The organism is Candidatus Hadarchaeales archaeon (assembly GCA_038823825.1).
Classification (GTDB): Archaea; Hadarchaeota; Hadarchaeia; order Hadarchaeales; family Hadarchaeaceae; genus JAVZGN01.
Genome location: JAWBCC010000002.1, coordinates 1 through 115,343, shown reverse-complemented (window position 1 = coordinate 115,343; position 115,343 = coordinate 1). Strand labels below are relative to the sequence as shown.

General features: G+C 46.7%; 111 protein-coding genes, 7 tRNA genes and 1 other RNA gene (1 of these 119 running past the window's edge). 70 read left to right on the top strand and 49 right to left on the bottom strand.

Annotation, left to right across the window (positions count from 1 at the left end):
* Positions 1 to 1,026 carry the 3' end of an AAA family ATPase gene (locus QXF64_03070; protein ID MEM1689469.1) on the top strand. Its footprint begins 1,380 nt before the window's first position, so 1,026 of the gene's 2,406 nt are visible here — the last part of the coding sequence; its start codon lies off the left edge, out of view; its stop codon occupies positions 1,024 to 1,026.
* Entirely contained in the window at positions 992 to 1,492 is a 501-nt protein-coding gene (locus QXF64_03065; GenBank protein ID MEM1689468.1) for a hypothetical protein, read from the top strand. The genes QXF64_03070 and QXF64_03065 overlap by 35 nt, the downstream gene beginning before the upstream one ends.
* On the opposite strand, the gene QXF64_03060 is transcribed toward QXF64_03065, so the two are convergent.
* Positions 1,482 to 3,644 (bottom strand): ATP-dependent DNA helicase, encoded by a 2,163-nt coding sequence (locus QXF64_03060; GenBank protein ID MEM1689467.1) that lies wholly within the window; start codon positions 3,642 to 3,644, stop codon positions 1,482 to 1,484. The two genes, QXF64_03065 and QXF64_03060, sit on opposite strands and share 11 nt — an antisense overlap.
* Before the next feature lie 112 nt (positions 3,645 to 3,756).
* Here QXF64_03060 and QXF64_03055 point away from each other — a divergent pair, with 112 nt between their 5' ends.
* The 4 genes from QXF64_03055 to QXF64_03040 all read left to right on the top strand — a co-directional run bounded on the left by QXF64_03055 (position 3,757) and on the right by QXF64_03040 (position 12,696).
* Positions 3,757 to 5,325, top strand: a complete 1,569-nt coding sequence (locus QXF64_03055) for a tRNA uridine(34) 5-carboxymethylaminomethyl modification radical SAM/GNAT enzyme Elp3 (GenBank protein MEM1689466.1) — start codon at positions 3,757 to 3,759, stop codon at positions 5,323 to 5,325.
* A 97-nt stretch (positions 5,326 to 5,422) separates the two neighbouring features.
* The gene (locus tag QXF64_03050) at positions 5,423 to 10,249 is read left to right on the top strand and encodes an alpha amylase N-terminal ig-like domain-containing protein (protein ID MEM1689465.1); all 4,827 of its coding nucleotides are present in this window, start codon (positions 5,423 to 5,425) and stop codon (positions 10,247 to 10,249) included.
* Positions 10,246 to 11,901: a PGF-pre-PGF domain-containing protein gene (locus tag QXF64_03045; GenBank protein MEM1689464.1), complete on the top strand. Its 1,656-nt coding sequence runs from the start codon at positions 10,246 to 10,248 to the stop codon at positions 11,899 to 11,901. The genes QXF64_03050 and QXF64_03045 overlap by 4 nt, the downstream gene beginning before the upstream one ends.
* A 45-nt stretch (positions 11,902 to 11,946) precedes the next feature.
* Positions 11,947 to 12,696, top strand: a complete 750-nt coding sequence (locus QXF64_03040; protein ID MEM1689463.1) for an ATP/GTP-binding protein — start codon at positions 11,947 to 11,949, stop codon at positions 12,694 to 12,696.
* Here the strand turns inward: QXF64_03040 and QXF64_03035 are convergent.
* Entirely contained in the window at positions 12,689 to 13,159 is a 471-nt protein-coding gene (locus tag QXF64_03035; GenBank protein ID MEM1689462.1) for an Lrp/AsnC family transcriptional regulator, read from the bottom strand. The genes QXF64_03040 and QXF64_03035 overlap by 8 nt on opposite strands.
* Before the next feature lie 69 nt (positions 13,160 to 13,228).
* Positions 13,229 to 14,275 (bottom strand): L-threonylcarbamoyladenylate synthase, encoded by a 1,047-nt coding sequence (locus QXF64_03030; protein MEM1689461.1) that lies wholly within the window; start codon positions 14,273 to 14,275, stop codon positions 13,229 to 13,231.
* A gap of 36 nt (positions 14,276 to 14,311) precedes the next feature.
* Here QXF64_03030 and QXF64_03025 point away from each other — a divergent pair, with 36 nt between their 5' ends.
* Entirely contained in the window at positions 14,312 to 15,193 is an 882-nt protein-coding gene (locus QXF64_03025; protein MEM1689460.1) for a dihydropteroate synthase, read from the top strand.
* Between the two features lie 11 nt (positions 15,194 to 15,204).
* Here QXF64_03025 and porB read toward each other — a convergent pair whose 3' ends face one another.
* Genes porB through QXF64_03005 form a run of 4 tightly spaced genes read right to left on the bottom strand, consistent with a single transcriptional unit; the run spans position 15,205 to position 18,045 of the window.
* A complete protein-coding gene (gene porB, locus QXF64_03020; protein MEM1689459.1) occupies positions 15,205 to 16,077 on the bottom strand; it encodes a pyruvate synthase subunit PorB in 873 nt (290 codons plus the stop codon).
* The gene (gene porA / locus QXF64_03015; GenBank protein ID MEM1689458.1) at positions 16,074 to 17,261 is read right to left on the bottom strand and encodes a pyruvate synthase subunit PorA; all 1,188 of its coding nucleotides are present in this window, start codon (positions 17,259 to 17,261) and stop codon (positions 16,074 to 16,076) included. Before porA ends, porB begins: the two co-directional genes overlap by 4 nt.
* On the bottom strand, positions 17,258 to 17,515 hold the full coding sequence (porD, locus tag QXF64_03010; GenBank protein ID MEM1689457.1) for a pyruvate synthase subunit PorD: 258 nt from the start codon (positions 17,513 to 17,515) through the stop codon (positions 17,258 to 17,260). Before porD ends, porA begins: the two co-directional genes overlap by 4 nt.
* Positions 17,512 to 18,045 carry a pyruvate ferredoxin oxidoreductase subunit gamma gene (locus tag QXF64_03005; GenBank protein MEM1689456.1) on the bottom strand — a complete coding sequence of 178 codons (534 nt, stop codon included), beginning with the start codon at positions 18,043 to 18,045 and terminating at the stop codon, positions 17,512 to 17,514. The genes porD and QXF64_03005 overlap by 4 nt, the downstream gene beginning before the upstream one ends.
* Before the next feature lie 55 nt (positions 18,046 to 18,100).
* Here QXF64_03005 and cofE point away from each other — a divergent pair, with 55 nt between their 5' ends.
* On the top strand, positions 18,101 to 18,865 hold the full coding sequence (cofE, locus tag QXF64_03000; GenBank protein ID MEM1689455.1) for a coenzyme F420-0:L-glutamate ligase: 765 nt from the start codon (positions 18,101 to 18,103) through the stop codon (positions 18,863 to 18,865).
* On the opposite strand, the gene QXF64_02995 is transcribed toward cofE, so the two are convergent.
* The 4 genes from QXF64_02995 to QXF64_02980 are packed head-to-tail and all read right to left on the bottom strand — an operon-like array spanning position 18,855 to position 21,270.
* Positions 18,855 to 19,097: a Uxx-star family glutaredoxin-like (seleno)protein gene (locus QXF64_02995; protein MEM1689454.1), complete on the bottom strand. Its 243-nt coding sequence runs from the start codon at positions 19,095 to 19,097 to the stop codon at positions 18,855 to 18,857. The two genes, cofE and QXF64_02995, sit on opposite strands and share 11 nt — an antisense overlap.
* A gap of 34 nt (positions 19,098 to 19,131) precedes the next feature.
* Entirely contained in the window at positions 19,132 to 19,422 is a 291-nt protein-coding gene (locus tag QXF64_02990) for a HypC/HybG/HupF family hydrogenase formation chaperone (GenBank protein ID MEM1689453.1), read from the bottom strand.
* 1 nt (position 19,423) lies between these two features.
* Positions 19,424 to 20,542, bottom strand: a complete 1,119-nt coding sequence (hypD, locus tag QXF64_02985; GenBank protein MEM1689452.1) for a hydrogenase formation protein HypD — start codon at positions 20,540 to 20,542, stop codon at positions 19,424 to 19,426.
* Complete coding sequence (locus tag QXF64_02980) at positions 20,488 to 21,270, bottom strand: helix-turn-helix domain-containing protein (protein ID MEM1689451.1); 783 nt, start codon at positions 21,268 to 21,270, stop codon at positions 20,488 to 20,490. The genes hypD and QXF64_02980 overlap by 55 nt, the downstream gene beginning before the upstream one ends.
* Before the next feature lie 59 nt (positions 21,271 to 21,329).
* Between QXF64_02980 and QXF64_02975 the strand changes: the two genes are divergently transcribed.
* From QXF64_02975 to QXF64_02965, 3 genes are all read left to right on the top strand, one after another.
* Complete coding sequence (locus tag QXF64_02975) at positions 21,330 to 22,922, top strand: radical SAM protein (GenBank protein MEM1689450.1); 1,593 nt, start codon at positions 21,330 to 21,332, stop codon at positions 22,920 to 22,922.
* Positions 22,923 to 22,932: 10 nt separating this feature from the next.
* Positions 22,933 to 23,008, top strand: a tRNA-Cys gene (locus QXF64_02970).
* A gap of 70 nt (positions 23,009 to 23,078) precedes the next feature.
* Positions 23,079 to 24,062 (top strand): hypothetical protein, encoded by a 984-nt coding sequence (locus QXF64_02965; protein MEM1689449.1) that lies wholly within the window; start codon positions 23,079 to 23,081, stop codon positions 24,060 to 24,062.
* Here the strand turns inward: QXF64_02965 and QXF64_02960 are convergent.
* The 6 genes from QXF64_02960 to QXF64_02935 form a co-directional block, all read right to left on the bottom strand.
* Positions 24,049 to 24,921, bottom strand: a complete 873-nt coding sequence (locus tag QXF64_02960) for a site-specific DNA-methyltransferase (GenBank protein ID MEM1689448.1) — start codon at positions 24,919 to 24,921, stop codon at positions 24,049 to 24,051. The genes QXF64_02965 and QXF64_02960 overlap by 14 nt on opposite strands.
* A 25-nt stretch (positions 24,922 to 24,946) precedes the next feature.
* Entirely contained in the window at positions 24,947 to 25,102 is a 156-nt protein-coding gene (locus tag QXF64_02955) for a hypothetical protein (protein MEM1689447.1), read from the bottom strand.
* A 22-nt stretch (positions 25,103 to 25,124) separates the two neighbouring features.
* Complete coding sequence (locus QXF64_02950; GenBank protein ID MEM1689446.1) at positions 25,125 to 25,352, bottom strand: hypothetical protein; 228 nt, start codon at positions 25,350 to 25,352, stop codon at positions 25,125 to 25,127.
* A 119-nt stretch (positions 25,353 to 25,471) separates the two neighbouring features.
* Entirely contained in the window at positions 25,472 to 25,999 is a 528-nt protein-coding gene (locus QXF64_02945; GenBank protein MEM1689445.1) for an acetate uptake transporter, read from the bottom strand.
* Between the two features lie 56 nt (positions 26,000 to 26,055).
* Positions 26,056 to 27,018, bottom strand: a complete 963-nt coding sequence (locus QXF64_02940; GenBank protein ID MEM1689444.1) for a tyrosine--tRNA ligase — start codon at positions 27,016 to 27,018, stop codon at positions 26,056 to 26,058.
* Between the two features lie 28 nt (positions 27,019 to 27,046).
* Positions 27,047 to 27,400 (bottom strand): hypothetical protein, encoded by a 354-nt coding sequence (locus QXF64_02935; protein ID MEM1689443.1) that lies wholly within the window; start codon positions 27,398 to 27,400, stop codon positions 27,047 to 27,049.
* A 198-nt stretch (positions 27,401 to 27,598) separates the two neighbouring features.
* Between QXF64_02935 and QXF64_02930 the strand changes: the two genes are divergently transcribed.
* Positions 27,599 to 28,399, top strand: coding sequence for a hypothetical protein (locus QXF64_02930; GenBank protein ID MEM1689442.1), 801 nt, complete (start codon positions 27,599 to 27,601; stop codon positions 28,397 to 28,399).
* Here the strand turns inward: QXF64_02930 and QXF64_02925 are convergent.
* Complete coding sequence (locus QXF64_02925; GenBank protein MEM1689441.1) at positions 28,368 to 29,246, bottom strand: radical SAM protein; 879 nt, start codon at positions 29,244 to 29,246, stop codon at positions 28,368 to 28,370. The genes QXF64_02930 and QXF64_02925 overlap by 32 nt on opposite strands.
* Before the next feature lie 89 nt (positions 29,247 to 29,335).
* Here QXF64_02925 and QXF64_02920 point away from each other — a divergent pair, with 89 nt between their 5' ends.
* The 12 genes from QXF64_02920 (at position 29,336) to QXF64_02865 (ending at position 43,517) form a co-directional block, all read left to right on the top strand.
* Positions 29,336 to 29,482 carry a hypothetical protein gene (locus tag QXF64_02920; GenBank protein MEM1689440.1) on the top strand — a complete coding sequence of 49 codons (147 nt, stop codon included), beginning with the start codon at positions 29,336 to 29,338 and terminating at the stop codon, positions 29,480 to 29,482.
* Between the two features lie 29 nt (positions 29,483 to 29,511).
* On the top strand, positions 29,512 to 30,018 hold the full coding sequence (locus QXF64_02915; GenBank protein ID MEM1689439.1) for an ACT domain-containing protein: 507 nt from the start codon (positions 29,512 to 29,514) through the stop codon (positions 30,016 to 30,018).
* Complete coding sequence (locus QXF64_02910) at positions 30,015 to 31,025, top strand: homoserine dehydrogenase (GenBank protein MEM1689438.1); 1,011 nt, start codon at positions 30,015 to 30,017, stop codon at positions 31,023 to 31,025. The genes QXF64_02915 and QXF64_02910 overlap by 4 nt, the downstream gene beginning before the upstream one ends.
* A 46-nt stretch (positions 31,026 to 31,071) precedes the next feature.
* Positions 31,072 to 32,286, top strand: coding sequence for a threonine synthase (thrC, locus tag QXF64_02905; GenBank protein MEM1689437.1), 1,215 nt, complete (start codon positions 31,072 to 31,074; stop codon positions 32,284 to 32,286).
* Complete coding sequence (glyA, locus tag QXF64_02900) at positions 32,283 to 33,581, top strand: serine hydroxymethyltransferase (protein MEM1689436.1); 1,299 nt, start codon at positions 32,283 to 32,285, stop codon at positions 33,579 to 33,581. Before thrC ends, glyA begins: the two co-directional genes overlap by 4 nt.
* Positions 33,582 to 33,944: 363 nt before the next feature.
* The gene (locus QXF64_02895) at positions 33,945 to 35,948 is read left to right on the top strand and encodes a minichromosome maintenance protein MCM (GenBank protein ID MEM1689435.1); all 2,004 of its coding nucleotides are present in this window, start codon (positions 33,945 to 33,947) and stop codon (positions 35,946 to 35,948) included.
* Positions 35,949 to 36,452 (top strand): hypothetical protein, encoded by a 504-nt coding sequence (locus QXF64_02890; protein MEM1689434.1) that lies wholly within the window; start codon positions 35,949 to 35,951, stop codon positions 36,450 to 36,452. It begins immediately after the preceding gene.
* The gene (locus QXF64_02885; GenBank protein ID MEM1689433.1) at positions 36,430 to 37,686 is read left to right on the top strand and encodes an ORC1-type DNA replication protein; all 1,257 of its coding nucleotides are present in this window, start codon (positions 36,430 to 36,432) and stop codon (positions 37,684 to 37,686) included. Before QXF64_02890 ends, QXF64_02885 begins: the two co-directional genes overlap by 23 nt.
* Positions 37,687 to 37,696: 10 nt before the next feature.
* Positions 37,697 to 39,238, top strand: a complete 1,542-nt coding sequence (locus QXF64_02880; protein MEM1689432.1) for a DNA-directed DNA polymerase II small subunit — start codon at positions 37,697 to 37,699, stop codon at positions 39,236 to 39,238.
* Entirely contained in the window at positions 39,235 to 40,011 is a 777-nt protein-coding gene (locus QXF64_02875; protein ID MEM1689431.1) for an HAD-IIA family hydrolase, read from the top strand. Before QXF64_02880 ends, QXF64_02875 begins: the two co-directional genes overlap by 4 nt.
* Positions 39,992 to 43,396 carry a DNA polymerase II large subunit gene (locus QXF64_02870; protein ID MEM1689430.1) on the top strand — a complete coding sequence of 1,135 codons (3,405 nt, stop codon included), beginning with the start codon at positions 39,992 to 39,994 and terminating at the stop codon, positions 43,394 to 43,396. Before QXF64_02875 ends, QXF64_02870 begins: the two co-directional genes overlap by 20 nt.
* A gap of 35 nt (positions 43,397 to 43,431) precedes the next feature.
* Positions 43,432 to 43,517 (top strand) — tRNA-Ser (locus QXF64_02865).
* On the opposite strand, the gene QXF64_02860 is transcribed toward QXF64_02865, so the two are convergent.
* Complete coding sequence (locus QXF64_02860; protein MEM1689429.1) at positions 43,499 to 44,035, bottom strand: archaemetzincin family Zn-dependent metalloprotease; 537 nt, start codon at positions 44,033 to 44,035, stop codon at positions 43,499 to 43,501. The genes QXF64_02865 and QXF64_02860 overlap by 19 nt on opposite strands.
* A 65-nt stretch (positions 44,036 to 44,100) precedes the next feature.
* On the opposite strand from QXF64_02860, the gene QXF64_02855 reads away from it, so the two are divergent.
* The 14 genes from QXF64_02855 to QXF64_02790 all read left to right on the top strand — a co-directional run bounded on the left by QXF64_02855 (position 44,101) and on the right by QXF64_02790 (position 56,900).
* On the top strand, positions 44,101 to 45,291 hold the full coding sequence (locus QXF64_02855; protein ID MEM1689428.1) for an ORC1-type DNA replication protein: 1,191 nt from the start codon (positions 44,101 to 44,103) through the stop codon (positions 45,289 to 45,291).
* Positions 45,292 to 45,357: 66 nt separating this feature from the next.
* Positions 45,358 to 45,435: transfer RNA gene (locus tag QXF64_02850), tRNA-Pro, on the top strand.
* Between the two features lie 64 nt (positions 45,436 to 45,499).
* Positions 45,500 to 46,573, top strand: a complete 1,074-nt coding sequence (locus QXF64_02845; protein MEM1689427.1) for a hypothetical protein — start codon at positions 45,500 to 45,502, stop codon at positions 46,571 to 46,573.
* A 43-nt stretch (positions 46,574 to 46,616) separates the two neighbouring features.
* A complete protein-coding gene (eno, locus tag QXF64_02840) occupies positions 46,617 to 47,873 on the top strand; it encodes a phosphopyruvate hydratase (protein ID MEM1689426.1) in 1,257 nt (418 codons plus the stop codon).
* Positions 47,874 to 47,917: 44 nt separating this feature from the next.
* Positions 47,918 to 48,538: a 30S ribosomal protein S2 gene (gene rpsB / locus QXF64_02835; GenBank protein ID MEM1689425.1), complete on the top strand. Its 621-nt coding sequence runs from the start codon at positions 47,918 to 47,920 to the stop codon at positions 48,536 to 48,538.
* Positions 48,535 to 49,374, top strand: coding sequence for an AmmeMemoRadiSam system protein B (gene amrB / locus QXF64_02830; protein MEM1689424.1), 840 nt, complete (start codon positions 48,535 to 48,537; stop codon positions 49,372 to 49,374). Before rpsB ends, amrB begins: the two co-directional genes overlap by 4 nt.
* Positions 49,375 to 49,378: 4 nt before the next feature.
* On the top strand, positions 49,379 to 50,158 hold the full coding sequence (locus QXF64_02825) for an isopentenyl phosphate kinase (GenBank protein ID MEM1689423.1): 780 nt from the start codon (positions 49,379 to 49,381) through the stop codon (positions 50,156 to 50,158).
* Positions 50,155 to 51,207: a type 2 isopentenyl-diphosphate Delta-isomerase gene (gene fni / locus QXF64_02820; GenBank protein MEM1689422.1), complete on the top strand. Its 1,053-nt coding sequence runs from the start codon at positions 50,155 to 50,157 to the stop codon at positions 51,205 to 51,207. The genes QXF64_02825 and fni overlap by 4 nt, the downstream gene beginning before the upstream one ends.
* On the top strand, positions 51,204 to 52,514 hold the full coding sequence (locus QXF64_02815) for an MBL fold metallo-hydrolase RNA specificity domain-containing protein (protein ID MEM1689421.1): 1,311 nt from the start codon (positions 51,204 to 51,206) through the stop codon (positions 52,512 to 52,514). Before fni ends, QXF64_02815 begins: the two co-directional genes overlap by 4 nt.
* Before the next feature lies 1 nt (position 52,515).
* Complete coding sequence (locus QXF64_02810; GenBank protein ID MEM1689420.1) at positions 52,516 to 53,514, top strand: polyprenyl synthetase family protein; 999 nt, start codon at positions 52,516 to 52,518, stop codon at positions 53,512 to 53,514.
* 47 nt (positions 53,515 to 53,561) lie between these two features.
* On the top strand, positions 53,562 to 55,250 hold the full coding sequence (locus QXF64_02805) for a glutamate--tRNA ligase (protein ID MEM1689419.1): 1,689 nt from the start codon (positions 53,562 to 53,564) through the stop codon (positions 55,248 to 55,250).
* Between the two features lie 5 nt (positions 55,251 to 55,255).
* A complete protein-coding gene (locus tag QXF64_02800) occupies positions 55,256 to 55,699 on the top strand; it encodes an Lrp/AsnC family transcriptional regulator (protein ID MEM1689418.1) in 444 nt (147 codons plus the stop codon).
* A 5-nt stretch (positions 55,700 to 55,704) separates the two neighbouring features.
* Positions 55,705 to 55,944 (top strand): hypothetical protein, encoded by a 240-nt coding sequence (locus QXF64_02795; GenBank protein ID MEM1689417.1) that lies wholly within the window; start codon positions 55,705 to 55,707, stop codon positions 55,942 to 55,944.
* A 20-nt stretch (positions 55,945 to 55,964) separates the two neighbouring features.
* Entirely contained in the window at positions 55,965 to 56,900 is a 936-nt protein-coding gene (locus QXF64_02790; GenBank protein MEM1689416.1) for a ribose 1,5-bisphosphate isomerase, read from the top strand.
* Position 56,901: 1 nt separating this feature from the next.
* Here the strand turns inward: QXF64_02790 and QXF64_02785 are convergent, their stop codons facing one another.
* Both QXF64_02785 and QXF64_02780 read right to left on the bottom strand, forming a co-directional pair.
* Entirely contained in the window at positions 56,902 to 57,204 is a 303-nt protein-coding gene (locus tag QXF64_02785) for a hypothetical protein (GenBank protein ID MEM1689415.1), read from the bottom strand.
* A complete protein-coding gene (locus QXF64_02780) occupies positions 57,197 to 58,165 on the bottom strand; it encodes a deoxyhypusine synthase (protein ID MEM1689414.1) in 969 nt (322 codons plus the stop codon). Before QXF64_02780 ends, QXF64_02785 begins: the two co-directional genes overlap by 8 nt.
* Before the next feature lie 32 nt (positions 58,166 to 58,197).
* Here QXF64_02780 and QXF64_02775 point away from each other — a divergent pair, with 32 nt between their 5' ends.
* On the top strand, positions 58,198 to 58,764 hold the full coding sequence (locus QXF64_02775; protein ID MEM1689413.1) for an HD family hydrolase: 567 nt from the start codon (positions 58,198 to 58,200) through the stop codon (positions 58,762 to 58,764).
* Here the strand turns inward: QXF64_02775 and acs are convergent.
* The 4 genes from acs to QXF64_02755 are packed head-to-tail and all read right to left on the bottom strand — an operon-like array spanning position 58,742 to position 62,048.
* Positions 58,742 to 60,733 carry an acetate--CoA ligase gene (gene acs / locus QXF64_02770; GenBank protein ID MEM1689412.1) on the bottom strand — a complete coding sequence of 664 codons (1,992 nt, stop codon included), beginning with the start codon at positions 60,731 to 60,733 and terminating at the stop codon, positions 58,742 to 58,744. The two genes, QXF64_02775 and acs, sit on opposite strands and share 23 nt — an antisense overlap.
* A 40-nt stretch (positions 60,734 to 60,773) precedes the next feature.
* A complete protein-coding gene (locus tag QXF64_02765) occupies positions 60,774 to 61,076 on the bottom strand; it encodes a hypothetical protein (GenBank protein MEM1689411.1) in 303 nt (100 codons plus the stop codon).
* Complete coding sequence (gene nth / locus QXF64_02760; GenBank protein ID MEM1689410.1) at positions 61,073 to 61,711, bottom strand: endonuclease III; 639 nt, start codon at positions 61,709 to 61,711, stop codon at positions 61,073 to 61,075. The genes QXF64_02765 and nth overlap by 4 nt, the downstream gene beginning before the upstream one ends.
* On the bottom strand, positions 61,689 to 62,048 hold the full coding sequence (locus tag QXF64_02755; protein ID MEM1689409.1) for an SWIM zinc finger family protein: 360 nt from the start codon (positions 62,046 to 62,048) through the stop codon (positions 61,689 to 61,691). Before QXF64_02755 ends, nth begins: the two co-directional genes overlap by 23 nt.
* A 41-nt stretch (positions 62,049 to 62,089) precedes the next feature.
* Here QXF64_02755 and rsmA point away from each other — a divergent pair, with 41 nt between their 5' ends.
* Positions 62,090 to 62,890: a 16S rRNA (adenine(1518)-N(6)/adenine(1519)-N(6))-dimethyltransferase RsmA gene (rsmA, locus tag QXF64_02750; GenBank protein ID MEM1689408.1), complete on the top strand. Its 801-nt coding sequence runs from the start codon at positions 62,090 to 62,092 to the stop codon at positions 62,888 to 62,890.
* Here rsmA and QXF64_02745 read toward each other — a convergent pair.
* Positions 62,877 to 65,066, bottom strand: a complete 2,190-nt coding sequence (locus tag QXF64_02745; protein ID MEM1689407.1) for an elongation factor EF-2 — start codon at positions 65,064 to 65,066, stop codon at positions 62,877 to 62,879. The two genes, rsmA and QXF64_02745, sit on opposite strands and share 14 nt — an antisense overlap.
* A 42-nt stretch (positions 65,067 to 65,108) precedes the next feature.
* Complete coding sequence (locus tag QXF64_02740; protein ID MEM1689406.1) at positions 65,109 to 66,320, bottom strand: DUF1512 domain-containing protein; 1,212 nt, start codon at positions 66,318 to 66,320, stop codon at positions 65,109 to 65,111.
* Positions 66,321 to 66,362: 42 nt separating this feature from the next.
* Here QXF64_02740 and QXF64_02735 point away from each other — a divergent pair.
* Positions 66,363 to 66,450: transfer RNA gene (locus QXF64_02735), tRNA-Leu, on the top strand.
* A 114-nt stretch (positions 66,451 to 66,564) separates the two neighbouring features.
* Here QXF64_02735 and QXF64_02730 read toward each other — a convergent pair.
* Together QXF64_02730 and QXF64_02725 are read right to left on the bottom strand one after the other, a co-directional pair.
* On the bottom strand, positions 66,565 to 67,257 hold the full coding sequence (locus QXF64_02730; protein ID MEM1689405.1) for an HAD family hydrolase: 693 nt from the start codon (positions 67,255 to 67,257) through the stop codon (positions 66,565 to 66,567).
* A complete protein-coding gene (locus QXF64_02725) occupies positions 67,247 to 68,170 on the bottom strand; it encodes an ATP-binding protein (protein ID MEM1689404.1) in 924 nt (307 codons plus the stop codon). The genes QXF64_02730 and QXF64_02725 overlap by 11 nt, the downstream gene beginning before the upstream one ends.
* Positions 68,171 to 68,226: 56 nt before the next feature.
* Between QXF64_02725 and purC the strand changes: the two genes are divergently transcribed.
* Positions 68,227 to 69,312, top strand: coding sequence for a phosphoribosylaminoimidazolesuccinocarboxamide synthase (purC, locus tag QXF64_02720; GenBank protein ID MEM1689403.1), 1,086 nt, complete (start codon positions 68,227 to 68,229; stop codon positions 69,310 to 69,312).
* Positions 69,313 to 69,385: 73 nt separating this feature from the next.
* The gene (locus QXF64_02715) at positions 69,386 to 69,769 is read left to right on the top strand and encodes a hypothetical protein (GenBank protein MEM1689402.1); all 384 of its coding nucleotides are present in this window, start codon (positions 69,386 to 69,388) and stop codon (positions 69,767 to 69,769) included.
* On the opposite strand, the gene proC is transcribed toward QXF64_02715, so the two are convergent.
* The 3 genes from proC to QXF64_02700 are packed head-to-tail and all read right to left on the bottom strand — an operon-like array spanning position 69,766 to position 71,571.
* Complete coding sequence (proC, locus tag QXF64_02710; protein MEM1689401.1) at positions 69,766 to 70,554, bottom strand: pyrroline-5-carboxylate reductase; 789 nt, start codon at positions 70,552 to 70,554, stop codon at positions 69,766 to 69,768. The genes QXF64_02715 and proC overlap by 4 nt on opposite strands.
* Before the next feature lie 44 nt (positions 70,555 to 70,598).
* Complete coding sequence (locus tag QXF64_02705) at positions 70,599 to 70,820, bottom strand: hypothetical protein (protein ID MEM1689400.1); 222 nt, start codon at positions 70,818 to 70,820, stop codon at positions 70,599 to 70,601.
* Positions 70,804 to 71,571, bottom strand: coding sequence for a hypothetical protein (locus QXF64_02700; GenBank protein MEM1689399.1), 768 nt, complete (start codon positions 71,569 to 71,571; stop codon positions 70,804 to 70,806). The genes QXF64_02705 and QXF64_02700 overlap by 17 nt, the downstream gene beginning before the upstream one ends.
* 23 nt (positions 71,572 to 71,594) lie before the next feature.
* Here QXF64_02700 and QXF64_02695 point away from each other — a divergent pair, with 23 nt between their 5' ends.
* The 4 genes from QXF64_02695 (at position 71,595) to rgy (QXF64_02680) (ending at position 76,267) form a co-directional block, all read left to right on the top strand.
* On the top strand, positions 71,595 to 72,386 hold the full coding sequence (locus QXF64_02695) for a radical SAM protein (protein MEM1689398.1): 792 nt from the start codon (positions 71,595 to 71,597) through the stop codon (positions 72,384 to 72,386).
* 42 nt (positions 72,387 to 72,428) lie between these two features.
* Positions 72,429 to 72,502, top strand: a tRNA-Thr gene (locus QXF64_02690).
* Positions 72,503 to 72,663: 161 nt separating this feature from the next.
* The gene (rgy, locus tag QXF64_02685; protein MEM1689397.1) at positions 72,664 to 74,610 is read left to right on the top strand and encodes a reverse gyrase; all 1,947 of its coding nucleotides are present in this window, start codon (positions 72,664 to 72,666) and stop codon (positions 74,608 to 74,610) included.
* Entirely contained in the window at positions 74,567 to 76,267 is a 1,701-nt protein-coding gene (gene rgy, locus QXF64_02680; protein ID MEM1689396.1) for a reverse gyrase, read from the top strand. Before rgy (QXF64_02685) ends, rgy (QXF64_02680) begins: the two co-directional genes overlap by 44 nt.
* 76 nt (positions 76,268 to 76,343) lie before the next feature.
* On the opposite strand, the gene QXF64_02675 is transcribed toward rgy (QXF64_02680), so the two are convergent.
* Together QXF64_02675 and QXF64_02670 are read right to left on the bottom strand one after the other, a co-directional pair.
* On the bottom strand, positions 76,344 to 77,711 hold the full coding sequence (locus QXF64_02675; protein ID MEM1689395.1) for an MBL fold metallo-hydrolase: 1,368 nt from the start codon (positions 77,709 to 77,711) through the stop codon (positions 76,344 to 76,346).
* Positions 77,712 to 77,749: 38 nt separating this feature from the next.
* The gene (locus QXF64_02670; GenBank protein ID MEM1689394.1) at positions 77,750 to 78,601 is read right to left on the bottom strand and encodes a DMT family transporter; all 852 of its coding nucleotides are present in this window, start codon (positions 78,599 to 78,601) and stop codon (positions 77,750 to 77,752) included.
* 69 nt (positions 78,602 to 78,670) lie between these two features.
* Here QXF64_02670 and QXF64_02665 point away from each other — a divergent pair, with 69 nt between their 5' ends.
* Together QXF64_02665 and QXF64_02660 are read left to right on the top strand one after the other, a co-directional pair.
* Positions 78,671 to 78,940: a hypothetical protein gene (locus QXF64_02665; GenBank protein MEM1689393.1), complete on the top strand. Its 270-nt coding sequence runs from the start codon at positions 78,671 to 78,673 to the stop codon at positions 78,938 to 78,940.
* Positions 78,941 to 78,981: 41 nt separating this feature from the next.
* Positions 78,982 to 79,689 (top strand): ERCC4 domain-containing protein, encoded by a 708-nt coding sequence (locus QXF64_02660; GenBank protein MEM1689392.1) that lies wholly within the window; start codon positions 78,982 to 78,984, stop codon positions 79,687 to 79,689.
* Here QXF64_02660 and QXF64_02655 read toward each other — a convergent pair.
* Positions 79,652 to 80,824: a pyridoxal phosphate-dependent aminotransferase gene (locus QXF64_02655; protein MEM1689391.1), complete on the bottom strand. Its 1,173-nt coding sequence runs from the start codon at positions 80,822 to 80,824 to the stop codon at positions 79,652 to 79,654. The genes QXF64_02660 and QXF64_02655 overlap by 38 nt on opposite strands.
* A gap of 43 nt (positions 80,825 to 80,867) precedes the next feature.
* On the opposite strand from QXF64_02655, the gene lysS reads away from it, so the two are divergent.
* Positions 80,868 to 82,433: a lysine--tRNA ligase gene (gene lysS, locus QXF64_02650; protein ID MEM1689390.1), complete on the top strand. Its 1,566-nt coding sequence runs from the start codon at positions 80,868 to 80,870 to the stop codon at positions 82,431 to 82,433.
* On the opposite strand, the gene QXF64_02645 is transcribed toward lysS, so the two are convergent.
* Entirely contained in the window at positions 82,413 to 83,117 is a 705-nt protein-coding gene (locus QXF64_02645) for a nucleotidyltransferase domain-containing protein (protein MEM1689389.1), read from the bottom strand. The two genes, lysS and QXF64_02645, sit on opposite strands and share 21 nt — an antisense overlap.
* A gap of 54 nt (positions 83,118 to 83,171) precedes the next feature.
* Between QXF64_02645 and QXF64_02640 the strand changes: the two genes are divergently transcribed.
* From QXF64_02640 to QXF64_02595, 10 genes are all read left to right on the top strand, one after another.
* Positions 83,172 to 84,356: a site-2 protease family protein gene (locus QXF64_02640; GenBank protein ID MEM1689388.1), complete on the top strand. Its 1,185-nt coding sequence runs from the start codon at positions 83,172 to 83,174 to the stop codon at positions 84,354 to 84,356.
* Positions 84,353 to 84,553 (top strand): MoaD/ThiS family protein, encoded by a 201-nt coding sequence (locus QXF64_02635; GenBank protein MEM1689387.1) that lies wholly within the window; start codon positions 84,353 to 84,355, stop codon positions 84,551 to 84,553. The genes QXF64_02640 and QXF64_02635 overlap by 4 nt, the downstream gene beginning before the upstream one ends.
* Entirely contained in the window at positions 84,504 to 85,472 is a 969-nt protein-coding gene (locus QXF64_02630; GenBank protein ID MEM1689386.1) for a TIGR00269 family protein, read from the top strand. The genes QXF64_02635 and QXF64_02630 overlap by 50 nt, the downstream gene beginning before the upstream one ends.
* 34 nt (positions 85,473 to 85,506) lie before the next feature.
* Positions 85,507 to 85,818: signal recognition particle sRNA (gene ffs / locus QXF64_02625), an RNA gene on the top strand.
* Positions 85,819 to 85,864: 46 nt separating this feature from the next.
* Positions 85,865 to 85,953 (top strand) — tRNA-Ser (locus QXF64_02620).
* A 39-nt stretch (positions 85,954 to 85,992) separates the two neighbouring features.
* Positions 85,993 to 87,147: a hypothetical protein gene (locus QXF64_02615; protein ID MEM1689385.1), complete on the top strand. Its 1,155-nt coding sequence runs from the start codon at positions 85,993 to 85,995 to the stop codon at positions 87,145 to 87,147.
* 41 nt (positions 87,148 to 87,188) lie between these two features.
* Positions 87,189 to 87,758 carry a magnesium transporter gene (locus QXF64_02610; GenBank protein MEM1689384.1) on the top strand — a complete coding sequence of 190 codons (570 nt, stop codon included), beginning with the start codon at positions 87,189 to 87,191 and terminating at the stop codon, positions 87,756 to 87,758.
* Positions 87,752 to 88,303, top strand: a complete 552-nt coding sequence (locus QXF64_02605; GenBank protein ID MEM1689383.1) for a magnesium transporter — start codon at positions 87,752 to 87,754, stop codon at positions 88,301 to 88,303. The genes QXF64_02610 and QXF64_02605 overlap by 7 nt, the downstream gene beginning before the upstream one ends.
* Positions 88,304 to 88,341: 38 nt before the next feature.
* A tRNA-Val gene (locus tag QXF64_02600) sits at positions 88,342 to 88,414 on the top strand.
* Between the two features lie 59 nt (positions 88,415 to 88,473).
* Positions 88,474 to 89,793: an MFS transporter gene (locus QXF64_02595; protein ID MEM1689382.1), complete on the top strand. Its 1,320-nt coding sequence runs from the start codon at positions 88,474 to 88,476 to the stop codon at positions 89,791 to 89,793.
* On the opposite strand, the gene QXF64_02590 is transcribed toward QXF64_02595, so the two are convergent.
* Genes QXF64_02590 through QXF64_02575 form a run of 4 tightly spaced genes read right to left on the bottom strand, consistent with a single transcriptional unit; the run spans position 89,746 to position 91,729 of the window.
* Complete coding sequence (locus tag QXF64_02590; GenBank protein MEM1689381.1) at positions 89,746 to 90,303, bottom strand: TIGR00295 family protein; 558 nt, start codon at positions 90,301 to 90,303, stop codon at positions 89,746 to 89,748. The genes QXF64_02595 and QXF64_02590 overlap by 48 nt on opposite strands.
* Positions 90,304 to 90,327: 24 nt before the next feature.
* A complete protein-coding gene (gene tfe, locus QXF64_02585; GenBank protein MEM1689380.1) occupies positions 90,328 to 90,879 on the bottom strand; it encodes a transcription factor E in 552 nt (183 codons plus the stop codon).
* Between the two features lie 22 nt (positions 90,880 to 90,901).
* On the bottom strand, positions 90,902 to 91,468 hold the full coding sequence (locus tag QXF64_02580) for a hypothetical protein (GenBank protein ID MEM1689379.1): 567 nt from the start codon (positions 91,466 to 91,468) through the stop codon (positions 90,902 to 90,904).
* A gap of 42 nt (positions 91,469 to 91,510) precedes the next feature.
* Positions 91,511 to 91,729: a hypothetical protein gene (locus QXF64_02575; GenBank protein MEM1689378.1), complete on the bottom strand. Its 219-nt coding sequence runs from the start codon at positions 91,727 to 91,729 to the stop codon at positions 91,511 to 91,513.
* Between the two features lie 285 nt (positions 91,730 to 92,014).
* On the opposite strand from QXF64_02575, the gene QXF64_02570 reads away from it, so the two are divergent.
* From QXF64_02570 to QXF64_02555, 4 genes are all read left to right on the top strand, one after another.
* Positions 92,015 to 92,710 carry a hypothetical protein gene (locus tag QXF64_02570; GenBank protein MEM1689377.1) on the top strand — a complete coding sequence of 232 codons (696 nt, stop codon included), beginning with the start codon at positions 92,015 to 92,017 and terminating at the stop codon, positions 92,708 to 92,710.
* A 152-nt stretch (positions 92,711 to 92,862) separates the two neighbouring features.
* Positions 92,863 to 93,381: a gamma-glutamylcyclotransferase family protein gene (locus QXF64_02565; protein ID MEM1689376.1), complete on the top strand. Its 519-nt coding sequence runs from the start codon at positions 92,863 to 92,865 to the stop codon at positions 93,379 to 93,381.
* Entirely contained in the window at positions 93,378 to 93,773 is a 396-nt protein-coding gene (locus tag QXF64_02560) for a gamma-glutamylcyclotransferase family protein (protein MEM1689375.1), read from the top strand. The genes QXF64_02565 and QXF64_02560 overlap by 4 nt, the downstream gene beginning before the upstream one ends.
* Positions 93,774 to 93,901: 128 nt before the next feature.
* Positions 93,902 to 94,528 carry a PIG-L deacetylase family protein gene (locus tag QXF64_02555; protein MEM1689374.1) on the top strand — a complete coding sequence of 209 codons (627 nt, stop codon included), beginning with the start codon at positions 93,902 to 93,904 and terminating at the stop codon, positions 94,526 to 94,528.
* Here QXF64_02555 and QXF64_02550 read toward each other — a convergent pair.
* The 8 genes from QXF64_02550 to QXF64_02515 are packed head-to-tail and all read right to left on the bottom strand — an operon-like array spanning position 94,514 to position 107,823.
* Positions 94,514 to 95,050, bottom strand: coding sequence for an exosortase/archaeosortase family protein (locus QXF64_02550; protein MEM1689373.1), 537 nt, complete (start codon positions 95,048 to 95,050; stop codon positions 94,514 to 94,516). The genes QXF64_02555 and QXF64_02550 overlap by 15 nt on opposite strands.
* The gene (locus tag QXF64_02545; protein MEM1689372.1) at positions 95,050 to 96,411 is read right to left on the bottom strand and encodes a glycosyltransferase; all 1,362 of its coding nucleotides are present in this window, start codon (positions 96,409 to 96,411) and stop codon (positions 95,050 to 95,052) included. Before QXF64_02545 ends, QXF64_02550 begins: the two co-directional genes overlap by 1 nt.
* A complete protein-coding gene (locus QXF64_02540) occupies positions 96,408 to 96,917 on the bottom strand; it encodes an ATP-grasp domain-containing protein (GenBank protein MEM1689371.1) in 510 nt (169 codons plus the stop codon). Before QXF64_02540 ends, QXF64_02545 begins: the two co-directional genes overlap by 4 nt.
* Positions 96,914 to 97,414, bottom strand: a complete 501-nt coding sequence (locus QXF64_02535) for a hypothetical protein (GenBank protein MEM1689370.1) — start codon at positions 97,412 to 97,414, stop codon at positions 96,914 to 96,916. The genes QXF64_02540 and QXF64_02535 overlap by 4 nt, the downstream gene beginning before the upstream one ends.
* 23 nt (positions 97,415 to 97,437) lie before the next feature.
* Entirely contained in the window at positions 97,438 to 98,130 is a 693-nt protein-coding gene (locus QXF64_02530; GenBank protein ID MEM1689369.1) for an HAD-IA family hydrolase, read from the bottom strand.
* Positions 98,120 to 99,298: a UDP-N-acetylglucosamine 2-epimerase (non-hydrolyzing) gene (wecB, locus tag QXF64_02525; protein MEM1689368.1), complete on the bottom strand. Its 1,179-nt coding sequence runs from the start codon at positions 99,296 to 99,298 to the stop codon at positions 98,120 to 98,122. Before wecB ends, QXF64_02530 begins: the two co-directional genes overlap by 11 nt.
* Positions 99,299 to 99,326: 28 nt before the next feature.
* Positions 99,327 to 100,013: a hypothetical protein gene (locus QXF64_02520; GenBank protein MEM1689367.1), complete on the bottom strand. Its 687-nt coding sequence runs from the start codon at positions 100,011 to 100,013 to the stop codon at positions 99,327 to 99,329.
* A gap of 46 nt (positions 100,014 to 100,059) precedes the next feature.
* Positions 100,060 to 107,823 carry a helicase HerA-like domain-containing protein gene (locus QXF64_02515; protein ID MEM1689366.1) on the bottom strand — a complete coding sequence of 2,588 codons (7,764 nt, stop codon included), beginning with the start codon at positions 107,821 to 107,823 and terminating at the stop codon, positions 100,060 to 100,062.
* Between the two features lie 101 nt (positions 107,824 to 107,924).
* On the opposite strand from QXF64_02515, the gene QXF64_02510 reads away from it, so the two are divergent.
* The 5 genes from QXF64_02510 to QXF64_02490 all read left to right on the top strand — a co-directional run bounded on the left by QXF64_02510 (position 107,925) and on the right by QXF64_02490 (position 112,478).
* The gene (locus QXF64_02510) at positions 107,925 to 108,488 is read left to right on the top strand and encodes a hypothetical protein (GenBank protein MEM1689365.1); all 564 of its coding nucleotides are present in this window, start codon (positions 107,925 to 107,927) and stop codon (positions 108,486 to 108,488) included.
* A 10-nt stretch (positions 108,489 to 108,498) separates the two neighbouring features.
* Positions 108,499 to 109,728, top strand: a complete 1,230-nt coding sequence (locus QXF64_02505; GenBank protein MEM1689364.1) for a DNRLRE domain-containing protein — start codon at positions 108,499 to 108,501, stop codon at positions 109,726 to 109,728.
* A 91-nt stretch (positions 109,729 to 109,819) separates the two neighbouring features.
* Positions 109,820 to 111,463, top strand: a complete 1,644-nt coding sequence (locus tag QXF64_02500; protein MEM1689363.1) for a hypothetical protein — start codon at positions 109,820 to 109,822, stop codon at positions 111,461 to 111,463.
* On the top strand, positions 111,460 to 112,185 hold the full coding sequence (locus QXF64_02495; protein ID MEM1689362.1) for a MinD/ParA family protein: 726 nt from the start codon (positions 111,460 to 111,462) through the stop codon (positions 112,183 to 112,185). The genes QXF64_02500 and QXF64_02495 overlap by 4 nt, the downstream gene beginning before the upstream one ends.
* Complete coding sequence (locus QXF64_02490) at positions 112,170 to 112,478, top strand: hypothetical protein (protein ID MEM1689361.1); 309 nt, start codon at positions 112,170 to 112,172, stop codon at positions 112,476 to 112,478. The genes QXF64_02495 and QXF64_02490 overlap by 16 nt, the downstream gene beginning before the upstream one ends.
* Here QXF64_02490 and QXF64_02485 read toward each other — a convergent pair.
* Complete coding sequence (locus QXF64_02485) at positions 112,453 to 113,079, bottom strand: hypothetical protein (GenBank protein MEM1689360.1); 627 nt, start codon at positions 113,077 to 113,079, stop codon at positions 112,453 to 112,455. The two genes, QXF64_02490 and QXF64_02485, sit on opposite strands and share 26 nt — an antisense overlap.
* Before the next feature lie 91 nt (positions 113,080 to 113,170).
* Between QXF64_02485 and QXF64_02480 the strand changes: the two genes are divergently transcribed.
* Positions 113,171 to 115,343, top strand: a 2,173-nt coding sequence (locus QXF64_02480; protein MEM1689359.1) for a DUF2341 domain-containing protein, incomplete at its 3' end; no start/stop codon positions are given.

Genomic DNA, 115,343 nt, shown 5'->3' with positions numbered 1-115,343 from the left:
CGTGAAACCGCAGATCTGGAATTGAAAGAAAAAGAGCTTGCTGAGATGAGGGAAAAGCTCTCTGAAATTCAGGTGGAAATTCCGAATATAGAAAGGGAACTGTCGTCAATCGAAGAAGAAATTCAGATGCTTGAAAACGAAAAGAAAAACATCGAGAAAGAAATCAACAGAATCCTAGAAGTGTTGAAAACTAGAAGAGATATGAAAGAGCTAGAGAAGCTGATCGAAGAATACGTAAATCGATCTAAAGCACTTGAAGAGCAGCTGACGAAGTTAAAGCTAGAGTTTGATGAGAAAAAGCTTTCCGAGCTTGAGGAAAAAAGCAGAGATCTCCATCAATGCTTGGGTGGAGTTCAGCAGGATGTGAAAAATGCAGAGAAAGAGATCGATCGACTGCAGAGGGAAATCCAAGAAATCGAAGAGAAAAGGAAAACAATCAAAGAGTGGGAGAAGGAGGCTGAGGTGAGGCTGGCTCTATCCGGTGCCTTGAAAGCTCTACAGCAGGTTGTGATGAGGGTACAAACGGAGATGAGGCAGGAATTTTTGAACGAGGTGAACGAGATAATGAACAGCCTGTGGGCGGATCTCTACCCATATGGAGATTACACTGGGATCAGGTTGCTTTCAGAGGAGAACGACTACGTTTTGCAGTTGAGAAGAAGGGGAGGGGAGTGGATAAACGTCGATGGGGTTGCAAGTGGCGGTGAGAGAACTGTCGCATGTCTGGCGCTTAGAGTTGCCTTAGCCATTCTCTTTGCCCCGAATCTCAAGTGGATTGTCTTCGATGAACCTACACACAACCTTGACGAAAGATCCGTGCAGGAGCTCGCTAGAGTTATGAGGGAGAGATTGCCCGGAATCGTCAGGCAGATAATACTGATAACGCATGATCCCATGTTCGAAGCGGCGGTGAGTGGGACTCTCTACAGGTTTTCAAGAGATAAAGAAAGAGACGGACCGACCGTCTGTGAACAGGTTTCGGTTGAGCATTATGGCTTCCCAGCTGATATGCCTGCGCGGAGATGAAAAAGAAGTGGGACGTGGACTTTACCGGTCAGTCCTCAGAGTTGGAGACTACGTTCTAAAAATTCACAGCTGTGAAGGTGATGCAAAAGAGCTGGCCAGGAAAATCGTTGAAAAAAATCTGGAGCTAAGGAAAAAGCTCGATTTTCTGCCGGAGTTTTACGGAGCGGTTGTTACGGGTTTGAGGTCTGGAAACAGCTTGAAAATGGTTGTTGTCTCGTTTCACGAGTATGTGGAGCCAGTCAAAATTACGCGGGTGTCCATCACAAGAATCGCACAACTCGTTGAGAGAGCGGCGAGAGCTGGGTTCGTCCTAGACATGAAGCTGTCCAATTTCGGGGAAAAAGACGGAAAAATTTACTACCTCGATGAGGGTGGGATCGGAAAAGGACCCATACCACCGGATGTCGAAGAGGAGTGGAGAAAATTCCTGAAGAACCTGATAAATCGAATGAAGATCAAGAAGTGAGTGTCTCGACCTGACGTTTTATGCTTCTTGCGATTTCCTTGCCTATGTAGGGGAGACTAGCCAATTCCGCTTCCGAAGCCTTCGCTATGTCTTTCAAAGTTTTGAAACCTCCACTGAAAAGGCTTCTCGCTCTGACCCTTCCTATTCCCTCAAGCTGGACGAGTTCAAGGAGTTCTTCTTTCACACCATACCTTATTCTCTCGGTGAGTTTGCGAAGGGGGTTTAGAGCTGGCTTCACTTTAAAGAGTTTGGCGATCTGATGGGAGGAGTAAAGGAGCCACTCGGCCGTCTCCGCCATTCTCCTTATGTCTCCTGCTCCAACACCAAACTTTTCATGAATGTCATCTTCCCTTTCTTCTTCAACCCAAGCCTTGAGCATCAGAGCCGTTTTTAGACTGGCGAGGAACTGCTCGAAGAGGATGGGATCTTCCTCCTCAACCGGAACCAGAAATTCCGATCTGTGGGAGGAGTATTCCAGCTCGAGCCACTCATAGTCCTTCTCACCGAGATAGAGAGGGGGCATGTCGGGGGTGCTCGAAATAAGATGAAGCAAAGCAACATCGGAAGGTGGGGTTGTCGAGACAAGTTTGAGACCATCGCGGATTATGACTGCTGAGAGCGGGTCTATGTAAAGAGCGGATGTAAGTTCTCCGAAGGGAGTTGGAGTGAGTACGTCTCCTCTCACCGTTATCAGCTCGTTTTTCTCGAGAAAGTCTAACACTCTTTCAACAACGGATTCTACTCTCTCCACCCCAAACTGAAAGGCGAAGAAAGTTTTGCGCATAAAATCCCTCATCGAATCCCAGTTCGTTGCGTAGCCTGCCGCGATGGAAGCTAGAACATGAGTGCGGAGGGCTGGTTCTGTAGCCAGTTTTGAGGTTACCCTTTCCGGCGGAGCTTTTATGAAATCTTCCAAGAGGACTTCGGCTTCAGCTTCGGAGTGAGTTATAAGGATGGCTTCACCGAATTTGTCGTACTGTGGTCTTCCGGCTCTCCCGCAGAACTGGTGGAATTCCATCACAGGAATCGGGACTAAACCATAAGGTTCCACATATCTTCGATAGTCTCGGACGATGACCCTTCTGGCTGGGAGGTTGACTCCTGCCGCCAAAGTTGGTGTCGCGCAAATGATTTTTATCAAATTTGATTTGAAACCTCTCTCCACAGCCCTGCGCTGGAGGTGGTGGAGACCGGCATGATGAAAGGCGGACCCATCCCTGACGCAAGAAGCGAGAAGACGGCAGGTTTTCGTCGTTTCCCCGAGAGCCCCTTCGATCTCCTTGGCTATCTCGCGTAATTTCTGCTTTTCTTCCTGGGAGAGATAAAGACGGGAAATTGGGGATAAAATCTCGGCGACCGTCTGTGAAGATTTTCTAGTGTTCACGAAGATGAGCAACTGTCCCTTTTCTTGAAGAACATCATGTGAGAGGGTCTCCAAATCGCTACCTTGAACCTTTATCTTTCTTCTTTCTCCGTCCTCGAAGATTATTTCGCCGTCGAGATAAACTCCTTTTTTAAGCGGGACCGGTCTCCAGTCGCTCAAGACGAGCTCCGCTCCAATCCACTCGGCAATTTCGTCCGAGTTTCTTATCGTGGCGCTGAGGGCTAGGATCTGGAGCCTAGGATTAACCTGCCTGAGTCTCGTGGCCAAGATCTCCAAGGTCGGGCCGCGTTCCGGGTCGTTTAGGAGATGTATCTCGTCAAGAACTACGACGGTAACGATGTCGGCAAGCCACTTCGCCCTGTGCCTAAGTAGAGAATCAACCTTCTCTGAAGTGGCGACGAGGATGTCATACATCGCGAGCTTTGGGTCAGCCGTGTCAAAATCTCCAGTGCTTATCCCGACGCGTATTCCGAGCTGCTCATACCTCTGCTTAAACTCTTCATATTTTTCGCTTGCGAGTGCGCGGAGGGGAACGACGTAGAGGCACTTTCCCTTTTCCTTCAGGATTGACTTGAGCATGCAGAGTTCGGCGACGAGGGTCTTCCCGGCTGCAGTCGGAACCGAGAGAACCAGACTTTTTCCATCAAGGACTCCCGCTTCTATCGCCTCCTTCTGTGGTGGGAAGAGTTTTCTTATCCCAGCTGCTCCGAGGATTTCCACTATTTTCTCGGGAAGGTTGTACTTTTTACAGACGTCTTGGATTTCCATTCTAATGAAAATTTAAGGAGTGAAAGGATAAGGGTTTTTTCTCGACCGTTTGCCCTAGGACACGCTGAGTTTTGGACTCGGGTTTAATATCATCCTGAAGCAGAATTCTTGAATGATGAGTGCCGACCTCTGCAGACGAATCTTGGAGGAAATCCCAAAGCTCGGCAGGATGAGTCGAAAGGATGTAGCCAAGCTCAAGTTGAAGATTTGTGGTGAGCTTGGGGTCTCTCGTATACCAAAGAATTCGGAAATCCTAGCTGTTGCCACTCCGGAGGAAAGAGAAAGACTTGTCCGCCTTCTTAAGCTCAAACCCGTAAGATCTGCATCTGGAGTAACCGTCATCACCGTCATGCCCAAGCCGCTCCCATGCCCCAAACCCGAACCGTGCATATATTGTCCTGGAGGTCCAGAGGCTGGGGTCAACCAAAGCTACACGGGAAGGGAACCGGCCTCAATGAGAGCTGTACAGCACGGCTTTGATCCCTATTCTCAAGTCAAAAATCGAATTGAGCAACTTAGAGCAATCGGGCATGAAGTCGACAAGGTTGAGCTGATAGTCTTCGGCGGTACTCTGACCGCATACCCGCGAGATTATCTAGAATGGTTCGTCAAAGAATGTCTGAGGGCGATCACGGGGGAAAACTGCGAAACGCTTGAGAAGGCAAAGCTTTCTGCCGAGATCTCAAAAATCAGGATTAGCGACATCGCGTTTGAGACGAGACCGGACTGGTGTAAAGAGCCCCATGTGGATCTCATGCTTGATCTCGGAGCAACAAGGGTGGAGCTTGGTGTTCAGACAATTTACGAAGACGTTTATGAGATCATCAACCGCGGGCATGCCGTTGAGGACGTGATCGAGGCCACGAGGATAGCGAAAGATGCGGGAATGGCGGTTGTCTACCACATGATGCCTGGACTCCCTGGTTCCAACCCGGATCGGGATCTGGAGATGTTCAGAGAAATCTTTAGAAATCCGGATTTCAGGCCCGACGCTCTCAAGATTTATCCCTGTCTAGTTCTCAGAGGGACTAAACTCTACGAACTCTGGAAGCGTGGAGAATTCAAACCTATGACGACGGAGGAGGCAGTTGAACTTCTCGCGAAAATCAAGCAGGAAATACCGGCATGGGTTCGCATCCAGAGAATCCAGAGGGATATTCCGGCAGATCTCATCGAAGCCGGGGTTAGAGCCGGGAATCTCAGACAGATCGTTAAACGAAGACTTGAGGTTGAGGGAAAGAAATGCAAGTGTATAAGGTGCAGGGAGGTTGGGCATGCGGGAGTGGAGCCTGAGAATCTTGAGCTCTTCATCGAGAGGTATGAGGCTTCGGGCGGGGAGGAGGTTTTTCTCTCGATAGAGGACAGAGAAAAGGATGTTCTTCTGGCAATTCTGAGGCTCCGTGTTCCATCGGAGCATGCACATAGGCCCGAACTGAAAAACGCAACTATTGTCAGAGAGCTCCATGTGTACGGAGAGCTTGTCCCTGTTGGGTTGAGCGCTGAAGAGGGGGAGTGGCAGCACAGAGGTCTTGGGAAGACCCTACTGAAGGAGGCTGAAAGAATTTCGGAAGAGGAGTATGGTGCTCGGAAAATTGCTGTACTGGCCGGGATTGGCACGAGGGAGTACTACCGTAGATTGGGATTCAGAAAAGATAACGTGTACATGTCTAAGGAACTGTGAAAAGAAACCAACATCTTGGGATTTATAAATCGACCTCAATATCCGGTTTTACCGAAGATTTTATATAGGGGTCGTTACTAAAGGTTTTTGGAGCTCCGTGAAGGAAAGATACACTTCCCGTTGGATAGTATATGCTATTTTCCTTTCGCTTGCCGGAGTGATTACAGTATCTCTTTTAATTTCTTCTGTGGGAGCGAATCCAACGCAGCCATACGTACGTGGGTCGTTTAACAGCTGGGATCTGTCCGATCCGATGTCATACGTTTATAGTTGGAGTGAACGTCAGGTCTGGGAAAGAGTGAGAGGGTTAAGCGGACCAGGCACTATCGAATTTAAGATATTTGTTGATGATTGGTGGGATCAATGGTGGGGAGAGGCATCCACCAACTATGGGTATCCTCGAAGTGTAACCCTCCAAACTCCAGGAAGCAACATAGGTGGCGATGTTCCAGTCACAGGTGATTACGTTTTTCAATTCTGGTTTGGAGGATCTCCTTGGTCCGCCGGTGCTGTCTATAAGAGACTCGCCTACAACGTTCCGGGGACATTCAACAACTGGGATCTCTGGGAAGATATGACCCTCCTCGGTTCAGACCCATGGAATGACAACTGGGAGAGTGGGATTTACACAGTTACGGGACCGAGGGTTGAAAACTTCAAGATAGTGATGGGAAACACTTGGTATGTTTATCATTGGGGATGGGAATTTGAAGGAACACCTCAGCCGATGCCGCATTATGGAGTCGCTTATAGAGGAGCCTTTGATGAAGCACCGAAGAACATAAAGGTAGAGTTCCCGGCGAACAGGACGGAGAACATAAAAATCAGAGTTCAGTTCATCTCGAGCGGTGATGATGCTGGAAAGGTGAGATATTGGGTTATGGATCTTACTCCTCCGGATGCACCCTCGCTCGTTTCCCCCGAGAACAATGCATTGTTCTATGTGACACCTGTGACCCTTTCATGGAGCTCCGTTGACGATCACAGCCGTCCAGTTAAATATAAAGTTTATCTGACGCGTGACCCAACCTTCTCAAATGTTGAGTACACATCTGATTGGATAACTTCAACCTCCTGGCAGACTCCAACCCTCCCAACCGGAACATGGTACTGGAAGGTTGGAGCTCAAGATGCGTATGGAAACTACGGTGAAAACTCGACAGTGAGATCTTTTGATGTTGCGCCTTGGTGGAATGAGAACTGGCCGTATAGAAGAAAAATCACGATAAGCGGAAACCATGAGGAGAACTTCCAGATAAAGGTCATCATCCCGTCGGACATCCCGAAGGGAATGTATCCGAGCATAAGGTTCCTTGAGAGTGCAGACGGTGGAGTTCTGCCTTACTGGATTGAGAACGACGGAAGCACAAAGACAAACGTGGCTTGGGTTAGAAGACTTGAGAACTCTGACTCAGAGATTTGGATGTACTATGGGAATCCATGGGTGACAAGTGCTGAAAATGCAGAAAACGTTTTTCTATTCTTCACAGATATCGGACCGAGGAATTATAACTGGAACGAGGGAGATACGAACGTTTCCCGTGACATAACATGGTGCGAATACCAGATCAGGATAAGGGGAGGAAAGATAGAAAACAAACCAGGCATGTGGTTTGCACAGATGCCTACAACTATTGAGTTCAAGATGTGGAATCAGGAAAGCTACAGAGGGGGTCTTGTTCTAACCGGGCCGGGCTTCGAGAAGGAGATAGCGTGCATATTCGACGGTCCTAGATTCTGGGTTGACGGAACAGAATACACCGGAATTCCTTCAAGATGGTATATAGCCAAAGTTGACCTGTATGATACAAACAAATTAAGAACTACGTTCTACTGGGGAAGCGATAACGGAAGTTACAGGGAAGTGGTCTGGGTATCTCCTGAAAAAACCGGAGACTGGTATTACTCTGGAGGTGGTGATACCACTTATGTGGACAAGCTGAACCTTCAAGTTTGGGACCAACAAAAGGTTTACTGGTTTGACTGGCTCTTCATAAGGAAATATGCAGCAACAGAACCAACAACAAGTGTCGGACCTGAGGAAACTTATTTAACAAACTGGTTCCTACCGCAGTACGCATACAGAAGAAAGATTGAGATAAGCGGACCCTTCCCGGACAACTTCCAGATAAGGATACCAATTCCGTCGGATATCCCGCAGAGCATGTATCCAAGCATAAGATTCCTTGAGAATGAGACGAGCGGTCCCCTACCTTTCTGGATCGAGAAGAACGAGGCGAACTACATGAGTGCGGTTCCGACGGCATGGGTTAAAAAGTTCAGCTCAGCAGACAATGCTATCTACATGTATTATGGGTGCACTGGGGCTTTGAGTGCCGAAAGCGGTGAAGACACGTTCATATTCTTCACAGACTTCGGAGGGGGAGATGGGGGATGGGACAACGGAGACTGGACAAAGTGGGGCTTTTCCACAGAGGGTGTTAACGTCTATGCAACCACGATTTGTTTGGAAGATTATGGGGATGCTCGAAGAGATGTTGACCACGGACCCGAACAAGGAATCCCAACAACGGAGAGAAACACGCAGAGGATAATCGAATTCAGAATAAAGAATGCATCGACATGGAGAGGAGGAGTCAGGATAACCGGAACATGGGGGGATTCAGAAACTGCAATGATATTCTGGGATGGAAGTAAGGTAAGATTCTTTGCCGATGGAGTTTGGGGTGCAGATGTTCCACGGGAAGCCGATGTGTATTACATAGGACAAATAATAATGTATGGTACAGACAAACTGAACGTGAACTTCTACCGTGGAAGAGACGATTCCATGTACAGAGAGCTCATAGAAAACGTTAGAGATTGGACAAAGGGGAATTGGTCAACAGGAGCTGACAAGTACAAGCTCAGCGTCTGGGATGGTGGAGGAACTTCATCCTATTACTACGATTGGTTCTTCGTGAGGAAGTACAACCACCTTGGCGCTCTAGATCCGACAGTGAACTTTGTGACCTTTGAATCACGCATGCCCACAAAGCCAATTCTGCAGTCACCCGCAAACGGATCGGTGACATCGGACAACACACCAACATTCACATGGCAGGATTGTGAAAACGAAGATAACTACAGGTTGCTTGTAGACGACGATCAGAACTTTGGATCTCCAGCCATAGACGTCATCCTGCCTGCAAACACGACCTCTTATACGCCAACAACTGAACTACCGGACGGTGTCTATTACTGGAAGGTTATAGCGATAAACGCAGCCGGAGAAAATGAGTCCGATATCTGGAGCTTTGAAATTGATACAATTCCGCCAACAATCGACGGCGACATCTGGTGGGCTGGCGTCTTCTTCGACTCCTACGATTCATACTATTTCTCACCAGTTGGTGAACCCATAACCACCTACCCGGAGAACGTGACAGGCAACATGCTTCCGCTTGGGTCGTCTGTTACCATCAGAATAAGGACGTTCCGCAACGACGTGGAGAATGTAAAGATAAGAATTTGGACTGGTGAAGAGGTAATCGTGAATATGGAGAAGGAAAGCTCCGATGAAAACTATGATTATTGGAAAGCCACGATCAGTGGACCTGACTCTGAAAGCAAGTGGTGGTTCAGATTTGTCTTGCAGGATATGGACGATATTGGCTACTACCAAGATGATTGGCCAAGAGTGGGAGGATGGGGTGCAATGTCAGATGAGCCTACAGGAAACGACTATCTAATCTGGTTTAGAACTAAACCAACGGCCTCAATCGATGGAGATATCTGGTGGGACGGCGTTTTCTTCGACTCGAGAAATTCGTTCTATAAGTATCCTGTTGGCACGCCACGCGATAATTTTGGAGAAAGCAACGCAGGAACTGATCAGATCAGGCTTAGAATCCGAACTTGGGAGAATGACATCGAAAACGCCCAGGTCAGAGTTTGGAAGTCCAAAGCATCCCAAGAAGTAATCTTCAACATGACGAAGGCCATCACTGAGAATGGCTTCGACTGGTGGGAGGTCACCCTGCCGGCCCCGATGGAAGAAGACAATTGGTGGTACCGATTCATCCTGAAAGACGGAAGTAAGATTGATTACTACGAAGACCATGAGGAAAGAGATGCAGGAATCGGACGGATGTATGAGGACTCGCTTGACCGCAGCTGGTTGATAGCTTACCAGCCAATTCCGAACGTCGCACCTGAAATTCTTGCCGTCTTCACACCGACCGACGTCAGCCCAGACGTGGCGTTCGATGTCAAAGTTACTGTCAGAGATTTAAACAAGCTAAACAACGTGAATGAAGTTTGGCTTGTCCTCTACAGCTCATCCGTCTCAAAGGATGCTTCCGATAGCGTGCGCGACCATTACACGTTCAAGTGGGTTAGAGGTACAGGTTTCACGGAGGTCGGTCCGGGTCCAGGTAACGCACACCTCATCGTAGCCGGATGCTCCGCCGGGAATGACGATTTAACTGAAGACAACTGGACATTCAGAGTAAAGCTCGGTAAGGTTGCCGAGCCAGTCAGCTGGAACGTGTGGGCGAAGGCTGTGGACGCGGGTAATTTGGAAGGCGAAAACACATTTACAGACAAATTCACGGTAAGCGTTTATATAGAACTCAGCTTGGATGACACCTCCCTGACATTCAGCGGCCAGCAAGGACAGACTGTTGGAGCATCTGAGAACCCCACGGTCGCAACGGTTACATCAAACAAAGACTTCTACATCGACGTAAAGGGCGCGGGAGATTGGTCGGGTCCAGGGACCCTGCAACTGAGCAATACAAAGGCAGACAAGAATGGAGAGGAGCCCTATGATCTGAGTATCTCAACCTCTTGGCAGTCACTCTGGTCGAATGTTGGATGGGGTGAGGGGGTACAAAGAAACATCTACTGGTTCCTCGTCATCCCAAGCGATACGACTCCCGGGAACTATTCGAATACGTTCTACGTGAGGGTGAGCGTATGAGAAGAGAAATGATATCTCTGGCGGTTTCAACACTTCTTCTGCTTTCGATAGTGGGAAGCGTCGGAGCTCCAGAACAGCAGCTTTCCGGGTCCGCCACAGTAACTTCTGCCGCTGATTTTTACATCGTGATCAGTCCTAGTGCAACGAGTGTCAACAGAGGAGAAAACGTGAAGGTGACGGTTTACGTCTACGCGATAGGAGGCTTCAGCGGAACAGTTACTCTGTCGGCGCCTGACGCTCCTTCTAGAATAGAAGTTTCTTTCGTTCCACAAAGCGGAACGCCGGACTTCTCGTCAACGTTTGAACTCAGAGTTACACCATTCCAGCCGGCGGGTGTTTACAACATAACCGTCCGCGGGGTCTCAGGAGCGCTCACGAGGGAAAACACTTTGACTCTCACCGTTAATCAGGAAAACAATGTGGAATCCTTCTCGGAACACACAATTTCAAACATACCCCCGGGTGGAAGTGCTACAATCTTCCCCACTGGAGTTAGAATTGAAAACGTAACTATATATATGCAAGAGGGACAGGGAGCAACAAATGTGGGGATAAAAGTCGCAGATCTGATGGAAAGAAATAGCTGGCTACCACCACTACCAGTCAAGGAGTACAAGTATGTTTACATAGACAAAGAAAACATTGATCACATTGACCGCGTGGAAATAACCTTCACGGTCGAAAAGTCTTGGTTACAGACAAATAATCTGACTCCATACTCGATAATTCTGTTCAGGTGGGAGACAAACAAGTGGGTGCCAAGACCGACAACGCTAATTGGAGACACAGGAACCGCCTACAGGTACAGAGCAATCTGGCCGGGACTGTCTAATGGAGGAATTGGTGGAGACAACAACCCGCCCTCAGTACCTGTCTTAACGTCTCCTGAAAATGGAAAGACAGTGACGAGCCCGGTGACGCTCGACTGGCAGGACTCTATTGATAACGAGGGTTACGTCCAGAGATATCACGTACAGGTGGATAACGATCCCGACTTTTCAAGTCCAGAGGTTGATGAGAATACTCCAGACAATACCTCATCTTATCAGGTTGTACTAACACCCGGAACGTACTACTGGCGTGTGAGGGCTCAAGACAATGCTGGTAACTGGAGCGATTGGTCTGCTTCAAGATACTTCGTCGTCACCGTTGCTCCGCCTGGCGCATATGATATAGAGCATGCACAGTTGATGGCGACCATCGGAGTCATTATTGACATAGTGATTGAAGGAGACATCGACTGGGGAACAGTAAGCGTCAACGCGCATAATGTCACACCGCCAGCTCCTGTCGACAACTATTGGATCAGAATTCTTGAAACGACAACGGTATCAGTCGACCTGTACGCAAAGGCTGAGAACGATGCGGTTCCCGAGAATATTCCAGGAATGTATCTAGCCAAATCCGGAGGAGACAATAACATCGAGAACATCCAGTTCTGGAAGTTGCCTATCGGAGAAAGTGGAAATGAAAACTTCCTAGTTGCAAGAACTGTGCTTGAGAAGATCCCGTGGCTTGTTAATCTCAGAAAGCCACCGGTGGGTATTAGCTACGACGAATACAACGTCTTCCCAGCTCTCAGCACAGCTCCCGACCAGCTCGGAGGAATTTACTACGGTCGGTTGACCATTAAAGCCGTAGAAAGCTCCTGAAATAAACCAAAACTAAAAATACAATAAAAACCGTTTGTTGAATGAATGGTTCCACTTAACATTGTCATTCTAGGAACAGCCGGATCTGGAAAAACCACACTGACATCGGGTTTCGGAAAATGGATAAAGAAAAACATTGGCAAGTCGGTTTCGTTTATAAATCTCGATCCCGGCTGCGAAAGTCTCCCATTTAGTCCGGATTTTGACATCCGTGAGTGGTTCACGATAGAAAAGCTCATGAGAGAAGAAGGACTCGGACCAAACGGCGCAATGGTAAGAGTATCGGAATTGCTCGAGGAAAACGCTGAAAATTTCTCTAAAAGAGTGAGGGAATTCTCCGCCGATATCAGGCTAATAGATACACCAGGTCAAATGGAAATTTTTCTATTCCATGGCGGAGCTGAGTTCATAAAACATCTGGATGGAGTAACAGTCGCAGTTTTCCTCCTGGACGCCAAAACTATGCGAACTTCAACAGACATAGTCTTCGCGCGTCTCTTGGAACTCTCGATCGGTCTCGAGCTCGGAGTAAAAACTATTGGAGTGATAAACAAAATTGATCAAGCAAAAAAGGAAATGGAGGCACTTCTAGCGGATGCCCAGCTCCTGCAGAAAAATCTCGAGAGAGAAATCGGAGGCGTTGAAGTCGACCTCGCCCTGCGACTTTACAAAATTCTAATGGAATTCTTACCTCCAGCCAGATTCCCGAGAATATGCGCAAAGACTTGCGAGGGATTCCAAGAACTCTACGACATCATTTACGAGACCTTCTGCGCATGTGGTGATCTCACTTAGACCCACACTGAAGAACCCTTATGAAGGGCTCCTCGGGCTCTTCCTTCACCACGCCACGAACGATAAACGTCTCCGTCTCCTCGATTCCTCCCAGCCTGTGAATCTTTTGAATGACGCCGGAGAGCTCGTCCTCATTTCGAACAAGCACTTCTAGCACGCTGCTGTATCTCCCAAAGAGCCTGTAAAATCTCCCGACCTCTTTCATTTTCTTTACTTCGTCTTCCAGTCTTTTTCGCAGAACGGGATCTGGTTTCTCTTTAATAAAAACGTAGGCCCTAGTCGAAAGTCCCAAATCGGCGGAGTTCAATCTTATCGTAAAGCGAATCTTGCCTTTAAGATGTCTCAGCTTTGCCGCAACCGTTTGCCTTGAAATCCCTGTAGCCCGAGCGATTTCGACTATTGACCTACTACTATCCTTAAGCAGCTCGAGCAAAATTTTCCTCTCAGTGTCCGATCTTTGCATATTTCTCTAACATTTTGTCTAAATTTTTACCTTAAAAGTTTAACTTTTGTTAAACAGCGAAAAGAATTTTTACACTCTGATCACCCTGTGGCCCGCAGCCTTTACCAATCTGTTCATAACAGCCAGCCCGATTCCTTTCGGCTCTATACCCTCAATCACGGCGAAACGAACCCCCTCGGCATCCAGCTCACGCAAAACCCTGAAAATATTTTTCGCGATTTCCCTGACGTTTTTCCTAGACCCAACAACCTTCACAACGTCCACCTGCAAGTCTGCCATTTCGTCCGTCACCACGGCACCGACCTTCAGACCCTTCATTTTTTTCTCGAGCAGAATTTCCTCCATTTTTCTGCGTACGAGTTCTGGGCGTCCCTCGATAACGACGAGTTCCGCTTCGGGAGCATAATGTCTATATTTCATCCCTGGGGACTTTGCAACAAGGACCTCCTCAGACTCTCCGACAACCACTGGGTGAAGGGAGACCTTTCCGATGAGAGCTTCTAATTCTTCCACTGACACCGGTCCCGGTCTGAGAAGAGTAGGTGGAGAAGTCGTCAAATCGAGAACCGTGGATTCAACTCCGTGGATTATCTCTCCGCCATCAAGAATCATATCTATCTTCCCACCAAGGTCTTGAAAAACATGTGAAGCGGATGTGGGACTTGGCTTTCCGGCCAGATTTGCGCTAGGTGCGGCGATGGGAACTTCAGAAGCCTCAATAAGAGCTCTAGCAACAGGATGGCTCGGCATCCTGATGGCTACGGTCCACAAACCACCTGTCGTCACGTCCGGAACTATCTCCGACCTCGGAAGCACGATCGTAAGTGGTCCTGGCCAGAACGAAGACACAAGCTTGTTTGCGATTTCTGGGACTTCTGACGCTAAAAGATAAAGGTCGTCGAGGCGCGAAATGTGAACGATCAGCGGATTGTCCGCAGGTCTCTGTTTAACCTCAAAGACCTTTCTAACAGCATTCTCGTCAAGAGCGTTCGCTCCCAGCCCATACACAGTTTCGGTCGGAAAAGCGACAATTCCCCCTCTCCTTATAATTTCGGCCGCCCTCTCGATTACCTCTTTCTCCGGTCTCAGAGGATTCACTTTCAAAACCTCTGTCATCAATATTATTTCAGCCACAAAAGTAGAATAACTTTGATGAAAAACAGGGCAAGACTTGGGAGAATAAAGATAGGTGACGGTCTGCCAGTCGCGGTGATTGGCATAATCAACCTTAGCCACGAATCTTTCTATCAAGGTTCCGTTGCACGTTCCGTCGAAGACGCTCTGAAAGTTGGGGAGAAAATGGTCGAAGAAGGCGCCTGCATCCTCGACGTCGGAGCCAGGGCAACGGGACCCGGAGCAATTCAGATATCTATAGACGAAGAACGAAAGAGATTGATACCCACTGTCAGAAAGCTTGCGGGAGAGTTGGACGTTCCAATATCCGTGGACACACAATTCTCCGAAGTTGCTGAAGAGGCGGTTGAAGCCGGAGCGGAGATAATAAACGACATAAGCGGGTTAAAAAGAGACAAGGAAGTCGCCGAAGTTGCCGCAAAATACGATTGCTCGCTCATTCTGATGGCCGCAAAAAGGAACCCGGGAGATACGACTACAATCGAAGAGATAAAATCCGCTTGGAAAGAGAGCCTGAAAATTTGCCGACTGAGTGGAGTTAGACTTTCCAACGTTGCCCTCGACCCCGCGATAGGCGCTTGGCCCGCTAGACTTGAGAAGCTTGGAAAAGCCTTCAAAAAACAGAGAGGATTCGCGAAGACGGATCTGATAGATCTCGAAATCATAGCAAGACTTAAAGAACTGAAAAAAATTGGGCGTCCGATCTGCGTTGGAATTTCGAGAAAATCCTTCATCGGAAGAATCCTTGGACTTGACGATCCAGCTGAAAGGCTAGCCGGTTCACTTGGAGCTACAATCATGGCTATAATCAACGGAGCATCGGCTGTGAGAACTCACGACCCTAAGGAAACTTCACAAGCAATAAGGGTGTGTGAAGCTATACTAAAAGCTTCCAGTTGAGTTGAAAAACATCAATCTATTCCAAACTTCTTGCACTGCTCATCGACCATTCGCTGGATTTCTATTATTTCCTTATCGCTCAGATGTCTGAACCTTCCCTGTGCCATTAGATAATCTCTCACAGGAATACGTTTAGGCGGTTTGAATGTCACATTCACTTTTCCTTTTTCGATTTCGTAAAGAATCCAAACTCCGCTCAAAACCGCCATTTTGCAAACCTCCACGCTCTTGTTCTCAGGAATTCTCCAGCCTGGAACACAACTCGCGTGGATATGTATGTAAGAGGTTCCCTCAATTCCCATGGCCTTTCTCACTTTCTTTATCAGATCTAGAGGATAGGCAATCGAAGCCGTCGCAACATATGGGATACCGTGAGCGGCCATGATCGCTGGCATATCCTTCTTCGGTCTGTCTTCCCCTCTGATAACCTTTCCAACCGGCGTTGTTGTCGTCCAAGCCCCAAAAGGCGTACACCCGCTCCTTTGTATCCCCGTGTTCTCATAGGCCTCGTTGTCATAACATATGTAGATAATATTCTCGTTTCTCTCCGCCGCTCCGGAGAGGGCTTGAATACCTATATCTGCCGTTCCCCCATCTCCCGCAATCGCCACAACCTTCACGTCCGTTCTCCCCCTCACCTTTAACGCCCTCGCTATTCCGGAAGCAACAGCCGCAGCATTCTCAAAAGCAACGTGTATCCAAGGGACCTTCCAAGATGTTTCCGGATATGGAGAAGTTACAACCTCCATACAGCCGGTGGAGGCAACAACTATGGTGTTCTTTCCTAGAGCTTTCATGGCATGCCTGAGGGCAAGAATGCTTCCGCAGCCGGCGCAGGCCCTGTGGCCTCTCGCTATCAGCTCTTCCTCAGGAAACGCCTTCATATTTCCTCCCCCTCCAAAAGCTCCTTCCTCAGACCTAGCCAGACAGTTTCTTTCACAGACTTTCTTTTTGACGCGACATCCTCGATCATATCAAAAACTTTGACAATATCTTCGGAAGTCACATCCCTATTTGCCAGACCACAGATGACATTGACCGCAGGTAACCTTACCTCATTCAAAGAAAGAGAAGCCAAAACATCTAGGAAGAGAGCTCCGAAACTTCCAAGGGAAATGTCTTTCTCCATCACACCGATCGCTTTAACGTTTGAAAGTGCCTCCGCTAGCTCGTCTGATGGAAATGGTCTAAACGATCTGAGCTTCAGGACACCGACTTTTTTACCCTTCTTTCTCAAATCATCAACCACATCTTTAACCGCTCCAGCAAGTGACCCCATCGTGACAATAACAAAATCCGCATCATCACACCGGTAAGCCTCCAAAAGTCCATATCTTCTCCCAAATCTCCGTCCGAAATCCTCTCCAACATCTGTAATCACTTTTTTTGAACTTAAGAGGGCTTGATCTAACATGTACCTAAACTCCATGTAGTACGGAGGAGTTCCCACGGCTCCCAAGGTGACTGGCTTCCCGGGATCTAGCATAAACGGATAAGAATATGGTGGAAGAAAATCGTCGACCTCCTTCTGCTCTGGGATGTCTACTGGTTCCACCGTATGGGAAAGAATGTAACCATCATAACAGACCATCACGGGGAGAAGAGTTTGCTCGGCTATCTTGAAAGCCTGAATAACAGAGTCGAGAATCTCCTGATTGTTCTCGCAGTAGAGCTGTATCCATCCCGAATCTCTAACCGCCATTGTATCCTGCCAATCACACCAAATGCTAAGCGGAGCGGAAAGAGATCTGTTTGCGTTCGCCATCACTATTGGGAGGCGCAGACCTGAGGCGACAAATAGCATCTCGCTCATGAGCATTAACCCTTGAGAAGACGTTGCAGTGAAGGTCCTAGCCCCAGCCGCGGCAGCGCCAATGCAAGCGCTCATCGCACTGTGCTCAGACTCTACCTTCATGAACTCGGCCTGAAGCTCCCCATTCGCCACATACTCTGAGAGTTTTTCCACAACAACCGTCTGCGGTGTGATCGGGTATGCCGAAATCACCTGCACTCTTGCGAGCTTCGCCCCAAGAGCTGCGGCTTCGTTGCCAGTTAAAACTTCTTTCATTTCTCTTCCTCCACCATTTCAATGGCTTTGAAGGGACACTCGTTTGCGCAAATCCCACAGCCTTTACAATATCTGTAATCTATCTGGTAAGGCTCTTTCGGGGATATAGCCATATCCGGGCAAAACATCCAGCATATCCCACAACGCTTACACTTCTCATCCTTGATAACTGGTCTAAATGACCTCCAGCCTCCTGTTTCATTTTTCTCCGAATTCCCAGGTTCGGTTATGACCGCGCCGGGTTCGAGCTTCAAACAACCTTCACCTCCTCATAGGCAATTCTCAGCGCATTCATATTCCCGACTGCTCCTTTTCCTTCAAAATATTTGTTTACGACTTTGATGAGCGAATCTAGACTGACGACGTTCGTGATTTTTGCAAACGCACCGAGCATTGCCGTGTTCACTATTGGACGCCCAATCGCCTCTATGGCGATTTTAGTTGCGTCAACGATTGCCACGTTCTTTCCAGCGAGCTTTCCCGGAAGACCTTTGGAGTTTATAACTATCCAGCCATTCTCTTTGAGACCCTCACAAACGTCGACCACACCAAGGAGAGACGCGTCTAGAATAACGACGTGATCGGGTGAATAAACTTGGCTGCGTAACCTAATCGGATTTTCCGAGATCCGAGCGAAAGCGCAAACCGGGGCTCCCCTCCGCTCCGCTCCAAATGTCGGGAAAGCCTGACAAAATTTTCCTTCTAAAAATGCGGCTTCGGCGAGAAGCCTAGCGGCCGTTACGGCTCCCTGACCACCGCGTCCATGAAAGGTGACTTCTATCATTCAGTTTTTCTCAATCAGGAAGGTTATTATAACTTTCGAAAACGTTCAGAATCTGATGGCGGGCGACGTTATAGAGATCATAGGACTGCGGCTTCCGGTAATAAAACCAGGTGACGATCTCGTTGAGGAGATTCTTAAAGCTTCTAAAAAATCTGGAGGCATCAGAAATGAAGACATACTCGTCGTGAGTTCTAAGGTCGTTGCGGTGGCAGAAGGGAGGATAATCAGACTCAGAGATGTTCGACCTTCTCCTCGCGCAAAGAGTCTTGCAAAACGAGCTAAAATTTCTGCTCCACTGGCCGAGATGGTGATCAGAGAAGCAGACGAAATCCTCGGAATAGGAGGGGGCGCAGTCCTCACCCTCAAGGGTGGTCTTCTCTGTGCAAACGCCGGGATCGACCTCTCTAACGCTCCGCCGGGCTTTGCCGTCCTTCTCCCCTCCAATCCGAACAAAGCTGCAAACGAAATCATGAAAAAAATAAAAGAACGCTCTGGTAAGAGGGTTGGGGTCGTGATCTCGGACAGCACTGTTAGACCCTTAAGGCTAGGAACGATCGGACAGGCAATCGGTTATGCGGGTTTTGAACCGGTTATCGACTGCAGAGGCTCTCCTGACCTCTTCGGCAGGCCCATGCGAATCACCTTAATTTCTCTAGCCGACCTTCTTGCCTCCGCCGCCGAGCTCATCATGGGGGAAACTTCGGGAAGAAAACCCGTGGTGATAATCAGGGGATTAAAAGTGAAATTCGCCGAAAAACCGAAGTTATCCCCAATCGTCGAAAAGAATAAAGATCTTTACTCCTCAATCTTCAGGTTTTGATTCCGAGTGCCCTGTTTATTGCCTCTCTGTCAAAGCCAACTATTATCTGCCCATCTATGTCGATAACAGGGACTCCCATCTGCCCGGATTTCTCTATCATCTCGATTGCTGCCTCTCTGTCTTCGGCGACATTGACCTCTTCAAACTCAACGCCCAGTTTTTTCAGATAATTTTTTGCCATTTGGCAGTATGGACATGTCGGAGTTGTATAAATTTTCACCCTTGGCTTCATCTGACAAAATTTAATTCATTATTTAAATAAGCTTCTATTTCTGGAGAATTTTCTTTATTTCTTCCTCTGCTCTCTTTCTTGCTTCCTCGCTGGACAGACCTTCTGCCATAAAGTTTGCCGCAATCACTTCCCTGTAAAATTCTAAATTCTCGGCGAGAGATTTCTCATCGATCTTGCCAATTATCAGACCGGCATGCACAACTGCTATCTCTCCTTCCCTAATGTCCTCAACACCAACCAGCACCTGTTTCTTTACACCTCCAAAATCAACATGGGCATAAAGACCCTCGACCTTCACAACCTTAGCGGGAACACCCCAGCACATTTCATTTCCTCCTTTCCCCTTCTCTCGCCCATATCGAACAAGTTCCTTCACTAGAGACCATACAAGGGCCAATCGGGTTGGTTGGAGAGCACTTGGATATGAAGAGCGGACAATCCGATGGCTTCGCCGCGCCTACAATCACATCTGCACATCTGCAGCCCGGAGGCATCTTCTCGACGAGTTCACCGCCCTTGCCAGCCATTTCATACTCGCTGAATTCCTCTCGCAAGACCAAGCCACTTTTAGGGATCTCTCCAAGTCCCCTCCAGCGAGCACCAGATACTTTGAAAACTTTTTCTATTGCTCTCTTCGCTCTGACATTTCCCTCCCAAGTTACAAGTCTCCGATATTCAACCTCGATCCCTGGCTTTTCCTCGCTTATCATCCGAAGAATTCGCTCAACGGCAAGAAGAACATCCACCGGCTCGAAGCCTGCAACAACAACAGGGATCCCGTATTCTTTTGGCAGAAATCCCCACTCGGACGCACCTATCACCGTTGAGACATGGCCGGGGGCAATCACCCCTTTGATCGGAAACAATCCTTTCTTCTCATGAAAATCCACAACATACTTCATGGAGGGCGGGGTCAGGCGACAGGCGGAGAGAAACTTCAGATTTCTCGGAACTTTTCCGCTCTCGAAAAGGATTGCATAGCTAGGAGCAGTTGTCTCGAAACCTATACCGAAGAAAAGACTCTCTCTTCCATGCACTTCCGCGTCCCTCACAGCATCAAGAAAACTGTAAACTACCCTAACGTCTGCTCCGGCTGCTTTCGCCTCCTGGAGACTGAACGGGTTTTTACTCCCTCTCAGCCTGAAGGCATCGCCATACGTATACAAAATAATACCTTCCATTGCTGCTTCGACGGCTAGGTCCACATCGCCGGCTGGCGTTATGCAAACGGGACAACCGGGTCCAGCAACCATCTCAACATTCGGAGGAAGAATCGAGCGAATTCCATAGTGAACGGTCGTCCACTCATGCGTTCCGCAGAAGTTCATTATCTTTATCGTTTCCCCGATTTCTCTGGCATGTCTTTTAATCAGGGAGATCACGTGTTTAGCTAAATCTTCTTTTTCTCGGAAAATCTCCCTCGCCGTCTTTGTGACTTCCCGCATAACACCTTTGCTCCCTTCCAGAGATAATTAAAGTATTCTTCGGCAAAACGCGCTAGGCCGGGCTCGTTCGACCATATCCCTATGACATCGTTTTGCTGTCCAAGAATCAGTAAAACTTCTCTGCCGTCGACAATCACCCCCCCACCGAAAAGCCTTTCCCTCTTTCTGATCTCAACTCCGGGCATCTTCAATCGTGCCCCTCCGGTCGACAGAATTCTGACGTGAACTCCTTTCGCTCCCAATAAAGAGAGAATTGATAGAAATTCCTTTCCACCTTCAGGTAGATATGGAAGCGAAACTAGGACTTCGGCTTCTGCATGCCCTATTATCTCAACAGCTTTACCGACAACAGAGGACAAGCCCCTAATAACCCATACGTCGGGTTTCCTCATTTCCGCTCCACGTTTGTAAAGGGACTCCAGCGAACCTCTTGCCTCCTCCGCCAGCTTTCTCAATCTTTTGCTCTCCTCCGAAAGAAGGATCTCCAAGGCTTCGGCCGGCGGTCTTGCAAGATATCTCACCGGCCGTCCTCCCTGCGCTTCCACCCATCCGCGGTTTTCCAGCTTGGAGAGCACTACGTAAATTTTGGAGTAAGGAACGCCTGAGGCGGAGCTCGCTTCGGCCGCCGTTGCCGGACCCAGTGATAGAAGAGCCGCGTAAACCTTTGCCTCATATTCCGTCACACCAAGATCCCTAAGCACTTCCACCACATCTTTCATACTTTTCATACTCTGATTGGTTTGTTATATCTTAAAAAAGCTCGTTCACGCCTTTGATTTGGACGAAGATGGAAATAAAGAAAACAACATCTGTCTGTCCGGAATGCCTCAAGAGAATACCCGCAACGATCTATGAATCCGACGGAAAAGTCTGGATAAAGAAGTCCTGCCAGGAGCATGGTGAATTCGAGGATCTTTATCTCGGCTCTTATGGGTGGTATAAGAGAGCTGAGCGCTATGCGATCGACGGACGTGGAGTTGAGAACCCGCAGATAACGAAAGAAGCGCCTGTTTGCCCGGAGGACTGCGGTCTCTGCAGACTCCACATGAGCCATACAACCTTAGCCAATGTTGTGCTAACGAACAGATGTGATCTTTCCTGCTGGTATTGTTTCTTCTATGCGCAGCGTCTTGGTTATGTCTACGAGCCGACGATCTCTCAAATCGAGGAAATGTTCAAGATTCTAAAAAGCGAGAAACCGATTGCGTGCAACGCTGTTCAGCTGACTGGAGGAGAGCCCTGTTTACGCAACGATCTCGTCGACATCATAAAGCTGGCAAAATCCTATGGTTTTGACCACGTCCAGCTGAACACGAACGGAATCAGGTTAGCCTTCAATCCTGAGCTTGTTAAGGCTGTTCGGGAAGCCGGTGTTAATACACTCTACTTGAGCTTTGACGGAGTAAGCGAGCGGACGAATCCAAAAAACCACTGGGAATTTCCGCTCGCTCTCGAGAACGCTCGAAGAGTGGGACTTGGGATCGTTCTGGTTCCCACCGTCATCAGGGGTGTAAACGATCATGAGGTCGGAGATATCGTAAAGTATGCTTTCAAGAACATCGACATTATAAGGAGCGTGAACTTCCAACCGGTTTCGCTTGTGGGTAGAATGCCGAGGGATGAAAGAGACAAATACAGAATAACGATTCCGGATGTTATCGAAAGACTTGAAGAGCAGACGGATGGGCAGATAACGATGGAAGATTTTTTCCCTGTTCCGACCGCTCTCATCATAAGCCGGTTTGTTGAAGCCCTGACCGGCAGACCGATGTATGAGTTGAGCTCACACTTCGCCTGCGGAGCCGCCACCTATATCTTCAGAGATAACGGAAAGATGGTTCCCATAACTAGGTTTATAGATGTGGAGGGCTTCCTTGAATATCTCAAGCAGAAAACTGAAGAACTGAAAAGCGGAAAGAGCAAGACTTTAGTCAAGTTACAACTTCTTTTCTCAATCGGGAAATTCATCGACAAAAAGAATAAACCAAAAGATCTCGACATAAACAAAATCCTCTACCAGATTTTCGTCAGACATAATTACGATGCGCTTGGGAAGTTCCATATGAAATCGCTTTTCATTGGGATGATGCACTTCATGGATCTCTACAATTATGACATCGAGAGGGTTAAGAGATGCTGCATCCACTACGTCATGACTGACGACAGAATTGTGCCATTCTGTGCCTTTAACGTGATTCCAGAGTGGTACAGGGATAAAGACATGGAAAGCCAGGGGATTTCAATCGAGGAGTGGGAAAAGAGGACTGGACAAAAACTCTCAGATGGTTTATACAGGCGGGATATCGAAAAGCTCAAACAGACCGAAGCTTACAGAAAGTTTGAGCAGGACGTAAAAGAAATAAGAGCCGGAAGGTACTGAAAGATTGGTTGCCGGGGTGGCGGAGAGGCTAACGCGGCGGACTGCAGATCCGCTTTTCGCCGGTTCAAGTCCGGCCCCCGGCTCCAAATATCGTAATACATCTCTTGGTGGATGGTTTGCTCACAGATTTATATTCTTCACAAAATAACCAAAATTGTGAAAGACCCAAATAAGATTGAATGGATTTTGGAATTACCGATAGATTCTTTACAAATCTACTTTCCTTGCTCTCTCGAATTACAAGAAGAACTAATCACCCATGGGTTTAACGTTCCCGCAGATAAATCAGGAAAGATAAAAACGCCAATACCATTAATTTATTCAAATTTTAGGGGATGGTTAAAAACTCCTGAACCAATAACAAGCGAACGTCTGATTCCTCCCGAATGGTATGGAAAAACTCCCGAAGAGTTGGGTTGGAAACCTGCAATTCATAAAGACAAAAAAGGAGCAAAAGCGTACTGTTTACCGAAAGAAGAAGTTTATGTTAGGATTGGAGCTGACGAGGAAAAAAGAATTTTTTTCTACTTTGATATCCAGAGATATCATCTCGAGAGGACCTCGATTCGTGTGATGGATCCTGCCAAATGGAGAAACTGGGCCATGTTTTACATAAACATCGAAGAACTAAATAAAATCGTTGAAGCACTGACGAGCATTTGCCAAGAGAAGAGACAGTTTTATCCAGTTTCTGAAAATCAACAAGGAGGTAAAGAAAGAACGTATTATGCCTCACCAATAAAGGGGAAAAGCTTGGGTATTCCTGTTGTGGGATATAGTTTATGTCTTGGTTGCTTTGATCTTTCCGCCATATATCTTAGAAATAAAGCTATAGAAAACGGACTAGCACCAAATATCGTTGAAAAACTTCGACTAAGAATCGAGTATCACCCCTCTATAAAAGCTGGTATGAAAATAGGAATTGCAAGAATTGAAGGAAAAGAAAAACAATTGATGTTCAAGTTATGCTCAGAAACTCCAATCAGGATTAAGGGAATTCTTAAAGAAACAATCGAAGGAAAAGCTAGAGGTAAACTGTGCTTCTGTGATCACACGACCAAGCACCAGATGATTAGCGTTTGGGCAGAGGATGTACTCGGCGCTATTGAAACCACTAAACCCTACCTTAATAAGCTTTAGAATTTGCCTCTAAAGCATCGGCTACGGATCGCTGGTTTTTAACTTTGTTCTGTAATTTTTTCCTCAAATGTTTTGCATCTTCTCTTATGATTATTTCAACCGGCTCGCTGTCAACCAATCTTTTCTGTCCTATCCGTAGTTTTTTCTTAATAACATCGAGAAGTTCCAAATCTATTTCATAACCCACAGCCTTTCTGCCCAATTCTAGTGCCACTTTCATCGTGGTTCCAGATCCCAAAAACGGATCCAAAACCTTTTCTCCCTTAAAACTAAAAAGCTTTATGAGACGATACGGAATTTCCTCTGGGAATGCAGCTATTCCTTCTTCTAACCTATTTTTCAAGGGAAGAACATTGGTTATTTCCCAGACAGAAAGATACCATTTTTCATTCTGAAATTCCTGAAGATTTATACGAGAGTCGACCAATTTCTCTTTTTCCACTTTTGAATAATCGTACTCTCCATTTTGAAGGATTATTATTTCCTCATAAATATTGTCGGGATAAAAATACATCGGGTAAGGATGTTGAATCAGGACCCCGCTTCTTCGACTTATACGAATGTATCCTTCTGGTTTCTTCCAAATAATTCTGTCCCGATATAAGAATCCTTCTTCACACATTATTCGAGTTATGTCAGCTGGCACCGGATACAGTTTTCCATCTATCCTAACATCCTGTGTAACGAAGCAAGCTATTCTACCAGGAGCCATGACTCTTTTGAGCTCTTTCGCAACACCTTGTATCATGTCTAAAAACTCATTATAATCTCTGAACAGGCCAGGATAATCAAAAGGTGCGTTAAAATAAGGGGGCGAAGTAACCACTAAATGAATTGAACAATTCGCTAACTCTTTCATGCATCTGCTGTCGCCAAAAATGATTTTATTCTCCGTCATGTGAAAACACCTCTTTATTGTGTTTTTTCACCCTTTCCACAATTAGCTCTACTATTGCTTGATTGATTGTTTTGTCTTTGGTAATAATTTTTTTAAATTCTTTCCAAATCTTGTCGTCTACTTCGATTGTGTATTTTACCATCACTACAATTTACTACAAATTACTATAAAAGAGTATCTTCCAATTCCGCAATAATCGTAGCGTACTGTCTGTTGCTGTTTGCTCCAACTTCTATTAAAAACCATCCATTTTTAGAAAAATCTCCGTTTTCTGAAGTAAAAATCCCTCGAACAAGAAAAATCTCCCACTGGGCTCCCTCTCCAAGTTTCTTTATAAAGAATGGAAGAATTATTCCCTCATCAAGTTGAATTTCTTCGTGATCGTTCGACATACTCACAACATTGTTTGATGAAGGTTATTTAAAATCCAGAACTCAATTTTCGATAACCAGCCACCAAATAATTCCAGTTGAGAAGATTAAATTAGCCTGCGTTTCTTGTGGTAATGTTTTTAACCATAAACCTCGCTGAGAATTTCCCCTGCCGAGGTATAGATCGCGCTCAGCCCGCAGAAAATGCCTTCAATTCCGGCAATCCTTTTCAAAATCTCGCTCCCAGCAAACTCTGCCGCCGCCAAAAGGAAAAACAAGATCGCTAGCGAAAAGAAAATCACCTGAACGCTTTTTCTCATTTTGAGACTTCCGACAGACATTATGAGCGTAAAAATCCCCCACATAATCAGATAGGCTCCAATCGAATGCGAGTTCGCCGCATCAGCCAGCCCCATTTTTGGCAGAATGAGCAACGCCACAAACGAAAGCCAGAAAAGACCATATGAGCAAAAGGCAACAGTTCCGAACGTGTTTCCCTTTCTCGACTCTATCACTCCGGCGATAAGCTGAGCCAGACCACCGTAAAAAATTCCCATTCCCAAAATCATAGACGTGAGGGGAATAAGCCCCACATTATGGAGGTTGAGCAGAACCGTGGTCAGACCAAACCCCATTAAGCCCAACGGTGCCGCGTTCGTTTCGGCCAACTTCTCACCTCTTTCTTCAAAAACAGGCTTGTGGTGTTTTTATAGTTTATCCTTGGTCAATAGATTCCAAAATGCCGTCTGACCGGCTCTAAAATCTCAACAACGGCTTCCGCGACAGCCGACTTCAGATCTGCCGGATGTAATTTTCCTCCAGAATAAAGTTTGCGTAACTCTGAAACATCTTGAATGACGAGTCTCCCCCCGTATTTCTCCGGCCTCTCTATCTCAAGTTTTCCGAGCTCTGCCAAAACTATGTGCTCGGCGTATTCTACCACTGGATTTCCATCCACGATCTTCGGTGGGCAGTATGCTTTCTGTATTTTCCGCCTTATCTCATCCGGTGGATCATCAACAGCCACAAAGTTTTGTTTGCTTGAGGACATTTTGTCCGCGCCATCGAGCCCATGGAGAAGCGGTGTATGGAGGCAGACTGGTTTTTGATATCCGAGATCCGGCAGTTTTTCGCGGGCGATCATGTGAACCTTCCGCTGATCCATTCCTCCGACCGCTACATCTATTTTGAGATGCGCGATATCTAACGCCTGCATGAGAGGATAGAGAACTTGCGCAACGTCTGGATCTTCAAGTTTTCTAGCTATTTCCGTCATCGACCTTCTCGCTCTCAAAAGAGTCGTGCCGGTTGCCATTCTGAGAACGTCGAACATGAATTCCGGCGTGAGTTGGAACTCCGACCCGAGTTTGAACTCTGTTTTATTTGGATTCAAACCGAGAGCGATAAAGCATTCCCTGTTATACTCGGCGATTTTTCTCACTTCCTCCAGCGTTCCTTTGTGGTTGAGATATGCGTGAAGGTCCGCGAGTAAAACCACCACTCTGGCTCCAATCTCTTGCAGATCTCGAAGTTTCTTCACGGTCAACCAATGCCCGAAGTGTATCTTTCCAGATGGCTCATAACCGCAGTATGCCGAGAATCTTCCTCTGGAGATAACTTGACGAAGCTCTCCCTCCGTGACTACTTCCTGCGTTCCCCTTAACGCCAATCTGAGTTTTTCCTCCACAGGTTTTACTCTCCCTCGTCTTTTATTTTTATTCTGATGTATGCCTACTACCCCTCTCTTTCCACTGGAGCAGAAGCCTGACCCAGCTTTCAAACTCTCTCTGCCGCCTGTCTGTTTTGAGCCGGCCAGAAAGGAGCTCCGCGAACCTCAAAAGCTCTTCTTTCCTTCTTATTTCGAGTCTCCTTCCGCCGAGGGTTATTTTCCCCATCCTCAAAAGTCTCTGAACGGTTTCCACTGCGGAAGGGTCACTTAACGTTAGGAAAAATTGTGGTGTCACGTAGATGTATTTCTTTCCATTCTTCGCTATGATGATTGTGTTTTTTGTAAAGCTTCCCGCACACTCTATGAAGCCGATTATCCAGCCCAGATCGAATTCGTTCATTCTAATGTTATGATATTTTATTATCATAAATACTTTGCCAAAAAATAGGATAAATCTCCAGTGGAAATGAAGGGGTCTGGTTCCGAAGATAAAAATCGGTTCGGATTCAAACTCGTGTGGATGGTGGGAATATGTTCCTCTACCCCTCTCTCCAAAAAGAACCGGGCTTCTGACGTACAATTTAAAATCGGGAATCGCATGCGATACTACCTGCGGACGGACGTTCGGAGGGCGCTCGCAAACTACATGAGTCCTTCCGATGGCTTGGTGCGAGAGGGAGCAGTATACAACAGAAGAGTGAAGTCTATCCAGAGATACATCACTGTGGGAGATCAGAGAATTCCCATGAAGATAGACAGCACAGCTCTGGACTTTCTTCTAAAACAGGGAGCGATTGCTTTCTACGGCACATACTGGCGGTACGACGCGCCCGGACTGGAACCTGTCGGGAGAGATCTCGTCTGGGCAGTTCGTGCCGTCAAAGGAGGTATATCTGAAGCCAAAGAGATAACCACAAATGTTCTGGAGGGCTTCAAAGAAATTGGCGTAGACCTCTGGCTGAAATACGATGGAAATCTCGGCTTTGATCTTGTGCTTCCCCTTGAGGGAATTCCGCAGGAAATCTGGATGGGAAATCCGTCCGCTCTCGACGAGCTTCACCAGAAGCTTACGGTGGCTGTGGTGGGCTATCTTCGCGAGCGCCTTCCGGACGCAGAAATCGTTTGGCAGGGATCAAAAGTAAAAATCGTCAGAGAATCGGGCGAAAGCCTCCTCTCCGAGCTGAGGATCAGGCGAGGCCTTCTTTTGGCGCCGATGAGCCTGAACCCCAGCACCGGGCTGGTTTCCCTACCCCTAAATCCAGATGAAGTTAATAGATTCCTGCCAATCGATGCGACAACCGATTTCGTAAAAGCGACAGAATGGAGGATTCCAACTGCTCCTTTCTACGTGCTCCAAAAGCTGTTCGTCAGCAAACATGCACAGGCCGCCAGCTTTTGAGAAGATGTGAGCCGTCACAAGTTGGAGCCTTGAAGGAAAATCCCTCTCTGCAGCTGGCGAATGTCACTCCTTCTTCAACGCAAATTTTCTCCACCCTTTCCATCAAGCTCTTCCTTAACTTTCTCGGCAGATAACGGGCGTTGTGATGTTTCCAGCCGTGTTCGAAGAAGTACGCGTGGAGATTTTTTGCCTCTTCCGGAAAAGCCAGCGAGAATCTGCTCCAACTGTCTGGTCTAGGCTTGAACGTCGAAGAGGTTACATGTTTTGCTCCGGCTTCTACGGCTGCCCAAACGATTTTCTCGATTTCATCATCGTTCAAACCAGGGATGATGGGATCTAATCTCAAAGTGACGGGGATCCCGGCCGCGGAGAGCTTTTGCATGGCTTTTAGTCTACTCTTCGGCGAGGGCGCTCCAGGCTCGAGCTTTTTCGCAACCCTCTCGTCAAGCGTTGTTATCGTGAAGCTAACAACCGAAGGTACCTCTGAAAGGATGTCACAATCTCGAACGACGAGGTCCGACTTCGTTATGATTTGAACGTTCATTCCATGCTTAAGGAGGATCTCTAAGCACTTTCGCGTAAGGAATAACCTTCTCTCTTGGGGAGGATATGGGTCGGAACTGTTCGACATGCTAACAAACATTCTTTTGTCTGCCACTGCGAGATCCTTCTCAAGTCTTTTGATGAGATCTTTTTTCGGTCGACATTTGAACGCATGAGGGATGTATGATGTGATGTAGCAGTAAACGCACCGATGTTCGCATCCGGTATATGGGTTTAGCCCATATTTTGGGGGGCAGGTGCAGAGAGGGTCTCCCCACGGATCAAATTTCTTGAGAACGTCCATACCAAATCGACTCTGCTTCCGATGAAACTCTAAATCAAAGATTTAAATAAGGGGATAACAAAAAAGAAAATTGAATTTTGGTGGTTGGGATGCCAAGATGTTGTCCGAACTGTTATTTGTTTGAGGAATGTGATCAAAAAGGAGAATGCTGCGAGGAATGCGATTTTTTCGAGAATGGAAGGTGCGCTCTGAAGAGCAGGGATATTCTTGACGAGATTTCAGGCAAAGTTAAATAAAAAGCGTTGCAAGGGTTAGCCGGAGAGCGATGATAGTCAGAATGGTCTTGGAGCTTGAGGACGTCCCAGGACAGCTTTTGAGAGCACTCGAGCCGATAGCGAAGTTTGGTGGAAACATCCAGAGCATCATTCACCAAAGAACAAAGAAAACACCAACCGGAAGGGTCCCGGTGATGCTCGTTTTCGAGATAGGAGATAAGGTCAGATTGAATAGGGTCCTGGAAGAGCTCAAATCCAGGAAAATAATGGTGAGAGAGGTTGGAGAAAAAGTATACACACTTAGGTCTACGGTCGTTCTGATTGGGCACGTCGTCCACGCGGACATAAGATTGCTGATAGATAGGTTAAACAGGATATCGGGATTGAGCGTCTCCGACCTCAGCCTTCTGATGGGCGAGTTTGGTAAAGAATCTTCAGCCAGAATAACGGTTGCAGCAGAAGATCTCGAAAGCCTGCAGAGGGCTCTTGTGGAGCTCGAAGACTTCTGCAGAAAGAAAGATCTTCTTCTGATAAAATCGGTGGAGGGCGCAGGATGAGGATAGTACTCATAGGTTTTGGGAATTTGGGCAGGGCGCTCGTTCAGGTTTTCGCTGAGAAAGCAGAAATCCTGCGTGAGCATGAAGGATTTGCTCCGAAAATCATTGCAGCTGTGGATGACAGCGGGGCAGCCGTCGAGGCAAGAGGATTGGATATGAAGACGCTCGTGAATCTTGCGAAAAGAAGAGAAAAAATCGAGAAGTATCCAGGGGCAAAGGCGGGAAGAAGTGCCTTAGAAGTGATAGAGTCAGTTGATGCCGACTTGGTTGTTGAGTTGACTCCCACAAATATAAAAACTGGAGAGCCCGGGCTGAGTCACATAAGGAAGGCGATGGAAGCCGGAAGACACGTCGTCACGTCAAACAAAGGACCGCTCGTCGTAGCCTTCAAAGAGCTCGACAGTCTAGCCAGAAAAAAAGGCGTCGAGTTTAGATATTCGGCATCGGTTGGTGGGGCAATTCCGGTCATATCTTTGGCTAGACGTCTGATGTCTTCAAACGAGATTCTGGAGATCAGGGGAATACTCAATGGAACGACAAACTACATACTCACGAGAATGGAGGAGGAGAACGTTCCGCTCGAAATGGTGGTTAGAGAAGCCCAAGAACTAGGAATTGCGGAAAAGGATCCAAGCCTGGACATCGACGGGATAGACACTGCAGCCAAGCTGTTGATTCTCCACAATGCGGTTCTTGGTGGTGATTTGAAACTGAGCGATGTTGAAATTACGGGAATCCGTAAGGTGACGCCAGAAGCGATAAGGCTGGCGAAGGAGGCAGGATATGCGTTAAAGCTGGTGGGCGTGGCAAGAAGAGGAGAACTTGAGGTTTCACCGAAACTCGTTCCGCTCGGCCATCCACTTTCAGTAGGCGGAACTCTTAACGCGATCACGTTTAAGCTAGATCTCGCCCGCGAGATATCGATTGCGGGCTTTGGGGCGGGACCGATGGAGACGGTTAGTTCGATACTCGCAGATATCTTGGAAATTCATCGCTCACTCGGATGAGGTTCATTATTTATCCTCCGGACGTTGAAAGGAGAAGGGGAAGCGAATGAGATTGGAGTGTTTCGAGTGTCATGCAAAGTTCGACGTAGACGAGCGGATATACGAATGCCCGAAATGCGGCGGTCTCTTAGAAGTGGAGTTCACAAAAGAAGAGCTGAGGAAAAATCTGAAAAAATATCCAATGAGCGGCGACCTAAGGGTGTGGAGATATAGGGCTTTTCTACCGATAATCGATGACTCGAAGATAGTTTCAATAGGCGAGGGTGGGACACCTCTCATAAAATGTGTGAGGCTCGCCCGAGAGCTCGGCATCGAGGAATTTTATTTGAAGTTTGAGGGAGCGAATCCGACCGGGTCTTTCAAGGATCGAGGGATGACTGTAGGTGTCACGAAGGCTCTTGAGTTCGGAGTGAAGACGGTTGCGTGCGCTTCTACGGGGAACACCTCCGCTTCGCTCGCAGCTTATGCCGCTAGAGCAGGCCTCAAATGTCTAGTTCTCTTACCAAAGGGAAAAGTTGCACTTGGTAAGCTTACGCAGACGCTCGTCCATGGAGCGCAAGTAGTGGCTGTAAGAGGAAATTTTGATGAGGCGCTTGACATTCTCAGACAGCTATGTGCTGAGAGGAAAGATATCTACCTACTCAATTCGATAAATCCGTTTAGGCCGCAGGGGCAGAAAACGATAGGCTTTGAAATAGTTGAACAGCTCAGGATGTCGGTTCCAGATCGCGTTATCGTCCCGATGGGCAACTGTGCAAACATTTGGGCGATTTATAAGGGGTTCGTGGAGTTCAAGATGGCTGGACTTATCAAAAAGATCCCAAAGATGACTGGCATACAGGCGGAAGGGGCAAAGCCGATCGTCGACGCTTTTAAGAAAAATTTGAAGAAATTTGTTCCCGTTAAAAATCCAGAAACGATAGCGACGGCGATAAGAATCGGAAATCCAGTTAATGGTCCCAAGGCATTGCATGCGATAAGGGCATCGGGTGGAACGGCTGAAGCGGTTTCGGATGTAGAGATAGTTGAGGCGCAGAAGATGGTTGCTAGACTGGAAGGAATAGGGATAGAGCCAGCTAGTGCGGCTTCGGTTGCTGGTCTGAAGAAGCTTTTGGAGGCGGAGGAAATAAATAAAGATGAGATGATAGTGTGTGTTGCGACAGGTCACGTCTTGAAGGATCCTGAGGAGGCGATCGAAATATCCGCAAAACCCATGGAGGCGCCGGTGAGCAGAAAAGCGATAGAGGAGCTGATCGGATGAACGGAAGAGAGGCGTACAGGAAAACATTGGAATTTGTGCAAAAGCATCACGAATGGTTAAAGAGGAGCATCCCACTTGTTGCGAGCGAAAATATAACGAGCCCGGCGGTTCGAGAGATGCTCATTTGCGACTTCCAGCACAGGTATGCGGAGGGGTGGCCTGGGGAAAGGGTCTACGCGGGCTGTGTGTTCATAGATAAAGTTGAGCTCATTGCGATAGAACTGGCGAAAGAACTCTTTAGGGCGGAACATGCAAATGTTCAGCCAATATCTGGAGTCACCGCGAATCTTGCGGCATACACCGCGCTAACGGAGCCCGGAGACAAGATGATGTGTTTGTCGATAGCGGATGGCGGCCACATAAGTATGGGGAAAAAACAGTTTGGAGGGACTGCAGGAAGTGTTCACGGTTTGGAGATCGAATATCTTCCGTTCGACGAAAAACGAATGAACATAGATGAGGATGCTGCGGAGGAGAAGATAAAGGAAGCCAAGCCCAAGCTTGTCGTCTTTGGAGGAAGTGTGTTTCTTTTCCCACACCCTGTAAGACGATTGTCGAGGGTTGCCAAGGACGTTGGAGCAAGAGTGATGTATGACGCCGCGCATGTGGCCGGCTTGATCGCAGGCGGCCAGTTCCAAGATCCTCTGCGGGAGGGAGCAGAGGTAATGACCTGTAGCACTCACAAGACCCTTCCTGGACCGCAGCATGGGATGATCCTCTGCACGGCCGAGCTGGCAAATGCTATAAACAGGGCGGTTTTCCCCGGGGTGGTCAGCAATCACCACCTTCACGCAGTAGCGGCGCTCGTCGTTGCACTTGCCGAGATGATGGAATTTGGAAAAGATTATGCTACTCAGATAATCCGAAACGCTCAAACTTTGGCCAAGGCGCTTTATGGAGAAGGGTTTAAGGTGTTATGCCCAGAACTGGGTTTCACAAAATCCCATACAGTGCTTGTGGATGTTTCGGACATCGGAGACGGGGGAACGATAGAGGCCAAACTCGAGAGAGCGAACATAATCCTCAACCGGAATCTTTTACCTTGGGATCCGAGGCACGGTCGACATTATAAGAATCCCGGAGGTATACGGATGGGTACCGCAGAAGTCACTAGGCTCGGCATGAAGGAATCGGAGATGAGAGAAATCGCGAGATTTATAAGGAGAGTTGTCATCGACGGCGAGCCGGAAGAAAAAATCGCCATCGAGGTTGCGGATTTCAGAAAAGACTATCAGAAAGTTCACTATGGATTTGAATCTGCTGTCGAGGCATACGAGTTCATAAGATTCGCTTAACCCATTCTTTCCACTGATTTCCACTGATTCCACTGGAAGAAAGGAGGAGAAAAGTTCTCGACTCTTTCAAATTTTTCTGAAAATTAAAAATCGTTTCTTATAAAAGAATACATTCCAGCACCCCTCTCCCTGAAAACACCTCTATTCTTCTTGAAATAGTTTTAATCGGGGAGAGTATGGCGGTAAGAGTCTCGCGATCATTCTCTAAACACCTTGGCTATTCAACTGGTTTAAATTTTGTATTCATACTTGAAAATAGGATAACGTTTTTATACAAGAATATTTTAGCTGAATACAAAATTTTAACTACAAGAAATAAATACCCTTACACAATCATTTTTCCAGACCCGAGAGGTGATGGCGTTGACTAACAGCGATCTACGTGAGATACTCGAAAATTTCTTGTACAGCTCGAGTTTTGAAAAGAAAATAAGAAAAGCCGTCGCATCTGGTCAGAAATCCGTAGTGGTTACCTACGATGAGATAGTCGAATCCGATGAGAAACTCGCGAAGTTTTTGCTAGAGAATCCGAAAGAATTCTTCCGTTTGTCGGACTCTCTCTTGGAAGGCATCACGAAAATCCCAGGCATGAAGCTCAGGGTAAAGTCGCTTGACAAGTCCGTGGACATAAAGGACATCAGAGCGAAAGACATGGGGAAGTTCATCCAGATTGAGGGAATTCTTCTCAGGGCAAGCGAGATAAGGCCGGAAATAAAGATTGCCACCTTCAGATGCAAGAGGTGTGGTGAGGAGTACCGCAGGGAGCAGATCGGGGATTATCTGATAGAACCCCTAGTTTGTGAAAATCCAAACTGCAAAGCAAGGGGGGCTAACGCGTTTGAACTGGTTCTTGAGAACACAGAGTTCTGCGACTGGCAGAGTCTGGGCTTTCAGGATCTTCCCTCAAAGCTGAAAGGCGGGCGGATGCCTAGACATCTCGATGGAATAGTCAGGGATGATTTTGTTGATCGTGCCGTTCCCGGAGATTACGTGATCGCTACCGGATACGTTCAGCCTTTTCAAAAATTCGGAAAGAAGGAAAAGATTTTGAAGATGGTTTTCATAGTCAACCACATTGAGGTTCCAAAGAAGGGCGCAGAGGAAGCTGAGTTAACCCCCGAAGACGAGGAAAAAATAAAAGAATTGATAAAAGATCCAGAGCTAACAGATAAGATCATCAAATCGATAGCTCCGGCGATCAGTGGTCACGAGATCATAAAGGAGGCGGTTGCTCTTCAGCTCTTCGGAAGTGATCCGGTAGAGTTGCCAGATGGGTCAAGGGTGCGTGGAGATATTCACATATTGCTCAGTGGAGACCCAGGAACGGCTAAAAGCCAGCTCCTCAATTGGGTTGCGAGCGTTGCTCCTCGGGGGGTCTATACATCTGGGATGAAATCGACTGGAGCGGGTCTTACAGCAACCGCTGTGAGGGATGAAATAGGAAGCGGGTGGACGCTCGAAGCTGGCGCCCTTGTGATTGCCGATGGGGGGCTTGCGGCAATTGACGAATTCGAAAAGATGGATAAAGAGGATTCCGCGGCGATTCTAGAGAGCATGGAGCAACAGACGATAAGCATAGCTAAGGCAGGCATAGTCGCTAGGTTGAACACAAGAGCCGCCGTTCTCGCTGCAACAAACCCAAAAGGCGGGAGATTCGATCCGAACATGAACTTTGCAAGTCAGATCCCGCTGGACCCAGTTCTTCTCTCAAGGTTTGATCTAATATTCATCCTTCGGGATGACCCAAAAGAGGTAGACGACGCCAGACTTACCAAGCACATCATTTCAATTCATTCTAAACCAAGATCGCTGAAGGCGCCAATTCCGCCTGATCTTCTCAGAAAAATGGTGATATACGCCAAAAAGAACGTACATCCGGCGTTCACGGATAAAGAAGCGCAGCAGCTCATCCAAGACTTCTACACTAAACAGAGAAGAATAGCCAGCCAGAAAGGACATCCACTCCCGATAACGGCGAGGCAGCTGGAGTCGATAATCAGACTGGCAAAAGCGCATGCCAGAATGAGATTCAGCCAAAAAGTGACAGTCGAGGACGCGAGAAAGGCGATACAGCTCGTCGACTACTGTCTGAAACAGGTTGGTCTGGATGTCGAAGCTGGTGTCGTGGATATCGACACGGTGATGACTGGAATGCCAAGGAGTCAAAGAGAAAAGTTGATGACTGTTCTTCAAATAATAGAGGAACTCGAAAAGGAGTACGGTGGCGCGGCACCAGTAGAACAGGTCAAACGTATCGCGCTTGAAAAAAGAATAGACGAGGACTTTGTGGAGTATGTCATAGAGGAAGAAAAAAAGAGGGGGACATTGTACGCTCCGAAAGAAGGGCTTATCGCCAGGGTGAAATGAATGAAATTAGTGGTAAAGTTTCTTCAAGATGTTGATCAGGTGGAGGTCGGCGGAAAGACTCTTGGACCGTTTGAGGCTGGAGAAAGGGCAGAACTATGGCGCTGGGAGGCAGAAGTTTTTGAGGAGAAAGGTCTTGCCGAGGTGGAGACAATAACAGTGACCGAGATCAAAAAGAAAATACTCGCAGAGGAGATGAGCGATTCTCTGCAGCAGCTTCCGGAGAATTTTTACGAGAACGTTCGCCGAACAATAACCAGTCTCATCAAGAAAGGAAATACGGACATGGCAAAATCCATATCATCCCTATTCAAAATTTTGCTCAATCGCAGGCTAACTAAACTTTTGAAATTCGTGCTTTCGCCCGAGGAGGACCAAAACATTTTGTTGGAGGAGAGATTTCTCATCAATCAGCTTTCGTTGTTCGTTGAGGGCTGGATGAACGAGCTGGGGGAAATCCCAGCTGGAGAGGAGGTGTCTGGAATTGATTCAAAAGAACCTGTTTGAGGATATCATGAGGACGAAACCGATATTCAAAAACCGAGAATTTTTACGACATACATACATTCCGGACAGGCTTCTCCATAGAGATGAGCAGGTTAAACAACTGGCTAGAATACTTGCGGCTCCTCTAAGAGGTGAAACACCTTCAAATGTTTTGATCTACGGCAAGCCTGGGACGGGCAAAACGGCCACGGTCAGATATGTGGGAAAAGAATTGGAAGAAGCGAGCAAAAACTCGCAAATGAAAGTGAATGTCCTTTATCTCAATTGTGAAATCGTGAACACACATTATCGCGTTCTCGCATCTCTCGCCGAAACGCTGCTAGATCAGATGAAGGAATCGGAAGTTGTAAAAAATCTCCCCAGAATTCCGAGGACTGGGTGGCCCTTGGATGAAGTCTATCGGGCCTTCGTCAAAACATTGGATGCGGAGAACAGGCAGGTTGTCATTGTTCTTGACGAGATAGACAAGCTGGTCAGAAAAGAAGGGGATGACGTTCTATACAGTCTCACCAGAGTAAACCTAGAGCTTAAAAAAGCCAGAACTTGCATCATAGGTATATCGAACAATCTGAGTTTTATAAACATGCTTGATGCGAGGGTCAGAAGCAGTCTTAGCGGTGAAGAAGTTGTTTTTCCACCATATAATGCCAATCAGTTGAGAGACATTCTGGAAGAGAGAGCGAGGATGAGTTTCTGTGATGGTGTGCTTGCGGAAGGTGTTATTCCGCTTTGTGCGGCGTACGCGGCAAGGGAACACGGAGATGCTAGAAGAGCTCTTGATCTTCTCAGGGTTGCGGGAGAAATCGCCGAAGAGGAAGGCGCGGAGACGGTTACGGTTGAGCATGTCAGGAAAGCTCATGAAACGATAGAACAGGATCATATAGTCGAGGTAATAAAAACTCTTCCGCTGCAATCAAAACTCGTGCTCCTTGCAATTTCCATTCTAGCACAAAGAAAACCAAGGCCTGTTACAACAGGTGAAGTTTACGAGTACTACAAGATGATATGCCACAAGAGCGGAACGGATGTGCTCACGAGCAGAAGAGTACAAGATTTGATTGCAGAGTTAGACCTTTTAGGAATAATTTGCGCCAGACTTGTTAACAGAGGGAGATACGGACGAACAAAGGAAATAAAACTCAATATTCATCCGCTGCAGGTTCAGGCACTGGTTCAAGAAGATGCGATTCTTTCTCTGGTTGGTCCGGAAATTTTTGCTTCTCTTTCTCCTTGAGGTGATGATTTTGGAAACTGCGGAGATTGCGAGGAAATTTGCTCGAGAGAGTCTCCTGCTGACTGAAGAAGCGCTAAATCTCATTCTCTCGTCTGAGAATGTCGAGATGGCTGTTGAAAAAGTCATTCAGGGTTTGAAGGATAAACATGGGGCTCTCGTGATGGTCGGCGCGGAAATCGTTAAGGAAATACTTCAGCCAGAGGTAAAACCACTGCTTGAACCGTCAAAACCAGTGGAAGAGGCTAAACCCGAACCTGAACCGATCGTTGGGGAGCTGACGCATAAGAAATTCAGACCAATCTCCGCCGAATATGAGCATAAGGTGAAGGTTCTGAAGGATGTTACGGGGAAGAGTCTAGGAAAGGGCACAATCGAAGATTTCCACAGGATTTTCATGAGCAGGTTCGAGAAGCTATCGAAGATTCTTAGAGAAAGACCAAGATTTGAGCGGGCTCTTTCGATATCATCTTTACGCAGCTTCAATGGAGAAAAAGTTGCCGTGATAGGAATGGTGAAAGATAAAAAAGTTCTAAAGGGTGGAACAATCGCAATAGAGATTGAAGATCCAACGGGCAGCGTAATGGTTTTTGTGTCCAGAAATAGGCAGGTTCTTGAGAAGGCCGAAAAGGTTGTTCCCGATGAAGTGATTGGTGTTGAAGGGAGAGTAAATTTCGATTATAATAAGCTTAGAATTTTTGCGGACGATATCGAGTGGCCAGGAGTTCCGGTTAAAAGAGAAGTAAGAAAAGCGGAAATTCCGGTCTCTGTAGCCATGCTCTCAGATTTACACGTAGGAAGCGACAAGTTCCTAGAGAATGTCTTCATGAAGTTCGTCAGGTGGCTCAAGGAAGGAGGAGAGACGGAGAAAGAGAGAGAAATAGCAGGAAACGTCAAATATATCATAATCGCAGGAGATCTGGTGGATGGAATAGGAGTTTATCCCGAGCAATATGATGAACTTTTGGTTCCAGATGTATTCAAGCAGTATGCGGTTGCTGCGAAAATTCTCTCCGAGCTGCCTGAGCACATCTTGCTCATAATCTCGCCGGGAAACCACGATGCTGTTAGATCCGCTGAGCCCCAACCGGCAATCCAGAAGGATGTATGCCCCGAGCTCTATAATGATCTTAAAGCAGTCATGGTTGGGAATCCGGCCTTGGTTTCCATAGAAGGGGTTCATTTTCAGATATATCATGGACGAAGTTTTGACGACATAGTTTGCTCGGTCCCTGGATTAAGAAGGGAAGAGCCGACAGGTTTGATGGAACTGATGTTGGAGAAGAGACATCTGGCACCGATTTACGGTGGAAAAGTTATGTTTGCTCCGGAACGCGAGGATCTGTTGGTCATAGATGAGATCCCCGATGTTTTCCACACAGGACACTTACATATATTTGGAAAGAAGAAATACAAAGAAGTCTTTCTTGTGAATTCCGGAACCTTCCAAGAGAGAACAGAGTACATGAAAAAGCTGGGCGTAACACCTACGCCTGGTATAGTGCCAATTCTTAATCTAATGTCACATCAACTTGATGTGGTGAAATTCATATGAGGTTTGATCTCTTCTTCATCGATTTGGATGGCGTAGTTTTTCTGGGAGAGAAGCTCATTTCTGGGGCTAAAGAAGCGATTAAAAAGCTGGAAATGAGGAAAAAGAAAGTGATTTTTCTAACGAACAACTCGACTCTTTCTAGAGAAGGTTATGCGAGAAAATTTGCAAAGTTCGGGATAGATGTGAAACCTTCCCAAATAATAACATCTGGCTATGCCACGGCTGCATATTTGAAAGAAAAATGTCCTGAAGCAAAGGTTTTTGTTGTGGGAGAAACTGGTTTACGAGAAGAATTGAATGCGGCTAAATTGAAGATTGTTAAAAATGCTCGGCAAGCGACGCATGTCGTGGTGGGTCTCGATCGCAAACTCACGTACAGGAAGCTAGCAGAGGCGACTTCGGCTTTACTTTCCGGAGCAGAAATCGTTGCAACGAATGCAGACCCAACATATCCGACCGATCGCGGTCTGGCTCCGGGAGCTGGAGCAATAGTAGCCGCTCTCTCTGCGAGTAGTGGTAAAAAACCTGAGATTGTTGGAAAGCCATCCACTTTCATGCTCGAGCTTGGTCTCAAAATGACTAAAGTACCAAAAGAAAAAGCTGTGATTGTCGGGGACAGGCAAGATGTGGATGTTGTGGTCGGCAAGGCTGCAGGATTGTCAACTGTTCTAGTCTTGACCGGAGTGACAAAGGAGATATCTCAAACTCTTCCACAGCCGGATTTCGTTTTTAACTCGCTGAGAGAGGTTGTTGATGATGCAAGCTTCGCCTGAGATGATGAAATATTTCGAAGAAATTAAAAATGGGATAGACAAGGCCTATGAGGTCGCGAGGAAAGCCAGATCAAAAGGTTTGGATCCAGAGCCGTACGTTGAGATACCGATTGCCGGGAGCATGGCTGAAAGGGTTGAAGAGTTAGTCGGGCCACCCGGAGTGGCTAAGGTCATTAAAGAACTTCTAGAAAAATTGAAGCAGAAGGAAAGAGTTGCCTTTACAGTTGCTGAAATGATTGTCGAAGGAAAGTTTGGGGAGGAAGAAAACAAAGAAAAACTAGCTGAACAGGCCCTTAGGACCGCGCTTGCGATTCTCACCGAGGGGGTAGTCGTGGCACCACTGGAGGGGATCGTTGAGGTAAAAATAAAGGAAAACAGTGACAGAACAAATTATCTAGCAATCTACTATGCTGGGCCGATAAGAGCAGCCGGAGGGACACCAGCAGCGCTTTCCGTTTTGCTCGCGGATTTCATCAGACGCAAACTCTATCTTTCTCCTTACAAACCTACGGAGCAAGAAGTTGAAAGGTACGTCGAGGAGGTCGAACTATATAAAACGTTCGTTGCACCGGGCCAGTATGTCCCATCTTCGGAAGAAATAAGAAAGTACGTTTGGAATTTGCCGATCGAGATAACCGGTGAGGCAACGGAAGAAATCGAGGTTTTTTCCTTTAGAAATCTTCCGAGGGTCGAACACAACGGGATTCGAGGAGGCGCTATTCTAGTTCTCGTTGAAGGGGTAATGCAGAAGTCTGCAAAAATTCTGAAATATGTGAGAGAACTCAACCTCGACGGATGGGAATGGCTGTCGGAGGTTGTCGGATCGGAAAAGGTCGAGGAGGCCTTCAGACAGCCAAATCAATATCTTGAGGAGACGATAGGTGGACGACCAGTTCTTGCTCTCCCCAGAAGCTCCGGGGCGCGTGGAGGTTTCAGGCTGAGATATGGAAGGTCGCGAACAACAGGTATTGCGGCTGTCGGAATTCATCCGGCGACTATGGTGATATGCAGAGATTTCATCGCCATCGGAACGCAGTTGAAGACGGAGAGACCTGGAAAAGGAGGAGCGGCCACACCAGTTGATTCGATTGAAGGTCCGATTGTGAGACTGAAAGATGGATCTGTTGTGCAGCTGTCCTCCGCTGAAGAAGCAAGGAGAGTAAAGAACGACATCGCCGAGATCCTCTTCTTGGGAGACATCCTTATCGGTTTTGGCGAATTCCTCGAGAACAATCATAAGTTGATGCCAGCCGGATATTGCGAGGAGTGGTGGGCACAGGAGGTTGAAAAAGCGCTCGGTGATGTCCCAGAAGATTTACAGAGATACATAAAACCGCCATATCCGAGACCTTCCCCTCAGCTGGCTGTGGAATTAAGCGAAAAACACAAAATTCCGCTTCATCCCTCTTATACATACTTCTACGAAGACTTGGATCCGGGAGAGTTGTTTGATCTTGCCAAATGGCTGTCCAGCGGAATAGCTTCGTTTGGTCCGTCAGGATTGGAAAAACTCGAAGTTCCGATGGATGAATATTGCAAGAGATTTTTGGAGGAAATAGGAGTTCCACACAAAGTGGAAAACAACAAAGTCATAATCGAGGAGCATGCTCTTCCTCTGTGCAAAACTCTTGGGCTTCTGGATGGACAAAATTTAACAGTTGAAAGATTCACACAGATATACCAGAGCACGAGTCCTGCGGAATCTTTTGATTTAATTTCCAAACTGGCACCATTTCCGGTGCGCAGGAAAGGAGGAACATTCATAGGGGTCAGAATGGGAAGACCGGAAAAAGCAAAGGAAAGGATGATGAAACCTCCGGTTCATGTCTTGTTTCCTGTTGGTCAGGAGGGTGGAAAAGAAAGAAACATAGTAGAGGCGGAGAAAGTTTCAACAGAGATCGCGATAATAACCTGCAAAAAGTGCGGGAAGAGACTCATAGGAAGAAAGTGCGATTTTTGCGGCGGCGAGGGGGAATACAAGACCGGATGTCCCGAATGTGGTCAGACCGGTGAAGGCCGCTGCACCATTCACAAAAAATCATCTTCTCCGTTCGCAAAGATAACGATTGACGTCAGAGAACTTCTTAAAAAAGCCTTGGAGAAAATAGGCGAGGAAAAGCCATCTCTTCTGAAAGGAGTTCAGGGATTGACGAGTGAGTGTAAAATTCCCGAGCCTCTCGAGAAGGGAATTCTTCGAGCCAAACACAGGGTGTTTATCTTCAAGGATGGAACAATCAGGTTTGATGCAACAAATGTTCCGCTCACCCACTTTAGACCCAAGGAGATAGGCGTCTCTGTTGAAATGTTGAGAAAACTTGGTTATGAGAAAGACATCTATGGGAATCAGCTCGAAAGGGATGACCAGCTGCTCGAGCTTAAGGTTCAGGATTTGGTGATATCTAAGAAAGCAGCGGATTACCTCCTGCGCGTTTCAAAGTTTCTCGATGAACTGCTAGTCAAGTTTTACGAGCTTGAACCCTTCTACAATCTGAAGTCGCAGGAAGATCTCGTCGGTCATCTTGTTCTTGCTCTTGCCCCTCACACGTCGGTTGGGGTTGTCGGTAGAATAATCGGCTTTGTCGACGCAAACGTTTATTACGCACACCCATATTTCCATGCGGCGAAGAGGAGAGATTGTGATGGGGACGAAGATTGCGTGATGCTTCTCTTGGATCCATTGATAAACTTCAGCAGAAGGTTCCTTCCGGCCGGCAGGGGCGGAAGAATGGATGCCCCACTGGTTCTTAATCCGTTTGTAGATCCCGAAGAGGTCGACAAGGAAGTTCACAACATGGATATCATGTGGAGATATCCGCTGGAGTTCTATGAAGCAACTTGGGAAGGAAAAAGTCTATCAGAGGTTTTGCAATTTATGGAAACCGTTGCTAAGAGACTTGGAACGGAGAAGCAATATGAGAGATTCGGATTCACCCTTGACACGAGCGACATCGCAGGCGGACCAAAAGAGTCCGCGTATTCAGTTTTGGAAACAATGGAGGAGAAAGTGAAGTTGCAGCTAGAGCTTGGCAAAGTTATAAGATCTGTCGATGAAAGGACAGTTGCAGAGATAATCGTTGAGCATCACTTCTTGAGAGACATGAAGGGAAATATGAGAACATTTGGTTCACAGAAAGTCAGATGCATTGTGTGTAACAAAAAATACAGAAGAATCCCGCTTAAGGGTATTTGCGATTGTGGTGGTAAGCTGGTTCTCACCGTCTCACGTGGAAACATAGAGAAATACATGCAGATGGCATGGCAGATCGCGAAGAAGTACTCTGTGAGCGAATATACCAAACAGAGACTGATGCTGATGAAGAAGGAAATAGAATCCATCTTCGAAAGTGATGAGATAAAGCAGGTCAGTTTAGCAGACTTTCTGTAAAATTTAACTTTTCCTACTCAAATATTTGATTGAGTGCCGGGGTAGCCAAGCCAGGTAAGGCGCCAGACTCGAGATCTGGTGACCCTTGTGGGTCGCAGGGGTTCAAATCCCCTCCCCGGCGCTCAGAAAACGTCTGCAACTCTCGCAGAAGTCATCTCTCTTCCTATCAACATCGATTATGGAATTCGAAAAATTCATCACACAGAGTGAAGATCTGCAATGCCTCAGACCGAATGTATGACCAAGCTCGTGAACGCATTCCTTTACCACTCTCTCAAAAAATAAATCTCCGTTCTTTTGTCCATAGAGCTCCGGATTCAGCCTGAAGACGGAGACAACAGCGGCTCTCCCCGGACAATGGGCCAATCCAAAGACAAAATTGAGATTGCTTCCCCTTACGCAGAGATCGACGCCGGTGATTCCAAGAATTTTTTCACCTGGCCTTGAAATGCCAGATAGGAGATCGAGAATACTTCCGGCGTCGTGTTGTCTCCTTTCAGCGACGTAAGCACTTTCGGGAATGTTTAAGGGTTTCTCAACTTTCAGCTTGGAAAAGTGGGTAAATCTCCCGATGAGTAGATTGCCAAGTCGGTTTATTTCAACTTTAACATCGCCGACAGGGAGAAGTCTGAGTAGCATCCAGCCAAGATTGTCTTCAATATCTAATAACTAATTCTTATGAACTCCCGAGAATATCTTTTTGGATGTCATCAAAGATTTTGGAAGAAGAATTACGTAGGCCGACAGTCTTCAGAGATCCAAATGTTCTTTTGCCAGATTACATCCCGCCATCAATCGTGCACAGAGAAGAGGAGCAGAGATGGCTGGCAAGAGTTTACCGCCCCCTTTTGACCCACGGTACTTGTCAACACACTTTGATAGTCGGAGAAATCGGGGTCGGAAAGACTGTTCTTGCGATCAAGTTCGGTACAGCTTTCGAGGAAATCGCACGCGGAAAGGGAAGGAACGTAGATTTTGTGCACATAAACTGTAGGCTCGATAAAACGATTCATGCGATTTACGGAAAGCTTGTACAAAAGTACAATCCAAGGTGGCCATATCATGGTCTTCCTCCTGAGAAATTGCTTGACATGGTGCTCATGTATCTGGAGACGCACGACAGATATTTGCTGCTCGCCCTTGACGAGCTGGATTATTTCATCAAGATAAACGGTTCCGAACTCATATATGCTCTTACGAGAGCGGCAGAGGAAAGGGGAAAGAAAAGCAGAATAAGCATGATCGGAATAGCGAGAGATCCGGGGTTTATAGATAAACTCGATCAGCCGACTAGGAGCACCTTTATACACAACATGCTCAGGCTGAGCGGATACAATGCCGAAGAGTTAAAAGATATCATAAACCAGAGACTAGAGCTTGCGTTCAAACCGGGTGCGGTTGCCGAGGAAGTAGTGGAGATGGTGGCAGAGATCGCCGCTAGGTATGGAAACGCGAGATTTGCACTAGAGCTTCTTTGGAGAGCGGGGCACATCGCGGACGCAAGCGGATCCAAAGCTGTGCTTCCTGAGCATGTCAGGGAGGCAAAGTCAGACGTCTATCCTGAGGTTAGAAGAGAAGCGATTGAGCAGCTGGGTGTTCACGAGAAGCTTCTCCTTTTAGCGATTGCCAGAAAACTGAAGATCTCCGGCAGCGTCTATGTTTTGACCGGTGATGTGAGAGAAAGTTACAAGGTTGTCTGCGAGGAATACGGAGAAAAGCCAAAAGCGCCGAGCAAAGTCTGGGAATGTATGAGAAGGCTTGCTTCTTTAGGGATTATCGATGTCAAACCTTCTGGTGCAGGCCATAGAGGGAGAAGCTCGAAAGTCAGCATCCCGGATGTCTCTGTTATCTGGTTAGAGAAAGAGATAGAGAAACTTCTTTCCAAACAACGTTGATGCACATCTGTTTATTGGAAGGGATGACCCACAAATTTAATGCTTTCTTGTTATGAGGAAATCTATGGGGTCGTGGGGTAGCCTGGTCTATCCTGCCGGCTTCGGGAGCCGGTGACCTGGGTTCAAATCCCGGCGACCCCACCAGTTTTGGGCAGAAAACCGGGAGGAACTATGGTATTTATACTAGGCATAGATTAGGAATGATTTGATGTTACATAGTAAACCGCCGGCAATAATCATTCTCTCTGTTTTACTGATGTTATCTGTTACTTTGGCTTCTGCTCAGGATCTCGGACCATTTTCAGAACTTAGAAATGTTAGTGCCAATATAAATGTCGAATTAACGACAGATGGGCGCTGTAAGCTGGAAATCACCGGTTCAGCATTTACGGAACCATCAGAAATACCAACTGATGTTCCAATTAGTAAGGCCGATATTGGCTTGAAGCTATCGTCGCCATCTCCTTCTGTCCTTCGCGCGAACATTTCTGCTTCTATAGACTTCACGGAGCTTCCGAGCGAAGTCGCTGGACTTTCCAAAGAGAGCATAAACGCACTCATCGTTCTCAGCGGAATCGTTGGAAAATCGCTTGGAGAACTCCTGAGTCAGTCCGAACTAGAAATTCCCTATGCTGAGTACCCCCCGGAGGTCTACGAGATTACGATAACCAAACTTGAGTGTACGAGGTTCTCCGTCAGCGGTAAGAAAATGGGAGCAGATTTCGTGGCCGAATTTTCTGGATCAATTCCCGAGAATGTTCGGGAAGGACTTCCTCTTGAGATGAAAATTCAGCTTGAGATAAGCGAATCTTTGATCGAGATAAACGTAAGCGTAAGCGGGGAGGATGGAAACGTGAATGTGACATTTAAAGGGCGTCCATCTACTGGAAAGCTTGAATTCTCGCTTTCGGCGATTTTTGACTTGCCGATAGAAGCGGATAAGGTCAGCTGGTCGTTCGCCCTACCGCCCGAATATGCCATAATATTGGAAACTCTCGAGAATGTCCTATCTTCGGCGGACATCTCCCTCAAACTCAAAGTACCGGAAGGAGCGTCTGTTGAAAGTTTACCATCCGGCTATACAACAAGCGATGGTAACACGTTTGAATGGTCCGGTTCGGCAGCGCAAAATGCTCTTCTTTCCATGTTGGGCGGTCAGAGTCAGGCAAGCATTTCATATGTTCCATCAAAACCGAAGCCGAACGTGATAATGATTGGTGTTGCCGCAGCGATCATCGTTGTGGTTTTGGCAGCCGTCGCAATCATTCTTAAAAAACGTTGAGTAATCCGCTATCTTTAAAAGATTGGATATTCATCATTTTCAGATGAAGCTGTTATCCCTAAATGCGAGAAAGATTTCGGACAGTCGCGGGAACCCGACGATCGAGGTGGAAGTCTTAGTTTCCAGCGCAGGTAAAAAGTTTCTTGGAAGGGCAGCGGCCCCAAGCGGTGCCAGCCGTGGGAAATATGAGGTAGTAGACTTCCCGGAAGGAGGGGTTGATGCTGCCATAAAAAAGATTTCAAAAATTGAAAGGGAAATGAAAAAACTCAAAAAGCTGGACATCTCTTCCGTGGACACCCTTCTTCACGAAATCGATGGGACACAGAATTTCTCTTCAATAGGCGGAAACACGGCGGTTGCTATATCGATGGCTGTGGCGAAGGCTCTGGCAGCAGCCAAAGGTATTCCTCTATTCAAAAGTTTGAATCAAAAGGCGAGAGAATTCCCATTTCCGCTAGGGAATGTTTTGGGAGGAGGCAAACATGCTGGAAAGAAAGCCCCAGACATTCAAGAGTTTCTTGTGGTTTCAGTGGGGGCAAAAACAGTTTCGGAGGCAATTTTTACGAATTCTTCCGTTCATAAGCGCGTCCGGAAGCTGATAGAGCAAGTGGATCCAACGTTCACCGGTGGAAAAGGGGATGAGGGTGCTTGGGCTCCTAATCTCGGTAACAGAGAGGCCCTAGAAATCGTTTCGAGGGCTTGCGAAGAAATTTCCACAGAGACCGGGGTCACGGTGCGACCGGGTTTAGACGTCGCGGCAAGCAGCTTTTACGATGAGAAATCCGACAAGTATATTTACAAACGGGAAGGGGTAGAGAAGACGGGCGGAGAGCAGATAGATTTCATAGTGGATTTAGTGAAAACATTCAAACTCGTTTACGTGGAGGACCCCCTGCACGAGGAAGATTTTGACGGTTTTGCTGAGCTCACGAGAAAAATTGGAGATAAATGCATCGTTTGCGGAGATGATCTGCTCGTCACAAATGTTTCAAGAATAAAGATCGGACTGGAGAAGAAATCCGTGAACGCTGTCCTGATAAAACCAAACCAGATAGGAACTCTTTCTGACACCCTTGAAGCAGTAAAGCTCACGAAATCACACGGTTGTGTACCTGTCATCTCGCATAGATCCGGAGAGACGACGGATGAGACGATTGCTCATCTAGCCGTTGCTTGGGGTTGTCCGATGATAAAAACAGGTGTGGTCGGTGGAGAGAGAATAGCAAAACTCAATGAACTAATAAGAATATGGGAAATGATTGGTGGGAAGGCGAAAATGGCGAGTCTTCCCATAAAATAAGCTAATTTATTTGTTACAAGCGTGTATTTTAAAAGGGATTTGGAATGGCTCAAAAACTCACGAACTTTGCGCTGGCGAGCATGGAAACCTATGTGTCGCACGGCGTACACATAGGAACCAGACATAGGACGGGAAGCATGAAGAAGTTCATTTATAAAGTAAAGCAAGGCGTGAACATACTGGATATTGAAAAAACCGATGAAAGAATAGCGATCGCTTCGCGATTCTTGGCGAGATATGAGCCAAAGGACATCGTTGTGGTTTCGGCCAGGCAGTATGGTCAATATCCTGTGATGAAATTTGGGGAGGTGACTGGCGCCAGAACTATCGTCGGAAGATTCATCCCAGGAACTTTCACGAATCCGAGCTTGAAGTTCTTCATAGAGCCCGAAGTGTTAGTTATAACGGATCCCCTCGCAGACGAGCAGCCCCTTAGAGAAGCTGCCGAGATAATGATCCCAACAGTTGGAATATGTGATTCTGACAACGAAACTTCGGATATTGATTTGATAATTCCGGCAAACAACAAGAGCCGAAAATCTCTCGCACTGGTATATTTGTTGCTAGCAAGACAGTTTCTGATCGAAAGAGGTGATGTCACTAAGGATAAACCGTTCACCATAAAAGTCGAGGATTTCGAGCCCAAGATTGGTGAGAAGAAGTGAGACATCCGGCGGTTGCTGGTCAGTTTTATGCGGGTTCCCAGAAGGCCCTAATTAAACAAATAGAAGATTGCTATCTGCACCGCTTGGGCCCCGGCAAGCTCCCGAGTCTGAAAAAAGAAAAAAGGAAAATTGTAGGTCTGGTTTCTCCACACGCGGGCTACATGTATTCTGGACCGATTGCCGCTCATGGATTTTTTAGGTTAGCCTCTGAGGGCACTCCAGAGAGCTTTGTGATAATCGGACCAAACCATACTGGAATGGGAAGCGGAGTTTCAATTGTGACATCTGGTGAGTGGGAAACCCCGCTGGGAAGAATTGGAATTGATGAAAAGCTCGCAAGCAGAATAGCGAAGGAGTCAGATATAATCGATGTCGACGAGGAAGCGCACATTTATGAACATTCTATAGAAGTACAGTTACCCTTCATACAACATATCTTCGGAAGCCAGATCAAGTTCGTTCCAATATGCATGATGTTTCAAGACGAGCGAACGAGTCTCGAGGTTGGAGAAGCAATCGCCAAAGCCTGCTCAGGCTCAGATGTTGTGGTGATTGCTTCCACAGATTTCACTCATTACGAGTCTCAGGAGTCTGCCGTGAGGAAAGATAGAATGGCTATCGAGAGAATTCTCAAATTGGATGCGAGAGGTCTTCTAAAGTGTGTTGAGGAGAATAACATAACCATGTGCGGGAGCGGCCCGGTTGCCGCCATGCTGGTCGCATGTGAGAAGATGGGAGCGAAAAATGCGGAGCTACTCAAGTACGCGACAAGTGGAGATGTGGCCGGTTGGATGGCTGAAGTCGTCGGTTATGCCTCCATAGCGATTTTGAGGTGATCGAATGCGTCCGGTTATCGTAAAGCTTGGCGGTAGCGTCATAACGGACAAGTCTCGAAAATTTAGAGTGAGAAGGAGAATCTTGGAAAGAATTGCCGACGAAATAGCTGAATGTGGAGAGGAGCTCATAGTTGTTCACGGTGGCGGATCTTTCGGTCATCCGGTTGCCAAAGAGTATGGTCTGACTGAGGGGTTCAAAAATGAGAGGCAGCTCAAAGGTTTTGTGCTCACCCATCTCGCAATGGTAAAGCTAAATCAAGAGATTGTGAAGACATTCGCGTTTAAAGGTATCCCAGCTGTTCCGGTTCAACCATCAGCCTGCATGGTGGTCAGTGACGGCAGAATCGTCGAGGCGGAACTAAGACCTCTCAGGAACATGCTTTCTCTAGGTTTGCTTCCCGTTCTTTTTGGAGATGTGGTGCCGGATGAGAGAAGGGGTTTCACCATACTTTCGGGAGACCAAATCGTTTCATTCTTGGCGATTTCTTTGAAGGCGAAGAGGGTAGTAGTCGGTGTGGACGTCGATGGTGTTTACACCGCCAATCCAAAAATCAGCAAAAGCGCAGAGCTTCTGAAAGAAATCGCGCCGGCAGATTTGAAAAGAATGAGTTTTGGCGAAAGTTCAACAGACGTAACAGGTGGGATGTACGCAAAAGTTTCAGAGCTTTTCTTACCTGCTAAGAAAGGAATAAATGTTCAGATCGTCAATGCCATGAAACCCGGAATTTTGGCAAGGGCAATAAAGGGAGAAACAAATCTTGGTACAGTGGTGAAGGCGAGATGAGCACGAAATCCAGAAAAGAGGAGCACCTCCGGATATGCATGAATGAAGATGTGGAAGGATTACTGAAAACCTCAGGCTTTGAGGATATCGAGCTTCTTCATAGAGCTTTACCAGAGATGGACCTGAAGGATGTAGATGTATCCACGAGATTTCTGGGGTTTGACTTGAAAGCCCCAGTGATGATACTTCCGATGACCGGTGGACATCCGGCCTCTCTAAAGATAAACAGAATGCTTGCGAGTGTTGCCGAAGAAATGGGTCTCGTTTTTGCCGTGGGGAGTCTCAGATCAGCATTCGAAAACTCTTCAATGGTTAAAACCTATCAGGTTAGGGATGTGGCTCCGCATGTTTTTCTGGTTGCGAATATAGGACTTCAGCAGTTAACCAAGGGTGGTCCGCAGCTAGCTGTGAAAGCCGTTGAGATGATTGACGCCGATGCTCTTTCCATCCATCTCAACACACTTCAGGAAGCGGTACAGCTGGAGGGGGAGCCGGCCTACTCCCGCGGACTTTCCACGATATCCACAATTTGTAGAGGGGTTGATTTTCCCGTGATAGTCAAAGAAACAGGAGCCGGGATTTCGGGTGCCATCGCCATCGAGATAGAAAAGGCTGGAGCCTCAGCAATAGATGTGAGCGGGGCCGGAGGAACCTCTTGGTCTGCCGTGGAATTTTACAGAAAAAGAAACCCGATTTGTCTGACTTTCTGGGATTGGGGAATTCCGACGGCGGTATGCACAGCAGAGGTCTCGAGGAGAGTGAAAATTCCGGTCATATCGAGCGGGGGGATAAGATCGGGAATTGATGCTGCGAAAGCGATTGCTCTCGGAGCGAGTTTAGTCGGTCTAGCTCTCCCCGTTTTGCGAGCTTCAAAAAGAGGTGAAAGAGCGGTCAAGAGATATCTCCAGAGGTTCATTCAAGAGCTCAGGGTGGCGATGTTTTTGACGGGCGCGCGGAAATTGGAAGAATTGAGGAAAGGTAAGATAATCGTTATGGGAAGAACGAGAGAGTGGCTGGAAGCTCTAGGAGTAAGGTGGGGAAAAGGATGATAGAAATAACACCCGTGGGCGGAATGAACGAGGTTGGAAAAAACATGACCGCTGTAGGAATCGACGGAGAATATGTGATAATAGACATGGGAATAAATCTCGAGAGCATTCTTTCTTTTGACGAGTTTGAACTTTCAGAAGCGAGCAGAGACGAGCTTGTCAGGATGAATGCGATTCCAGACGATTCTATAATCCGTGGAAAAAGATTTCTTGCTGTTCTTTTAACGCACGGACATCTTGACCACGTCGGTGCTCTTAGCAAGATGATCTCTAGCTATTCCGTACCAGTCTTCGGAACACCATACACGGTTGGAATTGTAAAGCGTCTGATGAAGGAAGAAGGTGTTCATAAGACTTCTGAAAGGATGTTGCGGGCAGTTCCTCCGGACTCTATCATTCGTCTAGGAAATTTAGCGGTGAGGTTCATCCCGGTGAAACACAGCATACCTCAGACTGTGGCCATAAAATTGGAGGGCAAAAGTGAATCGGTTCTCTTTGCAAGCGATTTCAAATTCGACGACGGAGGAAAAGAGCGCGATTTAATAGAACGCTCTGATGTTAATGGGGTCTCTGTTAGTCTTGTGGGCTCCGTAAGAGCAGATGAACCCGGTCGAACTCCGCCAGAAAGTAAAGCAAAGGAAATGCTGAGGGAAGTCATGGAAGACGTAAACGATTCGAGTCATTTGATATATGTGACAACTTTTTCTTCCCACATGGAAAGACTATCATCGATCGTCGACATAGCTTTCGACCTTGGCCGTACCCCAGTCATGGTTGGAAGATCTCTGCACAGCTACTGTTCCATAGCCACGGAGCTCGGTCTGGTCAGATTTCCGCCAGAATTGACGATATACGGCAGGCCGAACACCGTCAGGAGCGAGCTGCGCGACATAGAATTCAACAGGCGCGACTACGTGGTGATATGCACGGGACATCAGGGGGAGCCAACCTCGGTTCTTTCCAGAATCGCAGATGGTAGGTTGCCGCCGAGGGTAGAGCAGGGAGATCATGTGATTTTTTCTGCAAGTGTTATACCAACTCCGATAAACCGGGCCAACAGAGAAATCTTGGAAGCAAAGCTCGAAGCGCTAGGGGCGAGGATACGTAGAGATGTGCACGTGTCAGGTCACGCCAGAAGGGAAGACACAAAAGATTTCATAGATATGATAAAACCAGAGCATGTGATCCCATGTCATGGAACTCCTGAGAAGCTTCGGGCGGTCATCGACATCTCTTCGGAGCTCGGCTATGATTCTAGATTCTTGCACCTTCTTAAGAATGGGATGACTTTGAGGCTGGGCGATTGAGATGGATGTTTTGGAGAATCTAAAGGAAAAGATAGAGCTTGTTGAGAGAGAAATCGAAAGATGGGCCCCGCGATCGATCAAGCCGGAGCCTCTGGGAAATTCGATGCGTCACCTTTTCTCGGCGGGTGGAAAGAGGCTTCGTCCTTGTCTTCTCTTGCTCTCCTGTGAGGCTGTTGGCGGAAAAGTGGAGGATGCTTTAGAGGCCGCGGCCGCGGTCGAAATTCTTCACACTTTCACGCTCATTCACGACGATGTTATGGATAGAGATGAGCTGAGGAGAGGCGTGAAAACGGTTCACGTTTTATGGGGAATTCCGATGGCAATCATTGCCGGAGATGCGCTCTTTGCGAAAGTTTTTGAGGCTCTTTCGGAGAACGTCAGGAGATTGCGGTTATCTGCGGAGAAAGCCGTGGAAATCTTTCGAACAATAAGTGTTGCAAGTTTCGAGATATGTCGGGGACAGGCGATGGATGTGTTGATGGTTCAGAAAGATAGAGTTTCAGAGGAGGAATACCTCAAGATGGTTTCTGGGAAGACTGGAGCGCTGTTGGATGCTTCAATGAAGATAGGGGCGATCATCGGAGGAGGTAAAGAAAAAGAAATCTCCGCTCTCTCAACTTTCGGCAGAAAAATTGGAATAGCGTTTCAGATAAGAGATGATGTTCTTGGGATAATCGGTGAGGAATCAAAGTTTGGGAAACCGATAGGAAGCGACATTAGGGAAGGAAAGCGTACTCTACCGATTATTTATGCTCTCAGACATCTGCCGCTAGAGAAGAAAAAGATGGTTGAAGAGGTTCTGGGCGAGGGAAAAATTTCGAGAAAAAAATTAGAGAAAGTGATCAATCTGCTCGAAGAATGTGGAGCGATCGAATATTCATCGAAGCTCGCGCTTGAGCTTGTCGATGAGGCTAAAAAGGAGCTCTCGGTCATCCGCGATAGTCGGGCAAAAGAAACGTTGCTCGCACTTGCAGATTTCGTTATAACACGCTCGATCTGAGCAGAAAAAGGTCTTTTCCTTAAGAAAACTCATTCATTATGGTGCAGATGGAAAACCTTAGAGACAAAATATTCAATCTCGCCCTGCTCAACGCAGTTGAACATGGTGGAAAAGCCGACGTTTCCGCAGTTATAAAAAAAGCACTTGCGGAATTCCCGGAGCTGAAATCTAAAGTGAGAGAAGTATTAGAGGTTGTCAGGGAAGTCGTCACGGAAGTGAATTTTCTCTCTCTAGATGAACAGAAGAGCAAGCTTGGCGAGATAAAACCACCAGAAGAGAAAAGGGAGAAGAAAAAGGAGCTTCCCGAGTTACCCTTGGCGGAGAAGGGCAAAGTTACAACCAGGTTTGCGCCCAATCCAAATGGTCCTCTTCACTTAGGAAATGCCCGAGCAGCCATTTTGAGTTACGAGTATGCGAGGAAGTATGATGGAAAATTCATACTGAGGTTTGAGGACACGAATCCTGAAAAAGTTCAGCTCGATATGTACGATTTCATAAGGAATGACTTGAGATGGCTCGGACTGAGATGGGATGAAGAATACATACAGTCCGATAGACTTCCGCTGTATTATGATTACGCAGAGAAGTTGATCGGAGAGGGAAAAGCCTACGTATGCACGTGCAGACCGGAGGATTTCAAAAAACTCAGAGATGCGGGGAGAGCATGTTCCTGCCGTGGTCGAAGTCCGGAGGGGAACTTTAGGCTCTGGGAAAGGATGATTTCCGGCGATCTAAAAGAAGGAGACGCCGTGCTCAGAATAAAAACGGATCTTTCCCATCCAAATCCGGCTGTGAGAGATTGGCCCGCATGCCGAATAGTCGATATCCCTCATCCAAGGGTTGGAGAAAAGTGGAAGGTTTGGCCGCTTTACAACTTTGCAGCTGCAATTGACGATCACGAGATGGGAATCACACATATCTTTCGCGGAAAGGAGCATGAAGTGAACGAGCAATGTCAGAGAACTCTTTACGAACACCTCGGCTGGAGCTATCCAACCGCCGTCCAATATGGAAGACTGAATATGCCAGGAACGATGTTGAGCAAAACCCAAATCGTTCTTGCAGTTAGGGAAGGAAAACTCTCGGGTTATGATGATGTGAGACTGGCAACACTGGCGGCTCTTAGGAGAAGAGGCTTCCTACCTGAGGCGATAAAGAGGATAATTCTCGATGTAGGACTCACCCTTGTCGACTCTCAGCTGAGCTGGGAGACGCTTTATGCTGCGAACAGGAAGCTTGTCGACGAAATCTCCGACAGATACTTCTTTGTCCATGATCCGGTAAAGCTTACTGTTAGAGAAGCTCCGAAGCTAAGGGAAGTAAGACTCAGGCTACATCCAAGCAGGGAAGAGGCAGGTGAAAGAGTAATCCCTCTCAGAATTGAAGAAGAAGGAATGGTTTTCTTCGTTTGCGGAGAAGACGTGGAAAAAATGCGTGAAGGCGAGATTTTTAGACTTAAGGATTTGATGAATGTTCGATTGATCGAGAAGAAACCATCGGGTTTGGTCGGAGACTTTGCCGGAATGGAGGTGGCGGAAATTCAAAAAATTCACTGGGTCCCGGCAGGGGCACCCGAGCTAGACGTTCTGATGCCGGACGGCTCTATTCTAACGGGATTTGTAGAACCGTCTGTTCTTTCTCTTACTCCTGGCGCGGTAATTCAATTTGAGAGGTTTGGATTCGTAAGACTAGAAAGAGTCACTCCGAGACCCTTGGCTATTTTCACTCACAGGTGATTTGGATGACGTTAGACAGTGTAGATTTGAGAATTCTGAGAATGCTTGCAAAAAATTCGAGAATAACTCTGAACGAAATAGCGAAAGAGGTTGGTCTCAGCCTACCTGGTGCAAGGAGGAGGGTGAAGAAACTTGAGCGTTTGGGCATAATCCAGCAATATACTATTTTAACCGATCCGAAAAAATGCGGGGCGGAATTACTTGCTTTCATCCAAGTCGAAGTTGAAGCCAACGAAATGGAAGCGCTCATCTCCAAGCTTGGAAAACGGAATGAGGTTTTAGAAATACATAGGGTGACCGGTCAAGATTCTTTGCTTATCAAAGCGAGGTTTGGCAACATGGATGAAATGAACCTCTTCATCAAGGAAAACCTTCATTCGGAAGGGGCACGCAGAGTCTCTACTTGGGTGGTGTTGGAATCCTACAAGGAAAAGCCGTTTTCCCCGTGATATCCATGCTTAAAGGACAAGATAGAAAAATCGTTGAAGAAGCGATCGAATTGGCTCTCCCGAACGTTACGTATTTGTCGGAGTTTCTTGAGTGCGTGAAGAAAGACCTCGACGAAAGTGAGACTTTTTCGGATTTTCTGACGAGACTTGAGAAGAGAATAACATCTGCTGAGGATGAAACCAGGAAGACGGATTTTGTGATTTTGCGAAACCATCTAATGGCGATGATGAAGAATATAACGTAGGAAATCGAAAGGGTGGTTGTATGTTGAGAGAAGTTAGAAAAATAGCATCGGACATAAAGACGATGAGGGTAAGGGGAGCTGGAAAAATCGCCAGAGAGGCGGCCAGGGCTCTTGCGATTGTCGCGGAACGTTCGAAAGCAAGAAATTCTGAAGAATTCATACGGGAGATTTCGGAGGCATCCAGGCTTCTTCTCTCAACCAGACCAACCGCGGTCTCCCTTTCTAACGCGATTCAATTCGTAGTTCGTGGTTTGAAAAAAGAAGAAGATCTTTCAGTTCTTAGAACAACGGTGAGGAACAGAGCAGAGGAGTTTATAAAATCCTCTCTCGAAGCCGTGAAAAGGATAGGCGAGATAGGAGCCAAAAGACTGCGGGATGGTGACGTTGTTTTAACACATTGTAACAGTCAAGCGGCTCTTTCTGTAATAATAACTGCTTTCAAGCAGGGAAAGAAGATAGAGGCTTTCGTAACGGAGTCTCGCCCCCGTCTTCAGGGCTGGCTGAGCGCCCGCCAACTTCTCGCCGCTGGAGTTCCGACCACGATGATAGTAGATTCAGCTGTTAGATTCATCATGAAGGAAATAGACAAAGTGATAGTGGGTGCGGATAGCATAGCTTCCAATGGCGCTGTGGTCAACAAGATAGGAACCTCTCAGATAGCGCTAGCAGCCCATGAGGCCCGTGTTCTCTTCTTTGTCGCAGCGGAGACATACAAGTTTCATCCGAGAACTCTGATCGGTGAGTTGATCGAAATCGAGGAGAGGGATCCCGAGGAAGTGATAGATATTAAAAAATTCCCCGGTCTGAAGGTGAGAAATCCGGCATTTGACATCACTCCTCCCGAATATGTCGACCTAATCATCACAGAAAGAGGGATAATTCCACCATCTGCCGCTTATTCCGTGATGAAAGAAGTCTTTGGCTGGGAGCTCTTCGGAAGTTCTAGCGGAATCTAGTTCACTCCAAGATCTTATAGACCAAATCGCCCTCTCGCACCCGATCTTTCACTTTCAGCCCTATCGATTGCCCAGGTCCAGCCTTATCGACAGGTTTGTGCTCTATTTGCATGGATTCGACAGTCTGCTGGAAATTTGTCGTGGCACCTTCGATCGAGATTTTGTCCCCGACCTTCAATTCATCGGAGAGCTCTATCACGCCCACGCCTATCTTCGTGAAATAGTGGGTAACTTTTCCGACGAGCCTCTTTTGTGGTTGCATTCTTTCCTCCATCACAATTTTCTCCGTCAACTTATTAAACATTTTTTAACCTCTTGAGCAAAGCGAGCGTCAGAATTGGAAGGGTTACGGTGGCGTCCCCTTCAACCACGATTTTCCTTGCCTTGATTTTTATTTTCCCCCATGAGACGGCTTCCCTTGGTCTCGCCCCGGAAAGACTTCCGTCGTATTCCTCAGCGGTCGTCAAATAGATGGCATAATCAAGTCCGCCCCTAAACGAATTCCACCAGATGGTGTGATGTTTACTTATCCCTCCTCCGATTATGAGGGCTCCGGTGCGCTTAGCCGAGAATACAGTCTCTGCGAGTTCCTGTTCATCCTTCATGAGTTCTATTCGAAAATCCTTGTGGTCTTGCCAGAAAATCCAAAGTTGGCTTCCAAATGCTCCGTCAAGTATTCCAGGAACATAAATCGGGATCTTGTTTTTCCAAGTCCAGTATAAAATTGAGGATTTCTTCATCCTCTTCCCGATTTCCCAGCAGAGCTCTTTTGTCGATATCTCTCTTACGCCGGCTGCATAAATTTCCTCCAATATCGGTTGAACTTTTTCCTCTATGAGCTCACCATAGTTTTCCTGCGGTATCAGAACGTTTCCGAGTCTGTGGATTCCCCGCTTCTTCAGCCAAGCATCGTCCATTTCGAAGGCTCCGTGATAGTAGTCTGACCAATTTCTGGCAATGTCGTGATCAATCGTCCCGCAAGTCGTTATCACCACGTCAACGAGTTTTCTTTCGATCAGGGTTCTAATGACACCGCGGCAACCGGTTGCAACGATGCATGCCGGAAAGGATAAGAATTTCACGCACTCTCTGTCTTTCACCATCCCTGTCAGAATATCAGCTGCTTCTCCGAGCTTCTTGGCCACAAAACCGCCTGAGGCCCTCATCTTTCTTACGAGCTCGTCCACATCCATATCGGGCCTGAGTTGGATGTCTTTCACTTTCTCTCCGAGCATTTTACTCACGATTATTCTGTGTATACTCATATTTTATGAGGTTTCAGTGTTATTGTAAGCTGATGATTGAGCTACTCAAAAAGATCAATCAGCTCAAGGAGATTCCTCGAACCGGTTGGCTCCTAGCCGGGGTATCCTTAGCCGAAGTCGAGGATGTCTCCCAACATTCCTTCGAGGTGGCTTCGATAGTCATGCTTCTCGGAAAAAAGATTGGGAGAAAGGTAAACGTAGAAAAAGCTGTTAAGATGGCTCTGATTCATGACATGCCCGAATGTCTAGTAGGAGATTTTCCATATCCCGGACTGAAGTATCTATCCAGAAGAAACAAAAAAGAAATGGAGACTAGGGCGGCGGAGGAACTTTTCGGGGAGGAGAAAGAACTTCTTGAACTCTGGAAAGAGTTTGTTGAGGAAAGGTCGATTGAAGCAGAGCTGGTGCATGCTGCAGATTACCTTTCGATTCTTCTCCAGGCCTTGCGGTACGCAGAATGTGGAAACCTCTCTGATGGTATGCTTGAGCTCTGGAATCAAGTGCTCTTGGATTTAGATCCCTACGCCAAAAAGTTTCCAGAAATCGGAGATTTGATCGAAAATTTGAAGTCAAACTTCAACCGGCTTTGTAACCGATAATTTTTTTGAGATTTTCAACAACTTCAGGATTGAGAAGAGTCGTCGTGTCTCCAATCGGTTCGTTGACAAGCAAAGCCTTAAGAATCCTACGCATGATTTTACCGCTCCTCGTTTTTGGCAGGTCTTCGACGAAGTATATCTTTTCAGGTCTAGCGATTGGTCCCATCCTTGCATCGATGTGCTTTATCAGTTCTTTCACGAGATCTTCACCCGCCCGATAACCCTGTTTTAAGATAACGAAAGCAACCGGAACTTCTCCCTTTATCTCGTGTGGTTTGGCTATCACAGCACTCTCGACCACCGCCTCATGAAGATTCAGGATGTCTTCCAACTCCGCGGTCGAGAGTCTGTGGCCGGCTACCTTCATAACGTCATCGACTCTACCGGTCACTCGTATGCATCCATTCGGAAGCTTTCTCGCCCCATCACCGGTGAAGTAATATCTGTTATGATATTTGCTCCAGTAGGTTTCTCTATACTTTTCGTCCGCCTTGTAGAGCCCGCGGAGCATTCCCGGTGGAATCGGTGGAATGAGAACGAGGTATCCGCTTTCTCCCTCCTTCAGCGGTTTACCCTCCTCATCAACAACGTCAGCCGAGACTCCTGGGAAAGGTAAACCGGCTACTGCAGGTATAAAAGGTCCGATTCCAGGAAGAGACATTATTAAGGTCCCCCCGGTTTCAGTCTGCCACCAAGTGTCAGTTATCGGACATCTCCCATTTCCGATGACCTTGAAGTACCACATCCAGGCATCCCTGTCGATGGGTTCACCAACTGTTCCAAGCAAACGCAGACTGCTCAGGTCGTGCTTGGCCGGCCATTCGTCACCCATCCTCATGAACATTCTGATGGCTGTCGGAGCAGTGTAGAATATCGTTACTTTATATTTTTCGATTATTTCCCACCATCGATCTGGTGCTGGATAATCAGGAGCCCCCTCATAGATTAGAATCGTTGCAGCATTCAGGAGCGGACCGTAGCAAGCGTATGTGTGTCCGGTTATCCATCCCATATCAGCCGTGCACCAGAAGATGTCATCATCATGCAAATCGAAGACCCACTTTGCCGTCCAGTATGCCTGCACAAGATATCCTCCTGTTGTATGCATTACCCCTTTCGGTCTTCCCGTAGTCCCGCTCGTGTAAAGAATGAAGAGCATATCTTCGGCATCCATCTCTTCGGGCGGGCAGTGAGAATCCGCTTTCTCCATGAGCTCATGCCACCAGAAATCTCTACCCTCAACCATGTTGACAGGGTTCCCCGCCCGTTTGACAACAATCACCTTCTTGACGGAGGTCCCCTTTATCCCTTCGTCAGCATTAGCCTTTAGGTTCACGACTTTCCCCCGGCGATAGTAACCGTCGGCCGTGATCAGAACTTCTGCGCCGGAATCCTCCAGTCTCACACGCAGCGCGTCTGCAGCGAAGGCGGAGAAAACAACGCTGTGGGGAGCACCAATTCTTGCACAGGCGAGCATACTTACTATGACTTCCGGGATCATTGGCATGTATATTCCGACACGGTCGCCCTTTTTCACTCCCAAAGATTTCAGAACGTTGGCCAGCTTGTTCACTTGCTCGTGGAGTTCTTTATAGGTTAGAATTCTAGGGGGTTCTTGGGGAGGCTCAGGAACCCAGATTATCGCTTTTTTATTACCTTTTCCAGCTTTCAAATGTCTGTCGAGTGCGTTATATGAAGCATTTATTTTCCCTCCGATAAACCACTTGACATAGGGTGGGTCCCACCTATATGCTTCGTCCCACTTTTTGAACCACTCTAGACCTTCAATTGCCTTTTCTTCCCAAAATTTTATGGGATCCTTAGCAGCCTCCTCGTAAATCGATGGATCGGAAACCCACGCTTTCTTTTTCATCGCCTCTGACGGCCAGAAGATGTCTTTATTATGTTCGTCCTCAACCACCCACTGCTTGCTCATCTCATCAACCTTATTTTTTGCTTCATAAGTCATTATAAGGGTTTTTGGATTTTAAAAGTTCTCACGAAGACGATTATCTCTCCTCAGGAAGACGCAGGGTGATTTTCACAAGCCCGGAACAGAAAGCCTTGGCAATCTTGCCCACCAGAATAGAGAAAACGAGGAGGAAGAGGCAGGCTGGAAGCTCTCCCAAATATTTTCCCACAATGAGTGATGGAACAGCTACAGCAAAACCAAGCAGAATCACGAGCGAAGTGAATAGAAAGGGCCTTTGTTTTCGAAGCGTGATAGCTTTTCCACCCAATCCAGCGAAAAGCGAACTTAAACCGATAGCCGGAGATCCTGTGATCAGGAGAACAATGAATACGGTATTCATTTTTGTTCACGTTTTGCGTAGAGACAAAGTTTTTTCAACGGACAGATCTCGCACTTCGGGTTGCGCGGCAGACAGATTTCCCTCCCAAACTGCACCATTCCTAAATTTATCAGCCGCCAGTCTTTCCTTTTGAAGATTTTTCTTAACGTTGGTTCGACTTCTTCCAGCTTGGCATCCCAGCTGACCAGTCCGAGACGTCTGCTGATTCTATTCACATGTGTGTCTACCGGTATGCATGGGATCCCGAAGCCGTAACAGAGCGTGACGTTGGCGGTTTTCTCACCTACTCCGGGAAGAGATTTTAAAACCTCTTTATCGGCGGGAACTTTCCCATCATACTTTTCTACGAGAATCTTGCATATTTTTAGGATATTTTTTGCCTTCTGCTTCGGGAAACCGACAGGTCTTATGATTTTTGCGATCTCCTCCTCTGGGATTTTCAGAATATCCTTCGGTGTAGGAGCGATGGAGAAAAGCGCCCTGCTCGCCTTTTCTGTGTTTTCCTCACGGGTCCGCTGGGAGAGTACGCAAGATATCAAGACCTTAAACGGGTCTTCCTTCCAACGATGTTTTGGCTCCCCATAATTCGAGTACAGAAATTTTACAACAGCCTCAGCCACTTTCTCCTTTCTCATCTTTTTCCTCCCGGTAGAAACCGATTGCCTCGGCTATTTCCTTGGCGAGCGCATGATAACACATGTCAACCTTTGCCTTTTCAGTTGCTATGTTCATTACGTAATCAGGACAAGAGCAAAAGTTTTTCACAACCTCATACTCTCCACTTTTCCCTCGGACAAACCATCTGCGCCCCTGCTTACGAACTCTCCTTTGTTCAACAGCTTCTATCGCCTTCTCGCCCCTGCTCCCGTAAAGTTCTATGATTTTCCTGCGGACTTCTCCAGAAAGCTTTCTCTCCTTTCGCAGAAGGCCAAAGAGCTCAATTTTTTTCTTGTTGAAATCCTGTGAAAGCATGACTTTCCTTTTTTATTCATGCGTCAGCAAAAATATAGGCGGTGGAAAGACCAAAAATTCCTAGACTCAGCCGCAGGCTAGGGCAACACCTTGTGACCGATGAGGGAATTCTCCGCAGAATGGTGGAATACGCACGGATTTCTCCTTCAGACATCGTTCTGGAAATCGGAACGGGTTTGGGCAACCTGACAAAGTTCTTGTCGGAAAAAGCTGGAAAGGTCTACACGATCGAGATGGACGCTAGACTGTTGGCGATAGCAAAGGAGAACGTTAGTAGCAAAAACGTGGTGTTCATACATGGGGATGCGAGGAAAGTCGAGCTTCCGGAGTTTACGAAAGTTGTGGCAAACCTACCGTATAAAATCTCTTCCGACATCACTTTCAAACTCTTGGAAAAAGATTTCGAGCTGGGGGTTCTAATGTACCAGTTGGAATTCGCGAAAAGGATGATTGCCAAACCTGGGGCACCTGATTACGGGAGACTGAGCGTCAACGTCTTCTGTAAGGCGGATGTTGAGATCCTCGAAGAGCTTCCTCCGGAGGTCTTTTTCCCGCCACCGGCTGTGTGTTCCGCGATTGTCAGGCTCCGCCCGCGTCCACCTCCATTCGAAATAGCAAACTGGAATCTTTTCAGCAGAGTGGTTGAGGCACTTTTCCAACACAGAAAGCAAAAGGTGAGAAATGCTCTCATTCACTCAAGCGGACGTCTCTTTCCTTCCATGCACAAAAAGGAACTCAAAAACTTTCTCATTCGTTTTCCGAATGATCTGCTTGAAAGAAGGGTTTTTGAACTGAAACCGGAGGATTTTGAAAGAATAGCCCGTCTCCTCACTTCTCCATGAACTCCTCTGGAGAAGGTGGCTCAGGTTTGAGTCCCTTCCTCTTTCTGGTGTTTTCGATGATGGTTTTCTGCAGCTCGGCCGGAACTTTCTCAAACTTTGCGAACTCTGTGGCCCAAATAGCTCTCCCTTCTGTCTCTGATCTCAGTTCGGCAGCGAGACCGAACGAATTTGCGACAGGCAGGAGAGCTCGTAGGATAACGATATCTTCTTCAGTTTCCATGTCGATTATTCTTCCGCGTCTACCCTGGATGACTTTTGTCGCGCCCCCCATGAACTCTTGTGGAACTCTGACCTCGAGCTTGAGCAAGGGTTCAAGTACTATCGGTTCACCTAGAAGAACACAAGCCTGAATGGGTCTCCTCACGGCCGGAATTATCTGTGCGGGTCCGCGGTGAACGGAGTCCTCATGGAGCATGGCGTCCTCAATGATGACCTTCAGCCCTCTGCACGGTTCTCTCATGAGCGGTCCTTCCTCAACCACATTTTTGAATGCCTCGATCACGTAGTCCTCCACATCCTTCATGAACTGAACACCTTTCGTCATGTCAACCAGAACATTCGGACCGATCACGGCTATGACGTTTCTAGCAGCTTCTGCGCTCCAACCAAGTTCTCTGAGAATAGCAGCTCTTTCTTTCCTTTCCTGCTCATTTGTTATTCTCTTTTCTTCGATTGCCTTTATGACCTCGGGTTCGAGAGGTTCAACCGAGATGAGAAATCTGTTATGTCTATTTGGAGATTTACCTTCAACAGGCCCTGCTCTTTTTGTCACGGTTTCTCTGTAGACGACGATCGGCTCGGATTTTTTGATTTCCAGACCAGCCTTGTTGAGCTTATATTCGACGATTTCCAAATGAACCTCTCCCATTCCCGAGACGAGATATTCTCCAGTCTCCTCGTTTATTTTCACATAAATGTTCGGATCTTCCTTTGCAATTTTCTTCAACTTATCTATGAGCTTCGGTAGATCTTGGAAGTTTTTAGGCTCAACGGCAATTGTGACGACGGGTTCACTTATATACCTGAGTTCTTCGAAGCCCGGCGCGTCCACCCCAACACTCATTATCGTTTCACCCACTGCGGCATCCTTCAGACCGATCAGGGCGGCAATGTTTCCAGCGGGAACTTTTTCGACCATCACCCTGTCAGGTCCCATATAAATACAGACCTGCTGAATCCTGGCAATTTGTTTTGCGTTCAGGAGCTTTACCTCTAGTCCTTTTTCAGCTGTCCCCGAGAATATTCTTCCGGTCGCTATGACACCGGCTTGTTCGTCGACGACGATATCCGTCACAACCATACAAAACTTTCCATCCGGTTTGGCTTCAAGCATGTCTATGCCAAGCTCGCTCGCCGGATCCCCTCTCCAGAGTCTGGGAACCCTTATCTTCTGTGCTTCCTTCGGGTTGGGCAGGTGTTTTATGACCATGTCGAGGACGACCTCATAAATAGGGGTTATCTTCGAAAGTTCTTTCTCCCTCCCATCCGCGTACGCGTTTATTATATCCTTAAAAGAGATGTTTTTCTTCTTCATCTGAGGAACGGAAACTGCCCACTTTAACTTTGCAGAACCGAAAGCAACGGATCCGTTTTCGACGTTTACCTGCCACTCCTGCGCAAATTGTTTTGGAGCAAATCTTCTTATCAGTTCGTTGAACTTCGTGATTATGCGCGCAAACCTCGCCTGTATCTGATCAGGAGGAAGTTTGAGCTCCGTTATAAGCCTGTCAACCTTGTTTATAAACAGGACGGGTTTCGTGTACTCCTGAAGGGCCTGCCTAGTAACAGTCTCCGTCTGTGGCATTATGCCCTCCACCGCGTCAACAACAACGACAACGCCGTCGATTGCCCTGAGGGCCCTAGTGACGTCGCCGGTGAAGTCGACATGGCCAGGTGTGTCAAGCAGGTTTATCAGGTATTCCTTTCCATCGTAGACGTGCGAGAGACTGACAGCCGATGTCTGCACGGTTATTCCCCTCTGCTGCTCGATGTCGAGATAGTCGGTAAAAAGCTGCTCGCCGGCGAGCTCGAAACTGATTATTCCGGAAGCTGCAACGAGGGAGTCGGTTAGAGTTGTCTTTCCGTGGTCGACATGAGCCACTATCCCTATGTTTCTTATTCTCTCCGGCTCCCACATCAGCTTCACAACATCCGCAACGTGCTTGTATCTTCTCATGCTTTCACATCTCTACTTTTACAAACTCCCATCTTAAAAGCGTCAACCGATTGGCAGAACGGCGGATTCGATTGCTCCTTTTGGCAGAACCGGAGGCTGCGGGAATTCCCTCGGAATCTCTTTTGGGGACTGCCCGATCCCTATTGTGTTTCCTATCCCAGCAATCAAGATGGTATCCTTAGGTTTCGTTCTCTCGAGAATTGCTCTTTTCACGACTTCGGCCGCTTTCCTTGCGCCCTCGGCAAGCCCTTTGTGCATCTCCGTGATCGACTCGACGAGGGACTCCTTTATGATGACGGCGTCGAGCGGGATACCGAGCTCTGTCGCAATTTCCTCAATCTTGTATTTGTCGACTGGCGGTCCTCCTATCGCCGCACCAACTCCTTCCACGACTTCTCCGCTTCTCTCTCCTTCAAGCTTTGCCGCAGCATCTATCATGATTATTCTGTTTATCTTTCTTTTCTTCGCTAGGCGTCTTATGAGTTCTCCCGGTTTGCCAACCCTGCCTCCAGGCCCTTTCGCCTTAACAACAAGCAAGGTTCGACCTTCAAATGGAACTTCCGCGTAGACTGTATCCTCCACCTCCTCCTTCCACCTGTCCGTATTTGCGATGAGAACGGCCGTCAGCGGACCCACCCCGTCTCCTATCGGCTTTCCTTCCGCGAACGTCCTCGTGGCTCTCGTGAATGCCTTGGCGTATTCCTTCAGGAATGGGAGCTGCATCTGCAGAATCATAACGAGTTGATAACTCTTCGTCTTCTCTGCGAGCAGGCAGTAGTGTTTCATAAGTCGATAAAGTGTGTGGGTCGCGATTGCACCTTCGAGAACCATTTCAAGGTTTGCGGCAGTCTCCTCATCTGCCTTGGGGGAGAGCTTCTTGACCAGGCTCTCAAATCTCTTCTTTCTCACATCCAGTATGTGCTCGAGTCTTCTGAGAACGCCGACTGGATCCTCCCTGACGGGCTCTATCGCGAAAAACTCCAGCGAATTTTCTATTTCCTTCCTTATGTCTCTCTTCGTTCTTCCATGTTTCGAGAATGATCTGAGCGCTATCGCGCGACTCTCTATCGCAAAAGTTTCGATTTCTCTCATGCTTTTTCTGAGCTGACCGATACCCATGCTAGCCTGAAGCGAAAGAAGATGAGGTGTCAGAAGGGTGTAGATAAGACTGAGAACCATCAGTATAATGATTGTTCCCAAGATGTCGATTTCCGGCATATCGATTCGCATAATATCTTTTTTGAAGATGTTCAAAAAGATTATCCCTTAATTTCTCGTTGTAGATTTATTTTTGAAGCGGGGGTGGCCGAGCCAGGTCAAAGGCGCCAGATTCAGGGTCTGGTCCCGTAGGGGTTCGGGGGTTCAAATCCCCTCCCCCGCACCACATTGATCGCTTGCCAAGACCATAATCAAGTTATTTCGTGGAAAATTGTGAGCAGAAAAGCTTGTTTCAGTATGATCAACACTTTCCAAGGAATTAGTTTTTGCTGCTTCAATGTCAAAGAAATCTCAGAAGATCTCCTAGACATTCCAAAACAAAATCTGCCTCCGCACAGTTTTCACTCTCTCTTCTCCGAACGAGCGCCGCCAACATTCCAGCGGCCTTCGCTCCCCTCACATCTGTTGCTATTTTATCCCCCACCATGAGACACTCTTCCGGTTTCAATTTGAGCTTGGCGGCGGCGAGAAGGAATGGTCCGGGATCCGGCTTCACAGCTGGAGTATCTTCCCCAGCTATGACAACAATGTCAAACCATTTCTTAATCTCTAGTTTCTCCAGCCTCCATCTTTTCACACTTGGTGTTCCATCAGTATCCGTCACGATTCCAAGTCGATAACCCCTGTTTTTCAGACTCCCGATCGTTTCCAAAGAATCTGGAAACAGCGTAGATTTCTCACAAACGATTCTCCAGTATTCCAAGGTGAGATTCTCGACGAGATCTTCTGGAAGCGTCACACCCGGCCAGAGCTCGTCGCAAATTCTCCGCCACCACATTTTCCGGTCATACTGTAGATTTGCATGCATTTCCAAATCTATCTGCCGCGATTTCCAAAGAGCTTTTTCGAGATCCTCCGTCCGTCCGACGAAATCGACGAGTTCCCTCACAATCGTCTCGAGCGCAAGGTCCATGGCCAGTCTCGAATCTACTAGCGTGCTATCCACATCGAAAAGGACTCCTCTAATCTTCATGGTTTCCCTTCACCATTTTTATACGTCTACAGAATGCGCACGGGTCTTCCGAAGAAGGCATCCCGCACGAGGAACATTCAACAAACGATGGAAGCTTAACTCCTTCTTCGAGAACGGGTAAAATCCTTTTGACGTGTGATGAGAACAGAGTATGTTTAAATCCGCGCATCTTTCCTTCGATCATCTCGAGCAATTTTTTCCTCTCACGGCTTCTACTTCCGGAGGCGAGAGGACATGGAGCTTCCTTGAATGGGAGTTGATTTTTCAAAGCGTACAGCAAGTTCTCTTTTTCCGTCATCTCAATGAGAGGTTTTATTTTCGTCACAAGCTTTGGGTGGGTTGAGGGGGCGACAGGTCTCAGCCTCACGAGCTGCTGGATATCTCCCTGCACGTAGAGGTTGAAAAGCACCTCAACGGTATCGTCTAGGTTGTGCCCAGTAGCCACTTTCGTGAAACCGTTCTCGAGCGCGATCTTGTTCAGAAGATACCGCTTGATGGTTCCACACGGTGAGCAAATCCTATCCTTGTAAACCGTCTTCTGGAAATCGGGTGTTGTTATTCCGAGTTTTTCCCTCGTGTTGTAAACGATAGAATCCACACCGACTATCCTGGCTAGCTCCCTGAACTTTTGCTCGCATTCCTCGGAATAACCTGGAATTTCTACATTTATGTGAACGGCAGCAATGGAAAGATCGGGAAAAAGTTTTCTTAAAACGAAGAGAAGGGCGGCGCTATCCTTTCCGCCCGAGACCGCAACCGCCACCTTATCTTCCTTTCCAATCATCTTGTACTTTTTGACTGTTTCTCTCACTTTTCTTTCGTAAAAATCCACGAAACACCTGTCGCAGAGGTGCATTCTGGCGTAATCCAGTTCGATTTCAGCCCTTTCGCCACATTTCGAGCAGAGTTTCATCCACATAAACAGAAGCGCTCTCTTTTGTTTATAATGTTTATAAGTTGTAAGGAAAATTGAAAGAGGAAAACGGGGGAAAAGACTTGGGAAGCGTAAAAGATTTGGAAATCGTGGAAAGACCGACTGCAGAAAGAATGGGAGTAGGTCGCTTTCACTTTTCTGACAGATACTCCGTTTTTGACTGGGGCGAGATGCCCGATCTGATCCAAGGAAAGGGTGCGGCCCTCTGTTTGATGGGTTCTTACTGCTTTGAAAGACTGGAGGAGGAAGGGATAAAAACCCACTATCGTGGTCTAATCTCTGGAGGTAGACTTCTCAGGTTTGACGAACTTGAGGAACCAGCAAGCATAATGGAGATAAATCTGGTGAACGTCTACAGGCCGACAACGCGTATAGAGAATGGGAGGCTCGTCTACGATTACGGCATTTTCACCCCAAATCTCGTGAATTTCCTAATCCCGCTTGAGATAATCTACAGGAACGGTCTTCCGGAGGGTTCTTCCGTCTTCCGCAGGTTACAACTTGGTGAGTTGACACTTAAAGAACTCGGTCTTGATCATATGCCGAGACCCGGTGAAAAATTGGAAAAGCCGATATTCGATGTGAGCACAAAGCTTGAAGAAACGGACAGATACATCAACTGGGATGAGGCGAAACGTATAGCTGGTCTTACAGATGATGAAGTCGAAGAAATAAAAGAGCTCCTTTTGAAAGTTGATAACGTAATAACGGGAATAGCATCCAAAGCCGGTCTAGAAAATGAAGATGGAAAAATAGAGCTAGCTTTTGACCAGGAGAGAAATCTGATGGTTGTGGATGTTGTTGGAACGCTCGATGAATGCAGATTCACCTATCGGGGAATCCATGTCAGTAAGGAAGTGGCCAGACAATATTACAAGAAAACCGACTGGTTTAGAGCCGTTGAGGAAGCAAAGAAACTCGCAGAAAAAAAAGGTGTTAAAGACTGGAGAAGCCTGTGTAAAGTTCAACCACCCCATCTGGATCTAGAGCTGAAAGAGATAATAAGCGAGATGTACATGGCTGCAGCGAACGCATTGACCGGGCGGAAGTTCTTCGAGGTTTCGACAATTGACGAAGTCATAAGACATTATCGAGAATACATCCAAAGCAAAGGCTTATAAAGTGCGTTTCTTTTTTTAACCACCTTAGAGATTAAATCCTGTGAAAACCGAGAATTCTCAAGGGTCGGTAAATATGGACATCACAGAATTCATAGGCAGGAGCGTGAATGCCCCGAAATTCTTAGGAATTTTGGAAAGGCAGGGGTGGTTCGTTTCCTACACGATACTCTTGGCGGAAAAACACGTGGAGGATCCGGAAGGAAAGAGGATAGTGGTTGCCGTAGTTTTGCTGGGCGACTATCTCTGGAACATTCAAACGATAAGATTTGAAGAGGTCGTTTACGGGGCGGAGAGAACGAGGAGAAAGAAATTGGAGAATCCTCCTCCAGAAATCGCCGAGAAAATATTGGAAGAAATAAAGCACGCGTTCGAAAGGGCGAAGGAACTCCCAGACCACATAAAGAAGAGACTCGAGGAGTTTAAAGCTCAAACAGCGACCGAAGCAGGCAGTTTTTAAACTTCCTTTTTGAGTTCTCTAGATCTCTCTGCTGCGGCCCGGAAAGCTCTCCTAAAAATCTCGCCTACCTTTCCTTCTTCCAGCACCTTCATGCCCCGCTCTGTCGTTCCACCTCTCGTGCATATTCTGGTGATGAGCTTGCCAGGCTCTCCCGTTTTCAACAGCTCCGCTGCCCCTCTCGCTACCTGTGAGATGATTTGTCGAGCGGTTTCTCTCTCAAACCCCAGCTCTACCGCAGCATCCTCAGCAGCCCTCATCAGCTCGAGGAAGAAGGCTGGGCCGCTTCCGCAGATTGCAGTCGCTGCATCCATTAACTCCTCATCAATCTTAAACATTTTTCCAGCTCCAGCCAAGACTTCCTTCAGAATCCTCTCATCGTCTGCTCTTGTTCTCGAACCGAGCGAATAACAGGCGGTCATCTCACCGATTTCGGCGCAGATGTTTGGCATAACTCTAATAACTCTGGCTCCACAAAGGCGTTCAATTGTTTTCGTGTCAATGCCGGCGGCGATCGAGATCAGTAGCTTTCCGTTGAGTTTCTCAGAAATCTCGGTTAAAACACTTCTAACCACTGCAGGTTTCACAGCCAAGAAAACGATGTCGGACTCTTCCGTCACTTTTTTGTTTTCAGTTGTTGTCGACACCCCAAGATTTTTTGCCAGCTCAAGTTTCTCTTCATCTTTATCGCTGATTAGAATGTTTTCCGGTGCTATTTTCCCCGAGAGCAGAATGCCCTTGGCTAGGGCAAGACCCATATTTCCTGCTCCAATTATTCCAATCTTCATTCGCCTCACCACAAATCTCGCTTGCGGAGTTAATAACCGAGCGGTTACTCGAGCAGATTTACTTTGCGAGCAGCTTTCTGGAGGCGCAATCCTATTCCAATTTTTTCGAACAACTCCTCGTAGTATTTCTTAACATCAACCTCTCTCTTCCCCTCCGCGATTTCTTTCCTCCATGCCTCTAGGAAAAAGTTCTCAAGTCCTAGGAACTCCGCAGCCGAAAGTATTCTTTTTCCCTTTCTCTCAGCGGTTTCAAAGACTGATTTCATTTTTTTTTCTGTAATTTATGTCTCGCAGTATATGATGGTCGAGAACCACCTCTTCCGCCTGTGTCTCCGCAATCGCTCTCTTTAGGTTCTCGTTTGCTGTTTCAAAGGATTTCTGACTCATCCGCCATCCTACGAAGATTGTAGGATACCCGTCCAAAATCATAAATTCTGGGTTTTGTTTAAGAACCCAATCTAGAGCGGCAGGATCCGCAAGGCTCTGAGCATCGGATCCGAAAAGGAAACCGCATTTTTCAATGTAAACCATGACAACGGTTCCGACCTTGCTTCCAACATCGCCATGCCAGACGGCCGGAGAGAAAGAGATTTCGACTCCTTCAACCTCAAAGGTTTTCCCATCCGCCCATTCGATTTTCTTCGCATGGTGCACCGCATTGTCCTCGAAGATTTTACCCCTAACTTTTCCCGACTGATTAATGTTATTCCTTCTATCCTTTGCCATCACGAGTTTCCCACCAAAACATCTTTTGTACATCTCGGAATCGTCCGGAAAAGGATGGTGATCGTAGTGGTAATGGGTGACAGCAACAGCGTCCGCCCTCTCTGCAACGTGCATTATCAGTTGGCGGGCGTAGTCGAGAGCCTCAAACTCTGCATTCGTTGGTCCAAGCCCATATCTAGTCGGTCCGAGCGCGACGCCAGGATCGATGAGGAGTCCAAGTTTCCCGTACTCAAGAAAGGTTGACATACTTCTTACGCCGAAAGAATCGAAAGCTAGTGGGAGCACCTTCATCGGTTAAAACTTTATTTCCAGTTATGATAAAACATCCGCTGCAGATAGGTTTGCAGATGTCTAGCCAACTTTTTGATCCGCTGAAGCTCGCGGAGGAGATCCGCCCGTACGTGGTGAAAAATCATCAACGCAGATATTATAGGGTGGGCAGACCGGGGAGATGGTATGGGGGAATAGCCACCGCCGATTGCACAGGCTGTTGTCTAAAATGTGTCTTCTGCTGGAGTGGCGGTCCGAGAGATAACCCGACGATAGGAGAATTCTTTTCTGCGGAGGATATCTTCAGAAAGCTTGATAGTTGTGCGAAAAAGTTCGGCTACACGCAAGTGAGAGTGAGCGGAAACGAACCAACACTGTCTCCCGACCACCTGCTCGATCTCATCTCTCTAACGGACGAAGCCGGCTACTTATTTATTCTCGAGACGAACGGGATTCTTGTGAACAAAAAATTAGCAAAGAGCCTTGCGAAGTTTGAAAATTTACATGTCAGAGTTTCTCTGAAGGGCACCAATGAGCAGGAATTTTCGATGCTCACAGGGGCGTTTCCAGAGGCTTTTCAGCTCCAGCTTGAAGCTCTCAGAAATCTGTTGGATGAGGGAGTAGCCTGTCATCCTGCCATTATGTTATCTTTCAGCCGAAAAGATGCGTTAGAAGATCTCAAGAAAAGATTGGCCGAGATAGATCGTTCTTTGCCTAGAAAAATCGAAGAAGAATACGTTTTTCTTTATCCACATGTTGTTCGGAGACTGAAGGAGGCGGGAATAAAACCCAGGGTCGCTTACCAGCCGGAGAAAATCCCAAACGAGCTGATATAGTGGATAAAGTTTTTCTAACCTGGAGACTTATCAGAATTTGGTGCCCCGGTAGCTCAGCCGGTCAGAGCGCACGCTTGGTAAGCGTGAGGTCGCGGGTTCAATTCCCGCCCGGGGCTCTAACACGAGTTCTAAAGCTCTGCAGGGTAATTGACAGAGATCGAAAAGCAAGAAAATGAAGGGATAATAAGCCGTGCGCCAAGTTTCTTGACTTAGTCTCCTTGAATATCTGTTGACAAAAATAAGAATTAACTTAGTAATGATATTTTGGTGTTCGAGGATGAGGAGTATCTATCATGGCTTATGCGTGAACTGTGAAGGCGCTATATCGGACGATCGGCTTCTCTGGATGGGTGTCTGCGAAAACTGTGTTGAAAGAACCGAGACGCTAAAAAGCAGGGAACAATTGCTCAAGATTTTGAGAGAGAAAGGGCGTCTCTACTTTGCCGAGGAAATTTTCCTATTCCAGCAGAAGTTTAGAGAGTTTTCTCAGTTCTTCAAGAAAGCGGTTGGACAGAGAATGTGGTCTCTTCAGGAAACGTGGGCTAGAAGAATTCTTTTAAACAGCAATTTCTCCATTGTGGCACCCACCGGTGTTGGAAAAACCGTCTTGGGAACTGTTTCAGCTTTGTATTTTGCGGTCAATGGTAGAAAAAGCTATATAATCCTCCCAACAGCGCTTCTTGTCCAACAAGTTGCGGAAAGGCTGGATGTTTTCTCTAAAAGGCTTGGCGTAAATCCAAGAGTAGTTTGCTATCATGCAGGCATGAGCGATTCTGAAAGACGTGGAGCTCTGGAAAAGGTGGCACGGGGTGAATTTGAAATTTTAATTACAACTGAGAGATTTTTGATTAACCACTTTAAGATTGTCAAGAATAAAACCTTCGACTTCGTTTTTGTGGATGATGTGGATTCTTTCCTCAAGTCTCCGAAAAACATAGACAAGATCATGAAACTTCTGGGTTTCAGCGATGAAATAATCGCCACAGCTTTTAGGATAGTCGAGTTGCGGAGGGAGGCAGGTCGCCTGAGAAGAATGGAGAAATCTCCAGAGCAAATTGTCGATGAAGTTGAAAGGCTTCGAAACCAAATCGAGGAATATAAGCGCCAAAACAAGATAGGATTGCTCGTGGTTTCGGGAGCAACGGTTAAAGCCAAAAGAACAAAGCGGATAAAACTCTTCGAGGAGCTTCTAAACTTCCAGATAGGTTTCCAACCAGAATTCCTCAGAAATATCAAAGATTATTATTTGAAGGCAGAAGCAGGCATGGAGCAGCAAGTCCTGTCACTTATCCAGCGTTTTGGCGGTGGATGTCTTATCTTTGTTCCATCCGTTTTGGGTAGAGAGCACGTGGCTAAGCTCAATGCTTTTTTAAACGCTAACGGCGTCAAGTCCTACGCTTACATGAAGATGGATGAAGAAATGTTGGAAAAGTTTCAAAACGGCGAATATGAGGTTCTTGTGGGTGTTGCCAGCTACAGAAGTCCTCTAGCTAGGGGCATAGATCTTCCGGAGAGAATTCGTTACGTGATCTTTGCCGGTGTTCCGAGAAGCGAGATTCAGCTGAGCTGGAACGAATACAATCCAGTCAAGCTTTTGATGCTCCTCAAAAATATCAGGGAATTCCTCGATGCAAATATTCAAGATAGGGCTAGTCAAGTGATAAACGCTCTCCGGAGCGTCGTACCGGTGAATAAACAAACCGTGGAAATGGTTAAAGAAGCCATAGAAAAGGGAACAACGCTGGAAGGCTTTGACGAACACGTTAGGAGAATCGTTCTAGAAGCTAGAAACTTCTTGAAGGAGGCGATAAACCCGAAGGTTGTTGAAGCGATATCCAAGAGCAAGGAGGTTTCTCTTAAACAGAAAGGCAACGAATTCTATCTCGTTGTAGCAGATCCGGTAGCCTATGTTCAAGCTTCGGGTAGAGCCTCAAGAATGTTTGCGGGCGGTATAACTAGGGGTGCGAGCTTCATCCTAGTTGACGATGAAAAGGCATTTTACGCTCTTAGAAAACAGCTGGAGTTCATGCTCGGCGAATTCTCACCGATTGAGTTCAGCTTTAAGACAGCCGAAAGATGGTTTAAAAAGATAGACGAAGACCGCCAAACCATAAGAGACATTAATGAAGGTCAAATATCGAAAAGGCTTAAGGACTTCATCAAAACGGCTTTGTTGATCGTTGAATCTCCGAAAGGCAAGAACCATTTCCAGATTTTTCGGTAAACCCTTCAAAAGGAAGATTGGAAACGTAACTGTTTTTGAGGTGAGCGCTGGGGAATTTGTGCTCAACATTGTGGCGAGCATGGGGCACATCTATGATCTTGTTTCAGGTGAGGGCTTCCACGGTGTAAAAGTTGAAGGAGGTCGCTTCATACCCATATATGACTTTATAAAGAAATGCCGGAAATGTGGTGAACAATTTACGGGACTCGATTTTTGTCCAAAATGTAAAAGTCAAGAATACTATTCCAAGAAGGAGCTCGTCAAAGTTATGAGGAAAATCGCCCTCGAAGTTAACCGTGTTTTCGTCGCTACAGATCCGGATATTGAAGGAGAAAAGATAGCCTACGACGTTTACTGTTCGCTTTACTCAGTCAATAGGCACATCGAGAGGTTGGAGTTCCATGAAATAACCAAGAAAGCTTTCCTCCAAGCCGTCAAAGAAAGACGAGAAATCAACATAAAAATGGTGGAGGCTCAGCTTGTCCGCCGCATAGAAGACCGCTGGATAGGATTCGAACTAAGCCAAAAACTCTGGGACCGTTTCCAGAACTATAAACTGTCTGCTGGAAGGGTTCAAACGCCAGTCTTGGGCTGGATAATAGAACGAACGAGCGAATCGAGAAAGAAAAAGCGGGTCTTGTCAGCTGTGCTTTCAAACGGCCTAAGGGTTTTCATCGAAAATCCAAAATTGTCGTTTTCACCGAGAAACCTCGCTCTTAAAAACCTCAAAGCCAAAATATCGGCTCTAGTGGAAGAAGAGCACACATTAAATCCACCACCACCTTACACCACAGACACACTACTCCGGGACGCTTCAGCAAAGCTCGGTTTTCCAGCCCCAAAGACAATGATGATTGCTCAAGATTTGTTTGAGATGGGTTTATGCACATATCATAGAACGGATGCCACAACAGTTTCAACGGTAGGTATAGGTATCGCCAAAGAATATATTCAAGAAAGGTATCCATCGCTTTTTGTTCCCCGAAGATATGCTATGGAAGGTGCCCATGAATGTATAAGACCGACAAGAGCCATTGACGTAGAAAGACTGAAAAACTTGATATCTCTTGGACTTTTACGTTTTCCGAAAAAGTTGACGCAAGATCACTTTCAACTCTACGATCTGATATTCAAGCGGTTTATTGCGAGCCAGATGAAAGAGGCTAGAGTCCTCTACCAGAAATTCATGGTTTCGGTGGATGGAAACGAAGTGCATATGGAAAACCCGGTAAGCGTAGTGTCCCAAGGCTTCAATGTTGTGTTACCCGTGAAAACTGCAAATCCAGTGAGAGAAGGCGAGTATGCGATAAAATTTGCAAGGATTTTGAAGCTTCCGGCAGCGAGGCCTTTCACACAGGGCGAAATAATAGCCCTAATGCGGGAAAAAGGAATAGGAAGACCAAGCACATACGCGAAAATCGTGGAGACGATTCTCGAAAGAAACTACGCTATTGATCGAAATAACAAGCTAATAAACACACCGTTGGGCTTTAAGGTTTACATGTATCTCTGTCGAAATTTTGGGAAATACACTTCTGAAGAAACTACGCGAAGGCTAGAATTGCTGATGGATCTGGTTGAGCAAGGCAAAGCTGACTACAACGAAATCTTGAAAGAGCTTTACCAAGAAATCTTGGAAATAAGGAAAGCCCATTGACTAATCAAAATATTTTTTTGCGGTGAAATACCCTGTAGGCTATAGGCGGGATTCAAGCTAAAAACTTTCAGAAAGATCACAATTCGATTGGGACACCTTGTTGCGGGCAGATCATATTTTCAACGTTGGCGAATTTTTTGAAAATTTCGGGTCTTTCGGAGTGAACCATTATGATTTTTCTCGGGCTTAAAGTCTCGATCATCCTTTTTAGATCGAATGGTGAGGCGTGCCCGGATGCGTGTATGTGGACAAGCGGCATACCCAATGTTTCTAACCAATTTTCAAGCTTCTCAAACTCAAACTCTCCTTCTTCGTTCCAGGGTTCGCTCTCTGAATAGATGAAAACAGAACCAACCTCTGGTTTTATGGTGAGCATCTCGAGCATGTCATAGTAAGTTGCAAATAAAAGAACCTCTTGCTGGTGTTCTGAAACCCAAGAGGAATCAACCACTTCATATCTCTCAATCATCTTTTCCTCCCACTTGTATGTTTTTTCCTTCTCTCTTTCGTATATGAGAACATTTTCGTCTCCGAGCGTAAAGGGGAAATCCAACAACCTCTGTCTTATCTCATCACTCAAAACATCTATGAGCATTGCCTGTTTCATTGAGATAATGAACTTTCTACCACTTCTTTTTGCAACGTTGAAGAATGTTTTCATTCTGTCGATATCGACTGGTGAAAAGCTGGCGGCCACGAGTCCGCTTGTCTTTTCGATTATATCTCCGAGTTTTCTTCCAACTTCTTCTTCACTTGATGGCTTGAAACCCACAAGATTTGTTCCTTCAGTTATCAGGACATCCGGATTCTCGGCCATCCTCAGGAACTCTTCGGAGAAGCTTCGCTTGTAGCCGTGAAATCTAATGTCGCCCGTATACACGACTCTTCCCTCCGGTCCATCAATTATGAAACCATACGCTGCTGGGGCAGAATGATCCACATGTACCGGTTTTATTTTGAATTCGTCAACCGAGAGTTCTCGTCCGGTTCTGAAAGGCTGAATGGTGAAGCCTCTACATGGCACGATGCATCTTTGGGGCGAATCCGACAACTTTTCGTTGAATTTTGCCAGTTGATATTTCGAGGATTTCCCCGTGGCATCTCTAGCGGTTATTATTTTCCAAGTTCCTTCTCCAACATAAATGGGTATGGATTCCTTGACGTATCGAATATAATCCATATGATCGAGATGGGCATGCGATATGAAAATTCCGGAAATGGAGGGTTCTATTTCCTCCCAAGGATAAATACCTTCTATATCCGGAAGCAAATGTAAAGAATAAAGATGCTCTGGCTTTCTCGCAGAAAGATACGGTTCATCGAAATAAAGTGATTCTCTAGCAAAACTTCTTCCGAAATCTAGCAAGATTTTGGTTTCTTTTCCCTCTAGAAGGATTTGGTTTCCTCCTATTTCCCCAGCTCCACCGAAAACCGTTATTCGCACAAATTTATCTCAAAACTTTTTCGATTTAAGCGTAATTCTCAAAGCGTGGCGAGGAATATTCCAGCCATGATTAGACAGGCCCCAGCAATGCTTTTTAAACTGGTTCTTTCCCGAAGAAGCACAACGCTGAACAAAAATCCAAAGGCAACTTTTCCTCCAAGCAAGGGAGCCAGAGAACTGGCAGTCTCGAGACTCAAAGCTTTTAGCCAAAGCACGAAGCCAAGAAAGAATGCCAAAAATCCAGAGGCGAGCGTAAGAGAGATGGGTTTTCTTCCGACTTCTCCAACCCGCATACCGCTGACAAGCCAGAAGAGGACACACCCAGCAGCCGCAGCTCCGATTCTAACCGTTTGATAGGCAATCTGTGTCATTCCCTCATCTAGACAAATTTTTGCAAACGGCAGCATGATACCCCAAAGAGCTGCAACGAGAAGAGCGAGGAAAATGCCTCCCCTCCACCCATCTTTTTCCCCATTCCGTTCGGCGAGCAAAAATGTTCCAATGAGTACGAGAATGATGGAGGCGAGAATGGCCGAGCCCGGTTTTTCACCAAGCAGAACCATCGCCCCTAGCGCCCCCCACAGCGGGTCTGTGTTTCCGGCTGGAATGACAATGTGGGCAGGGCTTCTCTTCATGACCATAAAATACAACTCGGCGGCTAGAAACTCCCCGATCAGACCTGAGGCGGCCGCGAGCGCAACTATCCAAGGCTTGCCAAAATTTCCGTCAAATATCAAGAACAAAAAAAGAATTAGAATGAAAGCAAAGGAAGATCGGATGACGTTGAAGAAAAAGGGGTGTATGGCTCTCACTGATGCTTTTCCCAGAACTTGATCCATTCCCCAACAGATTGTTGCGAGCACGGCTAGAAAAGCGGCAATGTTCTGCATATTTTTCACCCGATTGATGCAATTTCAAGTCACGACATATATAAAACCTTGTGATGGTATGATAAACGGGTGAGATCTCTGCAGCCGCAAACAAAGATGGTGTTGTTTTTCGTTTTGATGGGAATGATCTCTGGGATAGTCTCCGCGGTTATAAAGAACAGTTGGGGAGCGCTTTTTATAGCGATCATTGTCTACCTTTTGTCGGCGTCTCTCGCAGGCAAAATCCTAAAGCTGCAGCAGTCGGAATTTCCAATTTCCAAAATCCTCAGTTCTGGTTTTGGACCGTTCTTTATGGTATGGCTCATCTCTTGGATATGGATATACAGTGCGTTGCTTTGATTTAAAAATAACATTCGCGGAAACCAAAGTAGGGCAGATATTTGCCGAACGAGAACATCTTTTATCAGAAAAAAATTGAAGTCTGTGATGAGATGAAACCCACCGTCATCGCCGATCACAGGGAGTCTCAATCAGGCGTTATTCAGCATCTCCTTGCCGTTGGTGTTGATGTTAAGTTTGAAAAACTTGATGTGGGCGACTATATCATCGGAGATGTCGGAATCGAGCGGAAGACGGCCGGGGATTTTCTGCAGTCCATTGTAGATGGAAGACTTTTGAATCAAGCCAAACTTTTGAGCGAAACTTTTGAACATCCGATAATCATAATTGAAGGGACTGATCTGCACGGCAGGAGGTTGATCCATCCGAACGCGATAAGAGGAGCTCTTGCGGCACTCTCTACGGATCTCGGTGTTTCTGTGATACAAACCACAGATGAGGAAGATACAGCAGGTTTCATCGCAGTAATCGCTAGAAGATCGATGAAGAAAAAAAGAGAAATTCCACTCGAGCGCAGGAAGCCTCCAAGTCCAACCCTCGATCGTCTCCAGAGGTTCGTCTTGGAGGGTCTTCCAGGAGTCTCCGTCATTCTGGCTGAAAGGCTGCTAAGAAAATTTAAAACGGTGGAGCGGGTGATGATGGCGAGCGAAGCAGAGCTCATGCTTGTTCCAGGAATAGGGCCTAAAAAGGCGAAAAAAATAAGGGAAATCCTCACTTCTCCTTACGAATTCTCTCAACAAGGGATTTGATCTTCTCTATGCCCTCTCTTATGACGTCTGGTGAAGTCGCGAAACTGATTCTAAGGTGTCCTTCTCCACCAGGCCCGAAGCCCGACCCAGGGACGGCAGCGACTCCCTCCTCTTGCAGAAGCCTCTCACAAAATTCAACCGATGCTGTTCCAATTTCCCGCATGTTTGGAAATGCGTAAAAAGCCCCTCCAGGTTTTCTGCAGCTCACCCCCTCGATTGAGTTCAGGAGGTAGACGGAGAGATCCCTTCTGGTCCAGTATTCCTTTCTCATTTTCTCAACAAAATCCTGTGGTCCGTCCAGCGCAGCTATTCCGGCCATCTGGACGAATCCAGGAACGCAGGAGGTTGTTGCTTCTTGGATTTTTATCATCTCTGAGATTAAGTTAGCAGGTGCAACGGCATATCCGAGTCTCCAGCCCGTCATCGCGTAGGTCTTCGAGAAGCCGCTTATGTAAACAGATCTGTCAAGGCAATCCGGGAAATCGAATATGCTTGCGCTCCTTTTTTCATATGTCAGTTTTTCGTAAATCTCGTCCGAGATGATCCAAAGTTTTTCTTTCTTCGCTATCAAAAGGATATCTTCCAGAGCACTTCTGTCGATGATCGCTCCGGTCGGATTGCTCGGATAGTTCAAGAGGATGGCTTTCGTTTTTTTCGTGATTTTTCGCTCTAGATCCTCCGGTTTGGGGACGAATCCTTCATCCTCTTTAGTTCTCAAAAAGACGGGTTTTCCACCGGCAACTAAGACAATTGCCTCATAAGTCCAGCATGGACTGGGGATGATGATCTCATCTTCTGGATCCAATATGGAAACCAAAGCGCAGAAAATCGCATGTTTGGCACCAGGCGTAACGATTATGTTTTCCTGCTTGAGATCTACGCCCTTCTCCTCCCCAAGCTTCTCGGCTATTTTTTCTCTAAGCTGAGGGAGTCCGGGGCTTGGAGTATACTTCGTCATTCCTTTTCGAAGAGCTTCCTCAGCAGCCCTCTTTATGTGTTCGGGCGTGTCGAAATCTGGTTCTCCAACCTCAAGGTGTAAAATCCTTTTCCCGCTTCGTTCGAGTTCTTTGGCTAATCTCAAAATTTTCAGAGTGCTTGACGGTGGGATTTTACTCATCCTTTTAGCTGGAAGCATCTAACTCCATGATTTTTAGAGTTCACGTCTTAAAAAACTATTGATGCACTGGGTAGATTTGATAGCAGAGGAGCTCCTTGAACGCGGGAGGAGACACACCGTTGCCAGTGGGATTTCCATCTCTGGTCACATCCACATAGGCCATGCAAACGACGTTTTTATCGCTGACGCCATTGCTAAGGTTCTCAGAAAGAAAGGAGCAGATGCAAGGGCGATTTGGTACGCTGATGATTATGATCCTATGAGAAGAGTTCCAAGTCCTCTCAATGAGAACGAATTCGGAAGATACCTCGGCTATCCATACGTGAACATACCATCGCCGGACCCGGCCTACCGGAGTTTTGTCGACTATTTCTCTCGCCCTTTCATAGAGTCTCTGAAAAGCTTTGGGATAGAAGTGGAAATCTTCTCTGCAGCAGAAATTTACCGGAGCGGAATGATGTCGGAGTTGATAAGAATTGCCCTTCAGAAGTCCGAGAAGATCCGCAAGATTCTGAACATGTTCAGGGAAACACCACTGCCAGACGACTGGCTTCCTTTTGATCCTCTCTGTGAGAACTGCGGAAGAATATCGACCACACGCGCGATCGACTGGCATGGCGATTTCGTGAGATATCGATGCGAAGGAGCACCATACGTCGAAGGTTGCGGTCATGAAGGAGAGGCGGATTACACCAAAGGAGAGGGAAAGCTCACGTGGAGGGTGGAGTGGCCTGCCAGATGGAAGCTTTTAGGAGTTACGTGCGAACCATTCGGAAAAGATCATGCGGCTGCCGGAGGGAGTTATGATACGGGCAGGCTCATAGCGAGAGAGGTTTTTGAATGTGAACCACCTTATCCAGTTCCATACGAATGGGTGGCGATGGGTGGTGAGAAGCTTTCTTCGTCAAAAGGTGTGGTTTTCACGTTAAAGCAGTGGCTTGAAGTCGCCGAGCCCGAACTTTTGCGCTATTTTATTTTTAGGAGTAAACCGATGAAGGCAAAGGAGTTTAACCCCAGCAATCTGCCGGATCTCTATGATGAGTATGATCTCGCTGAAAGGGTTTATTTCGGCGAGGGCGAGCTCCCACTCTCAAGGGTGGAACAGGTAAAAAGAATTTATGAACTCTCGCAGGTTGACGGTCTGGCGAAAAAGAAACCACAAAGAGTCCCGTTTAGGTTTGCAGCTGTTCTTTGTCAGATCAAAAGGAGTGAGGAAGAAACGCTTGAGATATTGAAATCGAGGGGATTGCTTGTGAATCCGGACGAGGATGATATCCGGAGAGCGTTGTTACGTCTCAGACTTGCTAGAAGATGGGTGGAGCTCTATGCTCCAGAGCATCTGAAGTTTGAGATATTAACAGAGACTCCGTCCGTCAAACTCGATGAGAAACAACGCGAGGGTCTCAGGAGATTGGCCGAAATAATGTCGCATGCTGAACTTGGTCCGGTCGAGCTACACACAAAGATATACGAATTGGCTCGCGAGATTGGACTGGATCCGCCCAAGCTTTTTGAGGCGATTTATCTAGCATTTCTCGGAAGACCATCTGGACCAAGGGCTGGAGCGTTCCTTTCTGCCCTTGACAGAAGATTTGTAGTTGAGAGATTATTTTCCTTGGCCGGATAACCTCATTCTCGCCAAAGGATTTTCGAGAACTTCTTTTTTGAAAACCTCCTCTATGCTTTCATGTGGAAGAAGCTCTCTTTTTATGAAGAGCCCAGTGTGTCCTACTTCGGCTCTTTTCATAAGAACCTGAACTCGTTCTCTGACGATTTCTGGGCTTACTCCAAGAAGCTTGGCAGTTTCTTCCTCCTTTCCAATGATTGAACTCTCGATGTGTCCTTGCGGTGTTGGTTCAATGAGCATCAATCTTTTGTCCACTCCTGGTGCTCTTTTGTTAGCTCTCAGATCGTTAAAGTCAAGGGCTCCACCAAAGTGGTAAAATTCAAGCTCGAGTTTTGTAGGTTTCAGAAGTGGCACGGTAACAGATGTTTTTTCATCCAAGTAGATGTGCGCTTTTGGCAACTGCCAAGGTGTGGCCATCACGATCTCTCTTCTGAGGATTTCGAAACCGTGGCGTGCCAGCGAAACCTCGACGATGTAAGGGGTGGGAGAAGCCTGCAGGAAAATGTCGATGTCGCTTTCCTTGTCAACATCTCCTCTCGCAACGCTGCCGTGCACAATCGGATCGAACACCTCGAGTTTTTCCATGATTGTAAGTGCCTTTTTTCTGAACTGCTGTAGGAGTGTCCATCTTTCTTCAGAATAGATAACTTCTCTGACCTCGCCTACTCTCTCGGGCTTTACCATCTTGCACCATTCTCGTATACACAGTTAATATGGTAAAAGTTGTATCTGTAAAAGATGAACGACTTAGTGATCTTTCTACTCCTCATAGGCGCCATATGGCTTGTGATTTTGGCGACATATAAAAAGCTCTCACTCTCAAAAAGAGGTTTCACGCTTTCACCGGCAATTCTCATGTGGAAAACGACGAGAGGTCTAAAATTCATAGACAGAATTGGGAAAAAATTCAGAAAATGGTGGATTTTTTACGGAACCATCGCCGCATGTTTGGGATTTCTTCTGATGTTTTCGGTCTTCGCTGGTCTGCTGTCTAACTCGATCTTCGTTTTGTTGCGACCACGCGAGGCAATCCCGGGTGTGAGATTCATTCTTCCGGGCACGGCTCCAGGTCTTACAATTACCATTTGGTTTATCGTAGTTGGTGTAGTTTTGATTTTCCACGAAGTTTTCCACGCATTCCTTTTGAGATCCCAAGGCCTACGGACGAAATCGGCGGGAGTTCTTTTGTTTCTCTTCATCCCGGGAGCCTTCGTTGAGCCAGATGAAAGACAGGTGATTAGAAGCAGTCCGGGAAAGAGAATGCGAATGTTTGCTGCCGGACCGGTTACGAACATCTTGATATCTTTTTTATTTTTGCTCATCCTTCTATCTGTTTTGACTCCCAAGCAGGGGGTTTACATCTGGGGAGTGGCGGAGAACAGTCCACTCGCGGAGGAAAACATTCTCGGGGCAAAAATCCTTGCACTGGACAACTTTCAAATAAGCTCAATAGAAGATGTGAAAAATTTCAAAAACTATTTGAATGCCAGTCGGAGAACAGAATTTGAACTGGTAACCGATAGAGGTACTTTCCATGCCAAAATTAGACAGGAAAATGGAGAGAGTCATTTACCTTTTATTGCAGCGCAAGCTCCTTCCAATTTAGTATATCTCCATCCGATAAACACGGTAATTCTCATGTATGCAACGATTTTCGGCAGTCCGGTTTTTCATCCATATCTTTATCATTTTTATGTTCCACCTTTTCTTATAGATCTCCTGAAGTGGCTTTTTGCCCTAAATCTTGGTATTGGTTTATTCAATCTACTCCCGGCGAAGCCCTTGGACGGCGGATACATGCTCGAAGCGCTTCTTGAGGTCAGATATTCAAAGAGATTTGCGAGAGGTTTTGTTAAGGCATTTTCCTTCTTCATATTACTCTTAATTATTCTGAACCTCCTACCCATGATTGTGAGAGCGTGAAGGTTACTGTTAGATGGCAGGGGAGAAAAGAAGATAAAGAAATCGAAGAAGGAGCGACAATCTTGGATTTACTCAAAAGATATGGGATCCTCAGGGAGACGGTTGTGGTCTTTGTAAACGGTAGGATAGTCCCTGAGGAGAATTCGCTTGAGGAGGGAGATGAGGTTGTCATCCATCCGATTGTCAGCGGAGGGTGAGAAGCGCTGCTCTTTTTGCGGAAGGATGGCGGTTTACCACAGAAGGTACACGGGTGACTTCCTCTGCGATAGATGTCTATGCAAGAGCGTGGAGAAAAGATTCCTTAGGGCGATTAGAGAATATCGGCTGATAGAACCGGGAGAAAGGATCGCTGTCGCTGTTTCAGGAGGGAAAGATTCGGTCACGTGTCTTCATCTCATCAAAAGATTTGCGGAAAGAAAAAGGTGCGAAGTTGTCGCGATAACGGTAGATGAAGGGATATCTGGCTATCGAGAAGCTGGCGTGGAGGTCGCGAAAGAGAATGCGAGATCTCTTGATGTCGAATTATTTGTCGTAAGTTTCAGGGACTCGTTCGGACTCACGCTCGATGAGATTTTGCGGCAGGCATCCGAAAAAGGAAAGTCTCTTGGTCCGTGCACATACTGCGGAGTTTTGAGGCGCTCGCTTCTCAATCGAACGGCTAAAGAGGTAGAAGCAGACAAGCTCGCGACCGCGCACAACTTGGACGATGAGGTGCAGGCAATAATGCTCAACTACATCAGGAGCGACATTTACAGACTTTACAGGCTTGGGCCCATTCTTAAACCCATGAAAGGATTTGTTCCCAGAATAAAGCCGATGCGCGAGATTCCAGAGAAGGAAATAGCAATATATGCTCTTCTGAAAGGATTCAAAGTGTATTGGGGGAAATGTCCATACAGAAAAGGGATTCACGTTGAGGTCGAGGACTTCTTGAATAGACTTGAAGAAAATCATCCAAATTCAAAGTTTATGATTCTCAGGATGTATGAGAAGATAAGACCTTATCTCGAGCAGGCAGTTGGCGAATTCGAGATGAAGTTCTGCAAAATTTGTGGTGAACCCTCTCCATCTGAGGTGTGTAAAAAGTGTGAGCTTCTCCGAGAGCTGCAAGGATAAAGCTTATTCCGATTGAGGGAGAAAGCCTTTTTGGCGGCGAGCTAGGCGGGGGGCTGCCCCTCCCCTGTAGCCACAAACGGGGCTTACGGTGGGCCGAAAGTCCGGAGGCGGCGCTGGAACCGCACGTACGCGCCGTTCCTCCACGTTGAAGCCTCGTCTCGCTGGGCCGGCGGTGGCGGGGTCGCGACCGGAGGGTCGTTGGCTAACCGCCTTTGCCTGCTGAACCCCGTTAGGCCCGGAAGGGAGCAGCGGTAGGCAGGACGTCCGGCGCTGGCGATCAACGGGGTGGAGATGGGGGAACGGCAAACGGCGTCGGGGAAGGCGTCCACTTCGGACACGCTCGCCGCCGTTCATCATGTTATTTTATCCTTCGACTGCGATACTATTTTGGAGCCGGGGTGGCCCAGCCAGGTACGGCGGCGGCTTGCTAAGCCGTTAGCGCATACGCGCTGCGTGGGTTCAAATCCCACCCCCGGCGCCAGCCAGATATTTTAGCGAGTTTCCGCAGAGTGTTTTACGTATGGTGGAAGAACCCTTTCTCACCGGCAGATTGATCTTCCAATATTTCTACGATGTTGGCGGGAAGATAGAGAGCGAGAGAATTCCGAAGGAAAAACTCCAGATAGTAGAAATCCCACCTCCCAAAAAGGAGCGTTTGATTGCGCCAAGATACGGCTGGTTTGAATTTTCGTCCATTGTCATCGATTTGGGGGATATCACTGTTGGCCGCCAGAAGGCTAGGGTGGAAGGTAGAATATTTCCGATAGGGGTAATCGGGATATACGTAATTGTTGAGTTCAGAAGGCTGACCTTTTCTCGTTTGATAAAACTCATTTCGCTCAGCGAAGGTAGAGTGAAGGTTGGAAAGGAGGAAAAGAACTTCGATGAGATCCCAAGAGAATTCTTCCAAAAACTGAAGGAAAAAATATCTCCAGCGTTAATCCCTTCCTATCCTCCGATGGATGAGCCCCACGTGTATCTCATGATCTTGATTGCCGATACGGAACCTAGGCTCGGGGCGAGAGATTTCCTAGAAGAGTACAGAAAGCAGACAGCAGGGGTGTTAAGGGGTGAAAGGGAGTGGATGACGTTAAGCGAAAAAGAAGTCGAAGATGCGCTCAAACCGTATCTCTCATATTCCGAAGACGATATAGCGATAGTCGACTGGTATGCGGCTCTGATCAGCGGCTCTGTTGATTATATGGATGATATGGTCAGGATAATCGAGCTTGCTCTCGTCCAGCTTTTGGTCCTCAAGACGTATGACAGACTACTGGATATGAAGACGAGGGAGGTGGTCTCCTCACTCAGCGGATTTCTGGGAACCTCCAGGCTGAGTTTCTGGATCACGAGCAGGAGATATCGAAAACTCCTAGGGACTCTTGGAGAGATCTCGAGCTTCAGCGTTCAAGTGACAGATCTCGTGGAAAGCGCCAGAAATATAACGAAGCTGACAGGCGAGTGGTATCTCGGAAAGCTTTACAGACTGGCAAACGAACGCTTCAGGATAAGCGACTGGTTATCTCTCGTAGACAGGAAGCTAGAACGACTCCGGGAGATTTACAACACCCTTATGGAGAGAGTTGACGTTCAGCGAGGGATAACGCTCGAACTGCTGGTTTTTATCTTGATTCTGATAATGGTTTTTCTTGAGATTCTGATGGTCGTTGGTTAGGTTTTTTGAGATATATATGAATCATCTCGGAAAATTATACGATGATAGCGAGATCCAAAAAATCGATCATATTTCAGCAGATTTTCGTGCTCAGTGTTTGTGCAATCTTTGACTTGTTTGCAGGGTCGATGCTTGAGGAAATGCGGAGAAATATAGAGATTCTTCCCGGACTTGTGGTGATGATTCCCCCCTTGATAGACCTCAGAGGAAACATCGGGTGTGCGCTGGGTTCAAGGCTTGGCACAGCTCTTCATCTTGGAACTATAAAACCGCGATTCTTCCTTTCGAGGGAAATGAAAATTAACGTTATTTCCGCGATCATCGTCAGTGTCCTTGGATCTCTTGCCGTAGGAATAATGTCTTTTATCTTCACATTTCTGGCCGGCGTAGAGGCCATGAGTGTTTTTAATTTCCTTTTCATTGCGCTTTTTTCCGGAGTTCTCTCGGGAATAATCTTGACTCCCATAGCTGTTCTCGTTTCAATTTTATCCTTTAAGAGGGGCTGGGATCCAGATAACATCACAGGTCCGGTTATGACGACAATCGGAGATATCGTCGCGATTTTCTGCATATTCCTATCGGTATCTCTCTTGGGGTGGTTGAGATGGTAGCATCTACGAAAAGAATTGTGAAAGAGAGCCTTTTTGCCCTACTCATAAGTGCTACTGTTTCTGTACTGGCTGGATTGTTCTTACAGATCGAAGTCGAGAAAATATTGGCCCTGCCTTTCCTGTTGGCATTGATTCCACCCATAAACGATATGGGCGGAAACATAGGGAGCATTCTTGGAGCCAGGCTGAGTTCTGCTCTCCATCTTGGTCTAATAGAGCCAAAACTGAAAAAACAAAAAGTTCTAAGCGAAAATCTGATAGAGGCAACTGCTTCAGGGCTCTTCTCATTTCTTTTCGTGTCGATTGTTCTGATTTTTTTGGGGTCTGTCAGAGGATTCTCTGATCCCTTCAGATTTTCTGCGACCTTCATCCTCACCGGTGTGATTCTCGTACCTCTGATTGTGCTTTCTTCGATGATGGTTACCGTAATATCATATGTGAAGGGACTAGATCCGGATAACATCGTGGGACCTCTGATAACCTCTATTGGCGACGCACTTGGAGTCCTCACCCTCTTGCTGGTCTCCAAAATCGTCTGGGTTTAGCGTTATCCTTTTCTTAAGTTATGTTAAGCTCTTTCTGAGGGCCCGTGGTCTAGTTGGCATGACGCCACCCTTACGAGGTGGAGAGCCTGGGTTCGAATCCCAGCGGGCCCACCTTTATAGTCGTTCAAAGCTGAAGTTTTAGTTCAAGACTTAAAAGGGAGGCAGAGACATTGGAGGAAGAGAAGAGAAAGAAAAGTCTGGAGTATAGTATAAAGGACGGCGTCGCATGGTCTGTTAACGAGGCCTTAGGAGCATATTATGTTTCCCCGTTTGCGATAGCTCTTGGAGCCAGCGAAGCACAAATCGGACTTCTGACATCGGTTCCAAATTTGGCAGCGAATTTGTCGCAGCTAGCCACGCCGAGGCTGATGGAGGGCAGAAGCAGGAAGAAGCTTGTAACGGAGCTTGTTTTTATGCAGGCGATGGTGTGGCTTCCCATGTCCATCTTAGCCATGCTAGTATTTCTGACGGGCGTCAGTAGCACTTTTCTACCACTCATCGTCATGCTTTTCTATGCCGCATATCTAACGCTCGGCGCTCTGAATGGCCCCGCTTGGGCATCTTGGATAGGTGATCTTGTTTCAGAAGAGGAGATGGGAAGTTTCTTTGGAAGGAGAAACAGAATAATCGGGTTTGCGAACCTCATAGCATTCATGATTGCTGGAATCTTCTTGGATCTATCCAGAAGATTGGGGGTAATCTTTCTTGGATTCTCTCTGCTTTTTCTAGGTGCTATGCTCGCTCGTCTTATCTCCAGATATTTTTTGCTCAAACACTATGAACCAAAGTTTGAGGAGAAGGAAGAATACCATTTCGGATTTTTCGAGTTTCTCAGGAAAATCTGGAGAAGAGGAAAAAGACCGAATAGATTTGGTAGGTTTTCGCTTTACACGACTTTGATGGCCTTTGCCACAAACATCGCCGCTCCCTTCTTCGCCGTTTATATGCTCAGAGATCTGAAGTTCAGCTACATCACTTATGTGGGGATAGTTCTTTCTTCATCCTCTGTCAGGTTTCTGAGCATGGTCTGGTGGGGGAAATTTTCTGACAGATATGGGCGTCTCAGGACTCTGAGAATCGGTGGACTTTTAATTCCGTGGGTGCCTATTCTTTGGCTACTCACCACGAATCCAATCCATCTATCTATTATAGAGATGTTCGGTGGATTTGCTTGGGCGGCTTTTGACCTTGCCTCATTCACGTTTGTTTACGATGTTGTCAGCCGGGAGAAGAGGGGCATATGTTTTTCATATTTTAACGCGCTCAACGGCATGGGAATCTTCGCCGGGGCAACGTTAGGTGGTCTGTTCGCGACCAAGCTTTCCCTTGGTCTTAAGCCGATACTATCCGTTTTCCTTCTTTCTGGAATTTTGAGACTTGTGATCTCATTGCTTTTGCTTCCTCATCTGAGCGAGGTAAAGAAGGTTAAACCCAAGAGGCCGCTATGGACTTTCCCGAAGAGCTTCGTCAGACGCAGGTTCAGGATATGATTTTCCGATTAGATTTTTCATCTCCCGATGAAGTTTGAGGAGTCTCTCAATCGCCGGGTGATCTTTCCCGAGTTCCTTTTTGAATTCTTCGAGAGACCTTTCGAAATTAACAACTCTTCCACCCTCCACGAGCTTATCGGCGTACGCAACGATTTTTTCCTCGATCGTATTTGGGAAGTAGTCTTTCGGTGGGAGCCCCAGATTTGCGGCTTCCTCTGCGGGTATTCCACCGCCTATGTGATTTTCCGCAAATGGTGCCAGTCTATCGAGGTCGAGATCTCGCAAGATTCTTCCTCCCACGACTCCATGCGAAATCCCATGCGTTATTGCTCTTCCTATGTCGTGAAAGAGCGCTCCCAGCTCCACAAGCTTTTTGTCGATTGAATATCCGTTTTTTTCGATTTTGTCTGCAAGCTCGAGAGCGACATTTCGAACCGTCAGACAATGTTCGATAACGTCTTCTGGACACCCCACGCTGCGGAGAATCCTGATAGCCTCATCAACGTCCATAATTATCTCCTCCAAAGGAAAAATTCAGGAAAGCTCTCTGCGCAGCCTCTCGATCTGTGCCTTAAGAGAATTTACGATGGCACTGTTATCGTAGGGCTTAAGCGTGCCCCCGCAGGTCGGACATTTAAACTCCGTACCCATCGCATTTTCGTAGGAAACACGTGCGTATTCTTTCTCGCAGGTAAAATATATCTTGCTCTCTTCTTCCGCTAGCCTTTCCTCGAGTTTTCTAAGGAGTTCTGCTTTTTGTTCTTTTATGTAGTCGAGAGCTCTCTCCGGTTCGAGTCTCCAATAGTGAACATACCATCCGCTGTTCTCCTCTCTCTCCCTTCTATACGAAACGATTCTGTTTTCGTGAAGAATATAGAGAATGCTCCTGATTTGGTTTACCTGTAAATTCGTTTTTTTCGCCAGCTCCTCATCTGTCATTTCTCCTCTCGTTAGCGCTCGTATCACTCTTTCCCCTTTCTCGCCGACGAGATAGCCGACGGTTTCGAGAATCGGTTCCAGATTTGGCGTTTTTTCTTGCCGTTTCTCTAATTTTTTCTCTTTAATGGCCGCTTTTCTCTTGGCCACTTTACCACCACTCTTTGCAGGACTACTTTTTCCTCGAAATTTCGAGCTTTGTGACTTTTTTCTCGAGATCCCTAACAAGTTCTCTCAACCCCTCCACATAGGCAGTCAATTCCTTTATTTCACGGGTTTTCCGGTGTATGTCAACAAAAATGGCTTCTATTTTATCCGCATGCGCCTCTGTTTTCTTCCTTAGTTCCTCAACTTCTCTTATATCTTCCCTTATTTCTTTCGCGAGTTCCAATAACTCCTCTATTCCTTTAAATTCACTTACCATCTGCTTTACCTCTCTGAGATCCCTTCCGAGCTCTGTGAGTGTTTCCTCATTGACTCTGAGCCTCCCTTTAATTTCCTCAATTTCTATTTCGAGTTTTTTCATGTTGGAGAGAAGTATTTGTGGCCTAGTTTCTCTGAGGAAATCGAGAGCTTCTTTGCTCGCCCCCTTGAGCTCGGAAAAAATCTGCTCAAGTTCATCGAGCCTTGCCTTCAGACTTCCGATGCTTTCGCTAATTGTCGAAAGGCGGGTATCATAGCTTTCTCTTAATCTGGAAATAGTTTCCATAATTGGCGAGACGGGCTCCTTTTTGGGCATCCAACCATTATAAAATGGTTTTGAACTCTTTAATTAAGTTGACTATTGTCTTCTTTTCAGGGCTTTTTTACCCATCTCTATTATCTTGGAAAGCTCTCGATATTCTCGGAGTTCGAGAGATCCCACGGCTATGAGGAAAAATCCCGGTAAGAGCGTGACTGCCATAAGCTCTTGGGGCAGGAAAAAGCTGAAGACTATCAGGAAAACTCCGCATGCGATTATTATGGCCGCCGAAATCGCCTTCTTTGTGAGGAAGTCCATTTCAACCACAAGAGTTTTCATGTTTTGAATTCTTTAGTTTTTGGGTCAGGTGGCGTCACCCTACAGGCGAAATTGAAGAATATTTACGGGCATGGATTTTCTTGCATGTCAACGCTCTGTTTTGCTTTTTTAACAATAACAAAAGAGAGATAAAAGTCAGACATTTTTAGACAAAAAGTTACAAATTTTTTTTATTTTAACCAAAAATTCTAAAGAAAAACTCTTTTTCGGTTTAGCGAAAAATAGAAAGCTTTATAAAGGATTCTTGGGAATACTTCTTCAAGTATGAAAAGGACAAAAAAAGTTGCGGCAGCGATGGTGCCTCTGCTAGCATTAGTCTTATTTACTACACCAGTCTTCGGTAACTGGGAAGGGTGGACTTACCTAGGAGATGATGGACAAGACCCCGGAATTCCAGCGTGGCTCGACATACGGGGTCATGGATATAAAGTGGAAAACGGACTGTGGTTATTCAGATCGGAGTATCATGGACCATTTCCATCGGGCGGTGACGGAGATATATTATTTGGAGTATCGAGGTATACTTACAACATAAACATTGATTGCAGGCCAGGTGGACAATCGGGAACTGGGGTCGATTACCTTTTGACTTGGACTCTTTTGATATTTATTCCGCCTCCCAAACCTCCACCCATCGAGCCGTACGCTCCCCCATGGTACTTGATTCCGTCAATCGTTGAATTCTCCGAGGATGGAAGCTTAATTAAAACAACAACTCAACCGTACTATGAAATAGGAGACAACTATCTAGTTTTCTCGATAGGGGTGGAAAACATGGATATCCAATATGATAACGTTTACTTCCAGTGGTCTACTTCCAGTTTCACAAATCCCCAAGACTCAACTCAGATGTATGAAATAGAATCTTCAGCTATCCCGATCAGCATGGCTGGCTTGTTCACGCTTTCTGTTGTGCTTTTGTTTGCATTTCTGGGTCTCTACATAAGAACCAGAAAATAACGGCAAATATTGTTTCTTTCTACTTTGAGATAATAAGATGCCCGTCATACTCGAATCGGTGCTAGATTAACTAGAAAACAATCGTGGATTCTTCGGACATCACTAAATTTTGGAAACAAATATTTTAAATGTGAAAAGAAACACTTGTTAATGTGTTATCAGTAAGGTCAGGATTGTTTGCTCAAATCTGCTCTAATGAAGATCGCGTGCTTTACTTTGCTTATGGATCCAACATGGACGAGGAGGATCTGGAAAATTGGTGTCGAATGCACAACTATCAGCCCGTCAAGCCACTTGTAAAAGAAGTAGCAGTGCTAAAAGGTTGGAAGCTTGTTTTTAACTATTACTCCGCAACCAGATGCGGAGGGGTGGCCAACATTCAAAGATGTGAGGGAGAGGAAGTCTGGGGGCTTTTGATGGAGCTCACGAAGGATGATTTTGAGAAACTCAGGAAGAAGGAGGGAGCCCCAAAGGTTTACCAAGAAAAGCGGGTGAGCGTGATGACGCGTGATGGCTTGGTGAAGGAGGCAATAACATTTGTTGTAAAGCAGCCAGCAGCCCAGTTCGTACCACCGACCCCAGAGTACTTAAATCTGTTGATTCGTTCCGCGGTTAAGAACGGCTTTCCAAAGGACTACATTCAGAAGCTGAAATCGATTCCGACAAAATGACGAACGTTTTTGTTTATGGGACCTTGATGAGGAAATTCAGAGACCCCAGGAGCGGGGAGGTTATCACGCATCCTAGATCCAATGTATTGGCCTGCTATCAGCCTGTTTTAGGTAGAATTCGGGGTTTCAGACTCGTCTGGCCTTCTGAGCTAAACTTTCCGTTCATCAAAGAGGACCCATCAGGAAGCGTTAAGGGCGAGCTCTATCAATGCGTTCCGGATGAAATCATCAGGAAGTTAGATGAGATAGAGGGAGTTTCTTTTGGACTTTTTACAAAGAAGGTCGTGGAAGTCGAGCTCGAGGATGGGAGAAAGGTAGATGCCATCGTGTACGTGGGTGGGGAGGAACTGAAAAAGATGTCTGGCTGGACGAGAGAATCTCTGCTTCCATGAAAAATGCATTGCCAACCTTGTGTGGGTATAGGAAAGCCCCAAGCTGGTTGTATGTATTCCACCAGAAGAAGAATCAAAAAATGACGGCAAAAATCTTTTATTGTTTCTTCCTACTTTGAGATGATAGGATGCCAATCATACCTGAATCGGTGTTAGTCATTGGAGCACATCCAGATGATCCGGAGCTCATAGCTGGAGGAACAATCGCAAAATTGTCAAAGCTGGGGACAGAGGTTACTACAGGGATTCTCTCCAACGGCGAGCTCGGTGGAAGACCGGGTCAAAGGAGAAGAGAGGTAGAAAGAGCTGCCAAGATTCTCGGAATCAGAAAAGTTTTGTTTGGAGGATTGCCTGACGGCAAGATCCAGCACGACGTCGATACAGTTCACCTTATCGAAGAATGGTTAAGGAAAGTTGAACCAGATATTGTAGTAACCCATCTTCCTTGGGACAGTCACCAGGATCACAAAGCAACCGGACACTCAACAATATCTGCGGCTCGCAGACACAACAGAATTCTCTTTGGCGAGACCCCTTCCTCAATCATAAAACCTTCCATCGGATGCATTTATGTGGACATATCGCAGGAACTCCGACTCAAACTTCGTGCTCTGAAAATTCATCGCTCTCAGCTCTCCGGTCCGAGGGCAAACCTGTGCGATTACGTTGAAAAGACCGCCGCATATCGGGGTCTAGCTGTCGGGGTAAAATATGCCGAGGTATTCTGGGCCAGCAAATTCTTACTCAGGATATAAAGTTCTTGGTTTTATCTCACTTGGCCTTGTCAGAACGAGAAAGAGCCATACTGAATAAGAAGTGAGAGCGGCAAAAAACATTATCGCGCCGCCCATCCAATCGTGAAATAGAAGAATAGCTCCCTTACCCAAAACTTTTCCGGCGTAAAAAACTAGCACTACGCGGAGAGCGTTCAAGAGATAAAGGATCGGACATGTTAATATTCCAGCTAGAAGCTTCATTCTCAAAGATATACCCGGCGTCAAGAGAACCAAAAACAAGAAAGTGGCAATTGGGAAAAGAGCCGAGCAGGACAATGTCATTTCAAGAATGAATGCTCCTTCTGGATAATATGCAAAAATTTTGTGAGGAGGAGCTCTACTTGTCTCTAAACCCAAAGCTCTAGTAAGTCTCACGATGAATTTTGTTTCAATTTCCCTAAACTCATCATTTATCTGATATGCAAAGACGAGAGCAACGGACAAAATCAGAAAGAATGTTACGAAGAATTTTACCGCTTTAATTCTAACATATCTCTTCATCAAATCTCCCTCTCAGTTTTTACCCACACATATCTCTCTTTTGTTATTCCCCGGATTATTCCGTCTAGGAAAGCCTTTGTACATATCATAATTGATAGGAAAAAGAGCGGAAGGAAGAGTATTAGATAGAATGCCATCTTTCCCTTTTCTCTAGCCAACACGAGTCCGGCTGCGAGTTCCAAAAGAGGTCCGAGGAGCAAAACTATCCAGAGTGTAAGCCCGATAAACGGATCTCTAGGAAGGAAAATTCCGAAAGCCCACATGAAAGTTAAGAGAAGACCAAGGAACATGACAACCGGCATGTGATAGATGAAAAGAAACATCAAAAATTCGATTTTGTCAAGAATTCCAAGATGCTTGCATCTTACGACATCAAGCCAATAGTCGTAGAAGACATGTTGATGGCCATAGGCCCAGCGATATCTCTGCTTCCAATATCTTGTTAGATTTGTGACCGCTAATTCAGTCGAAACAGCGTCGTCATCGTAAACTACTCGATAACCTTCAAGAACCCCGCGAACTGTTAAATCCGTATCTTCCGTCACGCTGCTTATGTTAAAACCACCAAGCTCTTCTAAAAGAGATCGTCTTATGGCACAGTTACTTCCACCATAAGCAGCGAGCCCATGTAGAAGCTCTCTTCCATACTGATTGACCTTATAGCCGCTTAGGAATTCTATGTAAATGAGTTTGGTGAGAATGTTTTTGTCCGCATTTCTAACAACACATCTGCCCATTGCCATTCCAACCTTCGGATCCTTGAAATGTCTAACAATTTTCTTTATCGTATCTTTCTTCACCTGATGATCCGCATCGTAGACAAAGATTATTTCTCCACTAGCAAATCTGAGAGCATCGTTCAGAACCGAGCTCTTACCAGGAGCCAGATCATGGTCTTTTTTAGATCTGTGGATGACAATTAACCAATCGTATTTTCTGGCGAGTTCATCCAAAATTTCTCCGGTTTTGTCATCGCTTGCATCATCGACGGCGATAACCTGAAATTTTTCCCTAGGATAGTCAACCTCCGCGAGGCTTTCTATTAGTCCTCGAATGACTTTTTCCTCATTTCTTGCGGGAATCAGAATGCTTATGGGTGGTTCGTAATCGGAAAATTCTTCACGATCCCACTTCATCTGCAATCCTGTATATGCAAACGCCATATGTCTGAGAAGATAAGCGATGAAGACGGCTTGAATCGCAATTGTAAGATACGCCGCGAAATTTCTTCCGTCAAATCTGGCAAACCCAAGCAGGGATATCAGAAAGAGAATAAGGATAGAAAACGCGAATATTCTGCCTTCTTTCTTCCTATACCTTCTTTTGAGGATTTCAAAATGTTGATTTTTATCTTTGTTCATTTCAGATAGACGTCATCATGCCTGTATATTTTGCTTTTCTGTTTTCCTCCTCTTCCTTTTTTCCGGTAAATCTTCTCTTCAAAAAGTCTATACATGATAAGTTCCTCGTATCTCAACCCCCACGGCTCAATTTTCTCCTTTGCGAGTAGCTTAATTAGGAGTCTTGGCATGTTCACTCCGGACAGCGTTGTTAGATAAAGTGTTCCAGCGGGTCGGGGGTTAACTTCCGTTACGTAGGGTTCACCATTCTCGTCCTCTTTAAGTTGAACATTTACTATGTATTTTAATCCCAGCGCTTCAACAATCCTCGGCACGATCTCCTGGAGTTTTGGATTTATGACAGTTTTCCCAACAATCGAAATTCCGCTATCGGTTAAGATTCTCTCGCGTGGAACAGCAATCAAAAATTTTCCATTTTCGTCTAGCAGAACGTCAACCGAGTATTCTTTGCCCTTCAATTCTTTCTGACAGATGAACTCTTTCTTTAAGTAATTCTTTGCGCTCAAAATAAACCTAAAGTAATCTTCATTTTTGACCTCAAAAAATCTCTACTACCTCTTCCTCTTCTAGGCTTCACGATGAAAGGTCCAAGCTCCGTCATTAGTTCTTCAAAACTCTGGTTTTCTAGCAACACTGTCTTGGGAGTCGGTAGTCCTCTATCACGAAGGTATGAATGGAGCGCAAACTTGTCAAGACATCTTTCTATGCTTTCTAATGGTGAAACAAGCACCTTACAGCCGAAAACATCCATGTTTTTTGCAACGATTGGAAGTTCCTCATCGACCGTGCAAAACATGCAGTAACATTCTTTCGCGATTTTCGCGAGCTCTTCGACGAAGTTTTCCTCACGAGCATAGGGTATCTGATAGAATTCATTCACCAGCACTTTTCCAGGTGCATTTGGATTAGCGTCTACACCCACTAAATAAAACTCGTTTAGACTCTTTGCAACGGATATGCCAGCAGCACCGCCAATTCCGGTTATGAGGATTTTGTCTTCCACATTTTAAATATTTGAAAGAAAAACTATTTTATTCTATCGAGCACAGAAAGTATCTCAATTGGATTTCTTACCGAGAAATCGGCTTCCAGCTCGATACTCGTCCGAACGTTGGCGTACTCCCCCATCAGGAGTCTGATGGTTCTCATGCCCAGTTTTTTAGCTCCGATGAAATCTTTGTTTGGGTTGTCCCCAACGTAGACCGCACATTTAGCTTCTACCCCAAGCTTCTTTAGAGCCAATTCGTATGGAAAAGTGTTGGGTTTTCTTTTTTCTCTTCCGTATTCATCAGATATCACAACCACATCGAAAAATCCCTCTAACCCAAGAGCTTTCAATTTTTGGAGTTGAACATCTCTTCTTCCATCTGAAACTATGCCAAGCTTTTTTCCCATTTGTTTCAGAGTTTTTAAAACTTCATACATTGCAGGATAAGGAGTGAGTCTATCCGGCATGTAGGAGTAAAAAGATTCTATAATTCTTTTTATGAGTTTTTCCTCTTCGGGCAGGCCGATCTGACGTAAAAGAAGGTTAAAAAGATTTCCGGCAGCCGAGGTATACTTTTCTGTAAGCTGGAGCAGGATGTCTCTAACCTCCTTCCTATTTAGACCGAAGAGAGATTCGAGGAGTTCGCCGACCTTGAGGAAAGCACCAGCGAGCCATTCTTTATGGTCGTAAATGGTATCATCTATGTCGAATAGAACCGCCTCAACTGGCACGCGTCATCCTCCGTATTTTTCTCAAGATACTATTAGCCATAGCTTCGTCCGGTTCGGGATATCCTATTTTATTCCCTAGTCTGCGCAGAATCCGAGCGATTCTCTTTGAGGCCTTTCCATCTCCAAAGGGATTCTTTGTTTTCCTCAATTTCTTTTTGAGACCATCATCTGCTGCAATGCGTTGAACAGTTGCAGTTATCCTGCTTCTCTTTGTCCCGGCTAAAAATGCAAAACCAGCTAGAACAGATTCCCACCGAGGCGTGGTTTCCCTCATCACTACGACGGGCTTTTTGAATTCGCAAGCTTCTTCTTGTAGTCCCCCAGAATCTGTCAGAATGAGATCACACTTTGACATAAGAGAAAGGAAATCTAGATAACCAAGAGGTTTTATAACCTTTACATGCTCGGCTCTCTGAAGGCTCTGCAAAAGTCCGAACTCGGCAGCTCTCTTTTCTGTGCGCGGATGAATCGGAAATACTATCTGGAATTCTTTGAGATCGCAGAGAGCACCGAAGATCTCGGAAAGATTATTTTTGTTGTCAACGTTTCCTGGTCTATGAACCGTAACCAGTAGAATCGGCTTCTCATCCCGAATTTCAAGTTCGCTCAGGATTTCAGATTTGAGTCTTTTTCTGACTTTTCCGACAACATCGACGATGGTATTTCCGGTCACGAAAATATTCGCCGGGTCCACTCCCTCAGACAGAAGGAATTCTCTGTTAAGCTCGGTCGGTGCAAAATGCAAAAGGGCGAGCCGGCTGGCCAACTTTCTGTTGAGCTCCTCTGGGCTCGCTTGATTAAACGATCTAAGCCCTGCCTCCACGTGCCCTCCAGGGATCCCGGAGCGCCTAGCGACGAACAGCGAGGCTGGAACAGTGTCGGTATCTCCCTGCGCGAGCATAAAATCTGGCTCTTCTTTTTTCAAAACTCTTTCCAATCTTGTGATTATCTCCGAAAATCTTTCCAAAGGATTTTCCGTCCGGATTCCCAAATGGTAATTCGGATTTGGAACACCCAACTCTTGCAAAAAGATATCACTCATCTCATAATCATAGTGTTGTCCCGTGTGCACAAGAAGCACATCGAGCCCGGTTTTTCCACACTCTTCAATCACCGGCGAGAGTTTGATTATCTCCGGTCTCGTCCCGAAGACACACGCAACCTTCATAGATTTCAAATTCCTTCTCTAACCCGTGTTATTTCTTTTTCTCCTCTTTGGGTTTTTCCTCCTTGGCTTCAGGATTTGTCGCTTTTGCCGTCGCCCTCAGCTCTTCTATTCTAGCAAGAGCTTCTTCGACCTTCGGTGCAAGCTCGCTCAGTCCCTTATTTAGTGATTTTGTCGAATCCTCGAGCGCCTCGAGCCTAGCTACAAACCTTTCGGTTTTTCCCATCCTATCCCTCAGCTCCGCGAAGATGGCCATCACCCTGTCCGCCTGCCTCCTGACATCTGCCGCAATCTTTTCCATCTCCGTCAAGTCAGCCCTGACCTCCTCGGAGAGGGAAAGTACGCTTTCAACCCCACGGAACTTTCCAATCTCTCTCCTAACTTCTCTAAGTTCAGAACTAATTGCGTCAAGCTTAGCATCGGTTGCATCTATCCTCGCCGCCAGCGTCTCGACCCGCGCCTGCATCCTCCTGATCTCTCCCATTATTTTGCTTGGGTCGAGCTCTTCGATTATCCCGGTAGTCCTTTCGGTTTTCGCACGGATCTCCATCATATCTTTTTCGGTTCTCAGAACCATCGCTCTGAGCTCTCCGATTCTTTCGTTCAGCATGGAGATCCTCATATCTAAGCTCTCCCTGAGTTTTCCGAAAGCTTCCATTTGTGCGCTCAGCTTTTCGACCCTATCTGCAAGAGTTTCTTTCTTCTTTTTTTCGGGCAAATTCACCAACCATCAAAAATATCGTTATTATATTCAAAAACCCTTATCATGTTTTCTTTTCGGGCTTTCTGGATTCCTTCTCGTCCTCCGCCTTCTCCGCTTTTACTCTTTCTTTCTTAGCCTCCATCTCGGCCTTCTTCAGCTCTTCCTCAGTAACCCTGACTTTTTTGATTTCTATTTTTCTCGCCTTACACTCTTTATCAATTCTAGGTTCAACAGATTCCAAGTAGAGATCGACGACGTCGAACGCACCCTCTTCTAGTTTCTTTCTCGCTAGCCCGAGTTCGATCTCAAGGTCGAAAATGTCAGCTCCAGCCTCTCTCAGCTTATCGAGTTTCTCCTGGAGCTCCTCAAGTCTCCTGGTGTATTTGTCCCACTTTATTATCACATCTTCTTCTAGTCTGGTCAATCTGTGGAGAATGGGCCTGAAGTGGATGAAGTAAGGTCTACCCTTGTTGTAGTCGGAGTTGAATACCATTCCGGTCCCAACGGCCGCTTTGGCGACCGACTGCATGTAGCCGAGTCCGAACTTCTCCTTTATCCTCTCGAGTTCCTCCTCATCTCTCGTCCAGAGCTGGATCTGTGTTCTTATGTTTGCTCTTATTTCCTTTTCAAAGTCAGCAATGACTTGCGAAGCGAGCACGAGACCAATTCCCCATTTTCTGAATTCTCTTACGGCGCGCTCGAGCATCGTTATTCCCAGACCTTTTCCTCCGAATCTGGGTAGGAGTCTGTGGACCTCGTCAAAGATTATGAGCGCCCTAAGCTTCTGGCTCTCCTCGGGATTGCTCTTGAAGATGTCGTTTATGGTGTTTGCGATGAAAACGTCAAGATCTCTGCTGTCAAGCTGGTCGATCAGGAAAACCCATATCCTGCCCATCTCTCCTTCTTTCTTCGGTCTCTTGAGCAGTTTGCCTAGGTTGAGATACTCAGTTGGATCCTTGATTCTCTTTATATATCCTGGGAATCCCGCTGCATCTCTCTCCTTCATTCCAAACTTGTCATAGTGTCTAAGCATCTCGTGCTCGGTACACTTTTGGAGCATTCCAGTCCACTGTGCTGTCGGGTCGAAAACGAAGACATCGATTCCGTGCATGAGTGCCTCTTCGGCAAGATCCTGCGTCATTATGGTTTTGCCTGCTCCGGTCGCTCCAGCAACAATCGCGTGAGTTCTGAGGTCATCTAGGTACAGATATGCCTTTCTCGGGGTTTCAGCCAGTTTTCCTATGAAGGCGCTTCTCGGTCCAGGCTGTGGAAGTTCGGTGAAGGATAGAACCCTTTCATATCTCTTCTGTGCTTCGCGTAATTTCTTCAGCCTGCGGTAGTACAGGTAACCGGCCGTTCCGGCGGCAATCGCAGCGGCTATCACAGAGTAGAATATCTTGTTGGAAATCCCCCAGGTTGTTTTATCCCAGAATGGAATTATCACAGACATCGAGGCGAGAGCACTTGCCTGCATCTCTCTGTTTTCGCCTGTCAGATAAGTCGCCAAAGCTTTTAGGTAGTAATATTTTTCCTTTGCGTTTTCAGGAACCTTCAGGCTAAAGATTCTGCTCAAAGAAGTCTCGACCGCCATAGTTTCCTCAACCTCATTGAGAACAGCTAAAGTGTCCGGATCAATGAGTTGAACTCTCACCACGGCATCGACTCTCTTCTCTTCTCCCATGTTGTAGAGTGTAACCTCGGCTTTCTGATGTTTACCAGGATTAACGCTTGGGAGAAGTGAAGATATTCTTACATCAAGCAGACTTCTGGCCGGAGAGAGAACGCGAATCTTGACAGGAATTTCAATCGGAGCCTGCAGGACTCCAGGATAAAGGAAAACAGAACCTGTGTAAAGACCCTTCGGTGTGTTTTCAGGTATATGAACGACAAGCATAACTTTTCCTACATCTCCTGGCTGAACGGTTATGTACGGTTCTTCGAAGGAGATGAAGGCGGATGTCTGACCGACTTTTGATGCGGTGACGATAATCGGAACATTGGAGTTGTTCTTGATTGAAAGTGGAACTTTGGCCGTTTCTCCAGGATACATATCGAGAGACACACCGGCGGAAGGACTCGGAGTAACCTCCACTGGTGGAGTTTGCGGGAGATTTTCAAGAGTAGGCAGGTTCTCCACCGTCGTCTGAATATCTGCGATGAGCCCCATGATCTTCCTCAGAGTCCCGCTGTAATCTGGTATCGGTCCTCTAAGTGGTCCAACGATCGGCCCCACTAAAGGCCCAACGATCGGTCCAACGACATCCTGCATGGAAGGTACACTCTCGCCCACCACATATGCCGAGAATTTGGTAACTCCACTGAGAGTTATTGTGTGATCGATCTTGTTGATAGTTCCTCCAAGCCTTGTCCATTTACTTGTGTTTTCTCTTCTCGCCATATCCCAGCTCGCCTTGTAGACGGCAAGGTTGCTTTCGTTTGTTATCATCCCGAGCCATGGTGTGTAATCCAGAACGATCGTCGCAGTCTGGAAATTGTCCGCGAGCTTGTTGTCTATTTCTATAGCAATAGCGAATATCGTGTTCACGTTGTCTGAAACGTATGCTGCGGATCGCGGTATATTGTCTATTCGGATTAGATTATCAAAGTTCTCCCATTGCTGGGCTTCTGAGAAAGTCCTCACGGAGTAGAAAGTTATAGAATGCCCAAAGAGTCTGAATGTCATATGATAATCGTCTTTTATTATTACGCCACTGTATGTTCCGTCTGGTTTTACGGAAATTCTGAGGGTATAACCTTTCGAAATCGATGTGAACTCGAAAGTTGCGGGAAGCGGTTTTCCTTCAGCATTCTTCATCCATCCCCTCACGTTTACCGGAGTTCCGACATAGTAGGTCGCGGAGTTTTCATTGTAAATGTTGTCAGCATTCCTGACTTGAACTCTGACCTCTCCAAATCCGTAATTCCTAGCATATGCAGAAACGTTGAACTGCAGGAAGTAATAACCTTCATCGTTGGTATACACAGTTTGTTCGTTGTCTAGACCGGTTCCGAAAATCCTCACAGCCAAGCCGCTTTGTGGTATGTTGTCTGGATGTAGAATGACCCAACCATACACATTGTCAGTGGGAGAAATTCCGACGACCTCTTCGCCTAGGAATATGGAAATTTCAATTGTTTTCACCCACTGTCTTCTGGAGTTTTCTCTCTCAATTCCGTTGGCATCGGTTATTCTAACTTTCAGGAAGTAATTTTCGAGCAGGTCAGGAGCCACGAAGGAATATCTGAAATAACCTTCCCAGTCGGTCTGAACGATTGTAAGCAGTTCGTCTTCTTTGAAGATAAATACGTTTTCTCGTTTGACAGGGGCATCATCTGGCAATAGAATAGCTCTGCCGGAAATTGTTGTGTTTTCCATAGGATTGACTACATTATCTATGACAAGCGAAAGCCAGATTGTCTTCACGTCGTATGTATAGTTGATTGATTGGCTTCCATAGATATCGTTAGCTGAACTTCCGAAGAAGAATGCGGAGACCACATACATCCCGAGCGAACTCTCTGCTGTGAGGTAAGGAGTTCTCCATATTCCAGAACTTCCGGTGTATGCAAGGGTGTAGTCTTGACCCGCGATCGTGACCTTGAACGGATTTGATGGATGAGTTTCCTCAACGTCGAAATATGAGGCTCCATTGAATTCCTGAATTCTTATGAATAGTCTGTAGGATTCACCCGGATTCATTATTCGGTCCTCCTGCCCGTGGTTGTCTACAAGTTTAAACTCTGAGAAGCGGAGCTCTCGGACCTCTATCGTGTTTTCCCTGCTTCCCATTATGCCGTTCTCCCCCTCCTCCGCTTCAACCCTTATCGTGTGGATCCCAAGAGTTGCGGGGGCATTTAGACCGGCCGTGTAAGTACCATCTGGGCCGGTGGATGTTATTATTGGAGAGGTCCAGCTCGGATATATGCGCACAACTGTATACTGAGGAACTGGCCATCCGCCAGGTTGAACGGTTATTCTTCCGCTGACCGTTATGTACTGCCCGCTCCTCACAATCTTATCGCTCAGATTCACTGGAATGTCCAGGGTTCTTACCCAGAACCACCGCGTATTGTCTCCCCTGAAGTTTTCATGCAACATTGTGACATCGATTCTGTGCTCACCAAGCGAGGTTGGTGAGGTGAAGTTATTTTCGTAGTATCCGAAACGGTTTGTCATAACCGTTGCGATCGGCACACCATTAAGACGGATTTGTACATAGTTCTCAACAGGGTCTCCGCTGTACTGGAACCATGCATATCCCCAGACTCTGTTTGCAGCTCCTGGGTTGGAAGGATCCCTGTCAACGTTAACGGAAATAAGAATGCGTTCCACGTAGAGATACGTGACGTTTTCTCCAATGATGTTCTCGTTATCTGCGCAAACGACCTTTACCTCGTGTGGTCCAACGTCAGGGGCGTTTATGTCTTTCCAGTAATATCCACTCGTATCGGTGTATGTGTATGCCCACCATTCGTCATCGATGTATATATCTACTCTTGTTCCGCCGCGAGGAGGCCTATTTTCCCCGCCCGGAAGCAACACGGTTGTCAAGCCGCTAACTCTTACCCTTTCGCCCGGGATAGCCTTTGTTTTGCTCAATGAAACGGAGATCAGCATGTCCCTAGTCTCGATGTTATCGGCGTTCTCCCCGCTGAAATCTCCCTGGGCGATTTCAACTTTTATGGTGTATCTTCCGATTGCGGATGGGGCAGTTTCAACAAATGTGTAGTTTCCGTTTTCATCCGTTCGTGTGTAGCTGTACCCCGGTCTCCATCCGACAGAATATCTGAAAACAGTATTGCCCACCGGCAAGTTGCCCGGGAAGAGCGCCGCTCTTCCGCTTATGTTTATCTCCTGCCCTTTGTTTACAATCTTATCGTCTATGTTCAATGAAATCAAGATTGTGCTAACCTTGTATGGATACACGTTTTCTCCAGTCAGTCCAGCTTTCGAAGTTCTCACCCTGAAGTTGTAGTTACCCCAGTTCTGTGGGGCGTAGAAATAATATTCATATCTTCCGTTCTCGTCGGTGAATGTAGCGTCTTCATCTGCACCTTCCCACTTCCAGATGCTGACGGGATTGTTAGAAACCGGAACCCCGCTCGGCTGGAATATTGCCCATCCCCAAACGTAGATGAGCGTTCCGGGCGGGACGTTGCTTCTTGAGAAGTAGACGGATATTTTTATAGTTTCGCTGAGCATCCAGGTGGAGTTCTCGTTCTCTAACAAGTAGTTGTCTGTCGCGATTACAACAAGCTTGAATTCTCCGACCCATTCATCCCTGACGGTAAAGTAAATGTCGTAGGAACCGTCGGCTCGCGCGATGTTGTCTGCAACGGGCCAGTTTATGTTTTCGTAGTTGTCTAGCGGGCCCATTCTAAGCTTAACTGTCGCGTAGCTCGCAGGAGTTCCCTCGGGCCATCTCCTGACGACTCCATAGATTCTTACCTTCACGCCAGGTCTGACCTGATGGCTCGCCGGATCCATGTTAACGGTGATCGTGAGGGTTTTGACGTAGAAGGTGGAGGTGTTTTCTCTGTCGAGTCCTTGGTGGGATATCCAAACCCTGACCGGATATCCGCCCAGCGTTCTCGGAGCCTGGAAGGTATATTTATATCTTCCAGCGTTTTCTCCACTCTGAGTTCTTACTGTCGCCACATAGTTCCCAGCCACATACACGTCAACATCCGCGTCCTCGACCCAGACGTTGTCGGGCCATTTCTTTACCCGGCCATAAATCGTAACATTGTCTCCCGGGTTGACCCAAGAACGCTCGAAGAAGAGCTGGATTTCTAGAGTCTTGACATAGTATGTGTGTGTAACGTTGCCAGAACCTATTATGTTTTCGGCAGAGTAGCCGGAGACTGTTGAACCGAAGGAGTATGTGCCGATCGTCGTTGGAGCGGTGAGCTGGAGGGATGTCCTCCAGATCGAATTCTCAAGGTATATCAGGCTATGGAGAGTTCCGCCGATGTTTTCGGTAAACGAACCAGATGTGACATCATATCTGTGAGTTCCGTTTTCTTCCTGGATTTTAACAAGGACGTAGTATCTTTCTCCCGGATTCAAGATGTTGTCTATTTGCCCGTGTTCGTCGAGGAGGCCAGCCGGTTCGAAAACTAGTCTGCGCACGTCGAAAGTTTTTGTGTTTTCTCCTAGATAGGGATATCTCTCCACTGTGAATTTGATTTGGTGCGTACCCAGCGTTGAAGGAGCCTCAAAAGTGCGCATGTACCAGCCATTTTCTAAAGTAACGATGTTTGTGTTGAGGGTAAAGGATGTGAGTACTGCTGTTCTGGAAAGGTCGTCTGTGAAGAAGGAGAAGATTACTCGGGCATATCTGGCAGGCTTTAGGCTGAGCGGAAACGTTCTGTCGATGCCTCCCATACCAGGGGTGAGAACCAGAAGATTGCTATCTTTAATGGTTGAGAAGTTGTCGTCGGAGACCTGCACGTTCACCCAGAGTCTCGTATCCACGGGTATGGCCACTGTCAAGGTTATGTTTTCGATTCTTATCGTCGGAGATCTCCAGTCGATCACCGGTGTTCTGTAGCTTCCTGATGGCACGTATCCTGTGTCCATGTCAAAGTCGACAATTGGGCCGATGTATCTCGCAAGAACTCCGAGATTATCTATCCTCCCTGTATTGTCAACCACCATGATGTGAGATGGTGTGTATCTATTACCAGTTGATGTGAAGAAGGCTTTGTAGGCTATAACAATTCTTCCATCTCCGTAGAAGTCACCCATTCCACCGACCGTGCCGAGTCCACCGAAAACATTACCAGTAGGAAGAACCCGTCTGACGTTTCCGCGGTTGTCTGTTATCCAAAGGTCAGAGTATGCCGAGGGAGGATTATATGCGACGTCGAGTCGACCGTCACCATTGAAGTCGGCCGCCTGACTAATATCAGATCTTCGATCCGTCTGGTGAAACTGTACGCTCCCTCCCATGCTTATAACTTGACCGTCTATGTCCACGTGCCGGATGTCGCTCATATATCCGAACGAGACCTCCGGTTTTCCGTCGTTATCGAAGTCTCCTACTCCGCCAAGCAGAAGCGGATGTATGGGCAGTGGTCCGACGCTCCGGATTCGTCCTTCATAGTCTACGAAATAAATTTTGTAGTCATAAGCAGTGGTGACATACGGAACGTCCAGCTTTCCGTCTCCATCGAAATCCGCAAGCCCCTTTGCAACGTTAACAACGCCGGAAGCTACAAGCGTTCTAATGTTATTGTCAACGTCAACATATTTCAGAGCACCCTGAGGTCCATCCGTAAAAACCACATCGATTTTCCCGTCTCCGTCAATGTCTCCAGCTCCGCCGAGCTTGTCTGCATACACTCCGAGCGTCTTGACTTCTCGGTATGGGTCAATCCAGCTGATGTATCCGTTTTCGTTTATGAAAACGATGTCCATGTCCGGCTTGTACTGAAGTTTTATTCTATTTGCTTCGATGATCGTGTTTTCCCGTATTCCAGCCTCCCAAGGGGCCGATGAAGGCATACCCCAGCTCAAGGTTTGAAAAGCCCCATCCAAGAAGAATCGGACAATTCTGTTGTCTAGCGGGGCACCGTCTTCTTCGGCGATTCCCCAGGCAACGATCGTTTGTTCTGGGTTAACGATTTCGTCGTTGAGAAAGACTGAGATGGTGATATCTGGCGTTGCGCTTGCGAGTCCCGTCCAGAGAATGGCGAAAAGTCCAGAAATCACTAACCCGAGGAGCAAGAGGGTGAATTCCTTTCTGTTATAAGATGTAAACATGTTCAATTTCTTTACCAGAAATCTTTTATCGTGCGATCTATTTATTCTTTTCGACAAAATTTAGCCACCCCACAATTAGGATTTAAAGGTACGATTCTTCCCCATACTTGCGAAAAGCTTAAATAGACGGATGTAGGAAGGTTATCCAGAGGGAAAGAATGAAGAGATTGTTGGGTTTCGCAACAGCTTTCGCAGTGCTTGGAACACTTCTGAGCATTCCTGCGGTGATGCCTGTTGACACTCAAACTGCTACGCTCAGCGCGACTATCGGAGTCGTCATCGACATAACGATCGAGGGAGACATCGACTGGGGAACAGTAAGCGTCAACGCGCATAATGTCACACCGCCGGCTCCTGTTGATGAGTATTGGATCAGGATTCTCGACACCACGACGGTCAAGACAGATCTGCAGGCAAAGGCCGAATATGATGCGGTGTATGCTGGAATGTATCTAGCCAAGTCCGGAGGAGACAACAACATCGAGAACATCCAGTTCTGGAAGTTGGCTATTGGAGAAGAGGGAAATGAAAACTTCTTGGTCGCGAGACACGAGCTTGAAACCATTCCGTGGTTGGTCGGCCTAAGAAAGCCACCGTCTGGCGTTGGCTACGACGAATACAACGTCTTCCCAGCCCTCAGCACAGCTCCCGACCAGCTCGGAGGAACTTACACCGGTACGTTGACAGTCAAAGCCGTAGAGAACACGGCCCCAGGCCCATAAAGGGATTAGCTTGAGTTATAAGTCTTTTTTCTTTTTTTTCCTTTTCTTACTCATAAGTCCAAGCGTTGTTGAGGCGGGAATAGGCGTTGGAGTCAAGTGGTCGGATCTCCCCATACCCGTTCCATACGGTCAAGATGTCACAGTTGAGATAAACGTATGGAATTGGGCCGAGAATGCAGAAAACGTCTTGGTATGGGTTCAGTTTGTGAAAATCACAAAAGAGGATGGCAGTCCCGTCCCCAGTGGCTGGTTCGAAAACATCCGAATAATCCCGTCGCTCGAGAATATCCCCGTGCGTTCTTATCTCTCCAAGGCTGTGGAACCAGTCGACGACACGTATATCTCGGAGGAACAGCCAAACCAAACTTTTGGAGGAAGCCGTAATCTCGTTGTAGGAGGAACCGAGGGAAGTAGAAAGATGATATTTTTAAAATTTGACCTTACCGATTTACCTGAAGGAAGCAAAATAGAATCTGCAGTTCTATATCTCCGGAACAGGGACGAAAACTTTGAGGGAAAGATAGTGAAGGTTTACGGACTGGACAACGATGGGTGGAACGGAGATACCTTAAACTGGGCTAGGAAACCGGAGAACCTCGGAGAGCAAATAGCTCAAGCTGTAATGCCTTCTCCGGGCGTGGACGTAGGTTGGTTAGTTACTCCTTGGGTTTATTCACAATATAACAAAGATGGAATAATCTCCTTTGTTCTCCTCACAGAGAATTCGGGAGAGACGATATTTGCCTCTGGAGAAACTGCCGATTGGCCAAGGCTTGAGGTTGTGTACAGCGCTTGGCTTGGAATGAGGGTTGAGGCAAACTTTCTGCTTCCAAACCTGCGGGAGTATGTGAGGACGTCCAGAGCCCAACCCAAGATCCCGAAGGAAATAGAGAACTATGCTGATGCATATTCACTCGCATATTATCTCGACAACGGAGAAGGTCTTTGGATTCCCGTGAGAAGGGTTTTCCTGAAGATGAAAGTCTCGAAAGAAGCCCTCGGAGGAATATATACGATTTATGTTGACGTTTTTGCCCAGGCTGTTAGAGGGGGTGCCGGTGGAGGTTTAGGAGCGACTTATTCGGTAGAGGCCAAGCCAAAGATAAAAGTCATTGCTCCAGCTCCTCCGATACCAATTCCGGTTCTCATCACCATCTTGGCGATAATCGCGATTCTGATAGTGCTCTTCATCCTCTGGTGGGCGGTCAGGAAGAAGAAGATCGAGCTGAGGAAAATCTAGCGCAGAAATAGGACGTGGAGGCATCAGATTTCTTTATTTTTCCCAAAAAATTATTAAGGAATAAAAACATTCTCTTTGTTCGGAGTGATTTATGGGGGATGAACAGATTTTTAGAAATCGTGGTTTTTCGAAGACCGCGCTTCTGACGTTTTTTCTCGTCTTTACTCTCTTTTTTAGCCAATCACCTGTTTTCGCTCAAGAAGCCCAGGCGATTCTAACAGTAGAGGTGCTTGAGGTCGGCATAGACATAGAGCTCTTTCAAGCCATACCTTCAGTGGTTCATGAGAACGAAACGACAACTCTTTCGTTCACCATCCGAAATCTCGGTTCTTATAATCTCGACATCCTTCCGACCTCTAGGATAGAAATCTACAAAGATAATAAAATAGTCCATCGAATTTCTGTTCCTACCGTTATGATTTCTCCCGGAGCGAGAATGGATTTCCTCATCCCGTGGAATGTCACAGGTTTTCCGCTCGGATTTTACAAGTGTCGTCTTGTTATAGACTGGATTTCGGCGGGTTTCACATCAACCAAGACAGCTTGGACAACGCTCGAGATACTTCCGCTGATTCCTCCGCTCCCTCCGCTCCCCCCGCCGGCTCCACCGGTTTTCTATCGGCTGAGGGTTCTGCGGTTCCCCCTGCTGATCGAGGAAAGAGCCGGTGACACGACGCTCGCGAGCTTCGAGATTTTAAACGAGGGTCCAGGTAAGATCGAGAATGCGAGGATATGGATCACGGTTGCGGAAAACTGGATGCTTAGAGCAATCGAGTCGTTTCCAAGCGTCCTATCGCTTGAGGCTGGAGAGAGGAGGATCGTAAATCTCCTTCTTAAGATTCCTGCAACGGTCTCTCCCGGAGACTATGGTTTCAAGATAACCGTTCGGGCGGAAAATTCGATAGCCGAAATGATCTCCATTCTAAGGGTTCGATCAAGATTTCCAGATCCATATGTGATGGTGGTCAGGCACATCGATCTGGACTTGGAGAACGAGGAAACTGTCGTGAAGCTCGTCGCGAAGAACGGTTCCAAGTTTCTCAAAGCTCTCCTCGTAACCGATAACATTCTTTCCGATTTCCAAGGAGTATTAGACAGAATTGCCTTTCTAGATAAATTTCCAGAGGATATCTCGCTTTCAGGTGTGACGTGGAGATTGGAAAGTGTCCAGCCGTTTGAAGAGAGGGAAATCCTTTACAGGCTACCAGCAATTCTTCCAGTCTATCAGAGATATCTCTACTGGGCTTTTCCGCGCGTGGTTATGATATATGAGCTTGTGGAGCTAGTCCGGATAGTCGAGCTCAAGTCGGAGTTCCTGAAACCAGCAAAAACTGGTAGACTCATTCTCACGCTCAGAAATATTTCCAGCGAAAATCTCCTCGTGACAGCCATTCTTCGACTCCCAATAGGCTGGACGGTTCAGCCCGACGGGGTTAGCATGAAGCTTGAGCCGACGAAGTCGGGCGCCTTCGTCTTTTACGTCACATTACCCGAGTATGTCGAACCGATGACGTACATGGGCGAGGTCAGAATCTACTTTAAGGATCAGGAAATCGTGAGAGGAATAGCCTTCGTCGTTCTCCCTCCCCAGCCAAACATCCTCCTGATAATCGCGATAATCTTCTCCATAATCGCAATATGTCTGGCGATATATCTTCTGATGAAGAGGAGATGGAGTTCAAGCCGTAGGCCGGAAATAGTGGAAATCCTGAGGAGGGCAGGTGAAGAGGCTTGATAATAAGTGTTATATCCGGAAAGGGGGGAACTGGCAAGACTGCCGTAGTAGCAAATGTCGGGGCTTCGCTCGCTTCCGACTTTGGGAAGAGGGTTCTTCTCGTAGACTGCAATCTCGAGTCTCCAGACCTCCCGCTTTGGTTCAATCTCTTTCCACCGATTCCATCGAGGGAGAAAAAAGTGGAGAACCTGAAAGCATACACCTACAGACCAGGGCTCGATGTCATGCCATCCTCCTCTATAGAGGGCCTGAAGGGAGAGAAGCTCGGACAAATTCTTAGAAAATCCGGATATCACTATGTTATTCTTGACACACCACCGGTAGGCTTCTCGGAGTTTCTAAACTCTTCCGATTGTGCTCTCATCACAACAACGCCAGACATCGCAGCGGTTTCCAGGGCTCTGAAGGCGACGAAGATAGCGGAGAAAAAGGATGTGAAAGTCATCGGTGTGGTTTTGAACAGAGTGAGGGTGGCAAGCTATGAGGTCAGCAAGGCGGAAATACTTTCGACTTTCCGCGTTCCGCTCATCGTGACGATCCCAGAGGATACGTCCGTGATGAAGAGTCTGATGGAGGGTATGCCATGTGTTCTCTCCCATCCGGGCTCTAGGGCCTCCATTGCATTTAAGAAACTTGCTGCAGAAACTTGTGGCGAGGAATTCAAGATGGGACCAATTCAGAGGATTAGGTTGAAAGGGTGGAAACTGTGGCGCTCGGTCTGACCGAAATTCTTCTGACGGCTGTTGGCATCTCGATCATTGGGGCTCTCCTTAGATATGGCGGCGTAGTGGCAAAAGGTGGTCTCGGAGTAAGACTTCTGATAGTTTCCGTTTCTTTTCTCCTGCTCGGTGTTGGCTTCGAACTCCTTTCAAATGTCTTTGAAGTTTATGGTAACATCTCAGTTGCTGAGCAGTTGAGGAGGGCGGGAGTTTACCTCGGACAAACAGTTGGCGGCATCTGTGGGATAGTCGGCGGCATTCTGATCGCTCTTAAAGCTCTGCTTTCTCCCGAGTGAAACGGCAGAATTTTCTAACTGGACATTCCCTGCAACGTTTCCTCTTGCAAAACTCCAAGTTTATCCTGACAAGCGCAGATTCGAATTTTTTGATTTCTTTAAATTTGAGTCTTTCTGCGACTTCTCGAGCAAGCGTACTGGGCTCTGGATCGGCTTTTGACCAGATTCCACGGAGTTCCCGGAGGAAGATGTTGATCGCAGTTGGTCCCACACTGCGAAGCTTCTCTAGTTTTTTCTCCAGCTCCTTGGAGTCTTTCGCCTGTTCATGGATTTTTTCCAGCCCGCCAAGTCTTTTTATCTCCTTTGCCAGCTCGAGCAGATTTGTGGCGGTGGAGAAATCATACCTCACGTATCCGCCGGAATCGAGGATTTCCACGAGTCTGTCCCAGCCGGTGGAGATGATGGCCTCCGGGCTCGTGATTCCTTCCTTTTTCATAAGTAGGAAGGTTTTTTTCGCGATTTCGGAGGAGATTCTCTTCGCGAAAAGTACGGAGGCGATCAACCAGGCGAACCTGTCTTCAGATTTTCTAACATCGAGGCCCAGCTCTTCCGAATAGGTATGGATGGACGAGAGCAAATTTCGAAGCTCCGTAGACATCATTTTCAGAAATTCTTTCTTTTTCTCTGGATTTCACTTTTTCTGTGATGTATCGAAAGATTTAAAATAACTCCGAGAGAAGGTTTTTGATACAATGCGAAAAGCATTTGCAGCATTACTGATGTTTGGTTTACTTCTTGCTCTACCTCTGATTATGCCTTCTGCTAAAGCGAGCCCCACCATGCCTCAGGTTCGAGGATCTTTCAATAGTTGGCAGGAGGATGTGGATAACATGATATGGATCAGCAACTGGACAGCCGGCGGTGTTCAGCGTGAAGTCTGGGAAAGAGTTCGACCTTTGTCGGGAGAGAACATCCAGTTCAAAATATACGTTAGTGATTGGGGGGACAAGTGGTGGGGAACAACTGCTCCTGAGAATGGAACCCCCTTTGGCACGGATCTTGTTAATTGGGGCGATGAGGGAACAAACATAAAGGTACGTCTTCCTTTCACAGCTACAGATAATTACGTTTTTCAATTCTGGTTTGATGATAACACAAAACGTGCAGTTTTCAAAAGACTAGTCTTCAACGTTCCTGGGACGTATAACAACTGGAATCTCTGGGAGAATATGACTCTTCTCGGTTCAGACCCCTGGAATGACAACTGGGAAAGCGTAACTTACACGGTTACGGGACCGAGGGTTGAAAACTTCAAGATAGCAATGGGAAACACTTGGGAGGTCTATAACTGGGGATGGGAGTTTGAAGGAACACCTCAACCTATGCCGCATTATGGAGTCGCTTATAGGGGAGCATGGGACAGCGATCCGAAGAACATAAAAGTGGTATTCCCAGCAAACAGAACGGAAAGTTTCAAAATCAGAGTGAGATTCATCTCAAGCGGTGAAAACGCCGGAAAGATGGAGTATTGGGTAATCGATCTCTCACCTCCACCAACTCCCAATCCACTTTTCCCCAACAATTTAGCGGAAATTGTAACTGAAAACGTAAAGTTTGGATGGTCCGCAGTTGACGACCATAGCCGCCCCGTAAGATACAAGGTCGATGTGAGCAGGGATGTCAACTTCTCCTCTATCGAATACACGTCCGATTGGATAGAAGAGAACTATTGGAACCTCTCATATATAGAGCCTGGCGAATGGTATTGGAGAGTACAGGCAAAGGACGCGTCTGGGAACTTGAGTAGCTACTCGATAGTCTGGAGCTTCACGAGAATTCCAGAAAACTTCACAATAGTTGTTTTACCCGACACGCAATATTACTCCGCAAGCTATCCAACGATTTTCGAAAATCAAACGAGGTGGATCGTTCAGAACAGAGATAATCTCAACATAGTCTTTGTTATTCACGTGGGAGATATCGTCGACAACGCATACAGCACTATCCAGTGGCAGAGAGCTGATAACGCCATGAGAATTTTGGATGATGACAATATGCCCTATGGAATACTTCCGGGCAATCATGATCTTCAGGATAATGGGGCGAATTACTCCAGTTATTTCCCAGCCTCAAGATATGCCGGTAAACCGTATTGGGGGGGCAGCTATGCGAACAATAAGAACAATTATCAGTTATTCTCTGCAGGTGGATTCGATTTCATCGTGCTTAACCTACAATACAATCCGCCTTCAGACGTGATAGCTTGGGCTAACAGCGTTCTTGAGAATAATAACGATAGACTGGCAATAATCGCCACACACTCGTACTTGGAAGTCGATGGCACAAGAAACGCGATAGGCAATAATATATGGGAGAACCTCGTCGTTCCAAACAGCAACGTGTTCTTAGTTGTTTGCGGTCACAATCATGGCGAGGCCATGAGGATGGACGTCATAGACAATAAAAGAATAGTCTACCAACTGCTGGCGAATTACCAAGACTACGAAAACGGCGGCAACGGCTTTCTGAGAATAATGCGCTTCGTCCCGATAGAAAACAGAATATACGTTAGGACATACTCTCCAAATCTCAACAGGTATGAGACAGATTCGAACAGTAAGTTTTCTCTGAGGTTCCCGGCTTTGGTTTTATCGGAAAACACTTGGATGTACATGAGAAAAATAACGATTTCGCCCAGAAATCCAGAGAACTTCCAGATAAAAATCATCCTTCCAGAGGACGTTCCTATTCTTGAATACCCGAGCATAAGATTTTTCGAGAACAAAGGATCCGGGCCACTTCCATATTGGATAGAGAAAGCGGAGAATGCTTACACAAACATCGTCTGGGTGCGCAGGCTCGAAAACTCAGACAACGAGATCTGGATGTACTATGGTAATCCCTATGTGACGAGTGCCGAGAACG

What these genes read in the sequence shown, in the direction of transcription:
- QXF64_02875 (MEM1689431.1), top strand. Translation starts at nt 39,235, where the DNA reads ATGAGGTTTGATCTCTTCTTCATCGATTTGGATGGCGTAGTTTTTCTG.
- porB (MEM1689459.1), bottom strand. Translation starts at nt 16,077, where the DNA reads ATGAAGGCGTTTCCTGAGGAAGAGCTGATAGCGAGAGGCCACAGGGCC.
- QXF64_02500 (MEM1689363.1), top strand. Translation starts at nt 109,820, where the DNA reads ATGGGGGATGAACAGATTTTTAGAAATCGTGGTTTTTCGAAGACCGCG.
- QXF64_02695 (MEM1689398.1), top strand. Translation starts at nt 71,595, where the DNA reads ATGATAAAACATCCGCTGCAGATAGGTTTGCAGATGTCTAGCCAACTT.
- wecB (MEM1689368.1), bottom strand. Translation starts at nt 99,298, where the DNA reads ATGAAGGTTGCGTGTGTCTTCGGGACGAGACCGGAGATAATCAAACTC.
- QXF64_02615 (MEM1689385.1), top strand. Translation starts at nt 85,993, where the DNA reads ATGGTGGAAGAACCCTTTCTCACCGGCAGATTGATCTTCCAATATTTC.
- QXF64_02780 (MEM1689414.1), bottom strand. Translation starts at nt 58,165, where the DNA reads ATGAGTATACACAGAATAATCGTGAGTAAAATGCTCGGAGAGAAAGTG.
- QXF64_02550 (MEM1689373.1), bottom strand. Translation starts at nt 95,050, where the DNA reads ATGAAGAGATATGTTAGAATTAAAGCGGTAAAATTCTTCGTAACATTC.
- QXF64_02950 (MEM1689446.1), bottom strand. Translation starts at nt 25,352, where the DNA reads ATGTCGAACGATCACGAAGAAATTCAACTTGATGAGGGAATAATTCTT.
- QXF64_02915 (MEM1689439.1), top strand. Translation starts at nt 29,512, where the DNA reads ATGATAGTCAGAATGGTCTTGGAGCTTGAGGACGTCCCAGGACAGCTT.
- QXF64_02890 (MEM1689434.1), top strand. Translation starts at nt 35,949, where the DNA reads ATGAAATTAGTGGTAAAGTTTCTTCAAGATGTTGATCAGGTGGAGGTC.
- QXF64_02555 (MEM1689374.1), top strand. Translation starts at nt 93,902, where the DNA reads ATGCCAATCATACCTGAATCGGTGTTAGTCATTGGAGCACATCCAGAT.
- QXF64_02640 (MEM1689388.1), top strand. Translation starts at nt 83,172, where the DNA reads ATGAACGACTTAGTGATCTTTCTACTCCTCATAGGCGCCATATGGCTT.
- QXF64_03030 (MEM1689461.1), bottom strand. Translation starts at nt 14,275, where the DNA reads ATGACAGAGGTTTTGAAAGTGAATCCTCTGAGACCGGAGAAAGAGGTA.
- QXF64_02745 (MEM1689407.1), bottom strand. Translation starts at nt 65,066, where the DNA reads ATGAGAAGATACAAGCACGTTGCGGATGTTGTGAAGCTGATGTGGGAG.
- QXF64_02570 (MEM1689377.1), top strand. Translation starts at nt 92,015, where the DNA reads ATGAAAAGGACAAAAAAAGTTGCGGCAGCGATGGTGCCTCTGCTAGCA.
- QXF64_03055 (MEM1689466.1), top strand. Translation starts at nt 3,757, where the DNA reads ATGATGAGTGCCGACCTCTGCAGACGAATCTTGGAGGAAATCCCAAAG.
- QXF64_02800 (MEM1689418.1), top strand. Translation starts at nt 55,256, where the DNA reads ATGACGTTAGACAGTGTAGATTTGAGAATTCTGAGAATGCTTGCAAAA.
- QXF64_03045 (MEM1689464.1), top strand. Translation starts at nt 10,246, where the DNA reads ATGAGAAGAGAAATGATATCTCTGGCGGTTTCAACACTTCTTCTGCTT.
- QXF64_02935 (MEM1689443.1), bottom strand. Translation starts at nt 27,400, where the DNA reads ATGAACGAATTCGATCTGGGCTGGATAATCGGCTTCATAGAGTGTGCG.
- QXF64_02805 (MEM1689419.1), top strand. Translation starts at nt 53,562, where the DNA reads ATGGAAAACCTTAGAGACAAAATATTCAATCTCGCCCTGCTCAACGCA.
- QXF64_02990 (MEM1689453.1), bottom strand. Translation starts at nt 19,422, where the DNA reads ATGTGCTGGGGTGTTCCCGCTAAGGTTGTGAAGGTCGAGGGTCTTTAT.
- QXF64_02610 (MEM1689384.1), top strand. Translation starts at nt 87,189, where the DNA reads ATGATAGCGAGATCCAAAAAATCGATCATATTTCAGCAGATTTTCGTG.
- QXF64_02870 (MEM1689430.1), top strand. Translation starts at nt 39,992, where the DNA reads ATGATGCAAGCTTCGCCTGAGATGATGAAATATTTCGAAGAAATTAAA.
- QXF64_02545 (MEM1689372.1), bottom strand. Translation starts at nt 96,411, where the DNA reads ATGAACAAAGATAAAAATCAACATTTTGAAATCCTCAAAAGAAGGTAT.
- QXF64_02815 (MEM1689421.1), top strand. Translation starts at nt 51,204, where the DNA reads ATGATAGAAATAACACCCGTGGGCGGAATGAACGAGGTTGGAAAAAAC.
- QXF64_02580 (MEM1689379.1), bottom strand. Translation starts at nt 91,468, where the DNA reads ATGCCCAAAAAGGAGCCCGTCTCGCCAATTATGGAAACTATTTCCAGA.
- rgy (MEM1689397.1), top strand. Translation starts at nt 72,664, where the DNA reads ATGAGGAGTATCTATCATGGCTTATGCGTGAACTGTGAAGGCGCTATA.
- QXF64_02670 (MEM1689394.1), bottom strand. Translation starts at nt 78,601, where the DNA reads ATGCAGAACATTGCCGCTTTTCTAGCCGTGCTCGCAACAATCTGTTGG.
- hypD (MEM1689452.1), bottom strand. Translation starts at nt 20,542, where the DNA reads ATGCGGGAAGTCACAAAGACGGCGAGGGAGATTTTCCGAGAAAAAGAA.
- fni (MEM1689422.1), top strand. Translation starts at nt 50,155, where the DNA reads ATGAGCACGAAATCCAGAAAAGAGGAGCACCTCCGGATATGCATGAAT.
- QXF64_02810 (MEM1689420.1), top strand. Translation starts at nt 52,516, where the DNA reads ATGGATGTTTTGGAGAATCTAAAGGAAAAGATAGAGCTTGTTGAGAGA.
- QXF64_02700 (MEM1689399.1), bottom strand. Translation starts at nt 71,571, where the DNA reads ATGAAGGTGCTCCCACTAGCTTTCGATTCTTTCGGCGTAAGAAGTATG.
- QXF64_02960 (MEM1689448.1), bottom strand. Translation starts at nt 24,921, where the DNA reads ATGAAAGAGTTAGCGAATTGTTCAATTCATTTAGTGGTTACTTCGCCC.
- QXF64_03035 (MEM1689462.1), bottom strand. Translation starts at nt 13,159, where the DNA reads ATGCAAAGATCGGACACTGAGAGGAAAATTTTGCTCGAGCTGCTTAAG.
- QXF64_03065 (MEM1689468.1), top strand. Translation starts at nt 992, where the DNA reads ATGGCTTCCCAGCTGATATGCCTGCGCGGAGATGAAAAAGAAGTGGGA.
- QXF64_02645 (MEM1689389.1), bottom strand. Translation starts at nt 83,117, where the DNA reads ATGGTAAAGCCCGAGAGAGTAGGCGAGGTCAGAGAAGTTATCTATTCT.
- QXF64_02795 (MEM1689417.1), top strand. Translation starts at nt 55,705, where the DNA reads ATGCTTAAAGGACAAGATAGAAAAATCGTTGAAGAAGCGATCGAATTG.
- thrC (MEM1689437.1), top strand. Translation starts at nt 31,072, where the DNA reads ATGAGATTGGAGTGTTTCGAGTGTCATGCAAAGTTCGACGTAGACGAG.
- QXF64_03005 (MEM1689456.1), bottom strand. Translation starts at nt 18,045, where the DNA reads ATGATAGAAGTCACCTTTCATGGACGCGGTGGTCAGGGAGCCGTAACG.
- QXF64_02925 (MEM1689441.1), bottom strand. Translation starts at nt 29,246, where the DNA reads ATGGACGTTCTCAAGAAATTTGATCCGTGGGGAGACCCTCTCTGCACC.
- QXF64_02785 (MEM1689415.1), bottom strand. Translation starts at nt 57,204, where the DNA reads ATGTTTAATAAGTTGACGGAGAAAATTGTGATGGAGGAAAGAATGCAA.
- QXF64_02845 (MEM1689427.1), top strand. Translation starts at nt 45,500, where the DNA reads ATGTTACATAGTAAACCGCCGGCAATAATCATTCTCTCTGTTTTACTG.
- QXF64_02705 (MEM1689400.1), bottom strand. Translation starts at nt 70,820, where the DNA reads ATGAAATCAGTCTTTGAAACCGCTGAGAGAAAGGGAAAAAGAATACTT.
- QXF64_03025 (MEM1689460.1), top strand. Translation starts at nt 14,312, where the DNA reads ATGAAAAACAGGGCAAGACTTGGGAGAATAAAGATAGGTGACGGTCTG.
- QXF64_02485 (MEM1689360.1), bottom strand. Translation starts at nt 113,079, where the DNA reads ATGATGTCTACGGAGCTTCGAAATTTGCTCTCGTCCATCCATACCTAT.
- QXF64_02955 (MEM1689447.1), bottom strand. Translation starts at nt 25,102, where the DNA reads ATGGTAAAATACACAATCGAAGTAGACGACAAGATTTGGAAAGAATTT.
- QXF64_02975 (MEM1689450.1), top strand. Translation starts at nt 21,330, where the DNA reads ATGGAAATAAAGAAAACAACATCTGTCTGTCCGGAATGCCTCAAGAGA.
- QXF64_02560 (MEM1689375.1), top strand. Translation starts at nt 93,378, where the DNA reads ATGACGAACGTTTTTGTTTATGGGACCTTGATGAGGAAATTCAGAGAC.
- QXF64_03060 (MEM1689467.1), bottom strand. Translation starts at nt 3,644, where the DNA reads ATGGAAATCCAAGACGTCTGTAAAAAGTACAACCTTCCCGAGAAAATA.
- QXF64_02715 (MEM1689402.1), top strand. Translation starts at nt 69,386, where the DNA reads ATGGACATCACAGAATTCATAGGCAGGAGCGTGAATGCCCCGAAATTC.
- QXF64_02765 (MEM1689411.1), bottom strand. Translation starts at nt 61,076, where the DNA reads ATGAATACCGTATTCATTGTTCTCCTGATCACAGGATCTCCGGCTATC.
- porA (MEM1689458.1), bottom strand. Translation starts at nt 17,261, where the DNA reads ATGAAAGAAGTTTTAACTGGCAACGAAGCCGCAGCTCTTGGGGCGAAG.
- nth (MEM1689410.1), bottom strand. Translation starts at nt 61,711, where the DNA reads ATGAGAAAGGAGAAAGTGGCTGAGGCTGTTGTAAAATTTCTGTACTCG.
- rpsB (MEM1689425.1), top strand. Translation starts at nt 47,918, where the DNA reads ATGGCTCAAAAACTCACGAACTTTGCGCTGGCGAGCATGGAAACCTAT.
- QXF64_02730 (MEM1689405.1), bottom strand. Translation starts at nt 67,257, where the DNA reads ATGAAGATTAGAGGAGTCCTTTTCGATGTGGATAGCACGCTAGTAGAT.
- QXF64_02910 (MEM1689438.1), top strand. Translation starts at nt 30,015, where the DNA reads ATGAGGATAGTACTCATAGGTTTTGGGAATTTGGGCAGGGCGCTCGTT.
- QXF64_02825 (MEM1689423.1), top strand. Translation starts at nt 49,379, where the DNA reads ATGCGTCCGGTTATCGTAAAGCTTGGCGGTAGCGTCATAACGGACAAG.
- QXF64_02930 (MEM1689442.1), top strand. Translation starts at nt 27,599, where the DNA reads ATGCGATACTACCTGCGGACGGACGTTCGGAGGGCGCTCGCAAACTAC.
- QXF64_03040 (MEM1689463.1), top strand. Translation starts at nt 11,947, where the DNA reads ATGGTTCCACTTAACATTGTCATTCTAGGAACAGCCGGATCTGGAAAA.
- QXF64_02855 (MEM1689428.1), top strand. Translation starts at nt 44,101, where the DNA reads ATGTCATCAAAGATTTTGGAAGAAGAATTACGTAGGCCGACAGTCTTC.
- glyA (MEM1689436.1), top strand. Translation starts at nt 32,283, where the DNA reads ATGAACGGAAGAGAGGCGTACAGGAAAACATTGGAATTTGTGCAAAAG.
- QXF64_02775 (MEM1689413.1), top strand. Translation starts at nt 58,198, where the DNA reads ATGATTGAGCTACTCAAAAAGATCAATCAGCTCAAGGAGATTCCTCGA.
- QXF64_02590 (MEM1689381.1), bottom strand. Translation starts at nt 90,303, where the DNA reads ATGGACGTTGATGAGGCTATCAGGATTCTCCGCAGCGTGGGGTGTCCA.
- QXF64_02575 (MEM1689378.1), bottom strand. Translation starts at nt 91,729, where the DNA reads ATGGACTTCCTCACAAAGAAGGCGATTTCGGCGGCCATAATAATCGCA.
- cofE (MEM1689455.1), top strand. Translation starts at nt 18,101, where the DNA reads ATGGCGGGCGACGTTATAGAGATCATAGGACTGCGGCTTCCGGTAATA.
- QXF64_02725 (MEM1689404.1), bottom strand. Translation starts at nt 68,170, where the DNA reads ATGAAACTCTGCTCGAAATGTGGCGAAAGGGCTGAAATCGAACTGGAT.
- QXF64_02860 (MEM1689429.1), bottom strand. Translation starts at nt 44,035, where the DNA reads ATGCTACTCAGACTTCTCCCTGTCGGCGATGTTAAAGTTGAAATAAAC.
- QXF64_02790 (MEM1689416.1), top strand. Translation starts at nt 55,965, where the DNA reads ATGTTGAGAGAAGTTAGAAAAATAGCATCGGACATAAAGACGATGAGG.
- QXF64_02605 (MEM1689383.1), top strand. Translation starts at nt 87,752, where the DNA reads ATGGTAGCATCTACGAAAAGAATTGTGAAAGAGAGCCTTTTTGCCCTA.
- lysS (MEM1689390.1), top strand. Translation starts at nt 80,868, where the DNA reads ATGCACTGGGTAGATTTGATAGCAGAGGAGCTCCTTGAACGCGGGAGG.
- QXF64_02920 (MEM1689440.1), top strand. Translation starts at nt 29,336, where the DNA reads ATGCCAAGATGTTGTCCGAACTGTTATTTGTTTGAGGAATGTGATCAA.
- proC (MEM1689401.1), bottom strand. Translation starts at nt 70,554, where the DNA reads ATGAAGATTGGAATAATTGGAGCAGGAAATATGGGTCTTGCCCTAGCC.
- eno (MEM1689426.1), top strand. Translation starts at nt 46,617, where the DNA reads ATGAAGCTGTTATCCCTAAATGCGAGAAAGATTTCGGACAGTCGCGGG.
- QXF64_02980 (MEM1689451.1), bottom strand. Translation starts at nt 21,270, where the DNA reads ATGAAAAGTATGAAAGATGTGGTGGAAGTGCTTAGGGATCTTGGTGTG.
- QXF64_02995 (MEM1689454.1), bottom strand. Translation starts at nt 19,097, where the DNA reads ATGAAGCCAAGGGTGAAAATTTATACAACTCCGACATGTCCATACTGC.
- acs (MEM1689412.1), bottom strand. Translation starts at nt 60,733, where the DNA reads ATGACTTATGAAGCAAAAAATAAGGTTGATGAGATGAGCAAGCAGTGG.
- QXF64_02510 (MEM1689365.1), top strand. Translation starts at nt 107,925, where the DNA reads ATGAAGAGATTGTTGGGTTTCGCAACAGCTTTCGCAGTGCTTGGAACA.
- QXF64_02655 (MEM1689391.1), bottom strand. Translation starts at nt 80,824, where the DNA reads ATGCTTCCAGCTAAAAGGATGAGTAAAATCCCACCGTCAAGCACTCTG.
- QXF64_02755 (MEM1689409.1), bottom strand. Translation starts at nt 62,048, where the DNA reads ATGCTTTCACAGGATTTCAACAAGAAAAAAATTGAGCTCTTTGGCCTT.